This is a genomic window from Enterococcus sp. 7E2_DIV0204 (assembly GCF_002140855.1).
Lineage (GTDB): Bacteria > Bacillota > Bacilli > Lactobacillales > Enterococcaceae > Enterococcus_L > Enterococcus_L lemimoniae.
On the sequence record NZ_NGKY01000001.1, the window covers coordinates 980,618 to 1,095,960 of the forward strand.

The 115,343-nt window shown below is 36.5% G+C and carries 109 protein-coding genes and 1 pseudogene (1 of these 110 cut by a window edge); 31 read left to right on the forward strand and 79 right to left on the reverse strand.

Annotated features, from left to right (window positions below):
- The 13 genes from A5819_RS19485 to A5819_RS04730 form a co-directional block, all read right to left on the reverse strand.
- Nucleotides 1-557, reverse strand: a 557-nt coding sequence (locus tag A5819_RS19485) for a hypothetical protein (protein WP_217809026.1), incomplete at its 3' end; no start/stop codon positions are given.
- Nucleotides 558-1,114: 557 nt separating this feature from the next.
- Nucleotides 1,115-2,740: a recombinase family protein gene (locus A5819_RS04675; RefSeq protein ID WP_254907298.1), complete on the reverse strand. Its 1,626-nt coding sequence runs from the start codon at nt 2,738-2,740 to the stop codon at nt 1,115-1,117.
- A gap of 12 nt (nt 2,741-2,752) precedes the next feature.
- Nucleotides 2,753-4,126, reverse strand: coding sequence for a recombinase family protein (locus tag A5819_RS04680; protein WP_086277193.1), 1,374 nt, complete (start codon nt 4,124-4,126; stop codon nt 2,753-2,755).
- Between the two features lie 245 nt (nt 4,127-4,371).
- Complete coding sequence (locus tag A5819_RS04685) at nt 4,372-4,860, reverse strand: recombinase family protein (protein WP_086277195.1); 489 nt, start codon at nt 4,858-4,860, stop codon at nt 4,372-4,374.
- Nucleotides 4,861-5,104: 244 nt separating this feature from the next.
- Nucleotides 5,105-5,278, reverse strand: coding sequence for a hypothetical protein (locus tag A5819_RS19180; protein ID WP_176271359.1), 174 nt, complete (start codon nt 5,276-5,278; stop codon nt 5,105-5,107).
- A gap of 235 nt (nt 5,279-5,513) precedes the next feature.
- Nucleotides 5,514-6,155 (reverse strand): hypothetical protein, encoded by a 642-nt coding sequence (locus A5819_RS04690; RefSeq protein ID WP_086277198.1) that lies wholly within the window; start codon nt 6,153-6,155, stop codon nt 5,514-5,516.
- A 51-nt stretch (nt 6,156-6,206) separates the two neighbouring features.
- Nucleotides 6,207-7,052 (reverse strand): replication initiation factor domain-containing protein, encoded by an 846-nt coding sequence (locus tag A5819_RS04695; protein WP_086277200.1) that lies wholly within the window; start codon nt 7,050-7,052, stop codon nt 6,207-6,209.
- Between the two features lie 1,448 nt (nt 7,053-8,500).
- Nucleotides 8,501-8,935, reverse strand: a complete 435-nt coding sequence (locus tag A5819_RS04705; protein ID WP_086277203.1) for a hypothetical protein — start codon at nt 8,933-8,935, stop codon at nt 8,501-8,503.
- Nucleotides 8,936-8,949: 14 nt separating this feature from the next.
- Nucleotides 8,950-9,258, reverse strand: a complete 309-nt coding sequence (locus tag A5819_RS04710) for a hypothetical protein (protein ID WP_086277205.1) — start codon at nt 9,256-9,258, stop codon at nt 8,950-8,952.
- Nucleotides 9,255-9,548 (reverse strand): Mor transcription activator family protein, encoded by a 294-nt coding sequence (locus A5819_RS04715; protein WP_086277207.1) that lies wholly within the window; start codon nt 9,546-9,548, stop codon nt 9,255-9,257. The genes A5819_RS04710 and A5819_RS04715 overlap by 4 nt, the downstream gene beginning before the upstream one ends.
- A 163-nt stretch (nt 9,549-9,711) precedes the next feature.
- The gene (locus tag A5819_RS04720; protein WP_086277209.1) at nt 9,712-10,272 is read right to left on the reverse strand and encodes a DUF1643 domain-containing protein; all 561 of its coding nucleotides are present in this window, start codon (nt 10,270-10,272) and stop codon (nt 9,712-9,714) included.
- Nucleotides 10,273-10,431: 159 nt separating this feature from the next.
- On the reverse strand, nt 10,432-10,743 hold the full coding sequence (locus A5819_RS04725) for a hypothetical protein (RefSeq protein ID WP_086277211.1): 312 nt from the start codon (nt 10,741-10,743) through the stop codon (nt 10,432-10,434).
- 376 nt (nt 10,744-11,119) lie between these two features.
- The gene (locus A5819_RS04730) at nt 11,120-11,440 is read right to left on the reverse strand and encodes a DUF960 family protein (protein ID WP_086277213.1); all 321 of its coding nucleotides are present in this window, start codon (nt 11,438-11,440) and stop codon (nt 11,120-11,122) included.
- A 171-nt stretch (nt 11,441-11,611) separates the two neighbouring features.
- Between A5819_RS04730 and A5819_RS04735 the strand changes: the two genes are divergently transcribed.
- Nucleotides 11,612-12,358 (forward strand): hypothetical protein, encoded by a 747-nt coding sequence (locus tag A5819_RS04735; RefSeq protein ID WP_086277215.1) that lies wholly within the window; start codon nt 11,612-11,614, stop codon nt 12,356-12,358.
- Between the two features lie 12 nt (nt 12,359-12,370).
- On the opposite strand, the gene A5819_RS04740 is transcribed toward A5819_RS04735, so the two are convergent.
- The 3 genes from A5819_RS04740 to rlmH all read right to left on the reverse strand — a co-directional run bounded on the left by A5819_RS04740 (nt 12,371) and on the right by rlmH (nt 14,651).
- Nucleotides 12,371-12,865, reverse strand: coding sequence for a hypothetical protein (locus A5819_RS04740; protein ID WP_086277217.1), 495 nt, complete (start codon nt 12,863-12,865; stop codon nt 12,371-12,373).
- 56 nt (nt 12,866-12,921) lie between these two features.
- Nucleotides 12,922-14,055: an SAP domain-containing protein gene (locus tag A5819_RS04745; RefSeq protein ID WP_086277219.1), complete on the reverse strand. Its 1,134-nt coding sequence runs from the start codon at nt 14,053-14,055 to the stop codon at nt 12,922-12,924.
- A 116-nt stretch (nt 14,056-14,171) separates the two neighbouring features.
- Complete coding sequence (rlmH, locus tag A5819_RS04750; RefSeq protein WP_086277221.1) at nt 14,172-14,651, reverse strand: 23S rRNA (pseudouridine(1915)-N(3))-methyltransferase RlmH; 480 nt, start codon at nt 14,649-14,651, stop codon at nt 14,172-14,174.
- A 422-nt stretch (nt 14,652-15,073) separates the two neighbouring features.
- Between rlmH and A5819_RS04755 the strand changes: the two genes are divergently transcribed.
- A complete protein-coding gene (locus A5819_RS04755; protein ID WP_086277223.1) occupies nt 15,074-16,393 on the forward strand; it encodes a S1C family serine protease in 1,320 nt (439 codons plus the stop codon).
- A gap of 73 nt (nt 16,394-16,466) precedes the next feature.
- Here A5819_RS04755 and ytpR read toward each other — a convergent pair whose 3' ends face one another.
- From ytpR to pepA, 4 genes are all read right to left on the reverse strand, one after another.
- Complete coding sequence (ytpR, locus tag A5819_RS04760; RefSeq protein ID WP_086277225.1) at nt 16,467-17,084, reverse strand: YtpR family tRNA-binding protein; 618 nt, start codon at nt 17,082-17,084, stop codon at nt 16,467-16,469.
- A gap of 178 nt (nt 17,085-17,262) precedes the next feature.
- A complete protein-coding gene (locus A5819_RS04765; protein WP_086277230.1) occupies nt 17,263-17,724 on the reverse strand; it encodes a universal stress protein in 462 nt (153 codons plus the stop codon).
- A gap of 61 nt (nt 17,725-17,785) precedes the next feature.
- Nucleotides 17,786-18,100, reverse strand: a complete 315-nt coding sequence (locus A5819_RS04770; protein WP_086277232.1) for a thioredoxin family protein — start codon at nt 18,098-18,100, stop codon at nt 17,786-17,788.
- A 10-nt stretch (nt 18,101-18,110) separates the two neighbouring features.
- Nucleotides 18,111-19,187 (reverse strand): glutamyl aminopeptidase, encoded by a 1,077-nt coding sequence (gene pepA / locus A5819_RS04775; RefSeq protein ID WP_086279650.1) that lies wholly within the window; start codon nt 19,185-19,187, stop codon nt 18,111-18,113.
- A gap of 239 nt (nt 19,188-19,426) precedes the next feature.
- Between pepA and A5819_RS04780 the strand changes: the two genes are divergently transcribed.
- Nucleotides 19,427-19,768 carry a peptidase gene (locus A5819_RS04780; protein ID WP_086277234.1) on the forward strand — a complete coding sequence of 114 codons (342 nt, stop codon included), beginning with the start codon at nt 19,427-19,429 and terminating at the stop codon, nt 19,766-19,768.
- 60 nt (nt 19,769-19,828) lie between these two features.
- Here the strand turns inward: A5819_RS04780 and A5819_RS04785 are convergent, their stop codons facing one another.
- From A5819_RS04785 to A5819_RS04810, 6 genes are all read right to left on the reverse strand, one after another.
- Nucleotides 19,829-20,461, reverse strand: a complete 633-nt coding sequence (locus A5819_RS04785; protein WP_086277235.1) for a TMEM175 family protein — start codon at nt 20,459-20,461, stop codon at nt 19,829-19,831.
- Between the two features lie 422 nt (nt 20,462-20,883).
- A complete protein-coding gene (gene trmB, locus A5819_RS04790; protein ID WP_086277237.1) occupies nt 20,884-21,540 on the reverse strand; it encodes a tRNA (guanosine(46)-N7)-methyltransferase TrmB in 657 nt (218 codons plus the stop codon).
- Between the two features lie 128 nt (nt 21,541-21,668).
- Nucleotides 21,669-22,448, reverse strand: coding sequence for a phosphotransferase family protein (locus tag A5819_RS04795; protein WP_086277240.1), 780 nt, complete (start codon nt 22,446-22,448; stop codon nt 21,669-21,671).
- Nucleotides 22,449-22,558: 110 nt separating this feature from the next.
- Nucleotides 22,559-23,422, reverse strand: coding sequence for a D-amino-acid transaminase (gene dat / locus A5819_RS04800; RefSeq protein WP_086277242.1), 864 nt, complete (start codon nt 23,420-23,422; stop codon nt 22,559-22,561).
- A 2-nt stretch (nt 23,423-23,424) separates the two neighbouring features.
- Complete coding sequence (locus A5819_RS04805) at nt 23,425-24,642, reverse strand: ABC transporter permease (protein WP_086277244.1); 1,218 nt, start codon at nt 24,640-24,642, stop codon at nt 23,425-23,427.
- A 1-nt stretch (nt 24,643) separates the two neighbouring features.
- Nucleotides 24,644-25,381, reverse strand: a complete 738-nt coding sequence (locus tag A5819_RS04810; protein ID WP_025871916.1) for an ABC transporter ATP-binding protein — start codon at nt 25,379-25,381, stop codon at nt 24,644-24,646.
- Between the two features lie 135 nt (nt 25,382-25,516).
- Between A5819_RS04810 and A5819_RS04815 the strand changes: the two genes are divergently transcribed.
- From A5819_RS04815 to A5819_RS04825, 3 genes are all read left to right on the forward strand, one after another.
- On the forward strand, nt 25,517-25,945 hold the full coding sequence (locus A5819_RS04815; RefSeq protein WP_086277245.1) for an HIT family protein: 429 nt from the start codon (nt 25,517-25,519) through the stop codon (nt 25,943-25,945).
- The gene (locus tag A5819_RS04820) at nt 25,945-26,286 is read left to right on the forward strand and encodes a YtxH domain-containing protein (RefSeq protein WP_086277247.1); all 342 of its coding nucleotides are present in this window, start codon (nt 25,945-25,947) and stop codon (nt 26,284-26,286) included. The genes A5819_RS04815 and A5819_RS04820 overlap by 1 nt, the downstream gene beginning before the upstream one ends.
- Nucleotides 26,287-26,566: 280 nt before the next feature.
- Complete coding sequence (locus A5819_RS04825) at nt 26,567-27,619, forward strand: peptidylprolyl isomerase (RefSeq protein WP_086277249.1); 1,053 nt, start codon at nt 26,567-26,569, stop codon at nt 27,617-27,619.
- A gap of 46 nt (nt 27,620-27,665) precedes the next feature.
- On the opposite strand, the gene A5819_RS04830 is transcribed toward A5819_RS04825, so the two are convergent.
- The 9 genes from A5819_RS04830 to A5819_RS04870 all read right to left on the reverse strand — a co-directional run bounded on the left by A5819_RS04830 (nt 27,666) and on the right by A5819_RS04870 (nt 38,580).
- Complete coding sequence (locus A5819_RS04830) at nt 27,666-28,127, reverse strand: ASCH domain-containing protein (RefSeq protein WP_086277251.1); 462 nt, start codon at nt 28,125-28,127, stop codon at nt 27,666-27,668.
- Nucleotides 28,128-28,145: 18 nt separating this feature from the next.
- On the reverse strand, nt 28,146-29,090 hold the full coding sequence (locus tag A5819_RS04835; protein ID WP_086277253.1) for a 3'-5' exoribonuclease YhaM family protein: 945 nt from the start codon (nt 29,088-29,090) through the stop codon (nt 28,146-28,148).
- A gap of 2 nt (nt 29,091-29,092) precedes the next feature.
- On the reverse strand, nt 29,093-31,789 hold the full coding sequence (locus A5819_RS04840; RefSeq protein WP_086277255.1) for an AAA family ATPase: 2,697 nt from the start codon (nt 31,787-31,789) through the stop codon (nt 29,093-29,095).
- A complete protein-coding gene (locus A5819_RS04845; protein WP_086277257.1) occupies nt 31,786-33,018 on the reverse strand; it encodes a DNA repair exonuclease in 1,233 nt (410 codons plus the stop codon). The genes A5819_RS04840 and A5819_RS04845 overlap by 4 nt, the downstream gene beginning before the upstream one ends.
- Nucleotides 33,019-33,185: 167 nt before the next feature.
- Nucleotides 33,186-34,316, reverse strand: coding sequence for a metallophosphoesterase (locus tag A5819_RS04850; RefSeq protein ID WP_086277259.1), 1,131 nt, complete (start codon nt 34,314-34,316; stop codon nt 33,186-33,188).
- Nucleotides 34,309-35,178: a phosphatidylserine decarboxylase gene (locus tag A5819_RS04855; RefSeq protein ID WP_086277261.1), complete on the reverse strand. Its 870-nt coding sequence runs from the start codon at nt 35,176-35,178 to the stop codon at nt 34,309-34,311. Before A5819_RS04855 ends, A5819_RS04850 begins: the two co-directional genes overlap by 8 nt.
- A gap of 21 nt (nt 35,179-35,199) precedes the next feature.
- A complete protein-coding gene (locus A5819_RS04860) occupies nt 35,200-35,805 on the reverse strand; it encodes a phosphatidylcholine/phosphatidylserine synthase (protein WP_086277263.1) in 606 nt (201 codons plus the stop codon).
- Nucleotides 35,806-36,007: 202 nt separating this feature from the next.
- Nucleotides 36,008-36,349: a YlbF family regulator gene (locus tag A5819_RS04865; RefSeq protein WP_086277265.1), complete on the reverse strand. Its 342-nt coding sequence runs from the start codon at nt 36,347-36,349 to the stop codon at nt 36,008-36,010.
- 68 nt (nt 36,350-36,417) lie between these two features.
- Complete coding sequence (locus tag A5819_RS04870) at nt 36,418-38,580, reverse strand: transglycosylase domain-containing protein (protein ID WP_086277266.1); 2,163 nt, start codon at nt 38,578-38,580, stop codon at nt 36,418-36,420.
- Nucleotides 38,581-39,102: 522 nt separating this feature from the next.
- On the opposite strand from A5819_RS04870, the gene A5819_RS04875 reads away from it, so the two are divergent.
- Together A5819_RS04875 and A5819_RS04880 are read left to right on the forward strand one after the other, a co-directional pair.
- Nucleotides 39,103-40,062, forward strand: a complete 960-nt coding sequence (locus A5819_RS04875) for an endo-beta-N-acetylglucosaminidase family protein (protein ID WP_086277268.1) — start codon at nt 39,103-39,105, stop codon at nt 40,060-40,062.
- Nucleotides 40,063-40,533: 471 nt separating this feature from the next.
- Complete coding sequence (locus A5819_RS04880; protein WP_086277270.1) at nt 40,534-41,394, forward strand: RluA family pseudouridine synthase; 861 nt, start codon at nt 40,534-40,536, stop codon at nt 41,392-41,394.
- A 126-nt stretch (nt 41,395-41,520) separates the two neighbouring features.
- Here the strand turns inward: A5819_RS04880 and A5819_RS19700 are convergent.
- The 6 genes and pseudogenes from A5819_RS19700 to pepV form a co-directional block, all read right to left on the reverse strand.
- Nucleotides 41,521-41,619 (reverse strand): annotated as a pseudogene (locus A5819_RS19700) (DUF3788 domain-containing protein); the annotation flags it as partial.
- A 9-nt stretch (nt 41,620-41,628) separates the two neighbouring features.
- The gene (locus A5819_RS04890) at nt 41,629-43,149 is read right to left on the reverse strand and encodes a phosphomannomutase/phosphoglucomutase (protein ID WP_086277272.1); all 1,521 of its coding nucleotides are present in this window, start codon (nt 43,147-43,149) and stop codon (nt 41,629-41,631) included.
- Nucleotides 43,150-43,187: 38 nt separating this feature from the next.
- Nucleotides 43,188-43,643: an arginine repressor gene (argR, locus tag A5819_RS04895; RefSeq protein ID WP_086277274.1), complete on the reverse strand. Its 456-nt coding sequence runs from the start codon at nt 43,641-43,643 to the stop codon at nt 43,188-43,190.
- A gap of 702 nt (nt 43,644-44,345) precedes the next feature.
- Entirely contained in the window at nt 44,346-45,863 is a 1,518-nt protein-coding gene (locus A5819_RS04900; RefSeq protein ID WP_086277276.1) for an ABC transporter permease/substrate-binding protein, read from the reverse strand.
- 1 nt (nt 45,864) lies between these two features.
- On the reverse strand, nt 45,865-46,815 hold the full coding sequence (locus A5819_RS04905) for an ABC transporter ATP-binding protein (RefSeq protein ID WP_086277278.1): 951 nt from the start codon (nt 46,813-46,815) through the stop codon (nt 45,865-45,867).
- Between the two features lie 189 nt (nt 46,816-47,004).
- Nucleotides 47,005-48,420 carry a dipeptidase PepV gene (gene pepV, locus A5819_RS04910; RefSeq protein ID WP_086277280.1) on the reverse strand — a complete coding sequence of 472 codons (1,416 nt, stop codon included), beginning with the start codon at nt 48,418-48,420 and terminating at the stop codon, nt 47,005-47,007.
- Between the two features lie 151 nt (nt 48,421-48,571).
- Between pepV and A5819_RS04915 the strand changes: the two genes are divergently transcribed.
- Entirely contained in the window at nt 48,572-49,423 is an 852-nt protein-coding gene (locus A5819_RS04915) for an NAD(P)H-hydrate dehydratase (protein ID WP_086277282.1), read from the forward strand.
- Nucleotides 49,424-49,426: 3 nt separating this feature from the next.
- Here A5819_RS04915 and A5819_RS19185 read toward each other — a convergent pair whose 3' ends face one another.
- From A5819_RS19185 to A5819_RS04935, 5 genes are all read right to left on the reverse strand, one after another.
- The gene (locus A5819_RS19185; protein WP_176271360.1) at nt 49,427-49,564 is read right to left on the reverse strand and encodes a hypothetical protein; all 138 of its coding nucleotides are present in this window, start codon (nt 49,562-49,564) and stop codon (nt 49,427-49,429) included.
- Between the two features lie 82 nt (nt 49,565-49,646).
- Nucleotides 49,647-50,468: an ABC transporter permease subunit gene (locus A5819_RS04920; RefSeq protein ID WP_086277284.1), complete on the reverse strand. Its 822-nt coding sequence runs from the start codon at nt 50,466-50,468 to the stop codon at nt 49,647-49,649.
- A complete protein-coding gene (locus tag A5819_RS04925; RefSeq protein ID WP_086277286.1) occupies nt 50,465-51,352 on the reverse strand; it encodes an ABC transporter ATP-binding protein in 888 nt (295 codons plus the stop codon). The genes A5819_RS04920 and A5819_RS04925 overlap by 4 nt, the downstream gene beginning before the upstream one ends.
- 258 nt (nt 51,353-51,610) lie before the next feature.
- Nucleotides 51,611-52,333: a pseudouridine synthase gene (locus A5819_RS04930; protein WP_086277288.1), complete on the reverse strand. Its 723-nt coding sequence runs from the start codon at nt 52,331-52,333 to the stop codon at nt 51,611-51,613.
- Nucleotides 52,334-52,452: 119 nt separating this feature from the next.
- Nucleotides 52,453-54,102 carry a polysaccharide biosynthesis protein gene (locus A5819_RS04935; RefSeq protein ID WP_086277290.1) on the reverse strand — a complete coding sequence of 550 codons (1,650 nt, stop codon included), beginning with the start codon at nt 54,100-54,102 and terminating at the stop codon, nt 52,453-52,455.
- A 461-nt stretch (nt 54,103-54,563) separates the two neighbouring features.
- On the opposite strand from A5819_RS04935, the gene A5819_RS04940 reads away from it, so the two are divergent.
- A complete protein-coding gene (locus A5819_RS04940) occupies nt 54,564-56,081 on the forward strand; it encodes a UDP-N-acetylmuramoyl-L-alanyl-D-glutamate--L-lysine ligase (protein ID WP_086277293.1) in 1,518 nt (505 codons plus the stop codon).
- A 90-nt stretch (nt 56,082-56,171) separates the two neighbouring features.
- On the opposite strand, the gene A5819_RS04945 is transcribed toward A5819_RS04940, so the two are convergent.
- Nucleotides 56,172-57,080, reverse strand: coding sequence for an AEC family transporter (locus A5819_RS04945; protein WP_086277295.1), 909 nt, complete (start codon nt 57,078-57,080; stop codon nt 56,172-56,174).
- A 117-nt stretch (nt 57,081-57,197) separates the two neighbouring features.
- Complete coding sequence (locus tag A5819_RS04950) at nt 57,198-58,391, reverse strand: multidrug effflux MFS transporter (RefSeq protein ID WP_086277297.1); 1,194 nt, start codon at nt 58,389-58,391, stop codon at nt 57,198-57,200.
- A 381-nt stretch (nt 58,392-58,772) separates the two neighbouring features.
- Between A5819_RS04950 and A5819_RS04955 the strand changes: the two genes are divergently transcribed.
- Together A5819_RS04955 and A5819_RS04960 are read left to right on the forward strand one after the other, a co-directional pair.
- Nucleotides 58,773-59,771: a serine hydrolase gene (locus A5819_RS04955; protein ID WP_086277301.1), complete on the forward strand. Its 999-nt coding sequence runs from the start codon at nt 58,773-58,775 to the stop codon at nt 59,769-59,771.
- Entirely contained in the window at nt 59,768-61,069 is a 1,302-nt protein-coding gene (locus A5819_RS04960) for a serine hydrolase (protein ID WP_086277303.1), read from the forward strand. The genes A5819_RS04955 and A5819_RS04960 overlap by 4 nt, the downstream gene beginning before the upstream one ends.
- Before the next feature lie 189 nt (nt 61,070-61,258).
- Here the strand turns inward: A5819_RS04960 and A5819_RS04965 are convergent, their stop codons facing one another.
- The 6 genes from A5819_RS04965 to A5819_RS04990 all read right to left on the reverse strand — a co-directional run bounded on the left by A5819_RS04965 (nt 61,259) and on the right by A5819_RS04990 (nt 69,057).
- A complete protein-coding gene (locus tag A5819_RS04965) occupies nt 61,259-63,724 on the reverse strand; it encodes a heavy metal translocating P-type ATPase (RefSeq protein WP_086277305.1) in 2,466 nt (821 codons plus the stop codon).
- A gap of 22 nt (nt 63,725-63,746) precedes the next feature.
- A complete protein-coding gene (locus A5819_RS04970) occupies nt 63,747-64,190 on the reverse strand; it encodes a CopY/TcrY family copper transport repressor (RefSeq protein ID WP_086277306.1) in 444 nt (147 codons plus the stop codon).
- Nucleotides 64,191-64,534: 344 nt separating this feature from the next.
- Nucleotides 64,535-64,852 carry a thioredoxin gene (gene trxA / locus A5819_RS04975; protein ID WP_086277308.1) on the reverse strand — a complete coding sequence of 106 codons (318 nt, stop codon included), beginning with the start codon at nt 64,850-64,852 and terminating at the stop codon, nt 64,535-64,537.
- A 128-nt stretch (nt 64,853-64,980) separates the two neighbouring features.
- Nucleotides 64,981-66,000 (reverse strand): LacI family DNA-binding transcriptional regulator, encoded by a 1,020-nt coding sequence (locus tag A5819_RS04980; protein ID WP_086277309.1) that lies wholly within the window; start codon nt 65,998-66,000, stop codon nt 64,981-64,983.
- Between the two features lie 113 nt (nt 66,001-66,113).
- Nucleotides 66,114-66,785: a beta-phosphoglucomutase gene (pgmB, locus tag A5819_RS04985; protein ID WP_086277311.1), complete on the reverse strand. Its 672-nt coding sequence runs from the start codon at nt 66,783-66,785 to the stop codon at nt 66,114-66,116.
- Nucleotides 66,778-69,057 (reverse strand): glycoside hydrolase family 65 protein, encoded by a 2,280-nt coding sequence (locus A5819_RS04990; protein WP_086277312.1) that lies wholly within the window; start codon nt 69,055-69,057, stop codon nt 66,778-66,780. The genes pgmB and A5819_RS04990 overlap by 8 nt, the downstream gene beginning before the upstream one ends.
- A gap of 243 nt (nt 69,058-69,300) precedes the next feature.
- Here A5819_RS04990 and A5819_RS04995 point away from each other — a divergent pair, with 243 nt between their 5' ends.
- From A5819_RS04995 to A5819_RS05005, 3 genes are all read left to right on the forward strand, one after another.
- On the forward strand, nt 69,301-71,478 hold the full coding sequence (locus A5819_RS04995; protein ID WP_086277314.1) for a PTS transporter subunit IIBC: 2,178 nt from the start codon (nt 69,301-69,303) through the stop codon (nt 71,476-71,478).
- Nucleotides 71,479-71,862: 384 nt separating this feature from the next.
- Nucleotides 71,863-72,684, forward strand: a complete 822-nt coding sequence (locus A5819_RS05000) for an endonuclease/exonuclease/phosphatase family protein (RefSeq protein WP_086277316.1) — start codon at nt 71,863-71,865, stop codon at nt 72,682-72,684.
- Nucleotides 72,685-72,785: 101 nt separating this feature from the next.
- Nucleotides 72,786-73,421: an NAD(P)-dependent oxidoreductase gene (locus tag A5819_RS05005; RefSeq protein WP_086279651.1), complete on the forward strand. Its 636-nt coding sequence runs from the start codon at nt 72,786-72,788 to the stop codon at nt 73,419-73,421.
- Nucleotides 73,422-73,457: 36 nt separating this feature from the next.
- On the opposite strand, the gene A5819_RS05010 is transcribed toward A5819_RS05005, so the two are convergent.
- The 3 genes from A5819_RS05010 to A5819_RS05020 all read right to left on the reverse strand — a co-directional run bounded on the left by A5819_RS05010 (nt 73,458) and on the right by A5819_RS05020 (nt 77,133).
- The gene (locus A5819_RS05010) at nt 73,458-74,297 is read right to left on the reverse strand and encodes a sugar ABC transporter permease (RefSeq protein ID WP_086277318.1); all 840 of its coding nucleotides are present in this window, start codon (nt 74,295-74,297) and stop codon (nt 73,458-73,460) included.
- 8 nt (nt 74,298-74,305) lie between these two features.
- A complete protein-coding gene (locus A5819_RS05015) occupies nt 74,306-75,661 on the reverse strand; it encodes a carbohydrate ABC transporter permease (RefSeq protein ID WP_086277319.1) in 1,356 nt (451 codons plus the stop codon).
- A gap of 236 nt (nt 75,662-75,897) precedes the next feature.
- Entirely contained in the window at nt 75,898-77,133 is a 1,236-nt protein-coding gene (locus A5819_RS05020) for an extracellular solute-binding protein (protein WP_086277321.1), read from the reverse strand.
- 373 nt (nt 77,134-77,506) lie between these two features.
- Here A5819_RS05020 and A5819_RS05025 point away from each other — a divergent pair, with 373 nt between their 5' ends.
- From A5819_RS05025 to A5819_RS05035, 3 genes are read left to right on the forward strand one after another with little or no spacing between them, the layout of a single operon-like run.
- Nucleotides 77,507-79,372 carry a glycoside hydrolase family 13 protein gene (locus tag A5819_RS05025; protein ID WP_086277323.1) on the forward strand — a complete coding sequence of 622 codons (1,866 nt, stop codon included), beginning with the start codon at nt 77,507-77,509 and terminating at the stop codon, nt 79,370-79,372.
- Nucleotides 79,293-80,945, forward strand: coding sequence for an alpha-glucosidase (locus A5819_RS05030; protein WP_086277325.1), 1,653 nt, complete (start codon nt 79,293-79,295; stop codon nt 80,943-80,945). The genes A5819_RS05025 and A5819_RS05030 overlap by 80 nt, the downstream gene beginning before the upstream one ends.
- Nucleotides 80,938-82,611, forward strand: coding sequence for an alpha-glucosidase (locus A5819_RS05035; RefSeq protein ID WP_086277327.1), 1,674 nt, complete (start codon nt 80,938-80,940; stop codon nt 82,609-82,611). The genes A5819_RS05030 and A5819_RS05035 overlap by 8 nt, the downstream gene beginning before the upstream one ends.
- A 73-nt stretch (nt 82,612-82,684) precedes the next feature.
- Here the strand turns inward: A5819_RS05035 and A5819_RS05040 are convergent, their stop codons facing one another.
- A complete protein-coding gene (locus A5819_RS05040) occupies nt 82,685-83,305 on the reverse strand; it encodes a GyrI-like domain-containing protein (protein WP_086277330.1) in 621 nt (206 codons plus the stop codon).
- The gene (locus tag A5819_RS05045; protein WP_086277332.1) at nt 83,295-84,116 is read right to left on the reverse strand and encodes a MerR family transcriptional regulator; all 822 of its coding nucleotides are present in this window, start codon (nt 84,114-84,116) and stop codon (nt 83,295-83,297) included. The genes A5819_RS05040 and A5819_RS05045 overlap by 11 nt, the downstream gene beginning before the upstream one ends.
- 191 nt (nt 84,117-84,307) lie before the next feature.
- Here A5819_RS05045 and A5819_RS05050 point away from each other — a divergent pair, with 191 nt between their 5' ends.
- A complete protein-coding gene (locus A5819_RS05050) occupies nt 84,308-84,736 on the forward strand; it encodes a MerR family transcriptional regulator (protein WP_086277334.1) in 429 nt (142 codons plus the stop codon).
- Complete coding sequence (locus A5819_RS05055; RefSeq protein WP_086277336.1) at nt 84,733-85,083, forward strand: DUF4260 domain-containing protein; 351 nt, start codon at nt 84,733-84,735, stop codon at nt 85,081-85,083. Before A5819_RS05050 ends, A5819_RS05055 begins: the two co-directional genes overlap by 4 nt.
- 109 nt (nt 85,084-85,192) lie before the next feature.
- Here A5819_RS05055 and A5819_RS05060 read toward each other — a convergent pair whose 3' ends face one another.
- Nucleotides 85,193-86,671 carry a lytic polysaccharide monooxygenase gene (locus A5819_RS05060; RefSeq protein WP_086277338.1) on the reverse strand — a complete coding sequence of 493 codons (1,479 nt, stop codon included), beginning with the start codon at nt 86,669-86,671 and terminating at the stop codon, nt 85,193-85,195.
- A gap of 389 nt (nt 86,672-87,060) precedes the next feature.
- On the opposite strand from A5819_RS05060, the gene A5819_RS05065 reads away from it, so the two are divergent.
- The gene (locus A5819_RS05065; RefSeq protein WP_086277340.1) at nt 87,061-88,524 is read left to right on the forward strand and encodes a helix-turn-helix domain-containing protein; all 1,464 of its coding nucleotides are present in this window, start codon (nt 87,061-87,063) and stop codon (nt 88,522-88,524) included.
- A 109-nt stretch (nt 88,525-88,633) separates the two neighbouring features.
- On the opposite strand, the gene A5819_RS05070 is transcribed toward A5819_RS05065, so the two are convergent.
- Together A5819_RS05070 and A5819_RS05075 are read right to left on the reverse strand one after the other, a co-directional pair.
- Nucleotides 88,634-89,389 (reverse strand): MurR/RpiR family transcriptional regulator, encoded by a 756-nt coding sequence (locus tag A5819_RS05070; protein ID WP_086277342.1) that lies wholly within the window; start codon nt 89,387-89,389, stop codon nt 88,634-88,636.
- A 17-nt stretch (nt 89,390-89,406) separates the two neighbouring features.
- Complete coding sequence (locus tag A5819_RS05075) at nt 89,407-90,183, reverse strand: LysR family transcriptional regulator (RefSeq protein ID WP_086277344.1); 777 nt, start codon at nt 90,181-90,183, stop codon at nt 89,407-89,409.
- 115 nt (nt 90,184-90,298) lie between these two features.
- Here A5819_RS05075 and A5819_RS05080 point away from each other — a divergent pair, with 115 nt between their 5' ends.
- Nucleotides 90,299-90,838, forward strand: a complete 540-nt coding sequence (locus A5819_RS05080; RefSeq protein WP_086277346.1) for a DUF4865 family protein — start codon at nt 90,299-90,301, stop codon at nt 90,836-90,838.
- Between the two features lie 55 nt (nt 90,839-90,893).
- On the opposite strand, the gene A5819_RS05085 is transcribed toward A5819_RS05080, so the two are convergent.
- Nucleotides 90,894-91,454 (reverse strand): DNA-3-methyladenine glycosylase I, encoded by a 561-nt coding sequence (locus A5819_RS05085; protein WP_086277348.1) that lies wholly within the window; start codon nt 91,452-91,454, stop codon nt 90,894-90,896.
- 186 nt (nt 91,455-91,640) lie between these two features.
- On the opposite strand from A5819_RS05085, the gene A5819_RS05090 reads away from it, so the two are divergent.
- Nucleotides 91,641-92,582 carry a DMT family transporter gene (locus A5819_RS05090; protein ID WP_086277350.1) on the forward strand — a complete coding sequence of 314 codons (942 nt, stop codon included), beginning with the start codon at nt 91,641-91,643 and terminating at the stop codon, nt 92,580-92,582.
- A 568-nt stretch (nt 92,583-93,150) separates the two neighbouring features.
- Here A5819_RS05090 and A5819_RS05095 read toward each other — a convergent pair.
- Nucleotides 93,151-93,849 carry a glucosamine-6-phosphate deaminase gene (locus tag A5819_RS05095; protein WP_086277352.1) on the reverse strand — a complete coding sequence of 233 codons (699 nt, stop codon included), beginning with the start codon at nt 93,847-93,849 and terminating at the stop codon, nt 93,151-93,153.
- Nucleotides 93,850-94,040: 191 nt separating this feature from the next.
- A complete protein-coding gene (locus A5819_RS05100) occupies nt 94,041-94,805 on the reverse strand; it encodes a C39 family peptidase (protein ID WP_086277353.1) in 765 nt (254 codons plus the stop codon).
- A 240-nt stretch (nt 94,806-95,045) separates the two neighbouring features.
- Between A5819_RS05100 and A5819_RS05105 the strand changes: the two genes are divergently transcribed.
- The 6 genes from A5819_RS05105 to A5819_RS05130 all read left to right on the forward strand — a co-directional run bounded on the left by A5819_RS05105 (nt 95,046) and on the right by A5819_RS05130 (nt 98,236).
- Nucleotides 95,046-95,411 (forward strand): hypothetical protein, encoded by a 366-nt coding sequence (locus tag A5819_RS05105; protein ID WP_086277355.1) that lies wholly within the window; start codon nt 95,046-95,048, stop codon nt 95,409-95,411.
- Between the two features lie 105 nt (nt 95,412-95,516).
- Nucleotides 95,517-95,993, forward strand: coding sequence for a GNAT family N-acetyltransferase (locus tag A5819_RS05110; protein WP_086277357.1), 477 nt, complete (start codon nt 95,517-95,519; stop codon nt 95,991-95,993).
- 106 nt (nt 95,994-96,099) lie between these two features.
- Nucleotides 96,100-96,567 (forward strand): GNAT family N-acetyltransferase, encoded by a 468-nt coding sequence (locus A5819_RS05115; RefSeq protein ID WP_086277359.1) that lies wholly within the window; start codon nt 96,100-96,102, stop codon nt 96,565-96,567.
- A gap of 22 nt (nt 96,568-96,589) precedes the next feature.
- Nucleotides 96,590-96,973 carry an ACT domain-containing protein gene (locus A5819_RS05120; protein ID WP_086277361.1) on the forward strand — a complete coding sequence of 128 codons (384 nt, stop codon included), beginning with the start codon at nt 96,590-96,592 and terminating at the stop codon, nt 96,971-96,973.
- A 98-nt stretch (nt 96,974-97,071) separates the two neighbouring features.
- On the forward strand, nt 97,072-97,803 hold the full coding sequence (locus A5819_RS05125) for a bifunctional 2-polyprenyl-6-hydroxyphenol methylase/3-demethylubiquinol 3-O-methyltransferase UbiG (protein WP_086277363.1): 732 nt from the start codon (nt 97,072-97,074) through the stop codon (nt 97,801-97,803).
- A 34-nt stretch (nt 97,804-97,837) separates the two neighbouring features.
- Entirely contained in the window at nt 97,838-98,236 is a 399-nt protein-coding gene (locus A5819_RS05130; protein ID WP_086277365.1) for a DUF1622 domain-containing protein, read from the forward strand.
- Nucleotides 98,237-98,513: 277 nt separating this feature from the next.
- Here A5819_RS05130 and A5819_RS05135 read toward each other — a convergent pair whose 3' ends face one another.
- The 5 genes from A5819_RS05135 to A5819_RS05155 form a co-directional block, all read right to left on the reverse strand.
- The gene (locus A5819_RS05135; RefSeq protein WP_086277368.1) at nt 98,514-101,510 is read right to left on the reverse strand and encodes a hypothetical protein; all 2,997 of its coding nucleotides are present in this window, start codon (nt 101,508-101,510) and stop codon (nt 98,514-98,516) included.
- Between the two features lie 97 nt (nt 101,511-101,607).
- Nucleotides 101,608-102,348: a WxL domain-containing protein gene (locus A5819_RS05140; RefSeq protein WP_086277369.1), complete on the reverse strand. Its 741-nt coding sequence runs from the start codon at nt 102,346-102,348 to the stop codon at nt 101,608-101,610.
- A gap of 87 nt (nt 102,349-102,435) precedes the next feature.
- Nucleotides 102,436-102,660 (reverse strand): hypothetical protein, encoded by a 225-nt coding sequence (locus A5819_RS05145; RefSeq protein ID WP_086277372.1) that lies wholly within the window; start codon nt 102,658-102,660, stop codon nt 102,436-102,438.
- Complete coding sequence (locus A5819_RS05150) at nt 102,660-103,013, reverse strand: hypothetical protein (protein ID WP_086277375.1); 354 nt, start codon at nt 103,011-103,013, stop codon at nt 102,660-102,662. The genes A5819_RS05145 and A5819_RS05150 overlap by 1 nt, the downstream gene beginning before the upstream one ends.
- 13 nt (nt 103,014-103,026) lie before the next feature.
- Nucleotides 103,027-104,127, reverse strand: a complete 1,101-nt coding sequence (locus tag A5819_RS05155) for a DUF916 and DUF3324 domain-containing protein (RefSeq protein ID WP_176271361.1) — start codon at nt 104,125-104,127, stop codon at nt 103,027-103,029.
- A 988-nt stretch (nt 104,128-105,115) separates the two neighbouring features.
- Between A5819_RS05155 and A5819_RS05160 the strand changes: the two genes are divergently transcribed.
- Complete coding sequence (locus A5819_RS05160; RefSeq protein WP_086277379.1) at nt 105,116-105,730, forward strand: TetR/AcrR family transcriptional regulator; 615 nt, start codon at nt 105,116-105,118, stop codon at nt 105,728-105,730.
- 109 nt (nt 105,731-105,839) lie between these two features.
- On the opposite strand, the gene A5819_RS05165 is transcribed toward A5819_RS05160, so the two are convergent.
- Nucleotides 105,840-106,622, reverse strand: coding sequence for a hypothetical protein (locus tag A5819_RS05165; RefSeq protein WP_086279652.1), 783 nt, complete (start codon nt 106,620-106,622; stop codon nt 105,840-105,842).
- Between the two features lie 270 nt (nt 106,623-106,892).
- On the opposite strand from A5819_RS05165, the gene A5819_RS05170 reads away from it, so the two are divergent.
- On the forward strand, nt 106,893-107,630 hold the full coding sequence (locus A5819_RS05170) for a class A sortase (RefSeq protein WP_086277381.1): 738 nt from the start codon (nt 106,893-106,895) through the stop codon (nt 107,628-107,630).
- A gap of 54 nt (nt 107,631-107,684) precedes the next feature.
- Here A5819_RS05170 and A5819_RS05175 read toward each other — a convergent pair whose 3' ends face one another.
- The 8 genes from A5819_RS05175 to A5819_RS05210 form a co-directional block, all read right to left on the reverse strand.
- Nucleotides 107,685-107,906 (reverse strand): hypothetical protein, encoded by a 222-nt coding sequence (locus A5819_RS05175; RefSeq protein ID WP_086277383.1) that lies wholly within the window; start codon nt 107,904-107,906, stop codon nt 107,685-107,687.
- A 216-nt stretch (nt 107,907-108,122) separates the two neighbouring features.
- Nucleotides 108,123-109,817 (reverse strand): oleate hydratase, encoded by a 1,695-nt coding sequence (locus A5819_RS05180; RefSeq protein WP_086277384.1) that lies wholly within the window; start codon nt 109,815-109,817, stop codon nt 108,123-108,125.
- A 108-nt stretch (nt 109,818-109,925) separates the two neighbouring features.
- Entirely contained in the window at nt 109,926-110,501 is a 576-nt protein-coding gene (locus tag A5819_RS05185) for a TetR/AcrR family transcriptional regulator (protein ID WP_086277386.1), read from the reverse strand.
- 202 nt (nt 110,502-110,703) lie between these two features.
- Complete coding sequence (gene ruvB / locus A5819_RS05190) at nt 110,704-111,717, reverse strand: Holliday junction branch migration DNA helicase RuvB (protein ID WP_086277388.1); 1,014 nt, start codon at nt 111,715-111,717, stop codon at nt 110,704-110,706.
- A gap of 12 nt (nt 111,718-111,729) precedes the next feature.
- Nucleotides 111,730-112,341 carry a Holliday junction branch migration protein RuvA gene (gene ruvA / locus A5819_RS05195; protein WP_086277390.1) on the reverse strand — a complete coding sequence of 204 codons (612 nt, stop codon included), beginning with the start codon at nt 112,339-112,341 and terminating at the stop codon, nt 111,730-111,732.
- A 156-nt stretch (nt 112,342-112,497) separates the two neighbouring features.
- Nucleotides 112,498-114,171, reverse strand: a complete 1,674-nt coding sequence (locus A5819_RS05200; protein WP_086277391.1) for a peptide ABC transporter substrate-binding protein — start codon at nt 114,169-114,171, stop codon at nt 112,498-112,500.
- Nucleotides 114,172-114,363: 192 nt separating this feature from the next.
- A complete protein-coding gene (gene msrB, locus A5819_RS05205) occupies nt 114,364-114,801 on the reverse strand; it encodes a peptide-methionine (R)-S-oxide reductase MsrB (RefSeq protein WP_086277392.1) in 438 nt (145 codons plus the stop codon).
- A gap of 99 nt (nt 114,802-114,900) precedes the next feature.
- On the reverse strand, nt 114,901-115,343 hold the 3' portion of the coding sequence (locus tag A5819_RS05210; protein ID WP_086277393.1) for an acyl-CoA thioesterase. 52 nt of this gene lie beyond the right edge of the window; the window shows 443 of its 495 coding nt (coding positions 53-495); its start codon lies beyond the right edge, outside the window — the gene reads right to left on this strand; the stop codon is at nt 114,901-114,903.

Sequence of the window (115,343 nt, forward strand, 5' to 3'; positions counted from 1 at the left end):
ATCATATACTGTTCAGTAAAAAATTGTGTCTTTGCAAAATTATTATCATTTAAAATATCATTTAAATATTGATAACTCCACGACAAAGTATTTAAGATATCTCCATTTGAATTATGAATGTATTCTTTAAAATAATCGAATAATTCACTAAACAGAGTCATATCAATAGTTTTATTAGACTCACCTTTCATCCAATTGTAAACATACTTGGCCACGTATTCCTTATTAGATATCTTACTTTCTGAAAAAGCCTCTTCAATTATGTTTGCATGTAATGTTACAATCACAGTCAAACGAAATTCAGATGGATCCATTTGAGCTCCAAACTTTATATAGCTCTTTTTTAGAAGTTGTTTTAACATCCTTCTATTTTTAATGGTTCTTTCGTAGAAATCATATGATTTAGTATTCGTTGGCTTTATAGCATTTTGTGGAATAAGCCATACCCCACTCTTTTTCTTTGCTCCATTTACTCTACCTGTTGATGCTAAAACCTGAACACGTCTACTCGACATATTCCAAAGCTTTGCAATTTCACTTGTTGATAAGTATTCCATACTACCTCCATTGTTCCGAAATACGAATAGAATCATCCTGTTTCCTCATCATTATAGCATCTTCCACTAAAAAAATGTAGTATATCAAGAATTTTTTATACCTACTGATAGACAAAACTTTGTTTTTCATTCCATTAATCGCCTATTAACCCATAAAGTTCGTATAAAAACTGATTTATTTGTTTATAAATCTTTCTACAAAGAAAATATACGCCATTTAGTACTTAAAAATTTAAAATCTTTAATACTTACTCAAAAACAGCAATATCTTTGTTACGCACCTCCATAACGCTAACCCTAGCTACTTAAAATAGTTAGGGTTTCGTTACGGCTCTCATCACGTTAATGGGATAGAGTGATTTTAATAAGAATCCCCTATAAATGACTTTTGTCTAATTCTTACTTAAAACGACCTTTTTCAGCGAAAAATACACAAGCAGCTATTATCTCCCAAATAAATATTATATCCTCCGAAAAAGCTCCTTTTGCCTCATTTTTAACTGTATTTAAACCATCAACGTAAATTTTGTTTTCAACACAAAAGAAGTCGCATCCGTTTATTCGGATACGACTTCTTTGTAGTGTTCATTTAGTTGGTCAATCACTAATTGGTCAAACTTCATATAAATCTTGATGTCTTCTTTATTTAGTTTATCGAAGGTAATCTTATCGATAAAAGTTCGGTAAATTTTTTTAACTTCATTCTTTTTTCTATTAGTGAGAAGCGCATCCAAGCCATTTACTATTGATTGAACATTCTTGATTGTCACTTGTTCTCCTTTATGCTGAAGAATAGCTAAAATTTCATTTTCTCGCATTTGGTACTCTTTACGCTTAGTAGATAAATCCTCTAACCGATCTTTTACGGACTCAAACAATTCTGGGCTATCCTCTATAGCGTCATATAATTTGATCAATTTTCTATTGATTTCTTCATTCCTAACAGATATAATAGCCAACTCTTGTTCTAAAGGTTGAATTTGATCTACCAACTCTTTATTCAATTGTACAACTAAGTCTCTCAAGATTGTATGATTTTGAACGATCTCCTTTAATCGGGCTGCTATAAACGCTTCTGCCTTATCTGCTCGAATGGAATTTGCATGACAAACACTGGCACCTTTGTTACGGAATGCTGAGCAAGAATAATATCGAAGGCGCTTTTTAATACCTCCTTTTAAAGTATTTGTCACATTACTTGCAGCCATCGGTGCACCACACTCTGGACATCGCAATAAACCAGTTAACAAGTTTTCTCCAGACTGATTCCATTGTGGTTGTCTAGTTTCTAATGAAATTCTTTCTTGAACAGCTTGATAAGTTTCTTCATCAATAATTGGTTCATAACTTCCTTTGACAAGAATTGGATTTGGATTTTTTCCTTTACGTCTTTTTGTACTCCAATTTAGATACTTACCGTATTCAAGATATCCAGCATAAAATTTATTATGGAGAATATCTTTGACAGCTACAGTGGAAAAACTATTTCCCTTAACTGTTTTATATTCTTGACGGTTCAAATAATTGGCAATTGCACGATAACCTTCTCCGATCATATATTTAGAGTAAATTAATTGGACAATTTTAGCCTCATCGGGTTCAATTATAGGCTGTTTCTCCCCATATTCATCTTCTCCACTTATATATCCCAGACGTCGTCCCCCTGCATATCTTTTTTCATCTCTAACTAGGCTTAACATCGTCATTTGGACATTCTCACTAATTTGGTTCCATTCGAATTCACCAAAACTACTTAAAAACTGTAGCATCATTTTTCCTATTGGAGTAGTCATGTCAAACTGTTCTGAAATTGAGTAGAGGCTAATATCATAGAGTATCAATTCTTCGGCTATCTGAAGGACATCTAACGCGGTCCGACCTAACCTTGATAATTTCCAAATAATAATAACATCAAATTTATTTTTACTTACATCTTCCATCATCCGTTGGTATGCAAATCTATTCTTAATTGTTTTCCCACTTTTCCCCTCATCTGCGTATACCTCTATTACATCATATCCTTTTCTCGCAGCTTCTTCCCTCCCCATTTTTTCCTGCGCTGGAATACTATGTCCTTCTTCTGCTTGCTCCTGTGTACTAACACGAATATACAAAACTGCTCGCTTCCTAGTATTTTTAGATAAAACATTTTTATGCGATAAAGTATTTTCTAAATCATTTATTTCCACAATTTATTACACTACCTTTCTAATGATATTTTCGCCTATTGAAATAAGATAAATTCCTTGTATTTCTTTATCCGGATTAACCTCAATAGAAGCTACCTCCTCTAAAATAATTTGTTGAATTGGCACTTCCTTTAATAACAATAACTCTTGAAGTTTTGCTTCATAGTTATTTATTATATCTGATTGTGCCTTACTAGGTGATTTCTCTAGTATCCCCAGTTCCTTCTTCATTTCTTCAATAGTCAATTCTCCCTTTTCAAATTGCTCAATAATTGCAGTTTTATTTCTATGCACTATTCTTTTTTCCATTTGTCTTGTTTTTTTCATTTGATTAATTTTTTGCTTCACTTCTGCTAATACCTTTGTAAAAATCCCCTTCTGTTGAAGAAAGTTTCGTAAATTATCAATGACTACATTTTCTATTTGCTCTGCATTAATAAATATTCCTTTGCATTCACGATTAGCACAATGGTAATAATAATGGCGCTTGGTTTTAGTATTATTGTTTTGAAATTTAGGACTTAATCGTCTTTGACAGTATGGGCAAACGATTTTTTTTCGAAGAGGGTATTCTCTTTTGTCCGTTTTCTTTACATGTCTGCTTTGTCTGATTGCCTGTGCCTGATCAAACATGTTCTTGTCAATAATAGGATCAAAATCACCTTGATATCCTCCGAAGGTCCCTCCTTTAATCCATCCATAATACAATGAATTGTTCAAAATACTTTGAATGTGATGTGTTTTAAAATGTTGATCTTTAAAATAATATCCTTCATCCAGCAAAGCCAGTGTTAACTTTTTATACCCAAACTCCCCTGAACAATATAATTCAAACAATCGTTTTACTGCTTTTGATTCAGTTGGCTCTTGAATTACTTTCCCGTTAACTAAACGATACCCAAAGGGTACTGAAGAAGAAATATACTTGTTTTGACTACGTTTATAGGCTAATCCATTCCGAACGTTTTCAATAGTTGTTTCACGTTGCATAGAAGCATTGATAAAAAGCAACTGAATAAACATCTTTTTAGCCGCTAAATTATTAGCTGTAGAAGGTAGAGGTTCTGCAATAGAAATGATTTCTACATTATGATTTTGACAAAGTTCAACAAATTCAAGTGCTACTCGTGTATCTCTTGATAGTCGATCATATCGCCAAACGTACAAGATGCCTGCTGAATCAGAACTGGCAATCGCCAATTTCAACTGTTGAAAAGCTTCTCGATTCTCATTTCCACCAGATAATCCTTTATCACTATATCGTTGTGGTTCAATTCCATAATCTTCCAATGCTCGCTTACAAGTTCGGGTCCATTGAGCCTCATTAGATAGCTTTTTCTCATCAAAAACAGATGTACGATCATAACTATATATTCGCAAAATAATCCTCCTATAATTAAACAGAGCGAAAGGATATGGAACTCTCTCGCTCTGTTTCTTTCAGTTCATCTTCATACTTTGATTGATATCTTACTGAGCATCATTGGGTACTACTTTGTATACATCCCAATCAGATGTTCGATCGTAGCTTAGAAGTCTCATGCTCTCTCTTCCTTTTAAGTAGGTGCAAAGAATTGATCCCTTCACCTATTTTTTTTGGTTATGAACAACAAACTTTTAATGAGCTACAATTCATTTCTACTCGAAGAATTACAGTCTAAATACATTGCAATTGCCAGAGAAGCATTCATTACTAAGCAAAGTCTTTCAATTCGTTCCATGTGTTTTCTTTCGTTAATGTATTCAGAAGAAAAAACTTTTGTCCCTTGATCCTTAACTGATTTAATTCCAATACCGTTCTTTTCTACTTCTTTATAAAAATGAAATATTTCATTTATGTTATAATCCACTCTAGTAATTGAGTATAGGATGATGTCATCAAAAGCATTATGTTGCATATCACGAATTAAACTTTGGAAAGAAGCCTTCTTTTGTCCTGTTAAGTCAATGTAGATATTCACTAATTCATAGTTAAGAAGCTTTGCTACTTTAATACATTCTTCTTTTTCCTCTTCAAAACTTTCTGAGTTAAAATAGTTAAATGAGCCATAGAAGTAAATTACAGCTCTCTTCTGTGTTTCCTTTTCAGTTTCCTTAACCTTTTTATTTAGCATAATTATTTTCCTTTCATATCTTCATTTTATTGGTGAAAGGGGTTAATCCCCATCACCAATTTTAGTTGCTTGATTATTCTCCATACCTGGATCATGATGAAACAAATATGGAAGTAACCCCTTGGCAATTGTCTTTGTAAACGAACTACTAGCTTTCATGTTATTCCTCTCCTTTCTCACATTTATTTCAATTTCCATACCTTCTGCTTATGACCATTACTTGTGATTCGCCCACCATAATTAGTCAAAATCCCTTTTTTTTTAATTGCTGGAGTGCCCCAGCAATACTACTCTTTTTAATACCAATCAAATCAGCCTGAGCATAAATCTGTTCTGTTGTGAACGGATGCTCTCCATACGTTTCATAAATAAATTTATAAACTTTATCAATTCCCGTCATGGTCAATCTTCCTTTCATTATTTTTATTTCCATAACCGTCGTTCAGACGGCTATGGAAATTATCTTCTAAAACTCAAGATTATCATCGTTGATTGGTTCATTATCTAGTGTGGTTCCTATAAAGAAGTCTGAATGTTATAACGCCCCTCTGACGCTATCTTTTTTTATTCCAATTTTGTCTACTTGTGCATGGATCTGCTTCGTAATAAATGAGCATCGGCCATACATGTAATAGAAAAATTGATACACTCTTTCAATTCCAGTCATCGCTATCATCTTCTTCCTGTCCATCATGTAGCCAACGCCTAATTTCAAGCCTTTTTAAAAAAAAGTGTGGTTGCATATCTCTGCAACTATATGCAATCGTTCCGTGAACGAAAACTTGTAGATTGCGAATTGCTTGGCAAAATAAAGGAAATAAATGTGCTCTTTTTCCTGAAGAAACAAGCACTATTTGTTCTTCAATGAAATGCTCTTCACTGCTAATTAAGCATCTAGATAAATATTTTAGTGTATCAGAAACACATGATTTATTTTCTTGGATACTTTCTATCAATTCTAAAAAAGAGCTGTCAGAACTAACATTCACCTCAATCGGGTAGTTAATAATATAATCGAATGAGGATCCAGGGGAGATATCAGAAATTTCTATTGTTAAGATGAGTAATTGCACACTTTCACCTAGAAGATTAGTAGTTTCCTCAATGCGAGCATGTTTTACAACTCCATGTCCTCCAAAAGCATTGGGTCCATACCCACCGTAAATATCTTCGAGTGAATCTTTGTTATCTTTGTGAAATATATCTTTAATAAAGTTACAATACTCTGATGAAGAAGTCCCCTCCTGTACAAGAGACTCCCAGTTTTCAGCATCATAATTGTGTTCGTTATACATACTTAATTCCTCCTGTATTTTTGTATTCTACTAATTTACTTAACATTGTTCTTAGCCAAGTCCATGTAATCGCTGTTGCCTAATATAGGATAAATACGTCTGATACCAATTAGCTAACGGTCGCCGTCTTAATTCAGAGCGCTTGTGATAACTTGATAGGAATTGGATATTTGTTTCTAATACTTCAGCCACAAACAGCACGAAATCTTTAGATTGATCTAGCATCGCATCAACAAACTTTTTAGCCCAGCTATTTCGAAACCTGATTTCTGTCCGAAACCACTCCGTCTCACTTTTCATCTCAAGTTTTTTATCATAAATTACTACAGATAAATCACTAGTCCGTTTACCAAAATAGAAACTTTCTCCTGTTACTGCTGTTGTTTTAATACGAAATTCATGAATGATTCGCCCTGTTTGGAACCTAGATGTGACTAATTGTCGCTTAATATAGTCTAGGGCACGAGCAGGAGTTAACGCTTCTTTAGAAAAACTATCGATAGCGATATCTATTCGCTTAATGTTGACTTGTTCTAAAGAAATCGTACCGCCTATTTCAGAAACTTGCTTAAAAAAGGAAAACCAGCTATGTTCTACTTGTTGTTCCAAAAAACGACATCCACACGCTCGAATTTCTACCAAGACAACAGCTTTATTTCCCTTATTTTCATAATGTACAAAGATTTTTCCATTCGTATACATTTTCTGAAAACCATGCATATGGCTATCTAGCAGTTCAAAATTGTCCAGCAAATAGTAGAAAAAATAATTAGCAATACTTGGCATGTCTGCTTGAACAAATGAAAGAATAATATAATCAATTAATACGTTCTGTGTTGCCCTGATACTACTAGTATTACTTATAGGTTTCAGGGGTCCAAAATCTTCATTTTCCATTGCTATATCAGCCTTTCTGGACACTTCATTTCTTAATGATAAAATGAGTTTTACCTTTTTTATGTTTCAAGTAAATTTTCCAATTTTTGAGTATTCAGTTGTCAAAGAACATCTTTGTGAAGCCATTAATTAGGCTTCACACGAATAAATACTTGCAAAGTGACCTCCCCCTTTTCATTTGATGACTCCATCATAACTGAGGCTCTGCAAAGAAATTTTGTAAGACTTACACTTAATTACCGTTGTGCACTTCTACATAAGTACATAAAAAAAATATTGACATTTACAACTTTATGATTAAAATATAATTAGAAAATGCTAATTTCATTGAAAGTGAGGTATCATCTTGCATATTCCATCTAAAAAAAGGCTGGAAAGCGATAATACATACACGCTTGACGATTTGCTAAAAATAGTCAATTTAGAACTTTTACGAGCTCCAAGAAAAAAAGTAACCAGAGAACATTGGAAAACGTCAGCAATCCAACTAATGATTGCTGGGAAAAATTTTATTGATACATTTGAAGATAAAGACCCTTTTTTTTCACAATATTGCCATCAAGATTTCCTGCTTTATTTTAATGATATCGATTCTAACTCTCTTAATTCTGAACTAACTCCCAAACAACTCGAAAATATGTTTACTAGGTTAGAGTTGACTTATTTTGATTCACTTATTTTTATAATACTAATTCACTGTAATAAGCTAAAATCCCAATTGTACTCGCAACTTGTGTAATCCTTATGTAACGAAAGACCAACTACTGATGATAGTTTTTCAAAAAGAAAGAACGTATGGATCAATAAACTTAATAGATTTCTTCAAAGTATTGAATTTCAAGAATATTTAGATCTAAAAAATGAAGATAATCAGTCAATTATTTATACTATTCAGAATTTTTTCTACGTGTTAACCACTCCTGAATTAGCGTCTCACAGAGAACAACAATTCAAGAACATTAAGAACATGATAAAAACAATGGATATTTTGAAAGATCAGTTAGATATGTGGAAAAAAACTTTAAATTTCTATTTAAAAAAGAATGAAAACATTTTTTTGTTGGGTACAATGATGAAAATAGAAAAGAATGGATCACTGCTTCCAACTTGTTTTATGACGTTTTGAACGATTATTACAATGAAAAACTCAAGAATTTCATTCATGATTTTGATACAGATATCAGTGACTTTAAATAGATATACCCATGTTTACAAAAAGAAAAATCACGTAAAAAACATCCTTCTTCAGGACCTGTTTCTTACGTGATTATTTGAGTTTGTCAACTAAAGGTGTATAATTTTTCTAACCATGATGTCTTTCAACGCTTTATTTATGCTCTCCATTAATTCAGGCTGGTAGACATTCAAAATGGATTTAGCCATTTTTACGGAATCAAGTTTTTTTAACATAGGTCTCACTTTTTCAATACGGTTATTCCTATAAATTACTACCTTTGCCAAGGTAATATTTCTCTTTTCATCCGCATAATATCACGATCATCAAGTTCTAATTGAGCAAGTAAAACTAACTCTGGTTCAAACTCGTCTTGATTACCAAGTATTTTTTCTAATTCTTCAAGTGATAATTCTTGGAGTGGCTTTTTATACTCCTCCACTGCCTCTTTTCCATATTGCTCAATCAATTGATCGTACGCATCAATTCGTCGCTCAATTTCAGCAGTACCAGCTTCAAAATATTCATTTTTCGTATTAGGCCTGTTAATTACTTGGATAATTTCGTCGCTGCTCAATTGTGACATCATGGCCTGAGCTTCTGTTCTTTCTACTTGTTCTTTTTTTTCCTGCTCATTTTGTTGTGCATTCAACAATTCATTTGCTACTTCTTTTGCTGCTGCTTTCATAAAATCGCCAAATAGTCCCATTCAGATTCTCTCCTTTAATCAATTTTTTGCCATTGATGTTGATAACCGCCGCTACAAGAAGTCTTTTCGGTTTCTTTAGGATTAAACATCGTGCGAATTGTTCGTCCACAATTTTTACAGCGGTAAGATCTCATCCATCCCTGTGAACTTTTGCCAGATTTAGCCCCATTTCCATAAGCCCACTTTACTAAAGCCAAAAGTGCAATCCCAATAACTACAGCAACATTCTTTCCAGATACATTAATATTGGGATTTGTCTTTGCCCATTGGTAAAGTTTATACCCACCAAAACCAATTCCTACTATTAGAACTAATTGCATCATAAATTAACACACTCCTTCATTGCCTCATTTACTACTCCCTGAATCCACCTTGTAGAGAATCCATACTGATCTGTTAGCTGCCGAATATCAATTTCTAAATTCTGTTGATACATTTCTTTAATCTTTTTAGCTACTCGATCTTTGTCATACAGTTTCATGGGATAGGAAATTTGTTGCCCTTTAAACATATAATGGAATTTTGCCAATAAATCTGGACTAAGCTTTTCTTCTTGTAGAAAATCAGCCACACTTTGATAAGAAACGGCTAAACAATCCAAATCGATTCCCATCTATTCACACCTCCAACATCTTCTTAATAATTCAAAGCTATCACAACTATGTTGCCTTTGATAATTACAGTTGCACGTAAAATCGCAAGAGCTTTATCGTGAGAAAAAGTAAGATAAACTGATTCCTTTTTTTGGTATCACCTTTCTTTTTAGGGTGATTAGACTACTCTTTTTTGTCAAACAATGTATCCATATCGCTTAATATCCACTTTTTCCTCACCCTTACATTTAAAGGATGTGCTGGTAAATCATCTGAATCTACTAGTATTTTGACTAGTTTTTTCTGCTTCGTCGTTAACAGTTCATAATAGCTTTTGGCTTGGTCCCTTGCCAAGTGGTTATTCACAATGATTGAACCACATGCAAAGATAATCTGTTTGATACGTTTCTCAGCTAATACTGTTTGAAAAACCTCCTGACTGTTTTCATCATTTCCATTTTTGAATGTCACGATATTTTTTGCTTCAATAGAGGAAAAAAGATTCACTGCAATAAAACCCGTGAATCCTAATTGTCGAACATGCTTTTCAATTAGAAGCATGGTCAGATCTTCTGTAATTGGCTTTATACTGGTAGGCCTTATCGTTATCACTACAGCCATTGGCCCCGATTTGTCTTCATTAGCTCCTTCATACCACTGCTTTCGAAAAACATATCTGTGCTTTCCACTGCCATCATCAGACCAAGTTTCTGTCAATGCGGTTACCACTTGTTTCTTTATCATGTTTTTCCTCCTTTTTACGCGTTCATTTGTATTTCAATCACGCAACAATAATGGTCGTAATAATGGTACAAATTAATTTTAGCCACTTCATATTACTGTTCCTCCTCTTCTAATGCTTCAATAATCTGATTTAGGCATTCAACAATCAATTGCCAAAACTCAATCATCTTCATTCGCCGTTTCCCTTATACTGGACCATAGAAGTTTTCCATTTTTTAGTAACCCACTAACATATTTATGCTGATTCTTTCCATCCGTAATAAAATAAACCACATATTCTGTAGCTTCTGAATCTTGATAAATATAGGTATGAGTTAGTACTACTTTGGGTAAAGTTTGTTGATATCCTTCTGGCATCATATCCTTGTCTAACTCAGAGCATTCCAATAAGGCAGACTCATAGCCCCAATCGTTTTCACAGGTGTTGATTTTAACTATACCTTTTAATAACTTAATCGCTCCTTTTAACATTCAATCCCTCCAATTTTCGCAAATTTTTATTCTACTTCTTGCTTCTTTCTGCACTTTTACAATAAAACCATAGCGATTTGATAAAATAATTTTGCAGTTTATTTCACATTTTCGAACAACTAACCATTTCATCCATCAATTTTTCTAGTTTTATAAGTCGCTGTTCGTATTCTTCACAGAATGACAAATAGACCTTTGAATAGGCATAATACTCTTTTATAATCACTTTTTTATTGACAGGAACCGATTGATTTGAAAAATAGCGGTGAATGGTGAGTAAATATGGCTCCCATGATTGCAGCTATTCCAACTCATCTCTAAAATCAAGAATCTTTTGATATATTGAATTGATTTTTCATTTCCTCTCCTTTTCTCGTTAATATTCTTCCGGCAATAACATCGTTTGGTTAAATGAGTCATCAATGATCCAAAGCTTATCGATTTGAAATTCTACCAATGTTTCCGTGATTTTAATTTCATGGTAATTGATGAAAAATGGTTGTTCCTGCCGATGAACGATCTCAATTGATTGGCGGTGATTATCTACGTTGAATTCAAGAATCTGCAAATAATCCATCGTCACCTCTACTTCGTTTACTTTTTTGTCGATAAGCTGCCAGCAATACATTTGAATCTCTTTTGGTATCTGTTCTTTCACTCCTTTCGTAACATAGCGATTCCGTTTAGTTTTAAACATTTCCTCACTCCTTTAGACACAAAAATAGACCAATCACCGATTATGATGATTGGCCTTCACAGATATAATATATGCTTAATGTTAGACAATATTCATTTATACAGATAAAAAAGATTGATATACTACTATTGATATAAACAATAAATATAACTTTCTAGGAGATAACCATTTATGAAAAAAGAAGGACTATGTGCTTTATGTCAACAACACTCTAAACTTACCTTTGAACATATCCCACCTAAAGCAACTGGAAATCGTTTTCCAATAAAATTTCATTCTTTGGAAGAAATAATCAAAGGTCGGGATGATGAAAAAATACGCTACACTTCTTCACAAAAAGGTTTAGGTGAACATTCATTATGTGAAAAATGCAATAATTCAACTGGTAGCTGGTATGGCGAAGACTATTCCAATTTTTCAAATTCTATTGCTTATATGTTACAAAAAGAAAATATCCCATCTAGAACTACAAACATTTCGTTTAGTATTGAATTCACACCTATCCTTGTTATGAAACAGATAATTTCATTTTTTTGTTCAATGAACTCATTTGATTTTATCGACCAAAGCTTAAGAAGATTCGTTTTAGACAAAGATGCTATAGATTTTCCCGATAATTACTTACTGGCTTCTTATGTAAACAATGGAGATACTGCAAAAATTAGCCGTGATTTCCACTTTCTCATACAAAGTGAAACTCACATCATAAAAACACCTTTATCCGAAATTTGTTTCTATCCTTTAGGATTTGTTTTATTTAAAAAACCTTTTTTCAAGGGGCTAGATCACTTATATTGCAACATAACAGATTTTAATATGCTGACTGAAAAAAATATTTACAAACTTAAAATGCCCGTACTTCAAAGTACAGGTGATGTACCTTTTTCTTATAGTAACTTTAACTGGGATTTCAAATAGGAATTTCATTTTTTACAGCTTGAAATGTGTGTGAACAATTCCATAGATATATTCTATTCCAGCTAGTTTAGCAATAAACGTTCGATGTGAGCCATCACTGTCAACAAAATATCTATCTATATCTGGATAATACTCAAAATGAATATTATCGTTATTCAAAGGTTTCTTTGTAGTCTCAATAAAATGTTCTTTCCCGTGTTTACAAAGTAAAACTATCTGCTGATCCGCCCGTTTCAAGTTTATATTTTTTTCAGTCGAGTAAAAATTCCTGTTTATTTCTCTATCTAAATTTATCATGTATTCTTTATATCCTTGATAAAAAGTACTCATCCTTGAAAATCTGTTTATTCCAATGATTTTCTTTGTCTCTACTCTCTTTACATTAGTAGAGTAATATTCCTCTTCAGTTATTTCATATCCTGAAGGAGTTTTTTTATTAAACATTATCCTTAATTTAACAGGATTTACCATTTCTTTAAATGGCTCCATATAATTAATAACTTCCATGACTCTCCCTCGTTGAGCATTTATTAAATTTCATACTTTGTTTCAAATAGGAATTCCTATTCCATTAATCTGGAATCAATTATTATTTTCATTTTTTTTAATAATTCAAAGTCAATCTCATCTATTAAAGATAGAATTAACTTCTCTTTATGCTCTGCATCTCTACTAATCATATCCAATATATAATTTAGATCCTCTTCTTCATTGTCTGCACCTTCCCTAAAATCAGTGGATTCTGCATTAAGCTCATGTCCGTATTTCTCACTAATTCTTATTGCTACATTCGTAGTTAATGTGGAAAAATTTTCATATTCGTTATGCAATGCAGAAAATACGATTTCTGAAAAAGTATTATGCGAAATCAAAGTAGAATCCTTAATTGAAAATTCATAGCTATATTTTATGATGCTTTTCAAGCTATCATTGCTAATATTTAAACTTTTGAAAATATCTACTACACGTGTAGCTTGAAGCTCAGCTAAGCATCCCTTAAAATTGTAGTTCCCACTTTTTTTACATCTCTCTATCTGAGAATTGATATCTTCTGCTAATTTTCTAATTCCATAATGGAATGCTTTTTCTAAATTATTTTCTATCTTATATACTCGTGCCACAATACCACTTTCTGTTGACTCGTAGTGCTCAATTATTATTTCTGAAGGGTTTACATCCCAATGTTTCATAAAATAATATTCATCAAATTTAAGTTTACTAGTATCCCAACTAAAAATAAACTCTTTATTTTCTGATATCCATATAACATTTTTATATTTTTCTAAAACCTCTAAACCAAGTTCTGTAAGAATAAAACATTTTTTATCTATGACTCTACAAATATCAGCATCGGTGGAATTTTTCTCTACTCTTTCAATTAGTTCGCTTTTTTTCCCCGATAATGGTCTGTATATATTTTTTAGGATGTCTTTGAGCTCAGCGACAGTTAAATGATTCAGTATCTCTTTAGGTAAATTTTCCCTTATCAAGTTCTTTATCTTTAGTTTTGAAATAACTTTCAAGAAATTAATATTGTTTTGCTCTGCCTCATATGAATGTGACCATCCTGAAAATGTTTTAAAAGGTTCATTAACATATGTTGCTCTTTTATTCAACATACTTAATACTAAAATATCCCCAACATAGTATTCATCATCTGCCTTTAGTATTTTAGGCGGATTAAATTCTACCATCATAACGCACTCCTTTTCACATATTTATTCCGCATCCCTGTCAACACCCGTATCATCCCATCCTGCATTTCCACACATAAAAGCCCGTTAAATCAATGTTCTCTTCTCAAAAGACCTCATCATTTATGATAAGGCTCCCCCCGCATAATCCGAAATCCACGATAAATCTGCTCAACCAAAACCAGCCGCATCAACTGATGTGGATAAGTCAGCTTTCCAAATGACATCTGTTGCTGACTTCTTTTCAACACCTGATCACTTAATCCCAGCGAACCACCAATCACAAACGCTAATTGGCTCTTACCGTTGATCCCAAGTTGCACGATCTCTTTGGAAAATTCTTCACTGCTAAACTGTTTCCCATTGATAGCTAAAACAAAAACATAATCTTGATCATTGATTTTCGCTAAGATTCGTTCGCCCTCCTTCCCCTTGACCTGCAGCATCTCTGCTTCACTTAAATTCTCTGGTGCTTTTTCATCTGCTACTTCAATGATTTCTACTTTTGCATAACTTTGCAGTCGTTTTAAATACTCGTTTATTCCTTGAACCAGATATTTTTCTTTTAACTTACCCACAGTAATAATTTTTATTTTCAACAGATTCACGTCTCTTTCGATTTAATTCTTTCACTTGTTAACAATTTTATCATGAATGTTTTGACTCTTCCACATACTTTCCCACAAAGTTATGCACATATACACAGACTTTTCCACAGGTCCATGTCGAATTATCCCTTATTTTACAGTATTTTAAGATACAAACACTTATTCCCGTTTATTTATCCACATTATCCACATTTTGTGGATAACTTTTTCATAGGAGTTTTCCGTCACTTTTCAAGAGTTTTTCACACTTTACTGTGTATAAGTATTCCGATAAAAACATTTTTCATTATTTGTATCTGTTTTTCTCCCTATCTTGTTCATAAAAAATTCAAAGCTCTTGGGTAGACTAAAGGTGTCTTGAAAGACTATACTAAATATAATAAATAATGATAATTAATTAGGAGGTTGCTTGTATGCAAAAGAAAGACGTTACACCTGATTCAGATAAAAAGCAAAATGGTTTATTCAAAAAATTTGGGATTGGTTTAGTTGGAGGCTTGCTCGGAGGAGCACTGGCTTTTGGTGGTGCTTATGCTATCATGGGTCAAAATTCCCCTTCATCTAATTCCTCTACAACGACTAGCACAGTAAAAGATAACAAAGGCGATACAAAAGTAACCAATGTTAGTTTAGACGTAAATAGCGATGTTACTAAAGCCGTTGATAAAGTAAAAGATTCTGTGGTTTCAGTCATCAACTTGCAAAGCTCTAGCCAAAATAGCGATGCTAGCGGTTTTGGCAATATCTTTGGCGGAAATGACGGTAGTGACTCTAATAACGCCGAGTCTGACGGCAGCGACTTACAAGCTGCCAGCGAAGGTAGTGGTGTAATCTACAAAAAAGATGGCAAAACTGCTTATGTCGTGACGAATAATCACGTAGTGGATCAAGCAAAAGGCTTGGAAGTCGTTTTACATGATGGCACTAAAGTGGAAGGCGAATTAGTCGGGACAGATTCATATACTGACCTTGCTGTAATCAAAATTTCTTCTGATAAAGTAGATTCAATTGCTGAATTTGGTAATTCTGATAACTTAAAAATCGGCGAACCTGCTTTAGCGATCGGTTCTCCATTAGGATCAGCTTATGCTAACTCAGTAACACAAGGGATCATTTCATCAGTAAATAGAAATATCCAAAACGAAAATAATGGGCAAGCGATTAATATCAATGCCATTCAAACAGATGCTGCAATCAACCCTGGTAACTCAGGTGGTCCTTTAGTCAACATTGAAGGTCAAGTAATCGGAATCAACTCTGTTAAAATCGTTCAATCAGAAAGCCAAGTGAGCGTTGAAGGAATGGGCTTTGCGATTCCAAGTAACGATGTAGTAAATATCATCAATCAATTAGAAAAAGATGGAAAAGTCACTCGGCCAGCCTTAGGCATTACAATGGAGGAATTGACCAACGTTTCAACACAACAAAGAAAAGAAATCTTGAAGCTTCCTGATACTGTTCAAATGGGCGTACTTGTCCGTTCTGTTCAAACTGCTACTCCAGCAGACAAAGCAGGGATTCAACGATATGATGTTATTACGAAAATCGATGATAAAGAAATCACTTCTGTAACTGATTTACAAAGTACTCTTTACAAGAAAAAAGTGGGTGACAAGATGAAAGTTACTTTCTATCGTGATGGAAAAGAACAAAGTGTTACTGTTGATTTAACGATCGACCAATCAGCACTAAAACAAAATTCATCTAACTCAAACAATTCACAAAATCCGTAAATTGAACGAATCAAAAAATAAGCCGGTACTAAAACGAAAAAATCGTTTTAGTACCGGCTTTAAGCTTAATTATTTATTTTCCCACAGGAAAAGCTTCCCCAATCACCGCATCAAAAGGCAATTCTAAAATGCCTTTTTTCGCTGGTGCATCTGGCAAACGCAACTCTCCAGCTGAACAAATCATGCCAAAGCTTTCTACGCCACGTAAAACACCCGGCCAGATCATTAAACCATCTGGCATCATTGCTCCAGGTTTGGCAACAACAACCTTTTGTCCTGCTTTGATATTTGGCGCACCGCAAACGATCTGCAGCACTTCACCATTATCAACTTCTGTTTGAGTGATTGATAAATGATCAGAATCAGGATGTTTTTTACACGATTTTACAAAACCGACCACGATTTTTGGTTCATTATCCGTTACTAAGGTTTCAGAAAATCCTGCTTTAGCGAGCTCTTCATTCACTTTTGTTACCTGTTCTCTTGTTAACTCTATTTGGCCAATACCTTCAATTTCGCCTAAAATCGTTGATGCATCAAAAATATTCCAAGCGACGACTTGCTCGCTATCTACCACATGTACCCGTGCAACATTCCCCTTACGTTCAACACGATTTTCTTGTCCTTTATCGTCAGCTACGATGACCATCAAGACATCGCCAACATGTTCCTTATTATAAGCAAAAATCATTTTTTCCACACTCCATTTTATCATTTTCCAAGATGCTCACGTATGATGCATGCTATCTTCTGTCCTATCTTAACAAAAAAACTGATTGCCTGCATGCTATTTTTTCTTATTAGTATTTCTCACAAAAAAAGTGGAGCAAAACGGTTACGCCTTGCTTCACCTTCTTTACATTAGACTTCTATTTTTTATTCGTCTCAGGATGAACAATCAACACATCACATGGCGCATGACGAATGATGTAGCTACTGACACTGCCAATCATTAGACGCTCCACTGCATTTAAGCCGGATTGACCCACCATGATCAAATCAACATCGTATTTCTTAGGTAAATCTCCACACATCACTTCTTTAGCTGAACCATACGTTACAATTGGCTCTACTTGAGTAAAATCAACACTTTTAGCATAGTCTTTACAGTCATCCAGTAATTCCTTGGCATTTTCTGTTTCTTGGTCTAACAAACTATCGTTCAAAGAGGAATAACCCATCATTGTATAGACTTTATTTTCTATAACATGAGCCACGATCACGCGACCATTATTTCTTTTTGCTACTTCAATTGCTTGTCGGTAGGCTAAATTCCCTTGCTCACTACCATCTATCCCAACTAAAATATTCTTATAGGTTTGTGTTAACATAGAACTCATCTCCCGATCATTTTTTATCGTTTGAATCGGCTAGCTATGGTCGATTTAAACATCAACTGATACTTTTTAAAAAGTTTGTGATTTCTTCTTTTGTTTTGCGATCCTTATTAACCAAACGACCTAACTCTTTCCCTTGATCCGTCACGACAAAACTTGGTATACCAAAAATGTTCCATTCAGAAGCCAGTTCCATAAACTTATCACGGTCTACTTCAATAAAACGAAATGCTGGAAAGGCTGCTTCGATTTCAGGCATTACTGGTTTGATAAACCGGCAATCCCCACACCAATCCGCAGTAAAGAAAAAGACGCTTTTTCCTTCAGATACAAAACTAGCTAATTCTTCATAAGACGTTGGAATAATCATAAACTATCCTCTACTTTCCGTAAATGATTGTATTAACAGTTGTTTTATCCAATCCTTTTAGGACTTGAATCAACATTTCGCGAGCCGCTTCAAAGTCTTTGATGTTAAACATCGTTTGATGCGTATGAATATAACGTCCGCAAACGCCGATCACAGTACTTGGTACGCCATTATTTGTTGTATGGGCAGCACCTGCATCAGTTCCACCTTTAGAAACAAAATATTGGTAAGGAATATTGTGAGTTGCTGCTGTATCTAATAAGTATTCACGTACACGAGGTAATGTGATCATACCTGGATCGTAAATCCGCAATAATGTTCCTTCCCCAAGATGACCGTAAGTGCCTTTTTTCGTTTGAATATCATCGGCTGCTGAACAATCAACTGCAAAGAATAAATCCGGATTAAATTTATGAACAGAAGGTTTAGAACCACGTAAGCCAACTTCTTCTTGAACATTAGCACCAGCAATTAATGTGTGGCCTAATTGTTCGTTTTGCAAAGCTTCTAATGCTTCTAAAACTAATGTACAACCATAGCGATTATCCCATGATTTACTGATGATATTTTTACCATTGGCTGTTTTGATCGTTTCTGTTTGTGGAACGATTGAATCACCTGGGCGAACGCCAAAACTTTCTGCTTCTTCTTTTGATTCAAAACCAGCATCAAATAACACATCTGTTACTTCTAATTGTTTTTGACCGCTTGTTCCACGTAATAAGTGCGGCGGAATAGAAGAAGAAATACATGGATAATTGCCTTTACTTGTTTTCAAGGTAAAACGTTGTGCTGATACTACATAAGGATTCCAGCCGCCTAAAGGAACAACTTGGAATAATCCGTTGTCTTTGATTTGTGTCAACATAAAGCCAACTTCGTCCATATGGGCTGCTACCATAACGCGTGGCGCATCTTGTTCTTTCGCTCTTTTAAGACCAAAAATTCCGCCTAAACCATCATATTGAAGCTCGTCTACTAATGGGGCCATATTTTTTTTCATATACGCACGAATATCATCTTCAAATCCGCTTGTTCCTTGTAATTCTGTTAGTTCTTTGATGCGTTGAAATGTTTTTTCTTCCATTGTTGTATTATCTGCCAGTTGCCTATTTAAGATCAACCATTCCTTTTTGCTAAAAAATAACATGATTTTAAAGCAAAGGCGGCAGATACTCCTTTCATATGATTTCACATTCATTATAACGCAAATTTTTTCAATTGCCCACGTTTTTTGTTTTTCGATATTTTCATACAATGTGTTAGAATAGAGCTAAAGCTAAAAAAATTTGGCGAACATTTGAAAATACGCGGAGGTTATTCCCCATGAATGAAGAAAATGAATTAAGCTATTTTAAAGGTGGCTTGGCAATCGGCGTTAGTCTAGGTATAGTGAGCGGGATTGCTTCAACTTTATGGTATCAGAAAAAACGAACAGTCGATGCTGATTTAGTTTTAGAAAATGTTAAAGACGCATTTTTAAAAGAAGGTCCAATCGAAGGTTCATGGATCGAATTTGAGAAAAAACCTTTACGAAAATTTGCAGTCCACTCAAAAACTTACACTGGTGGTATTTCACGTTTGGAAGACGGCGTTATGGTTCAATATGAATTCACTGCTGACGCTTTTACAGGAACTGTGATCGATGTAAAACGAGTTAAAGACTAAATAAAGAAAACAGTTGAACACCACTTGATAAAGGTGGATTTCAACTGTTCTTTTTTATCCCTATCTAAAATGCTTATGCCTACTATTCCTTCGACGCTTTGTCCATTGTTCATCCTCAAACTTCCCTTCAAAATTTGTTTTTAAGAAATAACTAATGATTGGTAAACCAATAAACAAAACTAATGCTAATTGCGGAATAAAATAACCCACACCCATTACCAAGAGGATCGCTAAATAATAGACCCGGTCACGGTTTTTATATAGTTTCTTGAAATAAAACGTCTCTTCAACAGGCTCTTTCGCCAAAGAGATCCCAGCCATAAACAAACCACTAAATGTAGCATTGATCAGCATCAGCAAGACACCATAAGCTAACATTGGCAGTTGTTTATCCCCAGATTCCATCGACCATTTCGTAAAAACAGGGATCAAAACCAGAGAAAAGAGAAAACATGTATTTCTAAAAACAAAGCGATCATTGATTTCTTCTACTTGTTCAAATAGTTTCCGATGATCATTCCAATAACCAGCGACTATAAAAAAACTAATCGCAAACGTTAGTACACTTTCAATAAACTGACGATACATACCATCGTGAGGAATCAATATTTCTAACGCTGCAATCGTAATGACGATCGCAATAACTGCATCACTAAATAATTCTACTCTTAACTTTCCATCAACTAATTTCATTCCACTCACTACCTTTTATAGTTTAATTCGACCGTTTTTTCAGACTTATCAAGTGCACGCTAGGGCCCTTTGGTCATTATTCTGTCGGTTCTTTTTGCAATATTCATAAATCAAAAACAAACAAGCTAACATAAAAATTCCTCCTCTGCATTGATTATTTTGATATGTCTCTAATTAATGTAGGTACCTTATGAAACATAATTATAAAGGTACCTACATTAAATGTCAACGCAAATAAACAGGTACCTTCTATATTTGCAAAAAAATAAATGCCCAAGACATAACTCTACGAGTCATATCCCGGACACATGGAATCCAAATAAACGATGGGAGTAAACGGTCCTCTATGCTTCGAGGTTCGGAGTGAACCGAGAACCGTAGATGCAGAAGCAGCTCCTTGCCAACCTCTTTGTCTTCTTAAATCATTTCGTTGTTTTTTCAGTTTGAAATCTTGCTTCTACACGATAAATCGGCTGACCTTTGGCTGAAAACTTTGCTTCGTATTCAGTCATGATATTTCCTTCGTAGTCGCTTGCATGTAAATCAAGCCAAACTTGTTCTAGAATCATGCCATATTTTGAAAAACTACTAAGCGAATACTCAAATAGTCCACGGTTATCTGTTTTAAAATGAATTTCGCCATTTGGTTTTAGAATGATTTCGTCTGTTGCTAAAAATGTTTTAAACGTTAGACGGCGTTTTTCATGACGTGTTTTTGGCCAAGGATCCGAAAAGTTTAAATAAATTTGATCCACTTCATTTTCAGCAAAGTATTGTGTTAGTTCTTCCCCGTTAACATGAAGTAATTGTAAATTGGGTAATTCTTCTTCCAACGCTTTTTCTAAAGCGATCGAAAGAACACTGAGTTGCATATCGATCCCAATATAATTGATTTCTGGATGTGCTTTTGCCATTCCTACCACAAATTGTCCCTTACCTGAACCGATTTCAATATGAATAGGGTGATCATTCCCAAAACGTTCTGTCCAATGGCCTTGCCATTTGGCTGGCTCATCAACCACTAGTTCAGGATGACTCGCTAAAAGTTCAGCCGCTCCATGTCTTTTTCTCATTCGCATGTTTTGTGTTTCCTTTCTTTAATAACAAATTTTAAGAGGGTAGAACAAAACGATAATCGCTTTGTGCTGCCCTCTATCTATTCAAGTAAATGATGAAAATAGAAGTTTATCCTCTTTTTCAATCCTTTTTAATACCCAAACGCTCGTTTTAACTTCAAAATTTCAGCATTCATTTCCCGTTTTTCTCCTGATTGGTGATGCCTAAGAATCTCTTGCAGGAAATTAAATAGCGCATACCACTTGATTCGCGTTAACGCTTCTTCGCTCGGACGCATACCATAAGCTAATAGCCATTTATTCCAGCTTGCCCGCGGAACGTAATGACCTAAAAGCATACCTAGATCTAAAGCTGGATCAGCAATCATTACCGAATCCCAATCAACTAAATACAAATAATTATTCGATACGATCCAATTTCGATGGTTCACATCACCATGGACGACCATATAATTATGAACAGAATAATTTGGTATATTTTCTTGCAGATAGTGATAGACTCTAGCAAGATACGAATTATTTTGAAGTTCTTTAGGCAATCTTTCGCCATATGCTTGAAGCATCATTGCGGGTGTCTGGATCTGACCGCCGATTTTCCCTAGCATGCTTTTTAGCATATGTGAATGGTGCAAATGATAAAGGACATCCACAACGTCATTTCTTTGACCGATTTCTTGGGCTTTAAGGACTTGACCATCTAGCCATTCTTGTGCTGTTAAAATATCGCCTGTGACTGTTCGTTTGGTCCAAACTAGCTTAGGGGCAATTCCTTCTTTAGACAATGCAGCCAAAAGAGGAGAAGTATTTCGTTTAATAAATACTCTTTCAGTCGCACGTATACCCATGAAAGTTTGGCCAGTTGCGCCTTTTATTGGCTGCAAGCGCCATTCCTTATCCAACTGAAATGCCATGGAAATTATCTCCTATCCTAACAACTTCTAATAATTATTTACAGTAAGTATCATTTTAGCTTCCATAGCGTACTTCGTCAAGCATCTCTCTTGTTCTTTTATCAGCAACTTTATTCCCCAACTGTTCCACATGTTGCATCAACACTAGCAATATAGGCTTCTAAGAGCTGTTTTGTTACTTTACCAGGTTTTCCTGTTCCAATAATATGATCATTTACTTTTACTACTGGAACAATTTCCGTCAATGATCCTGACACAAAACATTCGTCTGCTGTAAATAGTTCTTCTTCATAGACAGCTTCTTCTTTTACGGGAATGTTTAACTCTCTAGCTAGCTCTAGAATTTTTTTCTTCGTAATTCCTGGTAGAATCAAGTTTCCGTCAGGATGAGTATAAACCGTTCCGTCTTTGACTACCCAGAAATTGGCTGCTGAAGCTTCTGTCACTTTATCATCGCGAACTAGCACTGCATCATCAAAACCTTGGCGGCAGGCATCATCTAATGACAACACATTACCTAATAAGCTCAATGACTTGATATCACAATGTAACCAGCGGGTATCTGGAACAACCGCAACGGTAATCCCTTCTTCCATTTTTTGTAAAGGACGCTCATACGCTCTAATATTGGCCGTTAAGACACCTTTAACTTTTTCTGGATCTGGCAGCGCATGATTTCTTGGTGCATCAATGCCTCGTGTTACTTGAAAGTACAACTTACCTTCTTTGATTCCTTCAATTTCAACTAATTTCTTTAAATTAATTGTCAATTCTTCTTTTGTAAACGGCAACTGCATTCTAATTTTTTCAGCACCGTCCCATAAACGATTTAAATGTTCTTCCATCATGTACAAATGCCCATTATAGACACGAACGACTTCATAGAGTCCGTCACCGTACTGATAACCACGATCTTCTATATCGATTTTTACTGCTCCACGTTCAACAATTTGATCATTCCATAAAATGTACATCATTAAACCTCCATTTTCTTCAAACGATAAGGGACATAAAACTTAGCAAATAGAATTACTTCCACAAGCAATGCACCAACAACCAATAAACCCTCTTTAAAATCAGGCAATGCTATCAACACAAATACACTAAATAAAATGGCTGCGGCTAACAACAAGACTGTTACCAGTTTACTGACCGCCTGTTTCTTTTGTTCATTTGGTACTGGGTACAAATGTGTCATCACCATATAATCAAACTGTGTATAGATCGGGATCAACTGAAAACCGATCAAATAGATAAATAGCACAGAAACCCCCATTGAGATCCAAAACTCTTTAAGGAAAAACAAAATCACTCCGCCCACTAATACTAAACGAATGAATAAGCCACTATATTCAGAGCCTCTTAGTAAACTACGAGCATACAAATATAAGTACGTATTTTGGCCAGTTTTTTTAATGTTGCTTAACAACGGATCAAAGAACTTCCGACGTTTGACACTGCTTGAAATTTCTGGTATATCTGTAAACAAATGGATAAATTGATAAATTCGATGCATGCGATTTTTTTCTTTTTGAACCATCTGTTCCCAATCTAGCGATACCGCCGTTTCTTTTTTATTCATTATAAGAAAGAACAACATCACCTGCACCAAGCCTGTTAGAAGACCTGCTAGTGGTAAGACATACAAACTAAGAGCAATCGCAACACCACTTGTGATCATCCAAATAGCAAACCATAATTGTGCTTCTTTAGTAGAAATCTGATACAATTCATATTTTTGCAGGCGTAAATGGCTAATTTTTAAAAGCCCCAACATCACAATAAAATAGAAAAATGTTGAAAAAGCCCAGCCTGTCGAAACGACCACTAACGGCATCGACATACCACCTAATAAAATCAAGGCGATCAGTGGCAACCAAATTGAATACCGCATCGCACGATTCAAATATTGATTCATCTCAGGTTCTTTCGGTAAAATAAACACTTTATCCGCCTCTTGTGCCAAGGTCGCAACACGACCAATCAGCAATAACACCAACCAAAAGATCACAATGATTGGTCTGCCCCAGACAAAATTTTCGGGTAGTGTTTTTAAAACTTGAGAATAGTAAAAGCCAAGTCCCCCCAATAAGAAGACGCAAACTAAAATAAAATGGTCATTAAACACATAACGCATATATTTCATCATTTTTTTCAGATGGCGTGCTAAACGAATGCCAAAAAATCCAGACATATTACCCCACCTTTTCTTCTTTTGTTAATGCGATATAAATATCATCTAAAGAAGAACCTGGTAAACTAAATTCTTCACGCAACTCGTCCATTGAACCAACAGCCCGTACTTCACCATCATGTAAAACAACAAAACGATCACAATAGCGCTCAGCTGTTGCCAAAATATGAGTTGACATCAAGATTGCGGCTCCCTGATTACGCATTTCATCCATTAATTCCAATAAGGCATGGATTGCTAATGGGTCTAACCCTAGAAAAGGTTCATCAATGATATATAAACTTGGTTCAATCAAAAAGGCACACAAAACCATGACTTTTTGTTTCATTCCTTTTGAAAAGTTTGCAGGAAACCAGTCTAATTTATTTTCCAAACGAAATGTCTTAAGCAAAGCATCTGCTCGTTTAAAAGCTTCTTCAATTGGAATATCGTACGCCATTGCCGTAATTTCGATATGTTCTCTTAGCGTTAACTCTTCATACAAAGAAGGTGTTTCAGGAATATAACCGATTTTTTTACGATAACTTTCAGGCTGTTGTCTCAGAGTTTCTCCATCAATCGAAATTTTCCCCTTTTGTGGCGTTAGTAAGCCGATCACATTTTTGATCGTTGTACTTTTACCTGCACCATTCAGACCAATCAGACCCACCATTTCACCAGATTTCACTTCAAAATTAATATCTTTCAAGACAGGAATATGACCGTAGCCTCCTGTTAAATGTTCAATTACTAAGCTCATTGATGTACCTCCAACTATTTTTATCGTGAATCTATTATACCACGAACTTTTTGAAGGTTTCATGAACTTTTCCTCCCAAATAAAATTCAAGGTATGGTAAAGTAAAAGAAACAGTATAAAGAAAGAAGGGCTACCATGACAGATTGTATTTTTTGTAAGATCATTAATCAGGAAATCCCAAGTTATAAAGTTTATGAGGACGATAAGGTTTATGCCTTTTTAGACATTACCCAAGTGACTAAAGGTCATACTTTGCTCGTTCCTAAGGCGCATGTGACGGATATTTTTGAATATGAACCAATGTTAGCAGGTGAAGTTTTTGCACGAGTTCCTAAAGTTGCTCGCGCTTTGGAAAAAGCTTTTCCGGAAATGCAGGGCTTGAATATTATCAATAACAATAAAGAGCTAGCCTATCAATCTGTTTTTCACTCTCATATCCATTTAATTCCACGGTATGGAGAGTCTGACGATTTTTCGATTCATTTTGGAAATAACCAAGCAGCATACTCTTCAGAATCCATGCAAGAAATAGCCGAAAAAATTATGAAGGAGGTGGAACAATAATGGGAAAGTTTTCTAAAGGAATTTTATTTGGTGCCGTCGTTGGTGCTGCAAGCGGGCTACTTTTTGCTCCAAGAAGTGGGAAAGCCACTCGTCAGAAATTTGTCGATGAGTTAGATGATTGGTCTGACTTGAAAGAAGATTTCACTGATAAACTAGACCAATTCAAAGAATCAGCACAGGCGTTGCAAGTAGCTGCTGACACATACCTTGAACCATTTATCAATGGCCTCAATCGCGATGTCGAGAATTTCAAATTTCAAGCAGAACCAAGATTAGATCAAATCCAAGAACAAGTGGAAAAAATCCAGTCTGAACTACCGGATATGTCCGTGGAAGGTTAACAAAATTTCGAGGATCAACATGCTTAGGGATGGCATTTGATCCTCATTTTCTTACTTTAATTTTAATAATTCCTTTTTTTTAAATTTATTAAAGACGCAATTTAGACTAATTCCCTTAAAATCATCCATGTTTATCGATTAAATTGTGTCCTAAATTCGAAAATTGTTTGAAACTATAGTTTACGTATTTCTTTTATGAAACATAGTGTGGTATAGTAATAACCGTGAGAATTAATTTCTACATAATAAAAAATAAAACAAACTTAGGAGTGCTAAAAGAATGAAGAAAAAATTAATCTTAGCTGCAGCAGGTTTATTCAGTATTTTTGCCTTAGCTGCTTGTTCAGCCGGTTCACAAGATATCGCAACAATGAAAGGCGGAACAATCACTGTTGATGATTTTTATAACCAAGTAAAATCAAACCAACAAAGCCAACAAACAGTTCAACAAATGATCATTTTCAAAGTATTTGATCAAAAATATGGTAAAGACGTTTCAGATAAAGACGTTCAAGCTCAATTTGATGAAACAAAGAAAAACATCGAATCTCAAGGTGGCAACTTTGCTGATCAATTAAAACAAGCTGGATTGACAGAAAAAAGCTATAAAGAACAAATCAAACAAGGTCTTGCATACAAAGCAGGGATCAAAGACCACATCAAAATTACTGATGAAGATTTAAAAACTGCTTGGGAAACATTCCATCCAGAAGTAGAAGCTCAACTTATACAAGTTGCAACTGAAGATGAAGCAAAAGAAATCAAAAAACAATTAGATGACGGCGGCGACTTTGCAAAAATCGCTAAAGAAAAATCAACAGATGAAGCAACTAAAAAAGACGGTGGCAAAGTTAAATTTGATTCTCAAACTGAAACAGTTTCTGAAGCAGTAAAAACAGCTGCTTTCAAACTAAAAGACGGTGAAGTTTCTGAACCGATCCAAGCAACAGATTCAACTGGTTACCAATCAACATTCACTATCGTAAAAATGGTGAAAAACAAAGAAAAAGGCAATGACATGGCTCCTTACAAAAAAGAGTTACAAAAAATTGCTGAAAAAGCAAAAGAAAACGATCAAGAGTTCATCCAAAAAGTGACATCTGAAGTTTTAACTGCAGCAAACGTTAAAATCAAAGACGACTCTTTCAAAGATGTCCTAGCTGGCTTAGTTGAAACAAAAGATTCTGCTAAATCAAGCGATTCTTCTAAAAAAGATGAAAAAGAATCTTCTTCTAAAGAAAAAGAATCTAAATCAAGCGACTCTGAAAAATCTAAAGATTCTTCAAGCAAAACGGAAGAATCATCAAGTAAAACAGAAGAGTCTTCTAAATAATCAAATAAAAAAAAGAGATGAAATTCATCTCTTTTTTTTATTTGCACTATTTTTCAAAAACTACTTCAAAAAGTTCATAAACGATCAACATATCCTCCGAAAAAGGTAATTCATATTCCTCTAATTCTTGTTCAAAGAACGGTTGATGAACACTGCGCCAATACTTAAGCGTGCGATCCCCTTCGCCTTCAAGATAACCATGGACTTCTGAGATCTGAGCATATGGCAGAATATCGACTACTTTTGTACAAATGATCGCTTGTGCTTGGTCATTTCCATCTAATAATACACTGTAGTTCCCTACTTCTGGCAGTTTCTCGCTTTCCAAATCTAACTCATATAAAAGATGCAGCGAAGAAGTCCCTGTCTTTTCTCTACTAAGGACAAGTCCCAATAGCTCATCCGCCATTGCAGGAGAATTTCCAAAAGCCCACGCTTCATAGTGGTCATGTGGGATTGAAAATTGTTTTTTGAAATCTGACCATAATGTTAATATGGATTGGTTCATGATTCTCTCCTAACTATTTTAAATATCTTTTGGGACATAGAAACTACGATTATCTAAGCCAAAAATCCGATCTGTATATTGTCCTGGTTCTGTTTGGCGCACTGAGCCCAACATCATTTGAATTGATGCATCGATATTATCGATTTGATGTAGCACTTCTGCCTCCATGATGCGCGGACGAACAGGTGAACCATATTCTAATAAGCCATGATGCGCTAAAACCATATGACGTAATACAATCACATCTTCATCATTTTCGTCGATTTTCAACGCAATACAAGCTTTGGTAATTTCTTCATCTACTAGCACTAAATGCCCAATCAAATTGCCGGACAATGTATATTCAGTAGTCATCGCACCAGATAGTTCTTTAACTTTGCCTAGATCATGTAGGATGATTCCTGAATAAAGCAGTGCTGCATTTAATTCACTATATTCTTTACAGATTGATTTACCTAAACGAAGCATGGAAACCGTGTGATACGCTAAACCATTTGCAAAAGCATGATGGTTTCTTTTAGCTGCTGGATAATCAAAAAATTCTTTTTGATATTGCGTCAATAAATAACGAACGATCCGCTGCCAATGAGCATTAGTGATTTCAAATACAGTTTGATTGATTTCTTCAACCATCTCTTCTCGTTTTAATGGCGCTCGCTCCATGTATAAAGCTGGTTGATTCGGTTCATCGGGACGTGCAACCCGCATATGAATAATTTTAACTTGAGGATTGCCTTGATAAACTTCTCTTTTTCCATTTAAAAGAATCACATTTCCAGCTGTAAAGCGACTGATTTCTTCTTCCGAGGCATCCCAATATTTTCCATCAATCGTGCCTGAGGTATCTTGAAACGTAAACGCAATAAATTTTTTCCCATTTTTTGCAATACGCACATCAGCATTTTTGATCAAAAGAAATAATTCAAATGTTTCATCTACTGTTAGTTCACGGATTTTTTTCATATTTATGCTCCTTCTAATTCCATAATCGGTTGTTTTAACTCTTTGTAATAGCTTACCATTTCTTGGTCAGAAGAAAAACAAATGACTTGCTGATGCTCAGAAAAAATGGCAAATAATTGTGCTAGTTGTTGTTTTCTTTGACTATCGTAATGTAGCCAGCCATCATCGATCATAATAGGACATAGGCTACGTTGCTCTTGTAGATAAAGAAAAGCAAAGCGAACAGCCATAATCACTTGATCTCTTGTTCCGGTGGACAACTCATGCAACATAAAACGCTGCTGATCTTCACGAATAACGATCAATTGTTCCTCGTCTAACTGAATTCCACGATACGTGTTCTGGGTTAAGAGCTTGAAATAATCCGTTGCTTTTTTCAATAAATTAGGCAACTGCTGTTCTGATAATTCAGTTAACAAATCCATTAACAGCTGTCCTGCTAATTGATGAGCAGACCAATCTAAAGCCAGTTCTTCTATCTCTGTTTTTAGTTCTGCTTGTTCTTGATATAGTTCATCCAAAGTACCATCTGACAACATTTGTTGGCGCTGATACAGCAGCTTTTGCTCTTTTTCTTGTAATTGTTGAATAGTACTTTCGAGATCTTTGAGCTTCTGTGACATTTCCAACTGCTGTTTTGGTAATTGTTGTGGGTCAATCGTTTCAGGGTATAAACCTATTAACATTTTTTGCAATTCTTGTTTTCGTCTATGATTAGCAGATGTTTCTTGATAGTGTTGGATCTTATTTGGTATCTCGTTGATCGACGTTATTTGGAACCGCTGTAGTAGCGGCCGGCTTTGATCGATCACCTGCTGTTGCTTTTCTTTGACTTCCCTAATTGTCTGACGGGTGTAGGCATCCGCTTGATATTCTTGAGCAAAACGAACTTTTTCCATTTTGTCTGCAAAGTTGCTGATCACACGCATTCTTTCAGCTAACGAAGTTCCTGCGATCGGCAACTGTGCTGTATAACGCTCAGTTGCTTCCGCTAGTTTTGCTACTCGTTTTTGGTCTGCTTCTAATTGATGTTCCAGCTCTTGATTGGTATTGATCAAAATCAAATAACGTGTAATATCCGTACGATAGGTCAACCAAAATTCAACTTGATCCATTCGACCTAAATGGTTTTCCTTGACTTTTTGAGCGATAAAACGCTCCATGTCTTTTTCCTCTTCACGCATCCGTTTCATTTCTGCTTTTATTTTTATCAATTGATCATTCAGATAATCTAGTTGTGATAGTTTTTCTTGCCATTGTCGTTTTTCATTTTCATAGGTATCTTTTGGTTGGTAAAAAAGTGGAAATAAACCCGCAAGCAAAAATCCTGCACTTAAAATAAACGTTCCATATCGAAGCGGCACCGGTAAAAAGAAACTCAATGCTAAAATGATTCCAGCAAAACCACAAAAAAGAAGATTAACTTTTTTTGTCGTTTGGCGATGATTTTTTCGAAACATCTCTTTATTGACCGTTTCAAAGGTACTTAAATTTTCTTCCCTTGTCGCAATTTCCTCTTCTAGCAATTCTAAATCAGTCTGTGTCGTTTGCAGTTTGACTGTTCGTGCAACGATTTCATCCCTCATCTCCTTGACCACTTGTTCTTCAAATGATAGCTGAGGCGGGGTTTCTTGATTCCAGCCCCATTTTCTTTCCAAGGGAAACAGCTCTTCTTGGTTTTGCTGTAAGGATTGTGTCATCCACTTGATCTCAGAGAGGAGTTTATCAATATCATATCGTTGATTCAGTAATTGTTGGATATGTTCTTCTTCTTTTAAGTAGAACTGGTAATCATCTGTCAGATCTTCTGTCTCACTTTGTGCTGCTATACTTTGATTTAATCTTGTTAATTCTTCATTTAAGAACCGATGCTGTTGATAAATTGAAAGTAAATTTTCTTGTTCTTCACGACTTAGCACAGTTAACGTCTTTGACTGTTCAATTGATTGTAATTCTTCATATAATGGTAAATTCATTACCTGCTTTTCTATCAAGGCTAGTTGACTTTTGATCTCTTGTGCGGTTTCGCGTTCTTTTGTTACTAACTGCTCAGTACTATCTAACTCAGCCAGCAGCTGCTGAAAAGGTCGCTCTTGCTGCTCCTTATCATTTACACGTTGTTGTAAACTTTGATAGGCATTCAACTTTTGATTTAATAACGGCTGACTTCCTTTCCCCTTATAAATCGTCTGTGCGTCCTTAAAATAGGCTTCTCTACTGACCAATAGCTGTTGACTTCCTGATAGGCCAAGAGACAATAATGAGGTTTGCAAGGCCTCTTCATTTAGTTTTTCTAATTGGCTAAGCTGCTCTTGCTGAAAAGTAAAGACAGACTGAAATAGTTCTTTGGTCAGTGGATGGATCATCTTTTCTAGCATAGACTCATCGCCCATTTGGTCATTAAAATAGACTTTTGCTTGCCCTTTATTTTGACCTTTAAATCGCTCAACTTGTACTTCACCATACACTGGATGAGTAAACCACAAGCGACCGCCATATGCTGCACCATTTTTAGGTTGATAATCTTTTTTTCTTTTTCCTTTAGCTGGAAAGCCAAATAGCATTGCTTGAATAAATTGATAAATCGTTGATTTTCCAGCTTCATTTGCGCCAAATACTAATTGGTTTTTGGGTGAAAAATCAATTTTGTGTTGCTGCCATTTACCGAATCCAACCAATTCTATTGCAACGAATTTCATGTCTGATCCTCCTGAATGACAAAATCTTCTTTGATTTTTTGATTTGCCTGCTCAACACTACGCTCACGCCACTCTTCATTTATCGACACAACTGAAGAAAACAATGGATTTTGCACTAATTCTTGTAATGTATTTGAAAAGATATCCGGTTGTAAATAGTTTTTCTCTAATTGATTTAATAGCTCTGGAGCGGCTGTGATCATGACTTTTTTAGTCAAATCTTCTGCTACTACCTCTACTCTGAATAAAAACAGTGAATGATTTGTTTGTTGCAATAAACGGTTTTGTAAATAGTGCAGCAATTCACCGTTTTCATAAGATATTTGGAATTCTTCGCCTAATTGCACTATATCTGTTAACTGGATTTCTTTCAATAGCAATTGCCCAGAAGTTGGTCCAGCTTTCAACATCAGCTCAGTCAAACTACTTAACGCTTCTTGCAAACTTCCAGCTTGACGCAGCGAATACTTCTCTACTTGCCAAGAAACTTGAGCGACTGGTTCAAATCGAACCGTTGCATGACCTGCTCCTATGGAAACAATGGCAACCCCTTGTACCGTCCGTTCTTTTTTTGTGTGTCCTTGAGGTGTTCCCGGATACACGATCAATGGATCTGCACTGACCACTTGTGGCTGATGGATATGCCCTAAAGCCCAATAGTCATAACCTTTGGATTTCATCGCACTAAATGTAAATGGTGCATAGTTCTGAGCTCCGTTATTGGTCGTATCTCCGTGATAAACCCCAATATGTATATTTACTCCTACCTCTTTTGTAGGAAAACCTAAAAGTTTATCCTCATTGATCCATGGATGCTCATAACTAAACCCTGTTACTGCCACTTTTTCTTGATTCTTCGTCATAAAATAATGCGTCTCAACCTGTTCCTTTTTAAAAAGAAACATATTTTTAGGAAAATCGAACCAGTAACGTTCTGCTACATAATAATCGTGGTTCCCAAACGACATGATCACAGGGATGCCCTCTTGATCCAAACGTTTCATCTCATCGATAAAATAGGCTTGTGTTCGGATAGATGTCCGACTTTGATGAAAGGTATCTCCAGCCAAAATAACCGCATCTACCCGATTTTTAATGGCTATATCAACGATTGCTGTAATTGCTTTATGGTTAGCTTGTTGTAATTTTTCTGTGATTTGTTTAGGGCTGTTTTTAAGGCCTTCAAAAGACCGATCCAGATGTAAGTCTGCCGTATGTAATAGTTTCATAAGGTCCTCCTGTTCGCCCGATTTCTTTTCCTTAATCATATCATTTTATTGAGAAGCGGTCAGTAAAAAGATACGAAAATTTGTTCGTTTTTCATTTTTTGAGAACGATAAAATCAAAGAGGTCGGAATTCGACTCTGCAAGCCTACTTCCAACCTCTATCAATTTGCTATTTTATAGTTATTTCAATTTGGACAATCTCACTTTGGGTCCCAATTCTCATTGGTGGTCCCCATGTCCCAACACCTGAGGAAACAATGACTTGAGGGCTATTTTCATCTTGACGATAATAGCCATAATCGACCGTAAAGTAAGCCTTTGTTACTAAACTAAAAGGGAAAATCTGTCCTTGATGGGTATGTCCTGAAAGAATCAATTCGTTCTCATTTTTATATTCATCAATATTTGAAGGTTGGTGATCCAAAATGATTTTTGGCAGCTTATTGCCTACTTTTTTGAATTGTTCTTGAATGCTTTTTCGGTCACCAGCTTGTGAGCCAATCGGTCTACTGTCTTTTCGCCCGACAACTAATAGTTCTTCACCTACAACCGTGATTTCATCTTCAAGTAATGTGATGTTCGATGCTGCAACAAGGTCCTTCATTTTCTCAAAGGTTTCCCCTGCATCATGATTGCCCCAACACATATACGTTCCGTAAGTAGAGGAGAGCCGTTTGAACTGCTGCTCAATGCCTTTGACATCTTGCAATGCTTTATAGTTTCCGTCAAATAAATCACCGGAAATAAACACAATATCAGGTTGGCTTTGATTAATTTTAGTAACGATTTTTTCTAATTTCTTCACATCATTGATATACCCTAGATGCAAATCACTGATCAAGACAGCGTTTATTTTTTTAGCTTGATTACTTGCTGATTTATTGATCGTTACTTGGTACTTCATTGTTTTGATTTGTTGAGCTTGCCATGAGCCATAGCAGAATAAAACAACGATCAACAATGTTGAACCTAGCCAAATGATCAGCTTTGTCTTAGTTTGAACAGTGGTGATTTTTTGTGTAATCATTAAAATCAGATCAGTCAATCCGTAAATAACCAATGACAAAAACCAAGCCGATAACCAGTAACTCCCGATTTTACCGATTACTCCGCCTACATTGGCATCAAACAATAATAATGTCAGTAATGACGTAAGTGCCAATAAACCAATCATCCCCCACAAAATCAGCGAATGCTTGAAAAAGGAAAATTGTTCTAATATAAAAAGAATTTTTCTGCCGATATAGAAATTACCTAAAAGAAACAATAGTCCAATCACCAAAAATGCCAACTTATTCATGACTTCCCTCCATTTTTTGACCCACCATTTGACCAAATTTCACAATTGTTTCAAGATTATTTTCAGTATTATTCCAAATTTCTGGATCGATGGTCACCTGGTTTTCCTGAAATAGTATAATTACAGTCGAACCACCAAATTCAAACCAGCCTTTTTTCTCAAAACGATGACAATTGCCGGAAGTTTTTATATTTTTAATTTTCCCAACCATTAACGCACCAACTTCGATTTGAGCAATTTCACCAAAATTTTCCGTTTCAATCACAGTTACTTCTCTTGCATTTCTAGAAAATACTGGCTGGCTATGGATCGCTATCGGCTGTACGGTATGAAAAATACCAACTATTTTCTGATGTGCTGAAATTGTCCCTTCATCAATAAAATAATAGTGATGATAATCATCTGGTGTTAAACGAAAAATGACAGCACAGCCGCCTTGCCATTTTGCGGCAAGACTTGTGCTATCAAGTAACTCCGAAAGCGCGTATTCTGAATGCTTCACTTTAAATGTTTGTTTTTCACTAATTGAATAAACAGTTACTTTTCCATCACAAGGCGCACTGAAAGCACCTCTATCTTGAGATAAGACGCGGGCAGCAGGCTTGATTTCCCGCATAAAAAAGTGATTGAATGACGTATAACTCATCGTTTCATAGTCTTGCATCGACAAAGCATTTTTTTTGATGAAACGATTGATCATTCCTTTTGAGAGTGGACTATTTAAATAGACTCCAGCCACCTTTGTAAGCGGCGGTTGGATAATTCCTTTCAACAAAGTCCGTCCTAGCGGATTTTTATATAAAAAGTGTAATAACCAACTATCCTGTTCAGTAATCCGTTTAGTTTTAAAGCGTCTATTCATCTATTTACTCCTTTAAAAAATTTAGCGAACAAAAAAAGCAACTACTGCTCCTATAAAAGCGCCAAAAGCTAATTTTCTAGGATCGACTTTTTTGATTTTTACTTTTGAAATAAATAAAAAACCAATGATCAATAATGCTGCTGGATAGACCAAAGTAAAGGCAATGTGTAACCGTCCTGCAATAAAAAATAACAATGGAATCAACGCTGCGCTACTCGTAACAGGCAATCCTTCGTAATATTCTCGACAAGTGTCACAATGTTCTTTTCTCTCCATTTCGGTCACATTATAGTGGGCCAACCGAATTAAAGCTGCTAAAATGTAAAAGACAAATAATGGCAAATAAATTCCTTGCGTTAAACCAGAAGCATACCCTAAAACTGTTGGGAACACCCCAAAACTAATCAAATCAGCGAGTGAATCGATTTGAATCCCATAACACATCTCACTCTTGGTGCGTTCTTTCGTGTTTGCAACAAATCCATCAAACATATCACAAATACCTGAAAATACTAAACAAAAAATCGCTTCAACAATATGTTGAGTCAGCGCCAAATACATCCCGATTATGGAAAAAACTGCATTTCCATACGTTAGAATAACTGTGTAATCATAAATACCAATCATACTTTTTGTTCCCCAATCATTTTTTCGTTTAATAATACTATAGCATTAAAAGTATGTTAAATGGGAGAATTTTTAATATTTAATGCTTTTTTTTACATACTATTTTGGTTTATCCCTTATAATAAAATACACTAAAAAAGCTTTAAAATAGCGAGTATCCATGCTGCTTCACTCGTTATTTTAAAGCTTAAATCACGACCTCTTAATCGTTATACAAATCACGGATAGGTGTCATAATAATACGGTTCAAATCATTGACGATCAAACTAAAAGCTTGCTCTTTTTGCATTAATTGATTGATAACTTCTGCTGCTTGAACTTCCGTTGCTAAAGCTTGGGCTTTTTCAGCATCCTCTTCTGAAAATTCTTCACCACGCATTTGTTTTTCTTGTAAGCCTTGTTGGAATGTTTGGAATTCTTTAAATAATTTGTAGGCTGCTTCATCCGCTTTTACATCTGCATATGCTTGTTCTAAAGCTTTAAATTCATCCATTTCACGGATTTCGCGTTCTACTTGATTGGCTGTATCATAAATATTGCTCATTCAATCTCCCTCGTTTCTATAAATTCTTCTCTTTGATTGTACCATTCTTTGATTCGTTTTCAAACCGATTATTCTCCCGTCAAACCACCCCAAAAGTCTTTCAATCCATTTTTGGCATTGTCCCAGCCTTCTTTGAGTTTACCGCCAATATCTTTGGCTCCTTCTTTGACTTGACCACCGATATCTTTCACACTGTCTTTCCATGCGTCGCTATTTCCAGGTGTTGTAACTTCTCCTGCAGGCTGTACGATTCCACCTGTTGCATAGGCATCGGCTACCGTAAATGGCGTTTGTGCTGTAAAAGGTAAAATGCCTTGTGTCTGACTGCTAAATACGGTCGAGGCATGTGTAGCACTACTTCCTTGTAGATAATGACTTTCACTGGTTTCCTCAAAACCTAACCACGTTGCAACTACCACATCTGGCGTATAGCCTACAACCCATTGGTCATTAGTTTTATCGGTATCAAAGTTGGTTTCTGTTGTCCCTGTTTTTCCAGCCATAACATAGCCTGCTGGATCAGCATTAATCCCAGTTCCTGAGCTAAAGACACCTAAAAGCATGCTGGTCATTTGATCTGCAGTATCTTTGGTAATAATTTGTTTCGTTTTCGCATTGGTATTGTCTTCGATCACAGCTCCCGTAGAGTCTACGATTTTCGTGATCAAATGGGCTTCTGATTGAACACCGCCATTGGCAAAAGCACTATAAGCACTAGCCATTGTCAAAGGTGACACACCTGTTTTCAGTCCACCGAGCGCTAACCCATAATATTTATCTTCTTTGGCTAAAGGAATGCCAAATTTCTCCGTTTTTTCAAATCCTTTATCTAACCCGATTTTGTGTAATGTCCAAACAGCTGGGAGATTCAAACTTTCCCCTAAGGCTTGGTACATTGTCACTTCGCCGCTGTTCGTCCGGCTATAGTTTTCAGCTGGATAATAATCTTGCGGTTTGTCTTCTAAAATACTATTTGGTTTCATGCCGGATTCCAAAGCAGGTGTATAAACCGAGATAGGTTTTAAAGACGAACCTGGTGAACGTTTTGTTTGTGTCGCAAAGTTAAAGCCTCGATATACGTGTTCCCCACGTCCTCCAACAACTCCTTGCACACCACCTGTTTTTGGATCAAGCGCAACGGAACCACTTTGAACCATGGCACCATCTTCTGCATTTGGTGGGAATAAGGCGTCATTATCATAGGTTTGCTGCATCGCTTTTTGATAATCTTGATCTAACGCTGTATAGATTTTATAGCCTTTATTCAATAGATCTTCTTCTTTTAAGCCATATTTATTTACCGCTTCATCAATGACCGCATCGAAGTAATACGGATATCTGTAGTCTGAATTTTGATCAGAATAATTATCTGCTAGCATACTGCCCATATCAACACCTGCTTGAGCATCCGCTTCCCCTTGTGATAATTTCCCATTATCTACCATTAACTGTAAAACCGTATTCCGGCGATTAACAGCATTTTCAACGTAATCGATTGGATTAAAAATCCCTGGTCCTTTCAGCATCCCAACTAAAGTTGCTGCTTGACCAACTGATAATTCACTGGCACTAACAGCAAAATATTTATGCGAGGCATCTTCGATTCCCCAAACCCCATTTCCAAAATAGGAATTATTGAGATACATCTCTAGAATTTGCTGCTTGTCATATTTTTTCTCGATTTCAATTGCTAAGAACAGCTCTCTCGCTTTACGGGTCATGGTCTGTTCTTGGGTGAGGTAGGCATTTTTAGCTAGCTGTTGCGTGATCGTACTACCACCACCGCCACCACCAACCATTCCAAAGCTCAACTTCCCGACAACGGCACGCAAAAGACCTTTGATATCATAACCGTGATGGGTCTCAAAATTTCGATCCTCAGTTGATATCAATGCATCTTTGACATAAGGAGAAATTTGATCGATCGTGACAAAGGTTCCTTTTTGCCCGAAAAGCTTCCCAGCTTCATCGCCCTTTTTATCGTATATAACTGTGGATTCTTCCAACCCTTTTTTTAAGGCTCCGACATTGGCCGACTTCGCTAAAGTGAATAGATAAATACTGGTGACTAAAACAACCACCATCCCTAATAGCAAAATAATTTTGTTGATTTGATATTTTTTCCAGATTCGCTTCCGCCAGTGATGAAAGCGAACTAGGTAAGGTTTGATCCACACCCAAAAGCGCTGAAAACCTGATTTTATTTTTCCCATAATTTTTTTAACGTCCATAGTGCTCCCTCTTTATATAAAAGTTTCTAAGCCATTTTAACATAGAAAATTCTTTTTATTCATACGGCTTTAGCATGAATAATGTACATAGAATTTTGTTTTGCCTATTTTAACACGTTTTTCTTTTATTTTTATGTAGAAATGTTTAAGAATACATCAAGAAATCCATGATTTTAGTGGTTAACGTAGAAATCTAAATCGCAAGTTCTTATTTTCGTCGAAAAAAAGTGCTTATTTAAAAACGATTTGATCATAAAAAATTCATATTTCCCCTTTATTATACAAGTATACCAACAAACAACCCTAACAAAACACTTTTTCATTTTTTAACTCCTTTTCCCACTCTTCCCCAAAGAGTGGGTCTCTTTTTGTTTTGGAAAAATTTTCAAGCTAGACAACTAGACCTGAAATTGCTACCTAGATCATAAAATAGAGCCGCTTTAATTGTTATTATAATTTTTTTTATGCTACACTTTTTTTAAATGTAACCGTTCTACCAATAAATAGAAGAGGAGAATTTTTATGTCTAAAAAAAGAGCATTTTTACTTATTCCGCTTTTCTTTTTACTAAGTTTTAGTCTGTTTTTTAATCCGTCGGAGGCAGCACAAGCAAAGACGAACACAGACCCAATCATGATGGCTTACTATCGCACATGGCGAGATGTGACCATGCCTCACGATGCAAATTCAACTTTACCTGATCAAAACGTAACTGCTATGACCGATATTCCAGAAGGTGTGGATATTGTCTCTGTTTTCCATTATGTCAATCCTGGTACAGATCAACAGAAATTTTGGGATACATTGAAAGACACTTACGTCCCTACCTTGCACGCTAGAGGAACACGCGTTATCCGGACGATCGATATTCGAGAAATTTGGAATGTTCCTCATGCGGGGGCTACACCAACAACAGCTGAATATGAAGCCTATGCTCAACAGCTGATCGATACTTATCTTACGCCTTGGAATTTAGATGGACTGGATGTTGATATGGAGTCTAGTTTAACCACTAAACAAGAAGAAATGGCAGTTGGTACATTCAAAGCCTTATCTAAAAAATTAGGTCCAAATTCTAATACTGGTAAGCTATTGATTTACGATACAAATAAAGATAATCACTCTTTGTTTAAAAAAACAGCTTCTTATTTTGATTATCTATTCGTACAAGCCTATGGTCGCTCAGCTAGTTCTTTAGATAGCACTTGGAGTACGTACAAAACATCGATCACACCACAACAGTTTCTTCCTGGTATCTCATTCCCAGAAGAACAAGATCACAACCGTTGGAATGATACCGTAGAACCATATGAAACAAGCCGAGCTTACGCTTATGCAAAATGGAATCCAAAAGATGGACAAAAAGGCGGCATGTTTGTTTATGCCATTGATCGCGATGGCAAACAATTTGGTGATGATACCATTACAAAAACCGATTTTAACTGGACGAAACGTTTGATCAATACAATGAGCGGTAACTAGTTAGGTGATTTTGTGTGAAACTTAAACACTTCTTTAGAAAAAATTTACAGTTTCAGATAAATTAATACACAAAAAATTCATATTTAGTTTGTATTATATATGTATACCAACAAACAACCCTAACAAAACACTTTTTCATTTTTTAACTCCTTTCCCGTCCTTCCCCAAAGGACGGGTATTTGTTGTGAATCACTACGACTGGCTCCGCCAGAGTAGATGATGAACAATACTTGGCAAACATAGTGAGCGAAGTTCCATTACTTGGAATCACCAAACACCTTAGACAAAAACTAACAAACAAAAAAATAGAACCGATACTGGCACAAAGACTGAACAATGAAACGTCATACCCTCTACTTACCTTTCTCAAAAAATCTTCCTTACTTGAACCTTTCATCCCAACTAACTACTTGAACTTATTCTTCCATTTGTTAAACTAAGAGAGAACGCTATTGAAAAGGTGGAAAACATATGGAATTATCCATCCAGTTACCAAAGGATTTTAACGAACAAACAGTCAGAGAATTACTGGAACAAGAATGGTTAGTTCCTCGTAAAGTACGCCATTTTTTGAGAACTAGAAAAAATGTTTCGATCAATGGAGAACCTGCTTTATTTCATTTCCCTGTGAAAAGCGGCGATATTGTTACGTTACAGTTTGAGCCAGAAGATTATCCAATACCTGCGATTCTTTTGGGGAACATCGCTAAAGTGAATGTGCTTTTTGAAGATGAGCATTTAATCATTTTAAATAAACCGATCGGCATGAAAACTCACCCGAATCAACCAAATGAAAACGACACACTCCTTAATCATTTAGCTGCCTACTTAGCACCTAAAAACCAAGTCCCATATGTGGTTCATCGGTTAGATAAAGAAACAAGCGGTACGATTCTATTTGCTAAAAATCCTTTCGTTTTGCCTATTTTAGGCCGATTATTGGAAAGTAAGCAAATCTATCGTCGCTATCAAGCGGTGATTTCAGGGCAGCTAAACGAGTCTATGACCATTCGAAAAAAAATTGGTCGTGATCGTCATGATCGACGAAAACGAGTGATTGATGAACGGCGTGGTGATGTGGCTGTTACTCATGTTGAGATTGAATCTTATGATCTAAAGACAAACCATACCACTATTTATTGTGTTTTAGAAACGGGACGAACACATCAAATCCGTGTACATCTAGCAAGTATTGGGCATCCAATCATTGGTGATCCTTTGTATCATCCCAAACCTAATGGGCGCTTGATGCTTCATGCTTATGAACTGCACCTGACACATCCATTTACTGGGGAAACGATTATGGCAGTTGCTGAGCCCAGTTTGTGGTAAAACAAAAAGGGTATGGGACAAAAGTAAAAAGCACTTTTGTTTCACACCCTAAATCCAAATAAACGGTGGGAGCAAACGGTCCTCTATGCTTCGAGGATCGGAGTGAAACGAGAACCGTAGATGCAGAAGCAACCCCTTCGGAAATAAGCTGAAATTCACAAAAATTTGAAGAGCAATTTTCGTGAATTCCTTCTTATTTCTCGGGGTTAAACACTCCTATCCCAACCTCTTTTACTATTTCCCCAATGCTTCAGTGAGTTTCGTTAAGTCCAACTGCTTATATCCTTCAAAGAAACTAGCCAATTCTTCTAAAACTTTTTGATTCATTCCAGCTTGATCATTTTCAACTTGCAAAACTAACAATGGTTCATGTAAACTCATCCTTAGTAAGAACCAGCCACTGCCATACTCATCATAAACATTCACTCGAATGCCTTCATGGTTTTCAGGATCGACTTTCATGCCTCGTTGACTCCCGGCAAAACCACTCAAATTTCGAATTACTTGTTCACCATAATCACGGACATTTCCTGCTAGAATTTCAAAACGTAATTCTTGAGTTTCTGCTGGTTGTTTTAATGAACTGATCAAATCACCGAGTGTTAAGCCTTCTTTTTTTAATGTAGGTAACAGCATCAGAATTTTAGCAATAACATATGCGCCATCATCTAAATAATAGTTTTCTTTAAAGGCTGCGTGTCCACTTGTTTCAATTGCTAATTGGGTATCGATTCCCTCATCATTAAGTTCAATCATTTTGTTGATCACATTGCGGTAACCAGAGATATAGCGCACTTGTTTGCCACCTTTTGATTCTATAAACTCTTTCAGATGGCTTGAAGTTGGTGAGTTTGTCACAATACTGCTGCCAGGATTTTCAGCCAAGACAATCGTTGCTAAGACAGCTATCAAATTATTTCGGTTGATGACTTCGCCTGATGCATCTACCACTGCTGAGCGGTCCACGTCCGTATCAAATATCACTCCTAAATCAGCCTTGTTTTTCAAAACAGCTTGTTGGATGCTTGCCATTGCTTCTTTATTATCAGGATTAGGAATATGATTAGGGAACATACCGTCAGGTTCTAAAAATTGCGAACCTGTAATGTCTGCGCCAAGTTTTGCTAAGACTTTTTCCGCAAAGAAACCACCCGCGCCATTACCAGCATCGACTATGATATGAAAACCAGATAAAGGTTTTTCTTCTGTCGTTTTCATGCCTTTACGAATTTTGTCGGTTAAATCAGCAGAGTACTCCTCTAAAACCGAGTATTTTGTTACTGAGCCTTTTTCTGTAAGTGCCGGTCCGTCAGCGTGTTCTAAGATATAGGCAATATCCGCTTTTTCTGCACCACCAGATTTAGTGAACAGCTTCAATCCATTAAAATAATACGGCAAATGACTAGCTGTGATCATAATTGCGGCATCACAATCATATTGTGGAAATTGCGTAGCCATAAACATAGCTGGTGTTGTCGCTAAACCAAAGTCTAAGACTTCGACATTTTGCTCAACAAAGCTATCGATCAAAGCTAGTCTCAAACTATCTGCTGAAATTCGGCTATCATGACCGATACCGATTTTCAATTTTCCCGATTGATGTTTTTCAGCTAAATTTTTTTCATCACGGAGCCAATGAACCATTCCAACTGCAATTTTCCCGACTTGCGCTGGTGTTAAGTTCGCTGTTTTTTCCTCATGCTCGACTGCTATTCCTCTTATATCCGACCCGTTTTGTAACGTTTTCAAATCCATGTAACCAAATCTCCCTTCATTTTTTGATTAGTTCTATTTTAATCGATCATTGCTTCAAAACGTTCAACGATGGCGATTGCGTCATCTTCCGAACGAGCAATAATAATGATTGTATCAACACCTGCGACCGTTCCTGCAATTTCTTCATAACTGACTTCATCTAAAAAATTAGTGACGACATCTGCTGCGCCCATATCTGTATGGACAATGACCATAAATTGAACCCGCTCCATGCGAATCACTGAATCCTTCACAGATGCTTTTAGTTTTTCCTCACTGCTAGATGCTTGTTGTTGAGAGAATAGAGCATACTTCACTCGACCATCTGAGCCGTGCGTTTTAACGATACTCATTTCACGCACATCTCTTGAAACAGTTGCTTGGGTTGCTTTGACACCAGATTGTTCAAGAAGTGCAATCAGGTCGTCTTGGGTTTCTATTTCATTTTCTGTGATCAGTTGCTTGATCAACCGTTGTCGGTCTGCTTTTTTCATGGTTACACTTCCTGTTTTGGTTATTTTCTTTATTATAGCGAAAGTTTGGGAAATTTGCATTTCTTTTTGGTAAAAATTACTTTATTATGAGAAAAGTTGGGTATGATAATAAAAAAAGCTTCAAATCCATTGAGTTATAGGACTTGAGACTTTATTTCATATTACCCAAATTCGTAGCATTCGATTGGCAGGTTCTTATCTAGGATTGATTATTTATCCTTTACCATTTTGTAAAACATTCAATATATTATCGATGCAATTTTTAATATACTATAACTAGTTGAATTACGGCTGAAGCTCTGAAAAAGGAGTTGATGCCATAAAGATATGTCTTTATCGCTTTTGTCCTGCTTTATTTCTTAGGAAAAGCGGTCCTTGAGAGATTTGCTAAAAGACATCGCTTCGAAAATAGTTGTCACGCTTGTGGCTTACTATATTGTTGAAGTGATTAAAATCTTTGTCACTTCTATTTTTGAGTAAAAAAAGACCACTATCTGCTCAGCTAAAGTAAGATAGTGGCAATTCGTCTTATCGAGCTTTAGTCAGAACTCAACTAAAGAGTCAGTGTTATCAACACTGGCTTTTTTTGCGGTCACACTTAAGTGCGATTGCTTTCTCCTTTATTATACCTTATAACGTATAATAAACACAACATAAGAGATAGATAGCTCTCTTATGTTGTGCCCTCTCATCTATCAATTACTATTTTCCCAACATCCCATGCTCCACCAAATAATCATGCGCAACGGTCGCTGGATCTTTTTGCTCCACATTCACTTGGTAATTCATCTCACTCATTTCTTCTTCCGTGATCTTACCAACTAAAGGCTGCAATAATTCTTTTAATTCCGGGTATTTCTCAAGCGTTTCAGCTTTCAGTAATGGCGCACCTTGATACGGTGGAAATAGCTGTTTATTATCTTTTAAAATCACCAAATCATATTGCTTCAATTCACTATCAGTCGAATAGGCATCTACCACATTCACATCTCCATTATTGATTGCTTGGTAACGTAACGATGGTTCCATTGACTTCACATCTAAATTCAAGTTATACAATTTTTGCAATCCTTTATAGCCATCTTCACGATCGATAAATTCTAGTGTAAAACCAGCTTTTAACTGACTTTCGACTTTTTTCAAGTCTTCAATTGTTTTCAGCCCATTTTCTTCTGCAAATGATCGTTTGACTGCCACCGCATAGGTATTTTGATAACGCATTGGTTCGAGGTAATCCATATTTTCTTGTGTCTTGATTTGATCTCGTGCGTATTCATACACTTCTCTCGGATCATTCGATGTGTTTTTGTTGTCCTTCAAAAATGTTTCAAGTACAGTTCCTGTAAATTCAGGGTAGATATCGATTTCACCAGATTTTAGTGCGTTAAATAAGAAACTGGTTTTCCCAAAGTTTGATTTTAAGTTTACGTGGATATCGCTATTTGCTTCAATTAATTCTTTATACATGTTGATCAGGATATCTGGTTCTGCACCTAATTTTCCTGCAACAGTGATTTCTTTTTGTTCTGCTTCTTGATGGGTATAGACAAATGAACCCACTAATAAAGCAAGTAACACCATAAATGCAGCTACAATTCGTTTCACTGTGGCTTTCTCCAATAAATGGATTCCAAAGTTAAACAAGACTGCTAAAACAGCGGAGGAAATTGCCCCAATCAAGATCAGGTACACATTGTTTCGGTCGATCCCGAGTAAAATGAATGTTCCAAGACCTCCTGCACCAATCAAAGCAGCTAACGTTGCCGTCCCAATGATCATCACGGTTGCTGTACGAATACCTGAAATGATGTACGGCAACGCTAACTGCAACTCAAACTTGATTAGTTTCTCCCTCTTATTCATACCAAAAGCTTCGGCTGCTTCCTCCAACGAAGGATCAATTTCAGTCAAACCTGTATAGGTATTTTGTAAAATTGGAAACAGAGCGTAAATCACTAACGCCACAATAGCTGGTGGACTGCCAATCCCAATAACTGGAATCAATAATCCTAATAAAGCGAGTGACGGAATCGTTTGGAAAATCCCCGTAATTTGCAGAACAAATTCAGCGACTTTTTTGTAATTCGTTAGTAGAATTGCTAACGGAATTGCGATAAGAATCGCAATCAATAATGACAATAACGATAGTTGGATATGTTCGACGACCGCTTGAATAAAGTCTTCTTTACGGGCGATGAATGTTTCGATCAGTTTTCCCATATTATTGATCACCTTCTATCTTTGTCTCTAAAAAGCGTAAAATCGTTCGATCTGTGATTTCACCGATTGGACCATCTTCATCGACTAATACAACGGTTTTTCCTGCTACAAGTAAACGAATCACCGTTGGTAAATCTGTTCCTACAGTCACAGTGGTTTCACTCTCAACTTGTCCATCCTCTACAAACCCAGCGGCTACTAAATCCTCTGCACAATAATTCTCCAAATTGGTATGCTCATGTTGAAAGAACTGCGCCACAAATTCATTGGCCGGATGACTTTTGATGGCTTCTGGCGTATCTGTTTGAACGATTTTACCGTCTTTCATCACGCAAATTCGATCACCTAAAAGTAGAGCCTCATTCATATCATGGGTTACAAAAACAACGGTGCTAGCTAATTCCTTATGCAGCTCTTTGATCAACAATTGTAATTGCCCTCTTGAAATCGGATCTAAAGCACTGAACGGTTCGTCCATTAAAATAATATCTGGTTTGGCTGCAATCGCTCGTAAGATTCCGATCCGTTGTTGCTCGCCACCAGATAATTCAGCTGGTTTTCGATGGAGGTATTCTTCTGGCGGTAAGCTTACTTTTCTTAGTAATTCTTCCGTTCTTTCCCGTCTTTTGGCCTTGCTCCAATGTTTCATTTCTGGAATCAACTCGATGTTTTCAGCGACAGTCAGATTGGGAAATAGTGCGATTTGTTGCAGCACATAGCCAATCGTTAACCTTAGTTCTTTTAAATTGTACTCAATCAGTCTTTGATCATTAAAATAGATATCTCCATCCGTTGGTTCGATCAACCGATTGATCATTTTTAACGTAGTTGTTTTTCCACTCCCACTTGGTCCGACTAGTACAAAAAATTCACCGTCTTCAATTGAGATATCAAAGTCTTCTAACACTAATTGATCATTGTACCTTTTGGAAACCTTTTGAAAATTAATCATCTATTCACCTCATTTTTTCTTATATGCATGTCTTATTTATCTTTCGTCAAACTTTCACTATTTTTAAGTATGTTTATAAGTATACTTGAAAATGTTATTTGTTTCTAACGACTTGTTTCTATTGTACAGAAAAAAACCTGACAACTGTCTGTCAGGTTTTCTGAATTTTTTAGATTAATGTGGTGAAGTTTATTTCGCCAAACGATAAATCGCATCCGCATAAATAGCTGTCGCACGGAATAAATCATCCAATGCCATAAACTCATTGGCTTGGTGCATTGTATCTGTATAGCCTGGAAACATTGCGCCATATGCCACACCACGTTTTAGTAAACGTCCGTACGTTCCACCACCGATGATTTGTTCATGACCTTTTTGGCCAGTATGATCTTCGTAAACTTGTAATAACGTTTCAACCAATGGATCATCTGCAGGTACGTAATGTGGTTCTTGATTACGTCCACCTTGTGTGGCCATTACATTTTCACCCACTGTTTTTTGTACTTTTTCTTGTAATTCTTCTGCTGATGTCCCTTTTGGATAGCGGAAGTTTAATGTCACTAAGCTATTTTCTGGGTTAGCAGAATCAAAGTTCACAATACCAGCATTCATTGTTAATTTGCCCATTTTTTCATCTTCAAATGCAGTTCCTAATTTTTCACCGTAGAAATCTTCGTGAACGAATTCTGCTAATGTATTGATGAAGCTATATGCGCCTTCAGCAAAGCTGTAATTATTTAAGAACGTTGCTAAGAATGTAGCAGCGTTAATTCCTGATTGTGGACTAGCACCATGTGCACCTTTACCAACAACATGGAAGGTAACTGTTTGATCTGAAAGTTTCGCATGTCCTGAAATTTTTTGTTCTTCTTTAATAAATGTTTCAAATGACGCTGTTAAAGATGCTGCATCATCTGCTGAAGCTGCTGTTACGATTGCCGTTGCAGTTCCAGGAACCATATTTTCACGTAAGCCAGATTTAAAGCTAACTAATTGATAGTCCACGCCGTTTCCGCCTTTGAAAGTTAAGCGGATCGTTACGTTTCCTTTTTCACCATTGATGATTGGGAATTCTGCATCTGGTGAGAAACCAAAGTCAGGTTTTTCTTCATGTTTGAAGTAATAATCCATATCACCCCAGCCGCTTTCTTCGTCACTACCTACGACAAAACGAACTTTTTTAGACAAAGGTAATCCTAAATCTTTGATGATTCGTAATGCATAATAAGCCGCCATACTTGGCCCTTTGTCATCACTTGAACCACGGGCAAAGATTTTTCCATCTTTGATCACAGGCTCATAAGGATCAGTATCCCAACCGTCACCAGCAGGAACCACGTCCATATGTCCGAAAACCCCTAATGTTTCATCCCCTTCACCATATTCGATGTGTCCAGCGTAGTTATCAACGTTTTTTACAATGAAGCCATCGCGCTCACCATAAGCTAACATATGTTTTAAGCCAGCAACAGGTCCTGGTCCGAATGGTGCGTCTGGTGTTACTTTTGAGTCATCACGCTCACTATTGATACGTAATAAGTTTTGTAAATCTTCTAATAGCGCATCTTTACGTGCGTCTACTTCTTTTTGCCAATCAATTGTCATTTTTTAGTCACTCCAATTCATTATTCTACCTCCCCATCATACCACTAACTGGCTTAAAAGAAAAAGGCGGGAACAGTTTTTTCCGTAATATTTTGTGCTTGCTTCGAAACAGATTTATACTGAGGGTAAATCCCTCAAGGAGGACATTCATATGCAGGAACTCTCACAAAAAAATTTGAGTGCGGTGATCCGTTCTCGGCCGAAAAATTCTCACAAAGGAACCTTTGGACGAGCGGTATTGATCGGTGGAAATGAAATGTATGGCGGAGCCATCATGATGAGTGCAGAAGCATGTGTCAAAGCAGGCTGTGGGTTAACCTCCGTCGTTACAGCCGAAAAGAACCATACGGCACTTCATGCTCGTTTGCCTGAGGCGATGGTACTAGATTGGACACTTATAAATGGACTAACGGATTTACTTGATACAGCAGATGTGATTTTGATTGGACCTGGGTTAGGTCTGACTTCTCATAGTCAGCAACTCTTAGCGTTCGTTTTACAGCAGCAAAAACCTGAACAATGGCTCGTGATCGACGGATCTGCCATTACTTTATTTGCTCAACATCATTACGCGTTGAAGTATCCAAAACAAGTCGTATTCACGCCCCATCAAATGGAATGGGAGCGGCTAAGTAGGCTTAAAATAGACAACCAAACCGTTGTACAAAATCAAGCTGTACAAAGACAATTAGGTGCCACAGTGATCTTAAAGAGCCATCGAACAGAAATCTATACGACCAATGCTCAATTCAAAAACCCACTAGGAACGCCTGCAATGGCAACTGGCGGAATGGGGGATACTTTAGCTGGAATGATTGCTGGCTTTCTTGCTCAATTTGACGATAAAGAGGCTGCTATTTGCGCGGCAGTTTATCTCCACAGTTTGATTGGTGAGACGTTAGGAATAGAACATTACGTGGTTTTGCCCACCGAAATCAGTCAGAATTTACCTTATTATATGAAACAGTTTGAAAACACACAGAATAAAGCAGAAGAAAAATGAGGATCATTTTTCTTCTGCTTTATTTTCTAGAAATCCAGTTTGTAAAATCCCCATATACGTCTCTGCCCGTTTTACTAAAAATTCTATTTGGTTGATCTCTGTCACGTCTAGATCCCTATTTATAAACTGTATACTTTTCATATAAAGTTGATCCAATACACCCAAAACTAACTGGACGATATCTTTCGGTCATATTTTTGTTGATCGATGTTGATGTTTTGCACTAGACTTTCAGATCCTTCCGTTGGTAAACCATGTAAGTTCCTCCTAGGAATAACAGAATCAACACACTCAACAATAATACATTACCTCTAGATAAGCCTTTATCTAATAAATTACTTGGGATACCCATATGGGTTGGAGAAATTGTTTTCGCCCAACTAAAAGAGTCATTCAAATCAGAAAAAATCCCGATCAAATAAAACCCAAACACAATCCCTAAAGAAACACTGGTGCTTTGTTTGCTTGATTTTAAAAAGGTTGAGACAAAAAAGCCTAACGCTAAGAAAAACAGTAAAATCAAACTTTCTTGCATGAAGATTTTACTGATTTCTTTGGTTATCGTTGCGACCGAATCGGTTGATTGACGGTATAGCAAGGTTGAGCCTAGCGATACACCAAATGAGCACAACCAAAAGATAGCCAAAATGAGTAGGTTCACTCCAACTTTACTCGTCACAATTTCTCTACGTGTCACAGGTTGGGCATATAAAAATTCAATAGTGCCATCCGTCTCTTCTTTGATCAATGCCTGGCTGCCTAGCATCATTGCGTAAATCGATGCAGCTAAAAACATATACTGAAAATAATAGGCAAAGAAACCTGCAGCAACTAAAAAACTTGCTTGACCATTTACACTAATATTAAAAGTTTTTAAAAGCGCCGGCGATAACCCATCTAGTTTTGCTCCTAAAAGATCTTCCATAGCTGAACTATGCATTTGCGGATAGACAGCGCTGAAGCCAAAAATTATCACAGCAAATAAGATCGTCCAAATGATTAATCCTTTAATGAGTCCTTTGCTTTCGATTTTAGCTGTGATCATTTCACTACCCCTCCTTCATACAACGCCATAAACTGATCTTCCAGTTCTGGGTTTGTAACCGTAAAATCTTGAATCGACGCATCTGCTAATAAGGGTAAAATTTCTCGTAAATCTCCTTCGAACAATAAACGAGTCTCATTTCCTTGATGTTTTAAAATTGCTGCGCCCATTTTTTCAAATAAAGATAATGGAATGTGGTCGCCGATCAATGTAATCACTTTACCTAGAGATTTTTCTTTTGTAATATCTTGAACAGTGATGATTTTCCCTTCACGAATAAAGGCGGCTCGATGTGCATGCTGTTGAACTTCGTTTAAATCGTGGCTAGATAAAAAGATCGTCATCCCTTGTTGATTGTATTTTTCCAACTCTTCAAATAAACGATGTTGCATCAATGGATCTAACCCGTTCGTTGGTTCATCTAAAATCAACAATTCTGGATTAGGTAAAATTCCTGCTGTTATCGCGATTTTCTTTTTATTTCCTAAAGATAATTCAAACATTTTCTTCTTCGCATCAATATCAAATAACTCAATAAAATAAGCAATTTGCTTTTTGCTTTCTTTTACTTGATGAAACGCAGCGATATATTTAAGTACTTCAAGAGTAGTCATATTAGGATAAAAACGAACATCACTAGAGACATATCCCGTCCGCTTACGAATTTCTTTTACTTCTTTGATACTATCTAATCCAAGTAACGTAGCGGTTCCATGATCTGGATAAATAAAATTCAGCATGGTTTTAATCGTCGTTGATTTTCCTGCACCGTTTGGACCGATGAAACCGTAGATTTCCCCTTTTTCTACAGACAATTCTACTTGATCGATAGCTGGTTGTTTTTTATATAATTTCGTTAATCCTTTGAGTTCAATAGCATTCATTTTATCACTTCTCCTCAATATAAAAGCGTAACGGGTTCGTCCAACTCTGAAAGAAAAATGGGAAAATATGAGGGTGACGTTTTTTACCACAATCAGATTTTATCTTTTTCCGAAGAGTTAGCTCACATAGTCAGATAACATTGACTAATTAGTCAATTGAAGTATAGCCCCCCGTTGACTAACTAGTCAAAGAAAATACAAGTAACTATGATTACCTTAAAGTAAAGCCATCATGTTTACTTGTATTTTGGTTACCTTCTAGTTGTTCGTTTTTAATCCTTCAAGTTCTGATTCAGTTAACGCTCTATATTCTCCAAGTTCCAGTTCTTCATCCAACCATAAATTCCCCATACGCAATCTTTTTAAGTAGACAACCTTTTTATCTATCGCTTCAAACATGCGTTTTACTTGATGAAACTTTCCTTCTTGGATGATCAAACGAATTTCTGAGCGTTTCTCTTCTTCATTTATAGCCTCAATCATTAGTTCACTTGGTTTGACTAATTCTTTGTTGGTCAATGCAAAGCCATCTGCAAATTGAAGAATATCATCATTCGTTACAAGCCCTTGAACGATTGCGAAGTATTCTTTATCGACATGTTTTTTAGGGGATAGTAATTGATGTGCTAATTGTCCATCGTTGGTCAACAACAATAAGCCCTCTGTATCTTTATCTAGGCGCCCAACTGGAAATAAATCCTCCCGATAATCTTCATCTTTTAGTAAATCTACCACTGTTTGATCCCATTTGTCCTCAGTTGCTGAAATCACGCCCTGAGGTTTATGCAACATGTAATAGTAATACTGTTGATAGGTTAATTCTTCACCAGCAAGTTCAATGATATCTTGCACTTCATCCACTTGTGTTTTAGCCTCTTTGATAACTTGACCATTAACTGTTACTAGCCCTTTTTTCAATAACTGTTTGGCTTCTTTTCGGCTGCCAACACCTGTTTCTGCAAGGAATTTATCTAAACGCATATACTTTCTCTCCTCCATTTAAAAACTGAACGAGTTGATTCAGCTTTTTTCCCAATAGGCTAGCTCTTAAAACTAGATAGAGTAAAAGCGGAGCATTACGCCCCGCTCGTTACTTGATTCTATTTTATTTTTAATTTACGGCGAATTTTTCCAACGCTAGCACCTAATAATTTATCGGCTAAACGTAGTTTTAATGTGATATACCCATATATCGCGCCACCAAAGGCTGCTACGATCATAATGATCACAAAAGATTGGAACTTACGTGTTGGATCTAAAAATAGATACAAGAATTGTCTCATAATGATTGCCCCGATCATCATAACTAAGGTGATCAAGAAAATCAACAAACCACGTCGTAACGTCAACCCAAAATTAAAGTGACTGACCTTTTTGATTTTTCTCATGATTAGGACACAAGATAATGTGAAACCGATCATTGTAGCAATCAATGGACCATACACTTCAAAAAGACGTACGCTTGGATATTGCACAATTAACTTCAAGACTAAACCAAGTCCAAAATATTTGATTGCTGCTTTATTTTCATACATCCCCATCAACATTGTTGAAGACAACATATAAAGCCCCATAAACAGACCAGCAAAACATGCCTGGATCAAGACTGATACACCTAAATCATCTGGAGCATAAAACATTGTATAAAGCGGTTTTGCCAAGACGATCATTCCGAATGTTGCTGGCAACATCACAAACATAAATAATTGTAGATTGTTACTAATCAATTTCGATAAGTCTCGGTATTTTTTCAACGTAATCGCTTCAGTGATCAAAGGAAGTCCTGTTGCTGAAATTGATGTTGCTAAAGCAATCACGACCATTGTTAATTTATCCGGATTCGCATTAAAAATCGCAAATAACGTCCGTAATTGACTACCAGAATAAGTCGTAAATGTGTTCATAAAGTTAGAAAAAGTAAATTGATCGACTAATTTAAAGACTGTTACACCTGAACCAACTATAATAAACGGAATCGCTTCTTTTAACGTTTCTGTTAACAAATCACGCGTTGATGCTTCATGTTCATTTGCACTATGTGCTTCAAGATAATCAAACATTGGTTTTTGCTTACGGATGTAGAAAAATAATACTATAAAACTAGCTAACATACCGATAAACGCTGCCAAAGTCGATTGTGTCACTGCATCAACATAATCACCTTTAAATACTTTCATGATAATAAATGCTGTCAATAACATATAGAAAACACGTGCGACTTGTTCAACGATTTGTGATAACGCAAATGGCATCATATCTTGGTTTCCTTGGAAATAACCACGTACAACGCTCATACAAGGAAAAATCAAAACCGCTAAACTCAATGCACGCATGGTCGGGATCAATTCTTCCCCACCACCAGACCATTTTGCCAACAATGGTGCTGCAAGGTACATTATAATTGCAGAAATCGCTCCTAAAATAGCCATTAATTGAAGGGCTTTATAAAAAAGCTGTCTGCTGATTTTATATTCATTTAGTGAATTATAGTAAGAAGTTTGTTTAGCAATCGCAGCAGGAATACCCGCTGTAGAGATTAATAAAAAGAGAGCATACACAGTATACCCCATAGAGGATAAACTATTTGCTTCGTTGGCGTGTTCTCCCATCCATGCATACCATGGAATAATATAGACTGCACCCAACAAACGAGAAATTATATTACTAGCTGTCATCCAAGCAGAACCTTTAACCATTTTTTCTTGGTTCGTCAAGATAGGTTGATCAGCAAGATTTGGTTGATTTATCATTTAACTCCTCCAACTTTCTTTGAACATGCTTTCTTTATTTTAATTGTTAAATCAAGTATATGCAACGACTTTCTTGAATAAATTCACTTATTTATATTTTCCTCACGGATTTTGCAAAAAAACACTGGTTATGATTTTTGAATTATCTAAAAACCAAAGAATCACTTCATTTATAAGTATTTATTTTTTATTTATATTCAGAAAAAAACATGTTAAAAACACCTTTACTTTTATAGTTTTTTTCATATCCTATTAAAATATACTCTTTATCCGTTTGTTATTTAATATCTCTTAAATATCTTAAAAAATTCTGTTTCATCTATTATTTTCCAGCAATTTTTTTGGAGCCTTCATCAGCACGTGTCTTGAAGTTTTGACATTTAAATTGTATGATGAATTTCTAAAGTTTTCTATCCAATAATCTACTATTTAGATTATAGATACCGCTTGGAGGCGCAATGATGACTATTTCTTTAAAAAAAATCCGTGAATGCTTGATTAAAGAGCATCTTTTAAAAGAATTCGTTTCAGAACAAGGTTGGCTGTTAACACCCCCTGCCTCAATGAACGATAAAACATTTTCTACACTATCATATGATTCCCGTACTGTAAGTGCTGATACACTTTTTTTCTGTAAAGGACTCAATTTTAAAGCAGACTATTTGGAAAAAGCAGTTGCTTCCGGACTTGAGGTTTATGTAGCAGAACAGCCCTATGAAGTCCCCGCTGCATTAGGAATTATTGTAACAGATATAAAAAAAGCAATGTCGATTTTAAGCATGACTTTTTATGACTATCCCCAAAATAAATTAAAGCTAATTGGTTTTACTGGGACAAAAGGAAAAACAACTGCTGCTTACTTTACTAAATTCATTTTAGATCAGGCAACAAATAAGAAAACTGCGATGTTGTCCACAATGAATTCAACTTTAGATGGCCAGACTTTTTTCAAATCACATTTAACTACGCCTGAATCTCTTGATCTTTATCGCATGATGGCTGAAGCTGTTCAATATAATATGACCCACTTCATTATGGAGGTGTCGTCGCAAGCCTATAAAACAAATCGGGTATATGGTCTATTTTTCGATGTCGGTATTTTTCTAAACATCACACCTGACCATATAAGCCCAATCGAGCATCCCACGTTTGATGATTATTTTTACTGCAAACGTCAATTGATCACCCATTCAAAAACAATGATTTTGAATCACGACTCTGATCATTTCCAATTATTGAAAGAAACGGCTGAATTGCATAGCATTCCCTATATTGTCTATGGCGATCACTTTTCATCAGATACTGATTATGTCTATCAAAAAAGTGCAGATGATTCACTTTCTTTCTCAATCGAAGCAAAAAATGATTCGTTAGCTGTGTCTGGTGCCTATCACTTGCGCTTAGGTGGCGATTTCAATAAAGGAAATGCATTAAGTGCTGCGTTAGCTAGCGCTTTGGTTGGCGCCACACGCGACGATTGCCAACAAGGAATCAGCGACACAACCGTTCCTGGCCGAATGGAATTGTTAACAAATAAAAATGGTGCAAAAGTCTATGTTGATTATGCACACAATTATGACAGTTTAAGGAATCTTTTGACTTTTGTCAAAGCAGAACATCCTAAGGGTCGTTTACTTGTTGTTATCGGCAGTACTGGAAACAAAGCTATTTCTCGACGTAAAGATTTTGGTACTGTTTTATCTGAATTAGCTGATTGTGCCATTCTAACGACGGATGATCCTGCTGATGAAAATCCAATTACGATATGTGAAGAAATCCAGTCTTATATCACAACAGATATTCCAGTCGAAATAATCGCCGATCGAAGTGAAGCGATCGAAAGGGCTCTTGCCATGAGCCAAGGAGAAGACGCCGTCGTTTTGGCTGGAAAAGGTGCTGACTTGTATCAAAAAGTCGGCGGAGAAGACACGCCGTATGACGGGGATTTCTACATTGCAGAACGCTTGATTTTAAGTTAAAAGGAAGAGGATGGGTCAAAAGCACTCATCCGCATTTAGAGTGTGAAACAAACGTGATTCCTACGTTTGTCTCACACTCTTTTTCTATTGTCATCCCATCAACATCATGATGACCGTCATCAATATCAAACTGATCAAAATACTTGCAGAGGATGTAAATCCAACTGTTTCTTCTGGTATCCCTGCTTTTACACTATTAATCACTGAAAAAGTCGGCATCGGTGCTACACTCAATACAACTAACACAATCCGTAATAACGGATCCAATGGCAACACAAAAGCAAATAATAATGCAAATGCCACTCCACATAAATAGCGCCAAACTAACGCTTCTTTCACTAATCGCATCGCTTTCTTAGGCAATCTCAATTCAAAATACAACCCAATCATAAACATCGACAAAAAGCCGTTTGCTTTGGCAATCATTTCTAGTATGCTTATCAACTCTAGCGGCAATCCAACCTGTATAATCCTAAGCAACAACATACCCATATACGCTGTAAAAGGCGCTGATTTAAACAACGATAATACAATTCTTTTAAACGTTATCTCCTCTTTGGATCCAACAACTTTATCAATCAACAACGTACTACCGCCTGTCAACATGACACTATTTCCAATATCGAACATCAAAAGAAATGGTACTGCCAAAGGGTAAAATCCTTGGATAAAAGGCAAACTGAAGTTTCCAATATTATAGCCCGACATGGAATACATTTGAAATTTCCGTTCTAAAATAGCTTGTTTTTTACTTACTCGCCCACCAATCAAAATAACTAAGATATTTAAGATGATCCCCATTATCAATAAAAAAAATAACGTTCCGGAAACATCTACACTTGCTAAACTCACAATAACTGTTGCCGGCAATGTGATATTTACAATAATAACAGATAATGTTCCGCCATCTGCTTTACTTAACAAACCAATCCGTTTCATCAAGTAGCCTAAAAAAATCACGAAACAAAAGCCGATTGCCTGTAACAAAATTTCTCTCACCAAACTCGCCCCCACTATTTTTTCTAATACTAACTCAATTATAACAAAAAAAGAAACCGCTCACGAAAAAACATCCACGTACATTTACGCAGATGTTTTTTATTTATTGGTTTAACTTTATTTCTTTGGTGATAAGAGCTTCCGTGCCAAAAGAAGCATCACACTGCCGATCACTAGAAAATACAACGGCATCACCATTAATGTTCCATTATGAAGTTTGCTCATACCAAACGTGAACAAACTTACTAGCAAATAATACCCTAAACTAAAAATAGCTCCCGCTGTACCGATGACATCCTGAAAATCTGTCAATGCTAAACTTAGGCAATTGGGAAGTGCCGTTCCTGTCCCTGTGAGTAGAATAAAAATCCCGATCAACATCAACCAAAATTGAGTGCCATCGGTAAAAATAGGTAGGCCACTTACCAAAAGTAGAAACATCGTACCGAATAGTATCGTTTTAATTCCAATCTCAATAATCTTTTCTGGCTGATAAATCGGTAACAAGCGTTTCGATAATAACGAGCCTAAAATGGAAGCTCCCGCAACACCAACCCCTAAAAAGCCATACATCGCAGTTAATAAATGAAAATGCTCGATAAAGATAAAAGGAGCTTCTGCATAGTAACTAAACAACACGCCATTGATTGCTCCTATTAAAAAACCATACGTTAAAACTCTTGGATTGGTTATAAAACGTTTAATGATTGGTCTTAATCTCACCGACATCCGTTTACTCACTTCAAAAGTCTCTGGCAAACAGAAATAGGCATAACTAAAAATCAACACACTCATCACGACCAACACAAGAAAAACGGCTTTAAAGCCCCAATATTGGTCAACGATGCCGCCAATCAATGGTCCGATTGCTGGGGTAAACGCAAGAGCTACGGAAATTTGTGCAAATAACGCATGGTGCTGATTCCCAGAATAACTTTCACGCAAAATCGTTTGGGTGACAACTGATCCTGTACTAGCACCAAAAGCTTGAATAAATCGAGCAAAGAGTAAAAATTCTATCGTCTCTGAACGAAAACAAAGAAAACTACCGATTCCGTAAAAGAACAATCCAGTTAGCATTGCCTTACGTCGGCCGATAAAATCAGATAACCAACCCCAAAAGAATACTCCTAATGCAAATGCTATAAAATAAATACTCAACGTCAATTGAACAGTGGCCATAGAGGTTTTAAAATCAAGGGCAATATCTGGTAATGACGGAGTAAAAACTGTTTCACTGATTTGTGGAAATCCAACTAAAACAATCAATAATAATAAAGATGGTACACGCGTTACGATGCTTTTTTTCAAAATACTTCCTCCTAGATTAAATGCTGCAAAAACAAATCTTCACAGCTACTTTACTTTATTAAAGAGTTGAAAAAAAACATCGATCTCCGGGAAGCGGCGGGAGCATGATCAATATTAATTTATAGGTATTCATCTGCTGATCACTTCCTTTCTTGCTTTATTGTACGTTTGTTTGATATCTGCTCTATGGTAGCATACATTCTCTTGCAATTTCAATTCCACTCCTTCTTTCAATAGCATTACACTAAATACTAAAAGTGAGCAATCCACCAACTATTTTCCCAAAAGGATAAAAAAATAAACCATTCGGCACATAATTAATGATAAACTTATTATAGTATATAATGACAAATACATATTCTAACTTAAGGAGTTTCGCTCATGAACTTATATCACGCTATTCCAAAAGATTTTAGTGGCTTTATCAGCGTTACATCTAATGATGTTCCATTGTTATTGGATACTTATGGCTATCGAGATCTTTCTAATCAAATAGACAATACCATTGATACGATTTTCGGAACAGCTTCTGGGAGCAAAACATTCATTGCCGTTGCGATCATGAAACTGATTGAAGATAGAAAAATCGGTATTGACCAGCCTATCAATCAAATTCTCTCAAAAAATATGCCCAATATCGATCCTCTTGTTACTGTTCATCAACTACTGAATCATACATCAGGTGTTGGAGATTATTTCGACGAAGAAGAACTGACTGATTATGCAGCCTTGTGGGAAGATTTTCCTAATTACAAAATACGTAAAAATAGTGATCTTTTTCCGCTTTTTATTGATAAAAAAATGGTTAATATCCCTGGGAAAAGATTTCAATACAACAATACAGGCTATGTTCTTTTAGCAACGATCATCGAAGAAGTGACTCGCCAAAAATTTGATTGTTATTTGAAACAACTCATTTTTGAACCTGCCAGCATGTCTTCAACTGGATATTTTTCTTTAGACCGCTTGCCAGCTAATGTCGCGAATGCGTATATTTATGATAGCGAAACTGAAGAATTTTACTCTAATATTTATAGCATCGACGTTAAAGGGAGTGGTGCAGGAGGATGTTTTACAACATTAAACGATCTTTCCCGTTTTTGGAAAACCTTGTTTAGCGGAAAAATCATCTCTGAACATGCTGTAAACCTGATGCAAACAATACAAGCTTCTGATTGTTACGGCTATGGTTTTTGGATTGCCAAAAAAGATGAACAGATTTTCCCATACATGCAGGGACAAGATCCTGGCATCTCATTTATTTCATCTTATGATCGATCACAGAACCTAAATATCACAATCATGAGTAACTTAGGGCAAGATGTATGGACCTTGCATAAAGAAATTTCCGCTACGATTTCTGAAGAGGAAACACTATGAATTTTAAAGAAAAATTAGAAAGTTACATAAATACCTATGATCAACAAGGCTATTTGCAGGGGAATTTGCTTGTTGCGGATAAAACAGGCATTCTTTTAGAACAAAGTTTTGGACTGGCTTCTATTGAGTTTAATGTTGCAAATACCTCTGACACGAAATATCAAATAGGTTCATTGACAAAAGCTTTCACCTCCATGGCAGTATTGATTCTACAACAGCAAGGCTATTTATCAAGTGGTGACTCTATCAACACATACCTAGACAATTTTCCAAACGGAGATAAGATAACTATTTACCATTGTATGACTTGTACCTCTGGAATTCCCAACTTCACTTCACTTGAAGATTTTTGGGAAACAACGATGCGACTTAGCTGGACGCTTGATGGTATGTTGGATTTATTCAAGAATTTGCCGCTAGAGTTTGAACCCGGCAGTCAATTTGCTTATTCTAACTCTGGGTATTTAGTTTTGACAAAAATAGTCGAGGTGGTCTCTGGACGTTCATATGCGCAGTTTTTACAAGAACATATTTTTACACCGCTAAATATGAACAATACTGGATGCATGAATGAAGTAGATATCATCTCAAAATTAGCCTCAAGTTATAGTTACTGGGGAAAAGAAATAAATACTCCTCAAACGAACACTTCATTTCCACTAGGAGCGTACGGTATTTATTCCACGGCAAAAGATTTATACCTTTGGGATCAAGCACTTAGAAGGCATGAACTCATCTCGAAAGACTTAACCAAATTAATGTTCACCATCAATCAGGGAAGTTATGCTTGCGGTTGGGATATTACTAAAATCAACGGACAGCTATGCCGACAGCATTTTGGTGATGTCAGCGGTTTTGTTAATTCGATTAAACAGTTTGAAACAGATGAATTCATAGTTATTTTTTTAAGTAATCTTGACTTAATTCCAGTAGGTGTCATTACTAAAGAGATTAGTGAATTGAAATTCGATAGTTCGTTTAATATCACACTACCTCGTATACAACCAACATTTCCCTACTTATTGAAGCGGTTTGTTGGTCTGTATGAAGTAGTAGAGGATTTTTTCTCTTTTGAGGTAATCGCAGATGAGGATTTGTTTCTTATCGTGCCTAAATTATACGATGCTCCGTATAAACTCAAACTTAAACACCTCCATTCAGATAACAATAAATCTGTATTCAAAACAGAAAAAATAAACGAAACAATTGTTTTTATTCATCAAGAAAAAGAGACCTTCCAAAAAATTATTTATACTGATTATTACGGCATGACACGAATTGCTAAAAAAATACGTTGAGTATGGATAAAACTTTAAAAAAGCAGTTATTGCCATAAAGATAGATCTTTAGCACCTGCTACATTATAGAAGTAATCAATTTTTTAGTCCTTTTCATCCAGAAATAAAAAGACCACTATCTTTCCATTAATTAAGGTAAGATAGTGGCTATTTTATAAACTTTTAAGTCAATTTACTAACGTTTCTTTTTTATTTTTTCAACGCTGAAGGTTTAAACCCTTTCAACCGTAAAGCATTCAGCAACACAGAGACTGAACTGAAACTCATCGCAGCTCCTGCAATCATCGGATTAAGTAGTGGTCCGCCAAATAGATATAATACACCCATCGCTACAGGAATTCCTAACGTGTTATACGCAAAGGCCCAGAATAGGTTTTCTTTGATATTCTTGATTGTGGCTTTACTCAATTCTACCGCTGTTGGGACATCCATCAAGTCACTACGCATTAATACGATATCTGCTGATTCCATTGCAACATCTGTACCAGAACCAATTGCGATCCCGATATCCGCTTGTGCTAATGCTGGCGCATCATTGATGCCATCCCCAACCATGGCAACTTTCTTACCTTCTTTTTGCAACTTCATCACTTCGTTGGCTTTGTCTTCTGGCAAAACTTCACTTAGTACACGATCGATACCCACTTGCTTAGCGATTACCTGAGCTGTTCGTTTATTATCACCTGTGATCATGGCAACTTCAATACCCATTTGATGCAATTTTTTAATTGCTGGAATACTGTTTGGTTTAATCGTATCCGCAACTGCGATGATCCCTGCAATCGCGCCATCTTTCGCAATATACATCGGTGTTTTACCTTGTTCTGCTAATTGATCTGATGTGACGCCTAAATTTCCTAAAGAAATACCACGATCATCCATCAATTTTTTATTTCCTAACAATAAACGGCTCCCTTCGATCGTTACTTCAATCCCGTGACCTGGAATTGCTTCAAACTCTTCTGTTTGAGCAAAGGCTAGATTTTTTTCTTCTGCACCATTTACGATTGCTTCACCTAGAGGATGTTCAGACCCTTTTTCAGCTGAAGCTGCTAGTCTTAATAATTCATCATGACTCATATCATTAGCTGTCACGACATCTGTTACTTTTGGTTTTCCTTCTGTAATTGTTCCTGTTTTATCAAAAACGATTGTTTGAATTTTATGCGTTGTTTCAAGTGCATCTCCACTTTTGATCAATACGCCATTTTCAGCGCCTTTTCCGGTTCCCACCATGATCGCTGTCGGTGTTGCTAATCCTAACGCACATGGACAAGCGATAACTAAAACGGAAATCGTGATCGTCAATGCAAATACCCATGATTCTTGTCCTAAGAAGTACCAAGCTAAACCAGCTAACACAGATAAAACCATTACGATCGGTACAAAAACACCAGAAATTTTATCTGCCATTTTAGCAATTGGTGCTTTGGATCCTTGAGCATCTTCAACTAATTTAATGATTTGAGACAATGCTGTATCTTTACCGACTTTGGTTGCTTTAAAACGGAAGCTACCATTTTTGTTGATACTTGCACCGATAACATTATCCCCGACTTTTTTCTCAACTGGCATACTTTCACCTGTTAACATTGACTCGTCGATTGCAGATGATCCTTCTATCACAACGCCATCTACTGGAATTTTTTCTCCTGGACGAACAATGATCGTATCATCTAACTGAACGCTATCTACTGGAATTTCCATTTCTTGACCATTACGGAAAACACGGGCATTTTTTGGTGCCAAGCCCATTAATTTTTTGATCGCTTCTGATGTTTTTCCTTTTGAAACAGCTTCAAAGTATTTCCCTAATGTGATCAATGTTAAAATCACGCCAGCTGATTCGTAATATAACGCCATTGTGAATTGCGGATCGCCAGCAAAAATCATAGCAGTCCCGTATAGACTGTACGTTACAGCTGCACTAGTTCCTAAAGCAACTAACGAATCCATATTAGGATGTCCTTTAAATAAAGCTTTAAACCCAACTGTAAAGAAACTTCTACCTAAATATAATACAGGAATCGTTAAAATCAATTGAACCATGGCGAATGTTTCTGGATGCATCATTGGATCGATTATTGCTGGTAATGGCAGACCTGCCATGTGTCCCATTGCGACATATAATAATGGAATCGTAAAGACTGCTGACATCCAAAAATGTTGCCACATTTCTTTGATATGTTTTTGTTTTTTCTCGCGGTCTTTATCCACAGTATCTGCAGAATCCACTTGCTCGATTGCCTCATATCCAGCATCTGATACGGCTTTGGTGATATCAGAAACGTTTATTGCTGATGGATCAAAGTCAACGACCATTTTTTCTGTCGCTAGATTGACTGAAGCTTTTGAGACACCCGTTAGTTTATTGGTTGCTTTTTCAATCGTTTGTGCACATGAAGCACACGTCATTCCATCTATATCAAACGTTCGTTGTTGTACATTACTTAAAGCTTCATAGCCTGCATCGGACACGGCTTTTTGAATATCGCTTTCTGATAGTTTACTTTCATCATATTCAATATTTAGTTTTTCTGTTGCAAGATTGACGGTGGCCTTTGACACGCCGCTTAGTTTTGCAGTCGCCTTTTCGACTGTTTGAGCACAAGAGGCACACGTCATCCCTTCTATATCAAATGTTTTTACTTCCATTTTTCTCCATCTCCTTAGTTTTTTAATTTGCTTGTTGATACAGTGATTGTTCTGAGGTGCAATTACATAACACAACATCCACCGCTGATTCTTTCTTTGCTGCTAATACTTTTTCTAGCTGCTCTATATCCTCAAAACTCAGATAGCTTTCAGCAATAATTGTTTTAACAACAGAACTGACCTCTTTTGCACAGATTTTCTCTAGTAGTTCTGTTGTCGCTAACTGAATCGTACTTTTTTCTTCTATTAATGATCGATAAATAAATTTATTGCCGTTTTTTTCAGTGGATAGGAAATTCTTTTCAACCAGACGTCCGAGTAAGGTTTTTACGGTTGTTGTTTTCCACTCTGTTTTTTGATTTAAAATTTGCTGGACTTCTTTACTCGTTGTTGTTCCTTGCGTCCAGACAACTCTCATAATTTCCCATTCCGCATCGGTTATATGGTGCATTTCTGCTACTGCCATTTAGATTTCCTCCCACTTTTTAATTATTGCATCAGGTCCTCTTCAATCAGCCAGACTTGCTGATCAAGTACGTTTATAAGTTACTGCACATGCTTAAATCTCATAGATGGTAGTTACTTTACCTATTGTTCCTTGTATTTCCGGAATATATCTGGCTGAAAGAATCACTATGTTGTTTAGTTGAAGCCTTGGTTGAACGATTTTTTTAAAGATGTGTTAATCACGTTTAAAAAGATCATAATTGCTAGTTTTCATAAGTATCTTCTACTTTCTTAGGAATCTACAATTGTAGTCGTTTTTGATTCACTTGTATCTTAATTCATAATAGCTTGTTTGTCAATATTTTATTTTTGTAGGATTTCTTTAAAATAGTTCTTCAGTATATGTTTGGGATAATAGCCAACAATTTTTTCTTTTGCTTCTCCATCCTTAAATAGAATTAAAAGCGGTAAACTCATTACATTATATTGTTCGGGAATTACTTCGTTTGTTTCAACATTCATTTGTCTAATCTGAATGTCCGTTGCATATTCTCGATCTAGTTCCTCTAAAACAGGTTCCAGCATTTTGCAATAACTACACCATTGTGCCCAAAATTCTACTAGAACAATTCCTTGGCTTGTCTCTTGGATGAAGTTTTCATCGGTTATTGATTGTATCATTTTCTCCTCTCCTTCTTGCTCATCACAAAAAGTTTACAATTGTAGTCGTTTTTTTGCCAATAAAAATTAACTAGTTCAGCTTTTTATTTCTGAACTAGTTAGATTTTAATGGTTTATTTGTTGTGGTTTTAGTTTGTTTCATTCAAGGATAGCACTGTTTCCCGCTTGATTAACTTATGCGGAATCACCATCCGAACTCCAGTTGCTTCTTTTTCCTGTAAAGATTCGATCAACTTTTGCATGCCCATTTTCCCAAGTTCGGCAATATCGATATCGATACTGGTCAGATAAGGATGAACTAATGTAGCATAAATCGAGTTATTAAAACTAATCACTGAAAAATCATCCGGCACACGATAACCATACATTTGTGCTAGTTGAATCATCCTCATCGCAAAGATATCATCGATCACAACTGCAGCCGTAGCTTTGGTTTCTTTTAGCAATTGTTCAAATGCTACATAATCTTCAGGTTGCTCCATATCAACAGAAGGCAACACCGTTAAATTAGCCAACATCATCGCTTTTTGATAGCCGAAATAGCGTTCGTAATAGACGTTTTCGTGCGTTGTATTGGTAATAAATAAGATATTTTTATGGCCATTTTCAATTAGATAGTCCGTAGCATGTTTTCCCAATAATTGATTATCATTATCTACATAGATCACTTGATCTTCGTTCGTATAAGGTTGACCGATCAATGAGAATGGGACTTGATTTTCGAATAAGTAGTCAATGACGGGATCATCTTTATCGGAATAGAGCAGGATAAAGCCGTCAACTTGTTTTTGTCGATGCATTAGCTGGACATTTTCCAATAAGGTCTCAAAAGATTGTGCCGTGGCAATCGCTGTCGTCATACTATGCTTACGTGCTTCATCATTGATCGACTCAATAATTTCTAAGTAAAATGGATTCCCCATCCGCTCGCGAGAATCCAACGGTGGCAAAATCACGCCCACAGCTCCCGAAGAACGTTTACCAAGATTACGAGCAGCAATATTAGGCACATACCCCATTTCTTCCATTACTTTATAGACTTTTTTCTTTGTAGCATCTGAAATGCTGGGATGATCATTGATTACTCTGGAAACCGTAGATGTGGCTACTCCAGCCTTTTTGGCAACATCCTTGACTGTAATCGTCATCTTTTCCACTCCTTTCACGGTTAATTATAAATCCTTCTATCGTAGAAAATAATACCACAGATTGATGCTTCGTTGCTATCGTCATTTTTTATTTAAACGCATTTCTCGTTCATTCAATTTTTATTTGCTGTTTGCCATACAGAAGTCAAAAGCTCGATCTTCAATTCTTTTGTAGAGGCAACCACTACAATATCTGATCCCAGATCTGCTGGACGTCCAACACCGATTGGCAAGGCACCACTTGCTAGGATCGCTTGAATCCCCGCTTTAGCATCTTCGATCCCAATACACTCAGCGGCTGTTAAATCAACTTTTTCCGCTGCCAATTGAAAGATCTCTGGATCTGGTTTGCCTTTCGCTACTTCTGCTGGATCTGCAATCCCATCAAAATAAGACATCAACGCCATCTTTTCTAATAAGAATGGCCCGTTTTTACTCGCAGAAGCTAACGAGATTTTGATTTCTTCTTTTTTTAAGTGTTTTAACAAGTCTAAGATCCCTGGGTAGACATCTTTTGGACCGACTTGTTGGATCATCTCAACGTAATACTCATTTTTCCGCTGCGCTAATTCAGCAAATTGCTCTGAATCAAACGCGTTTGTCCGTCCGCCATGAGCTAAAAGCAACTTCAACGAATCTTCACGGCTGACACCTTTCAATTCTTCATTGAATGCTCGATCGATCGTGATCCCAATTTCTTTCCCTAAACGTTGCCATGCTTGGTAATGGTATTCGGCTGTATCGGTTAAAACACCATCTAAATCAAACAGTACCCCTTTAAACATCTTCATTCACCTTTTCCATTTCAATCACTAATTCATCTGCTAAAATGAATTTGTTGCCATATAACGTAAGTGGCAGCTCTGCGCCTGTTACTAGTTGCAAGCGGACATTCTCTTTATCTACCGTCACATATAATAAGCGCTCACGATAGTTCACATGAAAGGCGTAACATGACCAAGTACTTGGTAAAAATGGTGCAAAATTCAAGGTTTCACCAGCTGTTTTCATTTGAGCAAATCCTTGCACGATCGCGAGCCAACTACCCGTCATTGAGGTAATGTGTAAGCCATCTTCTGTATCATTGTTATAATTATCCAAATCTAAGCGAGCCGTACGTTGATACATTTCCACTGCCTTTTCTTCCATTCCAAGTTCTGCTGCTAAAATCGCATGAACACTTGGTGATAGCGAAGATTCGTGGACCGTCATTGGTTCATAAAATAAAAAGTTCCGTTCTTTTTCCGCTCGAGAAAAACGTTCACCAAAGAAGTAAATCCCTTGTAGCACATCTGCTTGCTTAATAAAACAAGAACGTAAAATCCGATCCCAAGACCAATGTTGATTTAACGGAAGATCCGCTGGTGTTAATGCTGTCCTTGTCATTAAGTCTTTATCTAAGAAGGTATCATGTTGGACAAAAACACCTAATTCTTCATCAAAAGGATAGTACATATTTTCGACAATTTCTTGCCAATGAGCTTGCTCTGCTTCTGTAATTTTGACTGGCGTTTCTGCTTTGTATTGAGCGTAATTCTCTAACGTATATTGCAGCACCCATGTTGCAATCGTATTTGTGTACCAGTTATTATTGATATTGTTTTCATATTCATTTGGTCCAGTCACGCCATGGATCATGTATTTTCCATTACGTTTAGAAAAATGAACCCGATCTGCCCAGAAACGTGCGATTTCCGTTAAAACTTGCAGTCCTTCGTTCTTTAAATACTCTTTGTCGCCTGTATAGTTAACGTAATTATAGATTGCATAGGCAATAGCCCCGTTTCGATGGATTTCTTCAAACGTGATTTCCCATTCATTATGGCATTCAATACCAGTAAAGGTCACCATCGGATATAAGGCACCAGCTAACCCTTGTTGACGAGCATTGTGTTTTGCTTGCTCTAATTGGTTGTAGCGGTATTTCAAGAGGTTCTTGGTTACTTCTGGTTTGGCTAAAGCCAAATACAAAGGAACAGCATACGCTTCAGTATCCCAATAAGTGGCACCGCCATATTTTTCACCAGTAAAGCCTTTTGGTCCAATATTCAATCGTTCATCTTCACCGTAGTACGTTGTAAATAATTGGAATAAATTAAAACGAATCCCTTGTTGTGCGGCATCATCACCTTCAATCACAACATCAGCCAGCGCCCAACGTTTTGCCCAAGCTGCGTTTTGCTCGTCTAATAATTCAGCAAACGTCTTCGTGTTGTCTTGCAACAGTTGAACGGCATTTCCTTGTTGTTCCGCCTCTGGAAGATCACGACTAGTTAAAACGATGACTTGTTTTTCTAACGTGATCGATTCATTTACTTGTAGTGTTGCTTGAAATGACTGTTGTACTTTCAATGGTTCAGTTTCTACTATCCCCACTTCAGCCTCTGTTATATGCTTCATTGCGGCAGTCACACTAAATTGCTCGATGCCAAAAGAATTTGGAATCGTTTTAGTCGTTAAAAAGCCAATCGTCCCTTCAAAACCTGATTGCTGTGCTTCCCAAAACATTTCATCATAATTGCTGTCTTCATTACGAACATCACCGTCGATTTTTGAAATGATCTGAATATCCGCCGTCCCTGTAAGCACTTCTGCTGTTACTCGAATCGCCGCAAGTTCTTGTTGAACAATGCTTAAAAAACGTTCAAAATGGAATTTAACGCTTGTCTCGCCAACTTCAATAACAAATGTCCGAGTCAACAACCCGTTATGCATATCCAATTCTAAATAAAAATCCTTTGCTGTTTGAATCCCTAAATCAACCGCTTCACCATTTACAAAAATATCCATGGCTATAAAATTCACTGCATTGATCACTTTACCAAAATAGTCAGGATAACCATTTTTCCACCAGCCAACTCTTGTTTTGTCAGGATACCAAACACCTGCTAAATAAGCCCCTTGATGATGATCACCTGTATACTGTTCTTCAAAATTCCCTCTCATCCCCATATAACCGTTTCCTATTGAAGTTAACGATTCTTGCAAACGGCGTTCCTCTCGTGCTAATTGATGTGTTGCGATTTTCCATGGGTCTATTTCAAATAAGTGATTCATTTTATCTCCTCCTGTAAATGGTTCGCTTCTTAACATCATAATAAACGCAACCGATTGCATTGTCAAATATTTATTTGTGGATTACACCTTAACAATTATAATTTCTTTATCTTTAATGATACTATCCTTTTATTGATAATGAAAACAAAGTGATCGTACTTAAGGGTTTACAAAAATAAAAATCTGCTTTATACTACAATCAACGAAAACGATTGCGCAATTATTACAAAGGAGAGAAAAAAGATGAAAAAGTTATTGAGTTTTGAATTTTGGCAAAAGTTTGGTAAAGCACTGATGGTTGTAATTGCTGTTATGCCAGCCGCAGGATTAATGATCAGCATCGGTAAAACCATTCCGTTGATCGATCCAGATTGGGCAGCGTTAGCTACAACAGGCGGTGTTATTGAAAATATCGGTTGGGCTGTCATTGGTAATTTACACATTTTATTCGCACTTGCGATTGGCGGTAGCTGGGCGAAAGAACGCGCAGGTGGAGCCTTTGCTGCTGGGCTTTCATTTATTTTGATCAATCGCATCACAGGATCGATTTTTGGCGTTACTAGCGCCATGCTGGCAGACGACAAAGCGTTTACCCACACATTGTTCGGCACTAAAATTATGGTCAAAGGCTTTTTCACAAGTGTTTTGGAAGCACCCGCATTAAATATGGGCGTTTTCGTTGGAATCATCGCTGGTTTCGTTGGTGCGATGGCCTTTAATAAGTATTATAATTACCGTAAATTACCAGATGCACTTTCATTTTTCAATGGTAAACGGTTTGTGCCATTTGTCGTGATACTTTGGTCAACAATCGTCGCAATCCTTTTAGCCATTATTTGGCCTTATATTCAAGCGGGTATCAATAATTTTGGACTTTGGATCGCTCTGTCTCAAGATACGGCCCCAGTTTTAGCACCATTTTTATACGGAACTTTAGAACGTTTGCTATTACCGTTTGGTTTACATCATATGTTGACGATTCCGATCAACTATACACAGCTAGGCGGAACTTATGAAATTTTATCTGGCGCACAAGCAGGAACGCAAGTTTTTGGACAAGATCCTTTATGGTTAGCTTGGGCAACTGACTTAGTCAATCTAAAAGGCGCTGGCGACACATCGCAATATAATTTTGTTTTAGCCAACTGGACACCTGCTCGCTTCAAAGTAGGCCAAATGATCGGCGCTTCTGGTATTTTGATGGGTATGACTCTGGCAATGTACCGAAATGTTGATGTAGATAAACGTGCCAGCTATAAATCAATGTATCTTTCAGCGGCGCTGGCTGTATTTTTAACAGGTGTTACTGAACCTTTAGAATTCATGTTTATGTTTGCGGCGGTTCCTTTATATGTTGTTTACGCCATTATTCAAGGAGCTGCGTTCGCTATGGCAGATATCGTTGCACTGCGGGTTCACTCTTTTGGAAATATCGAATTATTGACTCGAACACCGCTTGCAATCAAAGCCGGATTAGGCGGGGATTTGTTAAATTTCGTACTTTGCACGATTGTATTTGGCGTCCTAACTTATTTTATTGCTAATTTCATGATCAAAAAATTCAACTTTGCGACACCAGGCCGCAACGGTAACTATGATAATAACGAAACCCAAACAACTTCCGAAACAAGTAATACTCAAAGCATTAGTGGACTCGATCCTCAAATCATCGATATCGTTCATCTATTAGGCGGAAAAGAAAATATCGTAGACGTTGATGCTTGTATGACCCGTTTACGCGTCAGTGTTACAGATAAAAATAAAGTTGGAGCGGAAGAAGCTTGGAAAAAAGCAGGCGCTATGGGGCTGATCGTAAAAGATAATGGCGTTCAAGCAGTTTACGGACCGAAAGCCGACGTGTTAAAATCAGATATTCAAGACTTACTAGATTCTGGCGTCGAAATACCTGTACCGCAACAAACAGAAACAACGAATACACCAACAAGTACAACTGATTATCTCGGCATCACCAAAACAATCCTACCTGTCGCAAATGGTGAAGTGATTGCTATCGATCAAGTCGATGATCCTGTCTTTTCACAAAAAATGATGGGTGATGGTTTCGCCGTTATCCCAGAAGACTCAACGATTTACGCACCAATCGATGGCGTGATCAGCAGTATCTTCCCATCAAAACATGCATTAGGGATTCAGACGGATGAAGGCATTGAAGTCTTGATCCATATGGGACTTGATACGATCGAAATGAAAGAGTCCGCCTTTACGATCCATGTTACTGAAGGTCAAAAGGTCACAGCAGGCACCATGATTGCCACTGCTAATTTGGACAAAATCAAAGCCGCTGGTAAACAAACAACGATGATCGTAGTCTTTACAAATGGCGAAAAGATCAATGCTTTCCATTTAGATACAGTTGGTAAACAAGATCCTGGAACTGTTATCGGACGATTAGATATTTAACACAAACAACAGTCTAAATAGGGCGAAGTCGGGACAGAAGTGTTTAATCCCGAGAACCAAGTAGGTACTGTGCAACATCAGCTCGTACCTCGCTGTGTTTTACAGCAATAAGAAAGAATTCACGAAAATTGCCAAGAATCACAGTGAGTTTATGAACTGATGATGATTGGTACCTACCTGGTGCTTTTCAAATTTTTGTGAATTCCGGTTTATTTCCGAAGCCTTCAAATCTTAGTGCTTTAGCACTTAGAATTTGATGTGATCGAAGCGTAGCGTAGTGATTGCTTCTGCTCCCACCGTTTATCCGTATTCCAGGCGGGATATAGCTCGCAGAGTTATGTCTTAGGCACGACCTTGTTTTTATAATCACAGGAGGAAATAACTATGAACATACTAACGTTGAATACTCACAGCTGGTTAGAAGAACAGCCCTTAGAAAAATTACAACAATTAGCCGATCAAATCATCAAAGCAGACTATGAGGTGATTGCCTTACAAGAAGTCAACCAACGCATGGACAGTTTACCGGCCATTTCAACCCATAATTTCCATCCAACTGAAAAGCAACAGCCGATCCACGAAGATAACTTCGCTCATTTATTAGTACAACGATTACAGGAACAAGGACACGACTACCACTGGAGTTGGGCCTATAATCACATTGGTTACTCAATTTATCATGAAGGGGTCGCACTACTTTCAAAGCAGCCAATCATCCCTGAAATAGTCCTCGTTTCTGACACCACAGATCCAAATGACTACCGCACAAGAGTTATCCTGATTGGTCAAACAAAACTAGCTGAGCAATCAATCACTGCAGTTTGTTGTCATTATTCTTGGTGGTTAGAAACGGGCGGTTTTAAACATGAATGGCAGAAAACCGAACACGCCTTACAACATCACACGGCACCGTTGTTGCTTATGGGAGACTTTAACAATCCCCCATCACTTGCCAAAACTGGTTATGATCTGGTACTAAACAGTCCGTTACAGTTGCAAGATAGCTTTTTAGCTGCAGCAGAAAAATTAGGTGAACATACTGTTGAAAAGGCCATTGATGGTTGGGGCGCAAATCAGAAGAAATTGCGTATAGACTATATTTTCACTTCCCCAGAATTAGCGATTACCGATTATCAGATCCTCTTTGATGGGAAACAGACACCTGTTGTTAGCGATCATTTCGGTGTCGCAGTATCGATTAAATAAAAAGAAACAGTATGCTAGGTGCTTCAGCGTACTGTTTCTTTTTATCCTTCGGAAAATAATGCTAAACTAACTATATTACATAGCGAAAGCAGGTGAACACGATAAATATAACTATTTTCGGTGGAAGTGGTTTTATTGGGCAAAAACTGATTGAAGAACTGACCAACAGAGGACATGACCTAACCAGCATTTCACGTCATGGAAAACCAACTGATTTATCAAGTTCTTGGTCTGAAAAAGTCCATTGGGTTCGTTCAGATATCCTAAACGATACCAATTGGCACAAAGCTATCCAACAAGCTGATTGGGTCATCGACACTATCGGAATTCTTTTTGAGCATCCTCGTAAAGGAATTACCTATGATCGCTTTATTCTATCGCCGGTCCAACTAATTCTGGATTATTTAAGCACGCATAATCCGACAGCACATTTCCTATTTATATCTGCCAATAGCGCCCCATTCCCTTTAAGAAATTATATGAATGCTAAACTGCAAGCTGAACAACTGATCAAAGCAAGCAGCCTACAATATGTGATTATTTACCCTAGTTTAGTTGTGGATAAAAAGCGTTATTTTTCTGTTATTAGTGCCTTTGGGATCAACCTGCTTAAAGCAATACCTGGAATTAGAAAACTCGTTCATGGATATGAACCTATTTCAAGAGAAACATTAGCTGCGGAGATTGCTAATGTGATTGAAGGTGAAACTTCTGCTTATACTCAAAGACAGACATAAAAAAAGCATCTCCATCTGGGAATGCTTTTCTCCTTTTTATCCCTTCACAGAACCACTGGTAATTCCTTCAACATAATATTTCTGCATAAAGATAAACAGTAACGTAATCGGCACTGCGATCAAAACACAGCCTGCTGTAAACGCCATAAAGTATTGATCGATTTTATCCTTGGTTTGCATCGTAAACAAACCAATCGCAACTGTATATTTATTGACGTTATCGCCTAAAATGATTTTCGCAAAAATGAAATCCATCCATGGCGCCATAAAGGCCATCAATGCTGTATAAACAATGATCGGTTTACTTAATGGTAATGTGATTTTTGTAAAAATCTCAAACTTGCTTGCACCATCGATCATAGCTGATTCATCTAATGCCATCGGAATCGTATCGAAAAAGCCTTTTGCAATATAAAAGCCTAAAGCCGCACCAGAGGAATACACTAAAATCAAGGCCAACAAACTACCAGTTAAATTCATCGCTTTTAAAATATAGTAAACAGCGATCATACTCATAAATCCAGGAAACATATTTAACACTAAAGCTAGCTTTAAAAAGGGTTTACGCGCCCGAAACCTTAAACGGCTTAAAGAATATGCCATGGCAATCGTGATCAATGTTGATAAAATACAACTGCAAATCGCTACAAACAACGTGTTTAAAAACCATTGAACAAACGGATAAGTCGAGCTTGTCAGCAACATTTTATAATTTTCAAAGGTAAACTGTTTAGGTATAAAATACGTCACAAAGGCTCCGCCTTCACTTCTAAAACTAGTCAAAACAATCCAAACGATTGGAAAGATCCAGACAATCGATAAAATCGTCAATAATGTATAATGTAGGACTAAATGGTTTCTTTTTTTCGATTTCATAAGCTTGTTTACGCTCCTTCCGTTTTAAATGAACTGCTTCGTGTATAAGCAAATAAAGAGAAGACAGCTGAAAGTACAAAGATAATGATCCCGATTACCGATGCAAGATTATAATCGGCGGCTGTTACGGTTAATTTATACAACCACGTTACTAGCAAATCGGTCTCACCAGCAGAATGAAAATTACTATTCGCTGGTTGTCCGCCAGTTAACAAGAAAATCACATTGAAATTATTGATGTTCCCAATAAACTGTTGAATCAAACTAGGTGCCATGACAAACAAGATTTGCGGGAACGTGATATTTCTAAAGATTTGAAACTTATTAGCGCCATCAATTTCGGCTGCTTCGATTTGATCGGTCGGCAAATTAGTAATGATCCCTGTCGCGACTAACATCGTGACCGGAATCCCAACCCACATATTAACGAAGATAACCGTAACTTTGGCTAATAAAGCATCTGTCAAAAACGGAATCGGCTGATCGATCAAGCCCCAATTTTGAAGCATTGCATTCACTGGTCCTGAACCATTGAATAAGTTTGCCATCAACAATAAGCTGACAAATTGCGGTACCGCCATCGTGATCACAAAAATCGTCCTCCAGACTTTTTTTCCCTTGACCCCTTTAGCATTAATCAATAACGCCAACAGAATACCGAAGAAAAAAGTGGTTGCCGTTGCTAAAACGGCCCAAACCAATGTCCAAGTAAGCACCGGGAAAAAGGTCCCCGCAATATCTCCTGTAATCACATTGCTGAAATTAGCAAAACCGACCCAATGAAATAAATTTTTAGGCGGCAAATGATTATGATCATAACTCGTAAACGCAATCGAAATCATATACAACAGTGGCAAGATCGTAAAGGCTAATACCCCTAGCAACGGAATGCTCATCAACGTAATATAGAATTTTTCATTCAACAAACTATTTAGATCTTCCTTCAGCGTCGGCAAAGCTTGCCCCGCTTGCTTCAAGGTAAAAATTTTACGGGCACTTCTCAGATTGACGATGTAAAGAAAAATAAAGAGTAAAATCAAAATAATTGCAGCGATCCCAAATAATAACAGCAACATCGAATTGTCTCCCGGCTGTTGTACCTCGATCCCTAACGACTCATCCATGACCCAACCTTGCGCTTTGGTTCCCAATGATTGCAGCATTGACAATGCATGAAAGCCATTCACGACGAGCCACGCCACAAACCCGATTTGCAGTGCTAAAAATGCCAACCCTTTGATGATTTGTCCATTCAAAATATTGGCTGTTCCCATAAAAATATACGAAAGCTTGATCGGTGTATCGCCTTTTTTAAACAACTCTCTAAACGTGAGCTGACCTTCCGACTTTGACTTTAGTTTCATAGCATTTCACTTCCTGTTCTTCTTTGAAATCAAGAGGCTGAGACCAAAGCGTTTAACTCCGAGAAATAAGAGGAAATTCACGAAAATCGCTCTTTCAAATTTTGGTGAATTTCAGCTTATTTCCGAAGGAGCTGCTTTTTTCTCGCCGTTTATTCAGATTTAGCGAGGAAAATAAAACTGACCTTTAATTTTGTTCTATTCTACTCAGCCGCTATTTCCACTATAATTTCTAACGTTTATTTATCTGATTTACTGGTATCTTTCACTAATTTATCTAATTTTGGCAAGTATTGATCTTCCGCAATTTTGCCGTTATACGTATCATTGATCACTGCTTCCACAGGTCCCCAGAAGGTAACCATTGCTGGAAGTTTCGGCATTACTACTGAATGGTCTGCATCACTCATCGTCATTACAGCTTCAGCTACTTTATCAGAGGTCACTTTACCATCTGTTTGCGCCTCTTTATTGGCTGGCACTGTACCATTTTTTTCAAAAACGGTTAATTGATTTTCTTTATTCGTTAAGAAATCAGCTAAGGCCATTGCAGCTACAGGACTTTTCGTTGAAGCGTTGACGCCAAATAATTTAACTCCTAAAAAGGCTTTTTGCTGTACTGCACCATTACCTAAATCAACCGTTGGATAAGGCGCAACTGCAAAGTTATCACCCAAAGCTTTTTCTACATCCAATTTAGACCACGGACCAGATAAATAAGCATCGATTTTACCATTTCCTAAGTTAGAAAGCGCGTCAGCATTTGATTGCACCACACCAGAATTGTCTTTTTGTGAGCGAATCCATTTTAAGACTTGTACACCTTGATCGTTGTTGAAGTTCGTGCCGTTGATATCTTCGCCATCTTTACCATATAACTCATCCCCGTTTGACATAAATAACGGAGTGAAAATATAGTTGGCGCCAGCTTCACCAAAGTTCGCACCTAATTTGCCTTTTGATGTTAATGTTTCCCAACTTTTCACATCATCTTCCGCTAATTTTCCTTTGTTATAGTATAAAATTTGTGATTCCACACCATAAGGATAACCGTATAACTTCCCATCATAAGTCGCTGCTGCGACTGCACTTTCAGTACTATTTTCTTTCACGCTATCTTCATATTTTGTATTTGCATAAATAATTCCAGCATCGACCATTTGTCCTAATTGATCATGAGGCATCATAAAAACATCCGCTGCAGCACTAGGATCTTTTTTCAAGTTTTCTTGCGCTGAGGCAGATTCACTCGGCTTGATCGTCACTTTCCAATCTTTATGCTCTTTTTCAAATTGTTCTACTAATGGTTTATACGTATCAACAAACGCTACATCTACCCACAGTTTTATAGAAGCGTTTTCATTTCCGTCAGAAGCTTTTTTATCTGTCGAGCCTCCGCCACACGCTGCTAAAGCAAATCCTGCTGCCGTCATTGTTACTCCTAATGTCAAAAGCTTTTTCATATTTCTTTTCATCTTTTGTTCCTCCCAGGAATTTTTTAATGATCTATTCTCATACATTGTGCAATCGTTTGCGTAAAATGTCAAGAAAAAACTAAAAAAAGCAAAAAAATAATTTTCATTCCCTAATAAATTAGTTAAATAACTCCCCTTCCCTTAAATAGACAAACAGTAATTAAACAACAACGATAATGTTTAAATGTAAAAAAAGTTCTTTAACTAGCAATTCTCGCTATTTTCCTAGTAAATAATGGGTCGACTAAAACAAAATGCAATCGATTGCGAAAAATACATTGAAAACGTTTTTCTTATGTGGCATAATATGGGTGGTTTTTAGAAACGTCTGACTAGAAAAAATACTAAGTCGATTATAGGGGGGACAAATTAGATGAATACTGCAGCGATCCATCACCAGCCAGAAAGCGAATTTGCTTATTTATATACATCCGACAAAATGCATATCCGCTTACGAACTGGCAGAGGTGATATCAAAAATGTTGAACTATTGAATGGTGATCCGTATCAACTCGAACATAATGAATGGTTTAATGTAACGATACCAATGGAAAAATACTTATCAACTACTACCCATGATTATTGGACAGTCGAGACATCCGCACCATTCCGACGTCTAAGTTACGCTTTTAAGATCGAAGGTATGGATGGAACGATCCTATTTTATGGTGATCATGGCTTCTTTCCTTATCAAGAAATAACCTTAAAAGCAGCCAATAACTATTTCAAACTCCCTTACTTCCACGAAGCTGACCGCTTTAAAGCACCACAGTGGGTAAAGGAAACCATTTGGTATCAAATTTTCCCTGAACGATTTGCCAATGGGGATCCGACTAATGATCCAGCAGGTACACTCGCTTGGGGCAGCAAAGAACATCCTGGACGTGAAGACTTTTTCGGTGGTGATTTGCAAGGTGTCCTAGACCATCTGGAACACTTGACAGACCTTGGCATCAACGGTATCTATTTTTGTCCGATTTTCCAAGCCGCTAGCAATCATAAGTATGATACAATCGATTATTTTGAGATCGATTCAGCTTTCGGAGATAAGGAACTATTTAAAAAAGTCGTTGCAGAGTGTCACAAACGTGGAATTCGCGTGATGCTAGATGCTGTTTTCAATCACATGGGGGATTTTTCACCTCAATGGCAAGACGTCATCAAACATGGTGAAAATTCAGCTTATGCTAACTGGTTCCATATCCATCAATTCCCAGTTACTTACACACCAACCGCTAATTTTGAATTTTCCGATGATATTTCGTACGATACTTTCGCCTTCACTCCACATATGCCGAAATTAAATACAGCAAATAAAGAAGTGCAAGCGTATCTATTAGACATTGCTCGTTACTGGATCACAGAGTTCGATATCGATGCATGGCGCCTAGATGTCGCTAACGAAGTAGATCATCGCTTTTGGCGTAAGTTTCATGATGTCTGTACAGAAGCCAAACCAGATATTTATATTTTAGGGGAAATTTGGCATTCTTCCCAAGCTTGGCTTCAGGGGGATGAATTTCACGCTGTTATGAACTACGCCTTTACAGATGCTATTCTTTCTTATTTTGTCTACCAAACCATCCCTTTAAGTAAAATGGTATCTGAATTAAACCATCAACTGATGCTTTATCGTGAACAAACCAACCAAATTATGTTCAATGTGTTGGATTCCCACGATACACCACGTTTGTTGACAATCGCTCAGAATAACAAGGAGCTAATGAAACAAGTTCTGGCATTCACCTACCTACAAAAGGGCGTTCCTTGTCTTTATTACGGTGATGAATATGCTATGGACGGGGCAGGCGATCCTGATTGTCGTAAATGCATGGTTTGGGAAGATAAACAACAAGATTTAGAGATGTATGAATTCGTTAAAGCTTTGATCGCCTTTAGAAAAGCACATCAACCGATTTTATCCGAAGGGAAGTTACGTTGGCTAGAAACCAATGAAAAAACTGGGCTTATTGATTTCGCTTACGAATATGAAGGAAAAATGCTTCATGGCATTTTCAATACAGGACAGGCGCCTATTTACTTGGAAAAGGAACATATTCTATTTTCAACACAAATGCACTCATTAGATAAAAATATTATTGAACTTGCACCATACGGCTTTGCCGTATCACTAGACAACATAGAAAGGACTGAACAAAATGACACATCAGGGAACAAGCACTCATTGGTGGCAGGAAGCCGTCGTTTATCAAGTTTATCCACGAAGTTTTCAAGATAGTAACGGTGATGGGATCGGTGATTTAGCTGGTATCATCCAACGGTTGGACTATTTGAAAAAACTAGGAATCAGCGCCATCTGGCTGAGCCCTGTTTACCGTTCACCAAACGATGATAACGGCTATGATATTAGTGATTACGAACAAATCATGACCGAATTCGGCACAATGGCTGACATGGATCACTTGATCCAAGCAGCTCAGCAAAGAGACATCAAGATCATTATGGATCTCGTAGTCAACCATACTAGTGATGAACATCCTTGGTTTATCGAATCGCGTACATCAAAAGAAAACCCCTACCGTGATTTCTATGTTTGGCGAGAGGGGCATGACGGAAATGCGCCTAATGACTTAGAGTCAACATTTTTAGGTTCTGCTTGGCAGTTAGACGAGTCCAGTAGTGAATATTATCTGCATTTATTTAGCCAAAAGCAACCAGATTTGAATTGGGAAAACCCTGATGTACGCACAGCGATCTACGATATGATGAACTTTTGGATCGACAAAGGAATCGGCGGCTTCCGGATGGATGTGATTGATCTTGTTGGCAAGATACCTGATGAAAAAATCACCGGTAATGGTCCAAAACTACATGACTATTTACACGAAATGAATACCAAAACATTCGGCGACAAAGACTTATTAAACGTTGGTGAAACATGGGGCGCAACACCTGAAATTGCTAAATTATATTCGGATCCCAAACGAAATGAACTTTCAATGGTCTTCCAGTTTGAGCATGTCGGATTAGATGAAGAACCTGGCAAAAGCAAATGGGATCTACGTCCATTACAAATTGCCGAGCTAAAGAAAGTTTTCTCCAAATGGCAAACAGAACTTGGGGATCAGGGCTGGAATTCTTTATTCTGGAATAATCACGACCTACCTCGCATCGTATCAAGATGGGGCAATGACAGCACGTATCGTGTCCAAAGCGCTAAAATGTTGGCGATTTTATTGCACATGTTAAAAGGAACTCCTTATATTTATCAAGGCGAAGAAATCGGGATGACCAACCGCATCATTCACGATATTGCAGAAGTGGAAGATATCGAGAGTAAAAATATGTATGCGGATCGAATCGAAAAAGGCTATCCAGAAGAAGCAATTTTGGCATCGATCAACGCCAAAGGACGAGATAACGCTCGCACCCCTATGCAATGGAACGATACAGTAAACGCCGGCTTCACAACAGGTACACCTTGGATCGATGTTAACCAAAACTATCATGAAATCAACGTTGAACAAGCTTTAGCTGATAAAGAGTCGATCTTTTATACCTATCAAAAACTGATTGAATTACGTAAAACGCATCCACTGATCGTTTGGGGCAGCTTTGAATTACTAGAAGATACCGCAACTGATATTTTTGCTTACTATCGTCACTACCAAGGAAACAGTTGGCTGATTGTTTGTAATTTTTCAGACCAAGAACAAGTATTTTCACTAGATAAACCAGTCGAAAAAACAATTATTGCCAATACTGAAAAAGAGTACCGCAACCTTTTAGACAGAACTTTGGCACCTTATGAAGCCTTTGTGGTCGAACTCGGAGGAAAAAAGCATGCCTAATTCAGCTACTCAAACAAAACAAATCAGTATAGTAGAAAAAAACAGTTGGTGGAAAAATGCCGTTGGCTATCAAATTTATCCACGTAGTTTTAAAGACAGCAATCACGATGGGATCGGCGATCTTAACGGGATTCGAGAAAAGCTTTCCTATTTAAAAGAGTTGGGTATTGATTTCATTTGGATCAACCCGATTTACGCTTCACCAAATATTGATAACGGCTATGATATTTCTGATTACCAAGCAATCCACGAAGATTTCGGTACAATGGAGGACTTTCAAGCATTACTGAAGGAAGCTCACCGTTTGGATTTAAAGATCATCATGGATTTGGTGGTCAACCATACGAGTGATCAGCATCCTTGGTTTTTAGAGTCAAAGAAATCACTAGATAACTCTTATCGGGATTATTACCACTGGACAGATGCTGCCAAGGACTGCCCACCCAATAATTGGCAATCCTTTTTTGGCGGCTCCACCTGGACATACGATGAAACAACGAAACAATCGTATTTTCACGTTTTCGCTAAAGAACAACCCGATCTAAATTGGACAAATCCAAAAGTTCGCCACGATATTTATCAGATGATTCGCTGGTGGCTTGATCTTGGCATTGACGGTTTTCGTATTGATGCGATCAGCCATATCCAAAAAGAACCTTGGGATTTTAACATTACAGATAATCAATGGGCACCATTTATGAATGTCTCGGGCATTGAAGTTTATTTACAGGAATTAAAAGCGATTTTCGATGAATACAAGGTTATGACGGTCGGGGAAGCAAGCGGAGTGCCTCACCATGAGGCGGCTGACTGGACGGGTGATAACGGGTATTTCAACATGATTTTTGAATTGGAACACTGCGAGCGAATTGGCGAACCCGGGTATCAAAAAGGGTCTATTTCACATTTTAAAAATTCCCTAAACCAATGGCAAACAAGTCTTGCTGATCATGGTTGGAATGCTCTATACTTGGAAAATCATGATACACCTCGCAGTGTCTCAGTTTACGGTGATGATTCTCCTGAGGCCGCTAAAGCGCTGGCTACGGTTTTACTTTTGTTAAAAGGAACACCGTTCATCTATCAAGGCCAGGAATTGGGTATGACAAATTATCCCTTCACTTCGATCGAGGAAATCGATGGAGCAGATACGATTCATTTTTATCAAACATTATTGGCTCAAGGGACTAAAAGCGAGGACGCTTTGGCGATTGCAGTGAATTGGTCTAGAGATCATAGCCGCACGCCATTTCAATGGGAGGATACGATACATGGCGGCTTTTCAACCGCCACTCCTTGGCTGCAAGTTAACGAAAATTACCGTATGATTAACGCAACGCAAAAAGAGCTTGAAAGCAGCAGTATTTTCCACCATTATCAAGAGCTGATTCGTTTAAGAAAAGAAACCACCGCGCTCATTCACGGTAAATTCGAATTACTATTGCCTGAACACCCAACTGTTTTTAGTTATACACGTACAACTGAGACCGAACAATGGCTCATTTTAGTTCAGCTGGCTCGCGAACAGACAACTGTTTCATTACCAGATACTTTGGATTGTTCTACTTGGGAAGAAGTATTAGCACCAACTAAAACGCAGCCCTTAACAAAACGAATGCTTCTTTCTGATTATGAAGCCCATGTTTACAAAAAAATACTTAACTAAAAAAGCGAATGAGCGGTGTCTGGGATATAACTCGCAGAATTATATCCCAGACACCGCTCATTCGTTTTATCATTTACTCAACAAAATACCGCAAAACTGTCTTCATTTTTTCTGGCACCACTTTTCTAGGGTCAGACAGATAGATTTCTCTATGGGCAAATGTCGTTCTATGCAACTGATGTTCCTCACAATATTGTCCCATTATTTCAAAGGTCTTCGCTTCGTCATCATATGAACCTAGATGCAGCATTTGAAGAGATTTACCATCTTCGATCCGTTCAAATGTTATGTTTTGATTATTTGGGTTCGGTTTCTTTTTAGACACTTCTTCTAAATTGGCTAACGCTAGTGCTTCGGTTACAAAGTCTGGTTGCCGAATCATGATCTTGTAGACTAAATCAGTTTTGTTGAAGCCTCTCTCCTCCGCTACTGTTTCATCAGATAATGTCCAAATCCCTTCCATAGGATAAACCGTATATTCAAACGGTTCTTTACCAGCCAAACCTTTTTTCGATAACATTCTAATACCGTAAGACATGGCATACAAGGCCGAGACTTCTTGCGAAAACTGTTCTCCATTAGGATCGCCTGCTCCAGATAACGTGTAAAATTTTTGTTCTGGCACTATGATTTCCGTCGGTTTTGCTTTAGGTAAATACAGTTCTTTCTCTTGCTTTCTCCACTCAAATTTCATTGTTACTTCCTCCAGAATAGTTTATAGGTAAAAAGATTTCCGTGATATATTTTGCCTGATTCCCTTTGAACTTCTTGCCACTTCCCTTAATAAAGGTGCTGATAAACGAAAAATTTGTTTGCAGCCGATTCTGTTCTGCATAATCGATCAACACTTTATACGCCTTTACAATCTCCTGGTAATAACCATAATGAAGTGTTTGAATCCCCGTCATTTCAAGGGAAATTTCATTTTTAACCTCTTTACTTTCAATCATGCGACTAACGGGAATGCCAATTTCATACTGTATCTTTTCATTCAATAATTCTTGTTGACAAGTAAACAACTCACCGCTAACAGCTCCTTTGGCTGCTTCATATAAGCAATTCACTTCCGGTCCCATTTCATCAAACGGGCAAGTACAAGTCCTAGTGATCACACGTTGCCTTGGTTTGGTTCGTGTTTTAACGACGTACTCTTGTTCACAAGTACCTGTTTCACTTAGTGTAATCATTTGATCGATTTTTTTCATCAATCGCTCTTTTTCATGAATTTCTTCTAAAATAAATGCCTTTTTTTCAATTAAATAATAGGCTAAATCCGCTTCTTCTTCAAGCCCATACAAGACTTCTTTGATTTCTGAGATCGAAAAGTCGCTATTTCTTAATAACGTCAGCTGGTTTGCTCGTTTAAAATCTGTTTCATCATAGTAATGATAACCGTTCTCTTGATCTCTTAATGACGGAATCAACAATCTTTCTCGATCATAATAACGCAGTGTGGACTTAGGAATAGCGGTCATTTTGAAAAACTCATTGATTTTGTATCGCATTTGTTCACCACCTTTTTTATAGTATAAAGCTTATACCGCGCTTGAAAGTCAAGTATTATTCAAATCATTTTCTATCCTCGAGAACGGTTTTAAATCACTTTTTTCATTTTGTTCATGCCTCAACCTTCAACTTCCTTCTTGACCTTGGAGCTATATCCAATGTTACACTAACGATACAGGAGGAAAGAACAATGAAAATAACTGCATTTGCCCAACAATTTAATCTATCAACTGATGCGATCCGCTTTTATGAGCGCTCCGGTTTGCTACAACCCAAGCGACAAACAAATGGGTATCGTGAATTTACGGAAACTGACCAACAAGATTTAAAAATTATCTTAGCGTTAAAAGAGCTGAATTTTTCCATAAAAGAAATCAACTACTTGTTAGAGTTAAAAAGGCAGCCGATTTCTACTCAATGCAACGATGAGTCTACTCACTTTTTAACAGATAAAATCAACTATATCAAACAAAAGATCTCTTTTTACGAAGTGTCTTACAAGTTATTATTAAAACTAAAAGCTACGATCCAAGATAATAACTACGTAGAAAATCAAGCGGAGTTATTCGCTTTGATCGATCAACTATCTAACCATGGAATAAAGGAGCTCTCATTATGACAAATAAAATAATTTTACAACTAGAAAATGGGGCTCTCTTTATTTTAGCACTAGCACTGTATATCCATTTTGGTTTTTCAATTCTTTACTTCTTTCTTTTTCTTCTATTACCAGATGTTACTATGGTAGGCTACTTAAAAAATCCAGCTGTTGGTGCTAAAATTTATAATTTAGGTCATAATCTAGTTTTCCCAGTCTTACTTAGTTTTATGTATCTCTTTACCCACACGGCTCTTTTATTAGCCATTTCTATCACTTGGTTCGCACATATTTTTATGGATCGAACAATGGGATATGGACTTAAATATTCAGATGCATTTAAACATACACATATTCAAAATCTATAAAAAGAAGCACCGGAGAAGATGCATAACATCAGATCCAGTGCTTCTTTTTTGTTCTATGTCGTTGGTACTCTGTATTCCTTACTATGTCATTTAGGAAGTTTAAAATAGATTAAATCAATTCCCAAACGTTTGAAGTTGTCGGCTCGTTTCCTTGTGTCCACCATTTTGCTTTGTATGTTTCTCCTTGGAAAATTACTGTATCGCCGCCGCTATACGCTTTGCTTGTTTCCCAGTTGACTGCTTTATTTGAAAGAAGTTTCCAAACGTCTGATTGATCTGGACGTTCACCCCTTGTCCACCATCTTGCTTCATACTCTAAATCGTTGAAGATTACTTTATCACCATAGTTATAAATCTTGTCCGCTTCCCATGTTGATTGACCACTTGGCGCTTCTTTGGTCTTCACAGTAAATACCGCACTCGTTTCTGAAACGTTTCCGCCAACGCTGATTGCTTTTACTGTATAGTTGTATGTTGTATCAGCTTTTAAGCCTGTATCTTTGAAGCTTGTCTTTTCAGTTGTCGCAACTTTTTTACCATCACGGTATACTTCATAGTTTTTAACACCTAAGAAGTGAGTTGATTTTGTCCACATTAAATCTACTGTGTTTTCAGTTGTTCCCATTGAGTGAACGTTTGTTGGTGCTGTTGGTTTTTGATTATCTTCTACAGCGGATGATTGTGTTGTTGCTTTTGCTGCTGCGCTCTTTTCAGAGACTTTACCGTTTGTTCCAACTGCTTCTACTTGATAAGAATACGTTGTGTTTTCAGTTAAATTAGCATCGTTGAATTGAGTCCCTCCAACGGTTGCAACTTTTTTGCCATCGCGATATACATTGTATTCTTTGGCATTTGAAACTGTACCCCATGTTAATTTAAGTGAAGAAGTTGTGATATCTGTTGCTTTTACATTTGTTGGTTTAGCTGGTGCTTCCTCAACTGGAGGAGTGATTTCTCCGCCACCCTTTACATTGACATCGATCACATTATAAAAGGCATTTGTTGTATCTGCAACATCCCAAACAGCTAAAATCACGTGGTAACCAGAACGGTTTTCCGGAACTGTAATTTGATGTGATTTATTATTTGAAGCCGGTGAACCATCATGTTTCACTTCACCAAGAAAATCAAAATCAGCTCTCGATAATGGTTTATCTGGATTCCAACCAACTTTTGTCATATAGTAGTGCCATTTAGTCGTACTATGAGGCGCTGTATAATGCCATGTAAATGTATTCACGCCAGTATTGATATCTTGTTTCGTCCAACGGTTTGCCCCTGTGCTATCCATTACAGAGTCAGTGATTTGACCTTTACCACCATCTGCTGATGCAATACGGCCATCTGCTGGTCCTGCTTGCGGGAACCCTTTATCAAATTCTAGAGACTGCGGATTTGTAATAACCATTCCGTATTTCTCCATAGCTGCTGACCAGCCTAAAGTATTTTTATCTAATGAACCTTGGTATCCACGAGCTGCTGGTTTTTCTACATATCCGTGAGCATTTGCAACATCAGCATTCAACAGACCTGCCCCACCTAAAATAATTGTTGACATTAATACTAACCCTAGTAATTTTTTCTTCATAACTTTCCTCCGTCTATCGTTTTGCCTTCAACTGGCTTAACATTAGTTTAAACGTTATGTAAGAAAAAAAAGGGTCATTTATGATCAAAAAATAGCAATACTTGATCGAATTTGATTTTCACATGAAAATAATATTAATTTTTAAACAATTTTAGATAAATATTACAAATGTTATCAAAATAACCTGCCTTAAAAGGTCATATTTTTCTATTAAAAAGAAAATTTTGACCTATACAATTTAACTTATTTTAAAAAAACATCTATTATCATCTAAGGTCATCTAGACAAACCAGCCTGTTTCAAGTTAAAATAGAAACGTCTTGAAATTCTTTTCATTATAATATGAATAAATATAAAAAAATAACATAAATAAAGAAAGTGTTGATAGCATGAAAGAAATCCTCTCCTCACGATCCAAACGCCAATTAGAGCTAATGGAACTGTTAGCTGATAATGAATGGGTCACTTTTTCAGCAGCATCAGAAATCTTAAGCGTACCTGTCAAAACATTAAAATCAGATATTATCGAATTAGAAGTATTACTCGCACCTACTACGATCGAGTCTTCTAAAAAATACGGGATCCGTCTTGCTGCAAATTTTGATTTTTGTAAAACAAGTATTTATCAGAAGTTCATTAAAAATAGTGTGGAATTTCAGCTTATCGAAAAAATTTTCTTACATAATTTCTCTACAATCATTGATCTAGCAGACAATCTATATACCAGTGTCTCTACAATCAAGCGAATCGTTCTTCGTGTCAACCAGCTCCTTCAGATAGAAGGTTTTACAATCAACTTAAAAAAAATGCAGCTGGTTGGCGATCCACATAGTATTTGTAATTTTATGCAGCACTATTTTTATGAAAAATACGGCGTAGCCGAAAGTCTTTTAACACCGCCACAACTGGTTATTTTAGATCAAGTCGGTCTTCAGATCATTAATCAGGCAATTCCTGATAAATCGTCGTATAATTTAGATTTTTCTTTATTGAATCGCTTGCGCTTTTATACCTATACTGTAATCAATCTTTTAAAGCATAATAGCGAAAACCATCTGCATGATATTCCAGAAAATGAATTCACTATCCTTAGTGATGCCTATGCATGCGATGAGTTTTATAGCCAATTCCATTTACCCTTAAACCAAGTGAACTTAAACGCCTTCTACTATTTATTTTTTAGTGACCAATACATGCCTTCTCTTGATGCAGTACGTGAACTGATAAAAACGGATCGTAATGCCTACTTGAAATACAAAAAAATTGAGGCTCTTCTATTGGAGATTGAAAAAAGAATGGGCTCTAAATGTGCTAATTTTGATACTATCTTTATACGTCTTTATAATTTAGAATGTCAGATCCATGGAAGAACCTACATTTTGCACAACAAAAACAAGGAATTTCTTTCAAGTATAAAAAACTTATATGGACATTTCCCGATGGAATTGCTCCACTCTTTACAAGCGATTTTTTATTCCAGTCCTTATAAAGAATATATGGTCTATGAATCTATTTCAATTCTGTTTACAAATTGGCCAAACTTGTTGGATCGTTTAGAATACTCAACACCAACGCTGAACGCCTGTCTTCTATTTAATTCTGGTTTAGATTATATGAACATGCTTTCTGAGCGAATTAATTATTACCTACGAGGACGTTTTTCTTGTACACCTTTGCATGTGACCTCTTTAGAGGAATTAGAAAAAGCTGCTGCTGAATATGATTGCATCATTACCAATATTCCTGAAATCTATATCAATAATATACCGATTGTTGTGATTCCACTGATCCCCGATGCCAAAAGTTTTGATAAGCTGATGTTGGTTTATGAAGATCATTTTGATAAAAATTAAGTTTTGTCGAGCCTAAACGAAACAGATGTAGAAAAGAAGAGCCTGCAACATAACTCAAAAAGTTATATTGCAGGCTCTTCTTTTATTTGGTGTTACTCCTTAATATGCGTTAAAAGCTAGATACTTTGGTTAAGATTTTTTCATAAACAAGAGTACTCATTATATGCAGCATCAATCCAGAACGAGTTTTTTTCTGACTACTGGAACTACCAGTCAGTAGAGAATATGTACTGATCGATTTTAGTTTATTTGCAGACATGCTGGTAAGCGCAATGATTTGGGTGCCATTGCTTTTTGCTTTGATAATAGTCTCATTGATTTCATCTACTTGACCACTTGAAGAAAAAACAACGATCACATCTTGCTCTTTACTGATTTGAGGAATATATTCAATCGAAGTTTTATCTGAATAAACATTCCCCCAAAGATCAAGCAACGTTAGTTTGTGGTTAAACTCAGATGCTGCTTGAAAACTGGACCCCATTCCAACACAAAAAATTCTTCTTGCCTTGATTAGGCAATTACAGATTTGATCGATATTTTTTTCATCAGCTAATTCTAGAGTTGTTATCGTATCTTTTTTTATCCCCTCTAAAACACGCACAAATTCTGATTCTGCTGAACAGTTGTTTTGCTTTGAATCTCTTGCCTGAATAAACGCTTCTTTCATTTCACTAAAGGTGGCGTAATTCAACTTTTTACACGCTCTGATGACTGTCGCATTTGACACATATAGAACATCTTTAATATCTTTTAATTTTAAACTCTCAATATCTTTAACTTTTAAAATAAACTCAACGACTTCCCGTTCGGCTTCTGATAATCGCTCGTAGTTTGAATTGATATCCTTGTAAATATCACTCATAACAAATCAAATCCTCCCTATATCAAGCCGCTGCTTTGCTCTAAAAATGAACGAACATAACGTCTGTTTATTTCATTTCCAGCGATATATATAGGAACTTGTTGTTCTATTTTATTGAAAAGCAACGACTGATTCTGTTTCTCCTGAACAAATCGTTCAGGTAAAAGCGACCGGCCAGCTCCTTTTTTTATTAGGTCGATCATCAAGTAAATAGTGTCGACTTCGACAATTTTACATGTCAGCGGATTGATTAAAGACAGCATCATCTTTCTATATGGACATTCCTTATCTCGGCTAATCAGGTATACATCTTGGACACCTGAGGCAGATAGCCAGCCAACCGTTTCAGTGAATAAAATCGTGTTGGTAAGAGTCGTCGTTTTGTTGGTAACCAATACATCCAGCACTTTTTTTCTATACATCGTCTCTAAACAGACTGTTGTATCAATAAATAGCTCGATTGTCGGCTGATGATCAATGGCCGCCGCTAAATCAAAATAATTAGAAGCGATCGTTTGGGTACAGCCAATTTTTATCGGTACTTTTTTGTAGTGCTTTTCGATTTCGTCAATCTGATTCAAAATGACCGTTGCATACTCTACTAATTTTTCCCCTTCTGGAAGTAGTATAACGCCTCGATTCGTGCGCTCAAAGAGCTTAACGGTCAATTCTTGTTCCAGCAGTTTGATTCGTTCAGTCACATTGGACTGAGCGTATCCCATGATTCTGGCAGCTTCCGACATTGAACCTGCAGCAGCTACACATTGAAAGATTGCTAAATCATTCAATTCCATCTTACCACCCATTTCTTGCTATCACAATTACTGATAACATATATCATTTTTTCGTATTATGCAATACTTTTTCAAAAGAATATACTGGATTTATCAAGAATAGGAGCTGATTTGAATGAATGCTATGCAATACAAAATAATTTTACCGAATGATTACGACATATCACTGATTCGACAACGTGTTGAAGAGAATGGTTCAAAAACAGATGGCTTTAAGGGTCAACTATTTAAAGCGTATCTTATTTCAGAAAAAGCAGCCGGTGCAGTTTCCAATTCATATGCCCCTTTATATGTATGGAACGACTCTGAAGGAATGAATCAATTTATTTTTGGCGGTTTTTACGATGCTATCATCCGCGACTTTGGTTGGCAAAATTGTCAAATCGGTGTTCCTTTAACTGTAGATCTAGCAACTAATTTTACTGATTCTACTTATTTATTGGAACAAACCGTGACAATTGACGAACAACTTTCTTTGGAAAAGCTGCCAGACAAGTTGTTAAAGCTCAAAGACAAGTTACCTAAAAATAGCTTGGGAAATCTCATTGTCTATAATCCAGATAAATGGCAAGCAGCGATTTTTGGGTTTTATGCTGAGAAACCTGACAAAACCAGTGCTGCCCTTTATGAAATCCTACACATTTCTTCTAATTAAGTGTTCAGGTCCTGAGATCGGTAATTCTCTCGGGACCTAAACAATGTGCTGTATGTTACTTTTTGCACTTAAAACAATGCTGAACATGATCATCTACCATACCAGTAGCTTGCATAAAAGCATAGACAGTTGTCGTTCCTAAAAATTTGAACCCTTTTTTCTTTAAGTCTTTGCTAATTATATCAGAGAGTTCTGTTGACGCAGGAACCTGTTTGATCTCTTTCCAACGATTTATAATAGGTTCGTTCTCTACGTAAGCCCAAATAAATTGATCAAAACTTCCGTATTCCTCTTGGATCTGCATAAATACTTTTGCATTATTAATCGTTGCATTGATTTTTAGTTTATTCCGAATAATTCCTGGATCTTCTAGTAAAGAATCGATTTTTTCTTGAGTATATGCAGCAATTTTTACATAATCAAATTGATCATATGCACTAGTCAGTGTATCTCGCTTTTTAAGGATCGTAGACCAGCTTAAGCCAGCTTGCATACTTTCTAAAATCAACATTTCAAATAGTTTTTGATCGCCATGTTCTGCCGTTCCCCACTCTTCATCGTGGTAGTTCACCTCCAGTTCATTTCCATTAGCCCAATCACACCGAATTTTATCCATACTCGTCTCCATTCTTTTTATCCAAGCATAACACGAGAACGTATGTTTTGTAAATCTGCTAGAATTGTCTAATTAAGTGCAATACCTTTTTGGATAACCTTTTTTACAGTTTACTTTTCTGCTAAAATGAAAAAGTATATCAACGAAAATCAAATCTTTTAATAATTAGTCATTGGAGGGAATTACTTGTTTTCAAAGATAGTTAAAAATCAAAGATCAAAAGGAATTTTATTAGCAGTAACTGGTGCAATTCTTTGGGGAATAAACGGTACTTTTGTTGATTTAGTATTTTCCACATTAAAAGCCCCTGTAGAATGGGTTGTAGGGACTAGATTGTTAGGAGCAGGAATAATAATTCTACTATATTCAATACTTATAAAAAAAGAGAAAATATTTTCAATATTTAAATCTAGCAAAGATATGAGCATATTATTTTTATTTGCACTGATAGGCATGAGTGGCTGTCAATATCTATTTTTTTTATCAATAGAAAAAAACGGTGCTGGTTTAGCAACTATTCTTCAATTTACTAGTCCAATCTTTATTTATCTTTATTTAGTTTTGAAAAAAGAGAAAAAAATGTTTTTACAAGAATTATTTTATATCATGCTTACCTTTTTAGGTGTCTTTTTAGTTGTTACACGAGGTAATCTAACAAAATTAGATGTCAACATTTTGGGTTTATTAATAGGAATAGGTTCAGCTATTGGAGTTACTTTTTATACATTACAGCCCCGCAGAATCTTAAAAAAATATGGTTCATCTGTTGTAGTTGGTTGGGGAATGTTAATTGGAGGAGGAGTATTTCAGTTTGTCCACCCAATTTGGCAACCGGGTTTTAATATCGATAAAAAGGTCATTTTATATATGGGATTTATAATCGTTATTGGTACCGCCGTTTCGTTTTGTTGTTACTTAGGCAGTTTGAATTATATTGAAGCATCATTATCAAATATAACAGCTGCTTTAGAGCCTCTAGTCGCCAATATTTTAACACCATTGCTTTTAAATCAAATTCTTCCACCAATACAAATAATCGGAATTGGTATTGTATTATTGTCCGTACTATTATTTGCAAATTTTAGTGAAAAGAATAGAAAAAATGAAAGTTTGAAACTGAATAAGTAATACGACATAGTCATTATAATATTTAAAAAATTATTTCTTTGTGAGTATATATTTGAAACAGTAGTTATAATAGGTGTTTTCCATCCTAATCATTTTCTAGGTTAGCTGTTTAATTTATAAATGACGCATTTAATATATTTTTCTGAAACAGATGTCGTGTCAGTATCTTTCGGTAATTACTCACATACTAACTCATTCGTATTCTTATTTATGCCGCGTTGCCATGGGGACCAAGAGTCTGAAAAGTAGCAGCTTATACCACATAAGCTATTAAAGTACTCATATTTTGCAAATTCTAGTCCTTATCTGGTGTAATAGTTTTGCGTTGCTTTTTGTTTAGAGGAGATAATAATTTTACAAACATATCCCTTACACAAATAGAATCATTTTTGGAAATTCTCCCCGCCATTAAAAACCGATATTTTCAATCAACTAGTATAAGTAGGCAAGACTTTCCACTGTGTCCTAATATAGAATCCGCTCCCCAGTGACCAAGTTTTTCTCTAGTCTCCGCTTTTGGTGGTTAAAAAAAAGATTAAGGCAAATTAGTACCTTAATCTTTTTTATTTTATTTATTCAGTTTACTTGCTGCTTCTTCATCTAAAATGACTGTCAAATTAGGATGCAACTGTAAAATGGATGCTGGAAATTCTTCTGTAACAGGTCCTTGCAACACATTTTTAACCATTTCAGCTTTTTTCTCACCGTTGACGATCAAAATCAAGTGCTTCACTCGCATGACACTAACGGGTCCCATCGTTACAAATTCCATGCCTTTTTCCATCTCACCGGGCACAAACCATGGTTCTTCTCCTGAAACCTTCACTTTGTAGGTTAGATTCTCGAAACTAGTTGTTGTTGGCATATTTCCACAGAAGTGTCCATCTCCGCCTAAACCAATCAACATTGCATCTAATCCACCTTCTAAAGCTAAACGTTGATCTTGTTCTTTATAGTTTTCTACAGTTAAAGGATGGACATTTGCTTCATTGATATTAGCTGGATTCAAGTACAATTTACGTAAATCAGTAATCGTGATTCCTTCCGCTTGATTTGGTACTGGGATTTCATCAAAATTATAATAATGAACATTTGCGTAATCTGGTGATTCTTTTACGATCTCCACCATTTTTTTATACACGCCAACAGGAGTATTCCCAGCTGTAATAGACAAGTTGACACGTTTATCTTGGCTCATATGGCCTATTAAAATATTTTTAGTCGTTTCACTCATTGCTTCAAAGTCTTTTTCGATGATAATTTTCATTTGGTTCACTCCATTTCCTTTTTATACCTTGATTGTATAATGTGGGAACCATCCCATGTCAATGGTTTTTACAAAAAAGTAAAGCGTTCTCTTTTTGTAGTAGCCGAAAAAGCCAACCATACATACCGGTTGACCTTCTATTCACTATTCGAATAAACGGCGAAACAGAAGTAACTCCTTCTGTCCCAACTTTATTTATATACCGCCCAGAAATTCATTGCTTCATTCAGTAGTTCATCTGCAGTAAATTCTTTTATCGAGTGGCCTTTTGTCTCAGAGTCATTTGGATCATTTACCCAAAATTTCCCATTATTTGTGCCGCTTAATACCATAATATGACCCGTTTCAGTAAATAGCCCTGGTTTTACCGAGATGATCACAGGATGTTTTTGTTTTAATTGTTCTTCTACCGCTGTCATATCTGTTTCAAGATCTTCAAATTGATAGCCTTTTTCCATCGCAAAATCAGAAAATACGGACCAAGCTGTCCCTTCACCTTCTACAAAGTAATCATTTTTCGACCAATTTAAAATATCTTGCGGTGTATATTGTTTATTATCTAAGAAAGAAGACACCATTGCTAATGATACAATTGCACAGCCATTGATTTCCAATGTATTCCCATCAGGGTTGCCCATGCCATAAGGTGTCGCTTTCCATTTATCGTCTGTTTGCAATAATAAGTTGATCGGCATCCGATTAGCAAATTTATTTTGACTTAACTCTTCATTGACTTGTTCCGTGTATGTTAGTTTTTTAACTTTTTCTGGCTCTTTTTTACTTTCACTTGTCTCAGTTATTTTTACTTCATTCGCTTTGCCGTCATTAAATAAGGCTGAAAAGCCGCTACCTTCTGCCATCGGTGCCACCTTAGCTAAAAGAGCTCCAGCAAAGGCTGTGCCAACTAGTAATGCTATAATAGAAACTTTTGATTTTTTTGTCTGTTTTTGTTTCATTGATATCTCCCTCTTTTAAGTTGAAAGCGTTGAGTCGTTACTTACTTTCAAACAAATTACATAAATGTAATTAGTACTTCTAATATTACTGAAACTATAGAAAAAAGCAAGTAGGAATAATTCTTTACAAGATTATTACGAACATATTTTCTTGAATTATTTGACTTTATTAGGTAGAATGGTAGTATCTGATTGTTCAGAGTCTGACAGTAGTAGTAAATTCGTGAAGGAGGTAGAAGAATGGACAATAACCACAAATCAACAATGAAAAGCATTTCAAAATTGATCAGCCAATCTTCCCAAAGTTTCTTTTCGGCATTTTTAGACGACTCTAAAGATAGACAGAGCAAAAATAAAGAGCGTGAAGAAATTCTTAAGAAATTACAAGTTGCTTCTGCTCAAAAAAGTTTAGTTGTTCTACAATTAAAAGAAGTGCCGACTTCGCAAAAGTTTGAAACAGTATCTGGATGGATCGTTTCCAAGAGCATTGGTGATTCGATCATGTTGCGTTTACAAGAAGACAGCCAACAAATCCGAATGATCACTGTTGACCATATAAAAAAAGTAAGTACCTTGTCTAAAAATGACAAGCGCCTTATTAAGTAATCAAAATAGCCAGAGAGAAATACTTTTACTTCTCTCTGGCTATTTTTTATTGAAAACTATAATCCTATTCATGATAAAATAAACAAAAAGGTCTTGGAGGACATTATGAACAACCCAATCAAACAGCTTTCAACCATCAATACACCAGAACTTAAAGCAGCTCTTGCACTTGTTCAGCGGGTTTTTCTTGAGTTTGAAGCACCTGATTATTCTGATGAAGGAATCCAACATTTCAAGCAGTTTATCTCTTTTGATACAATTACGCAGCAATTAGCAGCGCAAGAATTAACGCTTTGGGCCTATTTCTCTAATGAAGTAACCATAACCGGGTTGATTGCAGTGCGTTTGCCAAACCACATATCCTTGCTTTTTGTGGATAAGACATTTCATAGAAAAGGAATTGCTCGTCAGCTTATGAAAACAGCGACTACATATTGCCAAACGGTCCACATGGCAACCCAACTAACATTGAACTCTTCACCTTATGCGCTTGACGCCTATCACCATCTCGGCTTTATACCAATAGACAGTCAACAAGAAGTTGATGGTATTATTTTCACGCCAATGAAAAAAATATTATAAAGCAACTGCACAAGACCTCTCAAACAAGTTATACTATAAGTATAAAGGAATTGCTATTTTCCTATCGGCTAAAATAAGCACATTACGCTAAGCAGGAGGAAAACTCATGTACCTAAAAATGTACGATGATACGCACCAAACTTTTATTAATGATTATTGCCTATCACAAAAGAAACGGCGCTATGTCCGTGAGCCAAAAATCGCTATTGCTTTAACTAAAAAAGATCCGCATCGTCATGGTGTTCTCGTTTTTGAACACGATCAGCTCGTTGCCTTCTTGACACTTTATGAAGCACAAGGCGGTAGCCACTATTCTACCAATAAAAATAATATTTTAGTGCAAGACTTTTCTACTGATTATCGTCACTTAGGGAAAGGCTATGCCAAACAAGCGACTTATTTGTTGCCAGCATTTATTCATCAGCACTTTTCAACGATCGATCAACTTACAATCGTCGTGAATGAAGACAAAGCATTCACCCAATCTTTATGTCGACAAGCAGGCTTTAAAGAGACTGACAATCGCCTTCCAGCTATTTACGGGTCTCAGGTCTTTTTAGAAATCCCGATTTAACATACTACTTGGAGGAAAACAAATGCAGTTAAAACTACTAGATACACTAAACTATGCTATTATAAAATTTCCGGTCGATACCCCAATTCCTGCTTCATTCCATAAAATCAAAGCATTTAAGAGCCTGACTTACACACACGATGAATGTTCTGTGATTGTACCTTCTGGCTCGCTTGAGACAGATCTTGCTCTTTCTATTGATGAGGACTGGTTCATTATTCAGATCGTCGGCGAACTAGATTTTTCTTTAGTAGGGATTTTGACACAATTGGCTAATCCTTTAGCTGACAATCAGATCTCGATTTTCGCTTTATCCACATACAATACCGATTATCTTTTAATCAAAAATAAAGACAAAACGAAAGCCATCCAAGTTTTGAGTGATTGTGGTCATATTTTTCAATAAACGGATACTAGCTTCCCTAAATTCTCTTTTATGGGTATTCTCTTCACAATCTGGTACAATTAATAAGACAAAAGTACGTTCATTAAAGGAGACACCGTATGAAAAACGAATATGACAATCCTAATTTTTTTGACGCTTATAGCCAAATGGATCGTTCAAAAAAAGGGCTTGAGGGTGCTGGTGAATGGCATGAGTTAAAAAAATTACTACCTGATTTCACTGGAAAAACCGTTCTAGATCTCGGTTGCGGCTATGGTTGGCATTGCCGTTATGCCGTTGAAAATGGTGCTGAAAAAGTCATTGGCATCGATCTATCTGAACGAATGATCGAAAAAGCAAAAGAGATGACCGATTCTTCAAAAATCACTTATCATTTAATGGGTATGGATGAAATCGATGGACTAAATGAAACATTCGATATCGTGATCAGCTCTTTAGCACTTCATTATGTCCCTTCATTTGATGATATTGCTAAAAAAGTCAATCATTGTTTGAACTCTGGCGGCGATTTTATTTTCTCTACAGAACATCCGATTTTCACAGCACAAGGAACGGAAGATTGGATTTATGATCAAAAAGGGCAGCCACTTTATTGGCCAGTTGATCGCTACTTTGATGAAAGTATTCGTGAGACACTATTTTTAGGTGAAACCGTAATGAAATATCACAAAACCTTGACTACTTATTTGGACGGACTATTAACAAATGGCTTTCAAATCACTCGTTTGGTTGAACCGATGCCCGCTCCTGAAATGCTTGAAGCAAGTGCCCAAATGAGAGATGAATTGCGTAGGCCAATGATGCTGTTGGTTTCTGCAAAAAAATTATGAGCCTTTCTAAAGTACAGGAAACGGGGGGAAATGAATGCACGATTTAGCCCAAAATATCATGGATAATTTAATTCCTTTCTTTGATTTATTCATTTTAGCGTTAAATATTTTTTCGATCGTCGTCTTAATTTGGGGCGTGATTATGTCTGGAATCGATTTTCTAAAAAGCGAACGAGCAAACCGAAATCGTGTTGTGATGGCGCGCCAAAATAATTTCATCAAAAGTTTTCTAGGTAGTTACATTCTCCTTAGTTTAGAAATACTGATTGCTGCAGATATCATTGAATCGATTATCAAACCAACTTTTCAAGATATTTTAAAATTGGCTATTTTAGTAGTGATCCGAACGGTAATCTCCTACTTCTTGCATAAAGAAATTGAAGATGCTTTAAAAGATAAGGAAAATGAAGCCGACGAAAAAAAGGTCATCTGAGCACATCTGATGCCTTTTTTTACTATGCATGATTTTTATTTGTTGAATAAATCCAATAGAAATAGAGAATAAACTGATTTGTCAATGAGTTTATTCTCTATTTCTAGTATGGCTTGTATGCAATAACTGTAATGAAAATTAGACAGTTCCACTTAAAGTCTAATACGATCGGATAAGCGTATTTATTCAAAGAAATAGGGCTATTCCATTCCGATAGTGAATGATCCATCGTCACCTCTTCCTTGTAATATTTTTTAGCTTTATCCTGAAATACAAATTACCTTATCGGGTCAGTAGTCAACTGCCAAGTCAAATATCCTATATAATTACCTATATAGTCTCGTTGGGTCCTCGATATGTTCATCCCAATGCCAACTTCTTCAATAGAATTACCTAATATTGTTATAAATTCTTGTAACGGTTTTTTTGCTTTTTGAGTACTTAAAATGTTGTCTGACGTTGAAATTATAGTTTTTGTTTTGTCTGCATTTTGATAGAATAGCTGTCCATCTAACAGTCGGTTATCTGTGTTTCGCTGGAACGGTTGAGATAACTGAGCATGTAGAGTCCAATTAACTGTTCTATTTGTGTTTAATATTTTTACGTTCTCAATCAATCTATCTGATGGGTAAATAACTGTTTCTTTATTAAGAAGTAGTCTAGGATCAATAATTCCAAAATTGATTTTTTCTGGTACTGAAACTAATTTCGTAACGGGCTTATAATAATAAGTAATTGAAAAATCTGTTGTTGGAACTTTAGTGTATTCTTGCGCATTCGCCTCTGTATTGGTTATGTATGAATCTACAGCAACATCGTCGTAACCATCAAAATTCAATTTCAAATCGCCATCAGTAATAAAGGTTGATATTATTTTTGCGATTGAATCTCCCGCATTTACAGCCTTCTCATCTTCACTTTTCGTAGTAGAATCTACCAATGCTTTTGAAAATATAGCCTTTTTGTCATTTTTATCTATATAGTTCACAGTCATCTTAACTACCGTTTTTTCATAGATGATCCTATAATTTTGAAGCTTACTAGTTGCAATGATAGGTAAGCTTGATTCTTTTCCGGTATCTTTGTTTGTAAGACTTTTTGGGTGATAATTATCTATCACTGGATACTTATCCAGTAAATTAGTATTCAGTCTATATGATGTTCCGTTAAAGGTGGTGGCCTCTCTTAATTTATTTCCATCCGCATCAGTGTATTCAATACTTATTGGTTGCGGAATTCCTGATGAGTAGACAATATCTGTCTCATCAACGTTAGATTCTTTTTGCGAATTATATGATGAATATTCAACATAAAATCCACTTAATAATTCAGTATTTTCACTTAAATCATTCCAAAATCTTCCCGCATTAACAAAGGCAAATTGTAAATAAGCTTCTTGATTGTTGTAATTATTTGGTTCAATTGTAGAGGCAGGGGAACCATTGCGAATATTACTAAAATTGTTAAACTCTCCTGGAACAGCGTAATCAATTTTGCTATTGTAGATAGTATTATCAAAAAAAATTTTACCTGATTCTGGCCCATCTGCCCAGTACCATTTATTTGCCTGTGTTGCATCAATATTCAGAATCGAATCAATTTTAATAGGATCCAAAATTTTCTCAGTCCCTATAAGAGAGCGAGTTCCACCTAGCCATCCCGGATTCTTAGCAATATTATCATAAATGAAATCTTGTTCTTCTTGAGAGGTTATTGTGGTCAAATAGCCTGTAAGCCCTTTGTAGTTCAATGTTTTCGCATAATTATAGGCATCCTTCCAAGTCATCTTACTTACGCCTAACTCTTTATACGGGACATAACTATAATAATGAGTTATTCCATCATCATCAACTCTGCTCGTTAATATTTTATTATGAAAAAGAATTTCAACTTGTTGATCATCTTTTAAGTCTGTTTGATTTACAGTAAAATTTACGCTTTCCAACAATAAGTTTATATCGCTTGCCGTAGCTAGATTACCATTACTAGAAAATGTCCAAGATTTTTTTTCTCCAGGACTCGTTTCATTAAGAAAATAAGTCCATTTAGAAGGTAATTTTAAATTATCTAAATTGGATAAAGAAAATGCATTTGGCACAATTAGTTCGATACTTTTAGAGTAGTTTGCTAGCGATTCATAAACCGTTGCATCAACTATTTTTGCAGTATTATTTTGGCGCTCAATCTTAAATATAGTATCTTCGGGTATCGTTTTATTAATTACAAAATCTGTTTCATCTTTAATCGTTTCTTCTTGATTACCATATTGCGAATATTCAATGTAGAGCCCATCTGGCAAAGTAGAATTTAATGCTAAGTCGTTCCAATGATCTCCACCATGTGCAAATTGTAAATAAGCTTCAACACCATTGTAATTGTTTGGTTCAACATAATCTGCTGATAGACCATTTTTAGAATTGGAAAACCAATTATAGATATTTGGAACTGAATAGTCTGTTGCAGCATTATACTTTGCATTATTAAAAAATACAGTTCCCGCCTCTGGACCATCTGCCCAGTACCATTTATTTGCAGTAGAACTACTTATATTTAAGCTATTTACGTCAAGTTGATCTTGATCTGAGATTTTAGAGTTGCTATTAAGAGCTCTTGTACCACCTAGCCATCCAGCAACTTTTGCAATATTATTATAAATAAATGACTGTTCTTGGTTAGAGGTAATGGTTGCCAAGTACCCTTTTAATCCCCGATATTTAGTTGTTTTTGCATAATTGTAAGCATCTGACCATGTCATTTCATTAACACCAATATCTGAATATGGAACAAAACTATAATAATGAGTAATATTATCGTCATCAACACGACTTGTTAATATCTTATTGTGAAATAAAACTTCTATATTATCTCCCTCAACAAATGTATCTTTATCAATAGTAAAGTTCAGACTCTGAAGTAGATTAACCAATTGTGTGACATTCGCCGAAGAACCATTACTTGAAAATGTATATGAATTCTTACTCGAGGTATTGCTTGTTTCATTTTTGTAGTATGTCCAATTTGATGGAAGTACCGCTGTGTTGCCATTGCTCAATGCTATTGATTTAGGTGTGACAACTTCGATACTTTTGGTATATTTAGATAAGTCCTCCGAAATATTTACACTTACAAGCTTGATATCATTTCTCGATCGTTTAACTTCAAAATCTCCTTTTATTTCAGATGCTGCATACGAAAAATTTGATATAGAACATGTTACAATACAAGAAACAAGGATCAATACTATTTTCCAATAGTTGCTCTTCTTTTTCTTCATACATTACGCTCCTCTTTTAATATAGATTGTTACAGTAACTTTCTCGCAATTCTTATGTTTTAATAATTACATGAACGTGTACTGAATAAAATTTAGATTAAGCGGCATCGTCAGAAAGGACCCATTTAATCGTACTAGAGTACTTGCTGTTTTCTGTAGCTGACCCACCTTTAACATTCAAATTAACATTAGAAATTTTTCTAGCAACTGCTGCTGTTCCTGTTTGTGCAGTAGTATTAGCTGGCAAATTATAATTCAATACTTTGCTTCCTGCTGTAGAACCAGCATTCAACGTAATATTTCCAGCAGCAATACCTGAGTATAAGTTGGCATAATTCGCATCTAAACTAGTCAATGAGCCAGAAGCTGATGGATCCGGTGTCGCATACCCAGCTTCATCCGCTTCCTTTGCATTAAAATTGTATTTTTGAACAGTTTCCATATTCATCACAATCGATGCATTTTCCAATTTATCTGTTTCATCTTTTGAATTCACAAAGTCTGCTAAAGTGGCCGTCACATTCCATGAAGTTTTAGTTTTTCTATCATCAGAAACCCCTAAATATTGACCACCAGTTGGTGCATCTTGTTGTGCGAATGTTTGCGCATTAGCACTGACTTTATTCGCATTACCAAAGTTGAAAGATGATGGCACAAAAGTTAGTGCCAAGTTATTTTGGAAAGGACCAGAACCAGGATTATAGGTTAAGAAGCCAATTCCTGTTTCTGTTTTCATGCTGTTTGCTGTATCTCCAGTTACGGCCTGAGCTGGTGTTGCTGTAATTAATACCGCGCCAAAGGCTGCTGCTGTTAATCCAAATAATAACTTTTTTTTCATAGTTTTTTCCCCTTTTACTTACAATTTTTTTAAGTATTGGAGAAAGTTACTCTAACAATCTATACTAACTAATTTTCACTTCCTGAATTAGGACAACAATATAATTTGTGCTTTTAATGAAAGAAACATCACAATCATGATGCTAAAAGATACAATAGAAAAAAATAGTAGACTTCCATTTAATAGAAAATGCCATTTATTTTTCTTCAGTACCCGATTTAATTTGATATCTCTTAAAAGAAAGACACAGAAACTGATTAAGCTGATTAAGCCAACAATGCCCAGCCCAGCTACCCAATAATAAACCATCATTACATCTCCTCCTGCTCTTCATATTTTTTTCTAACTATAGTAAAAATTGTTAGTGATAAAACAGCCAAGGCCCACCCTAAAATCAAAATAATGAAAGGCTCCGTCAGAGCACCCGTTTTGGGCAAGCTACCTCTCCATTTATTGGAACCCCCACCAGTTTCTGGCAATTTGTCACGGCTGCTGCTCGTGCTTGTAACAGTAGAAGAACTAGTAGTAAAACCTATTCCGGCATCCGTTTCCAATTCATTACGTGGGTTACTCGCATCTGTTATCAACGGCTGAAAAGTTAATAAAAGAATACAGCCTAATATAATTAGAACCTTTATCAAAACAAAAGCGTACTTCTTTTTCATTTTTTTCCTCCTATTATTTTCTCTCGACGTTTTTAGGTCTCCTATTGTTTTTACGCTTTGCTACCAATTGTTTCTGCCATTGCCCTCCACGATAGATAAGATAGATACTTACAATTAGCGTTGCTAAACTCAATACAATAGTTAGCACATAGACCCAATCGGGCAATGACAATTTGAAAGCTGTCTCATCGTTCATTATTTTTGCCTTTTCCTCAGTTATCGTAAATTCTTTTTCCAAGTTCCAAATTTGATCATTACTTTTTGCATTTATTTTTGCGATATACGTGCCACTAGGAATTGGATCCAACCCCCAATCAACTGAATAAGTAAAGTGACTATTTGGCGCAATCGATCCATCAGACATAGACTGTTTTTTGACAACATTCCCGTTTATTTTATTGACAATCTCAACTTTCATAGAAAAATCGGGAATCACTTTTGATTCTGGATTTTGTAGGGTTATACCAATAGTTTTTTGTGCTCTTAAAAGTTCTGGTTGGACATCAAGTAGCTTTAATGATTTTCCATCCCTATAACTACTGTTTTCTTCCGATGCAACAAGTCCTATTCGATAAGAAAAGGAACTATCAACGGTTACCTTGGAATTTTTTTCCGTTTCTCGTTGAAAATAAATTGAACCCAATTTAATACCCGTATAATTTTCAGCTGATGGCTTTACAGTAATAATGACTTCTTTAGTTTCACCTTGGGCTACCTCTATTTCTGGTTGATTTACTGTGGCAATTTCTTCAATAGAATCTTTTAAAGTTTCATCTTTTTTCTGACTGGCAAGATAATTAATCGTTGCTTTCTCGCTAGTAATACCATTTGCTAAATAGACTTTCACTTTGACTACTTCTTCAGAAGTCCCAGTCACTTTTACTTTCAGCTTTTGCACTTGATTCGGCTCGGTTTTAATATAAAAAAAAGTTTTATTCTGATCAATTTGACTAGAAGGCTTGACTGTTTCCACCGAAAACCCTAGAGGATCGCCTTTATTCTCGCTGGCTATTGCTGGAACAGAACGTTTAACAACTAGAAATAAGCATAACCATCCAATACTCAACACCTTTATACACTTACAGATAAACCTTCTTTGTTTATTTTTTTTCATCATTTTTAAGTAGCCTCCTGAATTTACTATTTGCAGCATTATACAGTCATACTTTCCCTTGCTTCAGTTATTTATTTGAATTATTTTCTTAGAAAAATCAAATGCCTTCTAATATAAAATATCTAATTTATAAAATTCACAAAATAGACACAAGTGTAACTATAATACCTGTCTCTTATACACATCTAGATGTGTATAAGAGACAGTCATTACATCTCCTCCTGCCTGTCTCTTATACACATCTAGATGTGTATAAGAGACAGATACAACTCTTGCATCGTTTTTTTAAAAGACAACAAATGTATATACCTAAAAAAAGATTCATACGCTTTATTTTCAACTTTTTCACACTCAAACTTAATCTATATTTTTTCTACTAAATTATGACTACAATAATGGTACAAAGCTAATTTTGTACTAATATATGCTATAATAAAGTTTGTAAGCTGCTCCAATATTAACACTTTCAACACTGTGTTATAGCGTTAGTTAAAAAGACAATAAATAGACCAAAAGACATTTATTTTATGTTCAATTAATACTAGATGGGGATCACACACTCAATAATCTTGTAAGCTATCATACAATTATTTTTACAAGAATAGTAAAATTTAATTATTAAATACTAAGTATAAACTATATATTCATCTGAACACATCGAACAACATATTAGTTATCCCAATCAGTTAATCCAAATAAAATGAGCATCCTCCAAATTTTTCACTATAATGATTTGTATGACGTACATTAAAAAGCTTTAGTGACTATCTTTGGATTTGATAACTGATGCACAATATTCCTACGATTAACTATAGAAATAGGAGTACCCATTCGATTATAATCATCTAATTCAATTTAGCCATATTCACTCAAATGTTAAAATATTGAAACAACTATTTTTTTTAGTTTGAAGAAACTATCATAACTTATTTAGTAATTCCCTATCAATGCTACCATTAAATGGCTCTTAGCATAGCCGGAAAGGAAAATGTATCAGAAACCTTATTGGTTAATGACGCAAGGTAATAATTTGAAAAATAAAGGTAACGCTAAATCTCTATATTCAAGAACACAAATACAAGAATCTATGCTTAAATTAATAAAACATAAAAAATTTGAAGAAATCACAATAAAAGAAATTGTTGATGGTGCTAATGTTTCTCGTAAAACATTTTATAGAAATTTTGATTCTAAAATTGAGATTTTAGATGTAGAAATCTCTAAGATTTCATCTGAATACATTCAAGCGCTCCATGAAATTACTGATTTGACTTTTCATAATATTGTTTTCCTTATATTTACAGTTGCTGATAATAATCACGAGTTCATTAAGTCGTTAGTTGATAATAATCTCCTTTATTTGTTATTGGATAGAATTTATGAGAAAGTTATTCTTGTATATGATATTAGAGGAAAAGAAATTCTTCGCATATATGGAAAAAACGCCATTTCCAATTCTCTAAGGTTTATTTTTGGTGGATTCGAGAGGTATATAAAAGAATGGTTAAAAGAGGATAATAGAAAGTCTCCTCTTCAGGTTCAAAAGGATTTCGAGGCAGTGATAGAAATCTGGATGTCTGTTCTAATGGGTAAACTAAAATAACTTAAAAAAACTGAGAAACAACTTTTTAAAGCTGTTTCTCAGTTTTTTTATATAAAATAGCGATTAAACTCATCGAAAAAATAAAACCCATTATTCCGACATAATTTTTTTATGCCTGTCTCGGCAAATCCGCAAAACCAAACTCATCTTCTTGGATCAAACGCCAAGTTCGTTTCGCTGTATTATAAATCAAGATTGCAATGACTGGTTCTTTTCGATAGGCAAAGTTTTTCGTTTTCCACAAAGAGTCTTCTACCACATGAATTGGAATATGATATTCTTTCCCTTTGATATCCATTTGATCAAAACAGAACACAACACCTTCTTGCAAAATCGGTTTCATTTCTTTCAATAATTCGCCATCTAGCTTTTCAACAGAGACTCCGCGTTTAAAAAACGTCTTACGATCATTGACTTTTTCCAAAATCACTCGGGTAATCTTATCCGCTAAAATGCGATAAAACTCGTCAATGTAACGATAATAAACCCTTGTCATATGGTCGACAAATTCAAAAAAGACGAAATCATTTTGTAATTTATAAAAGAACGGTGAATGTAGACTTGTTTTCATATGCCCAAAATAAAGCAACTCGGAAATTTCCATCGGCGTTAGTTCTTTGAGCATTGTAACATCAGAGAAATCAATCCATTTGATTTCTTCGTTCATTTTACGACGATGAACGGTAGAAAAATATTGATCGACATTCTCTTGACCACGAATGATCTTTAATCCACTGTGCATATCATACTCGCCTTCTTCAGCAGAAGGATTCAGTAATAGCAGGTTCTTAGGGTGATGAACGATGGAGCGCGTAAAGTCTGTATGTGTGATCCCTTTTGATAATACTGCATTACTTGTCATATCAATATGTACATAAATCAATTCCAACATTTGTTCCATCACCCCCGTCAATTGTCTTCTCTTACATTCTACAGTATTTTGCAAAGAAAAGCTTGTGTCTTTTATTTTAAGATTCAGTTACAAAGAGTTAAAAACTGCCCACTTTCTAGAGAAGATAACGGATATCTGTAAAAAAATAGTGTCCAACAGCTATATTTTTAAGGTTCCTTTTAAATAATCATATTTATAAAAAAATAAAGATTTTAAGCTAGGGTTTCATTTTGATTTATGATACACTTAATAAAAAAAAGGAGGAAGCTTATGGCCTCAAGAAAAGAACGCCCTAAAAAGAAAAAATCAAGAAAAAGAAATTGGCTGATTAATATCTTCCTATTTTTATTATTGATTGTTGGTTTAGCACTGGTCTTTAATACACAAATCAGAAATTGGTTGATTCAACAAAACGGAAAAGAATATGCGGTAGAGAAGCTAACACCTGAAATTGTTGCAAAAAACAATGAAACGGATACTTCTTTCGATTTTGCAGCAGTTGAATCATTAAGTACAGAAGCTGTCTTAAAAGCACAACTAGCCAATAAAAACTTACCGGTTGTAGGTGCTGTTGCACTTCCCGATGTCAAAATCAACTTGCCGATCTTTAGAGGATTGGACAATGTTGTTCTACTAACCGGAGCTGGAACAATGAAGCCTGACCAAGAAATGGGTAAAGGGAATTACGCTCTTGCCAGTCATCGTGTACAAGACATGATTTCTTTATTTTCACCATTGGAATATTCAAAACCAGGAGAATTGATTTATACAACTGATTTAAGCAATGTTTATACATATAAGATCACTTATGTTGAAAAAATCGATCCTTCACGCGTTGAGTTGATCGATGATGTACCTGGTAAAAAAATGATTACTTTGATTACGTGTGGCGATATGTATGCGACAACGCGGATTGCGGTTCAAGGTGAATTAGAGTCAGTTACACCAATAAAAAAAGCAACACAAGCAATGACAGATGCATTTAATATGGAGCAGTTAACGTTATAAAAGTCAAAAAACAGCTAGGACAAAAAGTTATCAAAACTTCTGTCCTAGCTTTTTTTATACGTGACTTGATTTTCTCATTCGACCATAACTATAACGAATAGCTGATAAAATCAATACGATTGGATATATGAATACCGTAACAGCAAACCATTCGACATTGAAAACAGATATGAACGCAACATGATAAGTAACCGCATAAATCAAAGGCAATACCAATGCCAGCAACCCGTAATATAAACTCATCTCAAATACAACTGTTTTAAATAAATTCTTCATGATTCATTTCCCCAATCTCTTTTGACTTATCTATTGTTTCTCTCTTAGTCATTACTCTACTTTTCTATTGTACGTTTTTCCCTTGGGAAAAGCATCCATCTAAAGGCTGAGATTTTTCTAGGTAAATGATCCTATTTATGTAAATCGCTTCCTCACTTTTTTACAAAAAAAGAGTAAATGACAAATTAAAACATGTCATTTACTCTTAAGTTATTTTTATCTAAACATCGTTTGTGCAGCTTTAGCCAACACTTTAGGATCACGATTATACGGTGTCACAGGAATAATCTCTTTATCAATATCAAATAACGTATACACAGCAATTCTCGCCGCTCGAACTGAATACTCCTCAGTAAAGACCATATCTTTCGGAATCTCCACAAATTGACTGACCATGGCAAAGTTTGTACTATTTTCAGGAACAACTTGTGGGCGATCTGTCATTTTACGTGGTTGGAATTGTGCATCAATATACGGCATGTAAGCAGGAATCACATTGACAACATCTTTAACGATTTCATCCCAATCGGCTTGCCATCCCATTTGGCAAATCCATTCGTACAAAATTTCTTCCCCAGTACAATCACGCATTGGTTTTTTCACGTAATCACCGACTTTATCTGTGTAAATACCGTATCCCCAGAAAATAGTCGTGTCTGGATCTTGGTTTTTAAAGTGAGGTTGTGCTGCCACAACGGTACTCATCAACCAGCTTGAATCTTTTAACGTCATCAAAGCACCAGAGCCTGGAATGTTTCCAGAAAACTCTTCGATCCGTTTTAATAACTTATCCCCACGACATGTTACAGTGAAGCTTTCCCAGTTTGTTTCGGCTTCATTACCAAAGAATGGTTCTGGATTACCTAAGCCAGCTTTTTTCTTAGCAATATTACGCCATAGACGTGCTGAACGCGACTCTTCCGTTACAGCTGGAGCTGCAGTCTGCCAGTCTCCTTCTGTAGAGCTGTCGGTCATTGTTCCGTTGGTCATGATGACTACATCTTCTTCATCTAACTCGATTGTTTCACCATTCCCTAATCTCAATGCGGTCACTGTGATTTCTGATCCTGGTTTAAATTCCAAATCAATAACGTCTTCATTCAAGGTAAAATCAACACCGTGTTTTTCCAAAAATGATTTCAATGGTAAGATCACGCTATCGTATTGATTCAACGCAGTCCGTGTCACACCTTCTAATGTATCGATACGGGAAAATTCTAAAATCATCCGATTCATATATCGACGTAATTCAAAGACACTGCTCCATTTTTGGAAAGCAAAGGTTGTTTGCCACATGTACCAAAAGTTTGTTTCAAAGAAGTGTGGACCAAACCATTCTTCAATGGTCACACCATCTAAACTTTCTTCTGAAGCGGCTAATAATTTTGTCATCGCTAAACGATCTTCATTGTCAAAGCCCATTGTATGGGTATCAAGAATTTCTTGATCTTTTGTCACTAAACGTGCTTGAGCATGGGTTGGGTGTAAATGGTCAAAGTTTAAAATTTCTTCTGTTACACTGTGATTTGGCCATTCAAGCGAAGGAATGCTATCGAATAGCTCCCAGAAGTTTTCATAGGTTTCTTCATTCAACATCCGACCACCGCGGGCTACAAAGCCTTTTTCGTTTGTTCCAATCCCATCATTACTGCCGCCGAGAATTTTCATGCCTTCGATCACATGGATATTCTTTCCGTTAAAGTTTGCATCCCGAATCAAGTAAGCTGCTGCAGCCATTGTCGCAATACCGCCGCCAATTAGATATACTTGTTTATCACCATAATAACGACTGTTGATTTCTTCTTCAATTTCTGCAATCTTCTCTACTTCTTTTTCAGCGGATACTTTTTTAGCCAGAATGGCTGCGCCTAATACACCTGCTGCTGCTAATCCAATATGTCTTTTTTTCATGAGAACCCCCCCGATTCAATTTATGAACCTAGCGTACAATGATTCCCAACGTTTGTCTTGTGATAGCCTTTCCATTCCGTCTTCTTTTTTGACACTTTGGTCAATTTGTCACAATAGTTCGTTTTCTTGCGCATACAATCGATAAGAGAAAAACTCGGTATCTTTAGCCAAACGAAATAGCTGTGTGGCGATTTCTAAAGGTGATTCTTTGTAGCTGCCTAAGATCCAATCAATCAAAACACCACTACAGCCATATGAAAAGAAGCGGGCATAAAAGATTTTATCTTCTGGCAGCAATTGGTTTTCTTGGTCGACTTGGTCAAATAAGTTGATAAACAGTTGATTGGTGATCGTTGAAAAACAGCCTCTTAGAATATCTGAATCGGAACTTACGGTATTATAGTAGAAATCACTTTTTGATTGGATCGCTTTTAACATTTTTAGCACTTGTTCTTCCCAATTATCGATAGAGACATCTGGCGAATCTAAATAAATCAAGGCATCATGGGTATAAATCCAACGCAATAGATCTTGTTTATCGGTAAAGTGATAATAGAACGTTTGGCGATTTAAACCGACTTCCTTCGTAATATCTTGAACGCTGATCTTACTGAATAATTTTCGACCGCATAATTCAATCAGTGCAGCAGAAATAGCTTTTTTGGTTATTTGTGATTCGCTCATGTTTTTTTCCTCACTTTTTTTAGATACGTTCATCATACCAAAAAATGAGTGGAAAATATAAGGTTTTGAAGGATTTTTAGGGATTTGTTAATGGTTGGTATTTTTGGAAGGTACACACGCCTTGAAGGTACCCCATTCTCTGACAATAAAACACTCAAACTATTCGGAGAGAATTCATCCCATAGTTTGAGTGTTTCGTATATTATTCCTGATAATATGATTCATATCCAAAATGCTCATAAGCCAATGCCGTTGCGATCCGACCTCTTGGTGTTCGTTTAATAAACCCTTTCTGAATCAAATAAGGTTCATACATATCTTCCACGGTTTCCGTCTCTTCACTGATGTTAACAGCTAACGTGCTTAACCCAACAGGACCACCGCCATATAATTCGATCATGGTCTTCAATAATTTTTGATCGACATAATCTAAGCCTTGATGATCGACTTGTAGTAAGGTCAACGCCTGATCAGCAATGCCGCGATCAATTGTCCCGTTTGACTGGACTTGGGCAAAATCACGTACTCGTTTTAACAGACGATTGGCGATTCGTGGGGTACCTCGAGAACGGCGAGCAATCTCAAATGCGCCTTCTTCTACGATTTCTGTTTGGAAAATGTCCGCAGAACGCAAGACGATTTCTTTCAGGTCCTGTGTTTCATAATATTCCATATGGGAAATAATCCCAAAGCGATCTCGAAGTGGCGCTGATAACATCCCTGCTCTAGTGGTTGCACCAATCAAGGTGAAAGGCGGCAAGGGAAAATGAACAGGGTGAGCCGTTGTTCCTTGCCCTACCATGATATCTACGTAGAAATCCTCCATTGCTGAATAAAGCATTTCTTCTACTACTCGAGGGAGACGATGAATTTCATCGATAAATAAAACATCACCTGGCTCTAATTCATTTAAAATAGCAACTAGATCTCCTGCACGTTCGATTGCTGGTCCGCTGGTGGTACGGATATTGACACGCATTTCATTGGCAATCACCATTGCCATCGTTGTTTTACCCAGTCCAGGTGGTCCATACAAAAGAGCATGATCTAGGGCCTCTTCCCGATTACGGGCAGCTTCGATATAGATCGTTAGCTCCTGTTTGACTTTATCTTGACCGATATATTGTTCGAGAAATTGGGGACGTAGTGACTTTTCTAAGGACTTTTCTCCTTCGCTTGTTGTTTCAGCGGAAAGTAGTCTTTCATCTTCTGTCATAGCCATTCCTCCTTAACGTTTCATCATGAATTTTAGTGCGTTACGTAAATATTCGTCTGTTGCTTGCTTCCCTAGTTCTTCTAGTTTTGGTGTGATTCGTTTGATTTCTTTATCGCTATAGCCTAGCGCACTTAATGCTTCTAAGGCTTCTGTCAGTGACTGATTGGCTGATTGATTTGCTGGTGTTTTAGCCATTGCTTCAACAGCTGCTTCTGACGTTTCTAGTTCGCCTAATTTACCTTTGAGATCAAGAACCATTTGTTGAGCTGTTTTTTTACCCACCCCTGGGAATTTAGTTAAGTATGCTGCATCTTCGCTTTCGATGGCATTGATTAACCCACCATGATCTTCTGACGCCATGATTGCTAGACCACTTTTAGGTCCAATTCCTGAAACGCTGATCAATTTTAAGAAGAGTTGTTTTTCATCTAAATCGCCAAATCCGTATAATGAATGAGCATCTTCACGAATCACTTGGTGGACATAAATTTTGATTTGTTGTTCGGTTTTGCCTGAATAGCGGTACGGATTACCTACAGAAATTTGATAACCAATGCCATTTGTTTCGACTACAATATAATAAGGGCTGATAAAGGTCACTTTACCAATGATATATTCGTACATAATTTCACCTTTCTTGCTAGCGTTGTTTTTGCTTTACACGCACATACGTTTCTATTTTAGCACAGATTCAGGAAAATCAGTAGTTAGAAAAAAAGCACCTGCTTAAATAAAAAAAGCCAGTACGAATTGGTTTAAAATTCATACTGGTTCATTTTATTATTCAGTAATATACGTCCACTTATAATCATAACGTGCGCCAGCTCCGTGAGCAATCACACCTTTGACTTTTGAACTGCGCATATGTGCTTCTGCTTTTTGATAGACTGGAGCAACACCCATATCGTCCATCAATAGCTTCTCAGCATCTACAATATCTGTCCAGCGTTTTTCTGGATCTGCGGCATTTTTACTGCCTGAATCTTTAACTAGTTGATCATATTTTTCATTTGAGTAACGTCCTCTATTGTATGATCCACCTGTTAGGAATAGATCAGTAAAACTACTTGGATCGGCATAATCAGCCCCCCAACCGCCCATGATCACTTCAAAGTCGCCATTTTTACCACGATCTAAACGAACAGCAAACGGTACATTAGTAACTGTCACATCCACGCCATCTAATGTCTCTTTGACTGCCCCTTGGATATACTCTAATATTTTTTTCGTAGAATCGGTATCGTCACCGACAATATCAAATTTGAATGAATCGATGCCCAATTCTTTTTTCGCCTTTTCCCAATATTCTTTTGCTTTTTTAGTGTCATGAGTCAACACGTTTTTATTTTCATCAGCAAAGTCTTTATTGCCTTCTGGTGAAAATGACATGCCCGCTGGAACTAGCCCTGTAGAAGCAACTGAGCCATCTCCTAAAATCCGGTCAACCAACGCATCACGGTCGATTGAATAAGAGATTGCTTTTCTTAAATTCGCATTGCGATAAGGTGATTTTTCATCCCTTTGATTAAATTCTAGATAAGATGTTCGCGCATCTTTTTCAATCACAAGTTCTGGATCATCGGCCATTTGTTTCGCTAATTCACCACTTAAAATCACATCATCAACTTGTCCATCTTGGAAAAGATTCAACGAGGTCGGTGCTTCTTTGACTACCTTTACTTCGATCTTATCTAACTGAACTGTCTCTTTGTCCCAATATTGGTCATTCTTTGTATAAGACCACTCCGTATCCGTTCCTGCACCGTCAAAATCAGTCAATGTAAATGGACCATTATAGACAGAGGCTTCACTTGTTGCGGCATAATCTTTGCCTTTTTCGTCTACGATTTTTTTATTTTGCGGGAAAAATGATGGAAATGCTAATAGATAATCAAAATAAGGTGTTTCTTGCTCTAATGTTACTTCTAATTCGTAATCACTGATTGCTTTGATTCCTAATTCATCTAATGGTTTTTTACCGTCTGAAACATCCGCTCCGTTTTTAACCAAGGCAAACATGTAAGCATATTCAGCTGCTGTTTTAGGATCTGCTGTCCGCTGCCAGCCATAAACGTAGTCTGCGGCTACAACAGGATCGCCGTTTGACCATTTAGCGTCTTCTCTTAGCTTGAAGGTATAGGTTAAGCCATCATCGCTTTTTTTCGCCATTTCAGCTGCACCTGCAGCATGTGGTTTACTTTTCGCATCTAATCGGTACAAGCCTTCATAAATATTATTAAAGGCTGAAAAACTGATGGTATTTGTTCCTAATGATAAATCGGCTGTTGGCATTTCTTGTTGCACGACTAATCGAAAAAGCTGTTCCCCACTCGCTTTTTTGCTGTCGCTACTACTATCTGTCGAACCAGTCTTACCGCCGCCACCACAAGCCGCTAATACCAGTGTCGACAACATCATAACACTGATTAATTTCGTCATATTTTTCTTTTTCATTTTTTTCTCCTCAATAAATAATAATTCTCTTTCCGAATTTTAATTTTCTGAATATTCTTATATTACTAGATACAAATCTAAAATGCAATCTTTTTGTATAATCTAAAAATAACATCTATACAGAAATCGAAGCGCTAACAAAAAAAGAGTGAGACAAACCTAATCTTTAGTTTTGTCTCACTCTCCTTATTCTTATTTAAATAAAGCTTTATATTCTCCGTAGCCAGCTTTTTCTAACTCTGCTACTGGAATAAACCGCAAAGCTGCCGCATTGATACAATAACGTAACCCACCTTGATCTGTAGGTCCATCTGTAAAGACGTGTCCTAGGTGAGAGTCTGCTTCTTTACTACGCACTTCAACTCGATGCATTCCTAAAGAAAAATCGCTATGCTCTACTACATCTTGTTTTTCAATTGGTTTCGTAAATGCTGGCCAACCGCACCCTGCATCATATTTATCTGTTGAACTAAAGAGAGGTTCGCCACTAACGATATCGACATAAATGCCTTCTTGATAGAAATCGTCATATTTACCAGTGAAAGGTCGCTCTGTCGCATTTTCTTGGGTTACTGCATATTCGATATCAGATAACTGCTCTTTCAACTCTTCTTTTGATGGTTTTTCCATGACAAATCACACCCTTACTTTTTTAGTTAGTCTTATCATAGCATCATTGCGAAAAAAACACTCATTTTCTGTTTAGAAAATGAGTGTTTAAGCCTTAAATTAATTCCAAGGAATGGTCAAATCGACGTTTTGAGCAAGATCAAGACTTCCTTGTCGTTTTGCTTGTCTAACTTGTTTTCTCGCTTCGTAACCTTGGCAGATAAAGTGTTCTTCTTTTGTCTCAGGTTCGATGTTTTCAGGTAAACTGGCTCCTTTAGGTACAACAAAGGTCATAAAGCAAGTACCTGCTAAATAACGTTCACCCGTAAATAAGTCTTCTCCGATCACTTTAGCAAATATTTCCATTGAACGTGTGCCGACACCAGACACATAGGCATCGATACAGACAGAGTGGCTGGCTTTTAACGGCGCTAGAAAGTCTAAGTGATCCACAGAAGCGGTCACGATTGCGGCTCTTGATACTCGAACAGCAGCGATGCCTGCCGTTTCATCTAACCACGCCATCAATTGACCGCCAAATAACGTTTTATGAAAATTCAAAT

What these genes read in the sequence shown, in the direction of transcription:
- A5819_RS04880 (WP_086277270.1), top strand. Translation starts at nt 40,534, where the DNA reads ATGGAATTATCCATCCAGTTACCAAAGGATTTTAACGAACAAACAGTC.
- A5819_RS05105 (WP_086277355.1), top strand. Translation starts at nt 95,046, where the DNA reads ATGGACAATAACCACAAATCAACAATGAAAAGCATTTCAAAATTGATC.
- A5819_RS04850 (WP_086277259.1), bottom strand. Translation starts at nt 34,316, where the DNA reads ATGAATAAGTTGGCATTTTTGGTGATTGGACTATTGTTTCTTTTAGGT.
- msrB (WP_086277392.1), bottom strand. Translation starts at nt 114,801, where the DNA reads ATGGAAAAACCATCAAAAGAAGAGTTGAAAGAGCAGTTATCTGATATC.
- A5819_RS04715 (WP_086277207.1), bottom strand. Translation starts at nt 9,548, where the DNA reads ATGGGAATCGATTTGGATTGTTTAGCCGTTTCTTATCAAAGTGTGGCT.
- A5819_RS05030 (WP_086277325.1), top strand. Translation starts at nt 79,293, where the DNA reads ATGACACATCAGGGAACAAGCACTCATTGGTGGCAGGAAGCCGTCGTT.
- A5819_RS04990 (WP_086277312.1), bottom strand. Translation starts at nt 69,057, where the DNA reads ATGAATCACTTATTTGAAATAGACCCATGGAAAATCGCAACACATCAA.
- A5819_RS05140 (WP_086277369.1), bottom strand. Translation starts at nt 102,348, where the DNA reads ATGAAAAAAAAGTTATTATTTGGATTAACAGCAGCAGCCTTTGGCGCG.
- A5819_RS04840 (WP_086277255.1), bottom strand. Translation starts at nt 31,789, where the DNA reads ATGAAATTCGTTGCAATAGAATTGGTTGGATTCGGTAAATGGCAGCAA.
- A5819_RS04815 (WP_086277245.1), top strand. Translation starts at nt 25,517, where the DNA reads ATGACAGATTGTATTTTTTGTAAGATCATTAATCAGGAAATCCCAAGT.
- A5819_RS05110 (WP_086277357.1), top strand. Translation starts at nt 95,517, where the DNA reads ATGAACAACCCAATCAAACAGCTTTCAACCATCAATACACCAGAACTT.
- A5819_RS04745 (WP_086277219.1), bottom strand. Translation starts at nt 14,055, where the DNA reads ATGATGGTAGAATTTAATCCGCCTAAAATACTAAAGGCAGATGATGAA.
- A5819_RS04825 (WP_086277249.1), top strand. Translation starts at nt 26,567, where the DNA reads ATGAAGAAAAAATTAATCTTAGCTGCAGCAGGTTTATTCAGTATTTTT.
- A5819_RS04925 (WP_086277286.1), bottom strand. Translation starts at nt 51,352, where the DNA reads ATGAATGCTATTGAACTCAAAGGATTAACGAAATTATATAAAAAACAA.
- ruvB (WP_086277388.1), bottom strand. Translation starts at nt 111,717, where the DNA reads ATGACAGAAGATGAAAGACTACTTTCCGCTGAAACAACAAGCGAAGGA.
- pgmB (WP_086277311.1), bottom strand. Translation starts at nt 66,785, where the DNA reads ATGTTTAAAGGGGTACTGTTTGATTTAGATGGTGTTTTAACCGATACA.
- A5819_RS04795 (WP_086277240.1), bottom strand. Translation starts at nt 22,448, where the DNA reads ATGGCATTTCAGTTGGATAAGGAATGGCGCTTGCAGCCAATAAAAGGC.
- ruvA (WP_086277390.1), bottom strand. Translation starts at nt 112,341, where the DNA reads ATGTACGAATATATCATTGGTAAAGTGACCTTTATCAGCCCTTATTAT.
- A5819_RS05100 (WP_086277353.1), bottom strand. Translation starts at nt 94,805, where the DNA reads ATGAAACAAAAACAGACAAAAAAATCAAAAGTTTCTATTATAGCATTA.
- A5819_RS05175 (WP_086277383.1), bottom strand. Translation starts at nt 107,906, where the DNA reads ATGAAGAATTTATTTAAAACAGTTGTATTTGAGATGAGTTTATATTAC.
- pepV (WP_086277280.1), bottom strand. Translation starts at nt 48,420, where the DNA reads ATGACAATTGATTGGCAAAAAGAAGTAGACGCACGTAAAGATGCGCTA.
- A5819_RS05145 (WP_086277372.1), bottom strand. Translation starts at nt 102,660, where the DNA reads ATGATGGTTTATTATTGGGTAGCTGGGCTGGGCATTGTTGGCTTAATC.
- A5819_RS05115 (WP_086277359.1), top strand. Translation starts at nt 96,100, where the DNA reads ATGTACCTAAAAATGTACGATGATACGCACCAAACTTTTATTAATGAT.
- A5819_RS04695 (WP_086277200.1), bottom strand. Translation starts at nt 7,052, where the DNA reads ATGGAAAATGAAGATTTTGGACCCCTGAAACCTATAAGTAATACTAGT.
- pepA (WP_086279650.1), bottom strand. Translation starts at nt 19,187, where the DNA reads ATGGAAGAAAAAACATTTCAACGCATCAAAGAACTAACAGAATTACAA.
- A5819_RS04930 (WP_086277288.1), bottom strand. Translation starts at nt 52,333, where the DNA reads ATGCGTTTAGATAAATTCCTTGCAGAAACAGGTGTTGGCAGCCGAAAA.
- A5819_RS04765 (WP_086277230.1), bottom strand. Translation starts at nt 17,724, where the DNA reads ATGTTAACACAAACCTATAAGAATATTTTAGTTGGGATAGATGGTAGT.
- A5819_RS04955 (WP_086277301.1), top strand. Translation starts at nt 58,773, where the DNA reads ATGAACTTATATCACGCTATTCCAAAAGATTTTAGTGGCTTTATCAGC.
- dat (WP_086277242.1), bottom strand. Translation starts at nt 23,422, where the DNA reads ATGTACATTTTATGGAATGATCAAATTGTTGAACGTGGAGCAGTAAAA.
- A5819_RS05000 (WP_086277316.1), top strand. Translation starts at nt 71,863, where the DNA reads ATGAACATACTAACGTTGAATACTCACAGCTGGTTAGAAGAACAGCCC.
- A5819_RS04960 (WP_086277303.1), top strand. Translation starts at nt 59,768, where the DNA reads ATGAATTTTAAAGAAAAATTAGAAAGTTACATAAATACCTATGATCAA.
- A5819_RS05085 (WP_086277348.1), bottom strand. Translation starts at nt 91,454, where the DNA reads ATGGATAAAATTCGGTGTGATTGGGCTAATGGAAATGAACTGGAGGTG.
- A5819_RS04845 (WP_086277257.1), bottom strand. Translation starts at nt 33,018, where the DNA reads ATGAAACTATTACATACGGCAGACTTACATCTGGATCGGTCTTTTGAA.
- A5819_RS05185 (WP_086277386.1), bottom strand. Translation starts at nt 110,501, where the DNA reads ATGAGCGAATCACAAATAACCAAAAAAGCTATTTCTGCTGCACTGATT.
- A5819_RS04870 (WP_086277266.1), bottom strand. Translation starts at nt 38,580, where the DNA reads ATGGACGTTAAAAAAATTATGGGAAAAATAAAATCAGGTTTTCAGCGC.
- A5819_RS05155 (WP_176271361.1), bottom strand. Translation starts at nt 104,127, where the DNA reads ATGAAAAAAAATAAACAAAGAAGGTTTATCTGTAAGTGTATAAAGGTG.
- A5819_RS05035 (WP_086277327.1), top strand. Translation starts at nt 80,938, where the DNA reads ATGCCTAATTCAGCTACTCAAACAAAACAAATCAGTATAGTAGAAAAA.
- A5819_RS04905 (WP_086277278.1), bottom strand. Translation starts at nt 46,815, where the DNA reads ATGATTAATTTTCAAAAGGTTTCCAAAAGGTACAATGATCAATTAGTG.
- A5819_RS19185 (WP_176271360.1), bottom strand. Translation starts at nt 49,564, where the DNA reads ATGAAAAGTATACAGTTTATAAATAGGGATCTAGACGTGACAGAGATC.
- A5819_RS05160 (WP_086277379.1), top strand. Translation starts at nt 105,116, where the DNA reads ATGTATCAGAAACCTTATTGGTTAATGACGCAAGGTAATAATTTGAAA.
- A5819_RS05010 (WP_086277318.1), bottom strand. Translation starts at nt 74,297, where the DNA reads ATGAAATCGAAAAAAAGAAACCATTTAGTCCTACATTATACATTATTG.
- A5819_RS05075 (WP_086277344.1), bottom strand. Translation starts at nt 90,183, where the DNA reads ATGGAATTGAATGATTTAGCAATCTTTCAATGTGTAGCTGCTGCAGGT.
- A5819_RS05065 (WP_086277340.1), top strand. Translation starts at nt 87,061, where the DNA reads ATGAAAGAAATCCTCTCCTCACGATCCAAACGCCAATTAGAGCTAATG.
- A5819_RS04740 (WP_086277217.1), bottom strand. Translation starts at nt 12,865, where the DNA reads ATGGAAGTTATTAATTATATGGAGCCATTTAAAGAAATGGTAAATCCT.
- argR (WP_086277274.1), bottom strand. Translation starts at nt 43,643, where the DNA reads ATGAAAAAAGCAGACCGACAACGGTTGATCAAGCAACTGATCACAGAA.
- A5819_RS04875 (WP_086277268.1), top strand. Translation starts at nt 39,103, where the DNA reads ATGTCTAAAAAAAGAGCATTTTTACTTATTCCGCTTTTCTTTTTACTA.
- A5819_RS19180 (WP_176271359.1), bottom strand. Translation starts at nt 5,278, where the DNA reads ATGAAAGGAAGATTGACCATGACGGGAATTGATAAAGTTTATAAATTT.
- A5819_RS04780 (WP_086277234.1), top strand. Translation starts at nt 19,427, where the DNA reads ATGAATGAAGAAAATGAATTAAGCTATTTTAAAGGTGGCTTGGCAATC.
- A5819_RS04770 (WP_086277232.1), bottom strand. Translation starts at nt 18,100, where the DNA reads ATGATTATTCCAACGTCTTATGAAGAATTAGCTAGTTTTGTATCTGAA.
- A5819_RS05080 (WP_086277346.1), top strand. Translation starts at nt 90,299, where the DNA reads ATGAATGCTATGCAATACAAAATAATTTTACCGAATGATTACGACATA.
- A5819_RS04725 (WP_086277211.1), bottom strand. Translation starts at nt 10,743, where the DNA reads ATGTTAAAAGGAGCGATTAAGTTATTAAAAGGTATAGTTAAAATCAAC.
- A5819_RS04860 (WP_086277263.1), bottom strand. Translation starts at nt 35,805, where the DNA reads ATGATTGGTATTTATGATTACACAGTTATTCTAACGTATGGAAATGCA.
- A5819_RS04730 (WP_086277213.1), bottom strand. Translation starts at nt 11,440, where the DNA reads ATGTTTAAAACTAAACGGAATCGCTATGTTACGAAAGGAGTGAAAGAA.
- A5819_RS05095 (WP_086277352.1), bottom strand. Translation starts at nt 93,849, where the DNA reads ATGAAAATTATCATCGAAAAAGACTTTGAAGCAATGAGTGAAACGACT.
- A5819_RS04855 (WP_086277261.1), bottom strand. Translation starts at nt 35,178, where the DNA reads ATGAATAGACGCTTTAAAACTAAACGGATTACTGAACAGGATAGTTGG.
- A5819_RS04810 (WP_025871916.1), bottom strand. Translation starts at nt 25,381, where the DNA reads ATGAGCTTAGTAATTGAACATTTAACAGGAGGCTACGGTCATATTCCT.
- A5819_RS04940 (WP_086277293.1), top strand. Translation starts at nt 54,564, where the DNA reads ATGACTATTTCTTTAAAAAAAATCCGTGAATGCTTGATTAAAGAGCAT.
- A5819_RS05130 (WP_086277365.1), top strand. Translation starts at nt 97,838, where the DNA reads ATGCACGATTTAGCCCAAAATATCATGGATAATTTAATTCCTTTCTTT.
- ytpR (WP_086277225.1), bottom strand. Translation starts at nt 17,084, where the DNA reads ATGATTTTTGCTTATAATAAGGAACATGTTGGCGATGTCTTGATGGTC.
- A5819_RS04865 (WP_086277265.1), bottom strand. Translation starts at nt 36,349, where the DNA reads ATGAGCAATATTTATGATACAGCCAATCAAGTAGAACGCGAAATCCGT.
- A5819_RS04900 (WP_086277276.1), bottom strand. Translation starts at nt 45,863, where the DNA reads ATGGGAAAACTGATCGAAACATTCATCGCCCGTAAAGAAGACTTTATT.
- trxA (WP_086277308.1), bottom strand. Translation starts at nt 64,852, where the DNA reads ATGATACAATCAATAACCGATGAAAACTTCATCCAAGAGACAAGCCAA.
- A5819_RS04690 (WP_086277198.1), bottom strand. Translation starts at nt 6,155, where the DNA reads ATGTATAACGAACACAATTATGATGCTGAAAACTGGGAGTCTCTTGTA.
- A5819_RS04685 (WP_086277195.1), bottom strand. Translation starts at nt 4,860, where the DNA reads ATGCTAAATAAAAAGGTTAAGGAAACTGAAAAGGAAACACAGAAGAGA.
- A5819_RS05025 (WP_086277323.1), top strand. Translation starts at nt 77,507, where the DNA reads ATGAATACTGCAGCGATCCATCACCAGCCAGAAAGCGAATTTGCTTAT.
- A5819_RS05070 (WP_086277342.1), bottom strand. Translation starts at nt 89,389, where the DNA reads ATGAGTGATATTTACAAGGATATCAATTCAAACTACGAGCGATTATCA.
- A5819_RS05015 (WP_086277319.1), bottom strand. Translation starts at nt 75,661, where the DNA reads ATGAAACTAAAGTCAAAGTCGGAAGGTCAGCTCACGTTTAGAGAGTTG.
- A5819_RS05180 (WP_086277384.1), bottom strand. Translation starts at nt 109,817, where the DNA reads ATGAAAAAAAGACATATTGGATTAGCAGCAGCAGGTGTATTAGGCGCA.
- A5819_RS05040 (WP_086277330.1), bottom strand. Translation starts at nt 83,305, where the DNA reads ATGAAATTTGAGTGGAGAAAGCAAGAGAAAGAACTGTATTTACCTAAA.
- A5819_RS04805 (WP_086277244.1), bottom strand. Translation starts at nt 24,642, where the DNA reads ATGTCTGGATTTTTTGGCATTCGTTTAGCACGCCATCTGAAAAAAATG.
- A5819_RS04995 (WP_086277314.1), top strand. Translation starts at nt 69,301, where the DNA reads ATGAAAAAGTTATTGAGTTTTGAATTTTGGCAAAAGTTTGGTAAAGCA.
- A5819_RS04785 (WP_086277235.1), bottom strand. Translation starts at nt 20,461, where the DNA reads ATGAAATTAGTTGATGGAAAGTTAAGAGTAGAATTATTTAGTGATGCA.
- A5819_RS05060 (WP_086277338.1), bottom strand. Translation starts at nt 86,671, where the DNA reads ATGAAGAAAAAATTACTAGGGTTAGTATTAATGTCAACAATTATTTTA.
- A5819_RS04980 (WP_086277309.1), bottom strand. Translation starts at nt 66,000, where the DNA reads ATGACGATTACAGTCAAGGATGTTGCCAAAAAGGCTGGAGTAGCCACA.
- A5819_RS05125 (WP_086277363.1), top strand. Translation starts at nt 97,072, where the DNA reads ATGAAAAACGAATATGACAATCCTAATTTTTTTGACGCTTATAGCCAA.
- A5819_RS05170 (WP_086277381.1), top strand. Translation starts at nt 106,893, where the DNA reads ATGGCCTCAAGAAAAGAACGCCCTAAAAAGAAAAAATCAAGAAAAAGA.
- A5819_RS04710 (WP_086277205.1), bottom strand. Translation starts at nt 9,258, where the DNA reads ATGATGCAATTAGTTCTAATAGTAGGAATTGGTTTTGGTGGGTATAAA.
- A5819_RS04720 (WP_086277209.1), bottom strand. Translation starts at nt 10,272, where the DNA reads ATGATAAAGAAACAAGTGGTAACCGCATTGACAGAAACTTGGTCTGAT.
- A5819_RS04920 (WP_086277284.1), bottom strand. Translation starts at nt 50,468, where the DNA reads ATGATCACAGCTAAAATCGAAAGCAAAGGACTCATTAAAGGATTAATC.
- A5819_RS04890 (WP_086277272.1), bottom strand. Translation starts at nt 43,149, where the DNA reads ATGGATTTGAAAACGTTACAAAACGGGTCGGATATAAGAGGAATAGCA.
- A5819_RS05045 (WP_086277332.1), bottom strand. Translation starts at nt 84,116, where the DNA reads ATGCGATACAAAATCAATGAGTTTTTCAAAATGACCGCTATTCCTAAG.
- A5819_RS05165 (WP_086279652.1), bottom strand. Translation starts at nt 106,622, where the DNA reads ATGTTGGAATTGATTTATGTACATATTGATATGACAAGTAATGCAGTA.
- A5819_RS05135 (WP_086277368.1), bottom strand. Translation starts at nt 101,510, where the DNA reads ATGAAGAAAAAGAAGAGCAACTATTGGAAAATAGTATTGATCCTTGTT.
- A5819_RS05120 (WP_086277361.1), top strand. Translation starts at nt 96,590, where the DNA reads ATGCAGTTAAAACTACTAGATACACTAAACTATGCTATTATAAAATTT.
- A5819_RS05150 (WP_086277375.1), bottom strand. Translation starts at nt 103,013, where the DNA reads ATGAAAAAGAAGTACGCTTTTGTTTTGATAAAGGTTCTAATTATATTA.
- trmB (WP_086277237.1), bottom strand. Translation starts at nt 21,540, where the DNA reads ATGCGAATGAGAAAAAGACATGGAGCGGCTGAACTTTTAGCGAGTCAT.
- A5819_RS05200 (WP_086277391.1), bottom strand. Translation starts at nt 114,171, where the DNA reads ATGAAAAAGAAAAATATGACGAAATTAATCAGTGTTATGATGTTGTCG.
- A5819_RS04735 (WP_086277215.1), top strand. Translation starts at nt 11,612, where the DNA reads ATGAAAAAAGAAGGACTATGTGCTTTATGTCAACAACACTCTAAACTT.
- A5819_RS04835 (WP_086277253.1), bottom strand. Translation starts at nt 29,090, where the DNA reads ATGAAAAAAATCCGTGAACTAACAGTAGATGAAACATTTGAATTATTT.
- A5819_RS04830 (WP_086277251.1), bottom strand. Translation starts at nt 28,127, where the DNA reads ATGAACCAATCCATATTAACATTATGGTCAGATTTCAAAAAACAATTT.
- A5819_RS04915 (WP_086277282.1), top strand. Translation starts at nt 48,572, where the DNA reads ATGCAGGAACTCTCACAAAAAAATTTGAGTGCGGTGATCCGTTCTCGG.
- A5819_RS05020 (WP_086277321.1), bottom strand. Translation starts at nt 77,133, where the DNA reads ATGAAAAGAAATATGAAAAAGCTTTTGACATTAGGAGTAACAATGACG.
- A5819_RS04755 (WP_086277223.1), top strand. Translation starts at nt 15,074, where the DNA reads ATGCAAAAGAAAGACGTTACACCTGATTCAGATAAAAAGCAAAATGGT.
- A5819_RS04820 (WP_086277247.1), top strand. Translation starts at nt 25,945, where the DNA reads ATGGGAAAGTTTTCTAAAGGAATTTTATTTGGTGCCGTCGTTGGTGCT.
- A5819_RS04935 (WP_086277290.1), bottom strand. Translation starts at nt 54,102, where the DNA reads ATGATAAATCAACCAAATCTTGCTGATCAACCTATCTTGACGAACCAA.
- A5819_RS05050 (WP_086277334.1), top strand. Translation starts at nt 84,308, where the DNA reads ATGAAAATAACTGCATTTGCCCAACAATTTAATCTATCAACTGATGCG.
- A5819_RS04965 (WP_086277305.1), bottom strand. Translation starts at nt 63,724, where the DNA reads ATGGAAGTAAAAACATTTGATATAGAAGGGATGACGTGTGCCTCTTGT.
- A5819_RS04970 (WP_086277306.1), bottom strand. Translation starts at nt 64,190, where the DNA reads ATGGCAGTAGCAGAAATGCACCATATAACCGATGCGGAATGGGAAATT.
- A5819_RS04705 (WP_086277203.1), bottom strand. Translation starts at nt 8,935, where the DNA reads ATGGGACTATTTGGCGATTTTATGAAAGCAGCAGCAAAAGAAGTAGCA.
- A5819_RS05055 (WP_086277336.1), top strand. Translation starts at nt 84,733, where the DNA reads ATGACAAATAAAATAATTTTACAACTAGAAAATGGGGCTCTCTTTATT.